A 115,343-nucleotide genomic window follows, 5' to 3' on the forward strand; every position below is an offset into this window, starting at 1 on the left:
GATAAGGCGTCAGCCGCCATCCGGCACAAACGCGGCACTCGGCGTGATTGCCCGGCGGCGCTGCGCTTGCCGGGCCTGCGAAGGAGGCGAACCCGGCGCCAAATAATGTAGGCCGGATAAGGCGTCAGCCGCCATCCGGCACAAACGCGGCACTCGGCGTGATTGCCCGGCGGCGCTGCGCTTGCCGGGCCTACTAAGGGGCGGAACCCGGCGCCAAATAACGTAGGCCGATAAGGCGTCAGCCGCCATCCGGCACAACGCGACACTCGGCGTGATAGCCCTGCGGCGCTGCGCTTGCCGGGCCTGCGAAAGAGGCGAACCCGGCGCCAAATAATGTAGGCCGGATAAGGCGTTAGCCGCCATCCGGCACAACGTGGCACGGTGCCGGGTATATTGCCCGGCGGCGCTGCGCTTGCCGGGCCTGCGAAGGAGGAGAACCCGGCGCCAAATAACGTAGGCCGGATAAGGCGTTAGTCGCCATCCGGCACAACGCGACACTCGGCGTGATTGCCCGGCGGCGCTGCGCTTGCCGGGCCTACAAGACCTGATAACCCTTTGATATAAATTCATCTTTATCCCGGATAAGGCGCAATGCGCCGTCATCCGGGGTATATGCAGATTAATCGTTCTGCGCGGTCTGGGCGCCGCCTTTCAGCATCGCCTCCGCCATCTGCGCTTCGCGCTGCTTTTTATAGCTCAGCGCCGAAGCCGGGACCGGCATCACCTTCCCGGTCTCGATCCACGTCCGCAAACGGCTGGCGTCGGCGAAGTGGGTATATTTGCCGAAGGCATCCATCACCACCAGCGCCACCGGACGTTGGTTAATCACCGTGCGCATAATCAGGCAGTGGCCGGCAGCGTTGGTGAAGCCGGTTTTGGTCAGCTGGATGTTCCAGTTGTCGCGATACACCAGATGGTTAGTGTTGCGGAACGGCAGGCTGTAGGCCGGATGGGCAAAGGTGGCGGTCTCTTCTTTGGTGGTGCTCAGCTGGCCAATCAGCGGGTACTGCTCGCTGGCGATCAGCAGTTTGGTCAGATCGCGGGCGGTGGAGACGTTATGCACCGACAGACCGGTGGGCTCCACATAGCGGGTATGGGTCATACCCAGCGCCTGCGCTTTGGCGTTCATCGCGCGAATAAAGGCGTCGTAGCCGCCCGGATAGTGATGCGCCAGGCTGGCGGCCGCGCGGTTCTCGGAAGACATCAGCGCCAGCAGCAGCATATCGCGGCGGCTGATCTGGCTGTTGAGACGCACGCGGGAGTGAATCCCCTTCATTTCCGGAGTATGGCTGATATCCACCGTCAGCATTTCGTCCAGCGGCAGATGGGCATCGAGAACCACCATGGCGGTCATCACCTTGGTGATCGACGCCATCGGGCGCACCAGATCCGGCTGGCTGGCGTAGATGATTTTTTTGGTGGCCAGATCGACGATCATGGCGCTGCCGGAAGCGATGTCCGGCTGCAAGGCGGTTACCGCCGTCGGGGTTTTTGCTAACGCCTGGGGCGCAAAAGGCACAGCCAGCAGCAAGGTCAGGCTGAGCAAAGAGACTCGGAATTTCGGCATCATGGGCATTCTGAAAAGTATTTTTGCACGTTATGGAACGTACGCCGCGAGGTTGAGTGGGCAACTTCGCTGGCAAACGCCATCATACCGCGCCGTAAGGCCCTGTGCCTAATAAGAATCGTGAAGAAATGCTGCATTGCCGACATAAAATACATATTTGCCGGCAATGCATATTGACCCGTTTCGTCCGATCAGAACAGTCGGTAGCCATACCCCCATAGCACCACGGTGATCGCCAGCAGTACTTCCAGCACCAGCACCCCGATGGCCAGGGTCGAGCTGGCGAAACTGAGCCCCTCTTCCCGGTTAATGCTCAGGAAGGTCGGGATCCCGAGATAGAGCAGATAACCGGTATAGAACAGGGCAACGGTACCGATCAGCGCGCACAGCCAGACCAGCGGATAGAGCGCCACAATCCCGCTCAGGAACAGCGGCGTGGCCACATAGCCGGCAAAGACCATGCAGCGTTTCAGGGAAGGCTGCTGCGGATATTGCCTGGCCATCCACCAGATAACCCGCCCCATGATCGCCACCCCGGCCAGCATCACGGCATAAAACAGGACAGCCAGCGCCAGCCCGGTCCACATCGACAGTTTAATAATGGTGCCGTCACCGAAGTTCCAGCCCAGCTGCGTGGTGCCGATAAAGGCGCAAACCACCGGAACCGCCGCCATCAGCAGCACATGGTGCGTATAGTGATGAGAAATGGTTTCATTCTCGCTCTTTATCACGCTCATCTCCCGATTGGGATGAGCGAAGAGCCCCCAGACATGGTTCATAGCGTCCCCCTTGTCACGGCTTCGTACTGCACTGATCCAAGTATAATTCACCCTGTAGATTATTTTGTGTACAGCACAAAAAATCTGCGTTCGACGCGTTTTGGTCTGCAGGGTGTATGATTAACAGGTGATGAGGTAAGGAGATAAGCTGTTTATGGATATCAATCACCTGATTTCCCAGTATGGCTACGCGGCGCTGATCGTCGGCAGCATGGCGGAAGGTGAGACCATTACCCTGCTGGGCGGCGTCGCGGCGCATCAGGGACTACTGAAGTTTCCCCTGGTGGTGATCGCTGTCGCCCTCGGCGGGATGATTGGCGATCAGTTGCTCTATCTGCTTGGTCGCCGCTTCGGCGGGCGCATTCTGCGCCGTTTCGCCAGCCAGAAGGCGCGGATCAGGAAAGCCCAGCGCATGATCCAGCACCGGCCGTGGCTGTTTGTCATCGGTACCCGCTTTATGTACGGCTTCCGGGTGATCGGCCCTCTGCTGATCGGCGCCAGCCGCCTGCCGCCGCGCATTTTCCTGCCGCTGAATATTGCCGGGGCGCTGGTGTGGGCTCTGCTGTTTACCACCATAGGCTATCTTGGCGGCGAGGTGGTTGGCCCGTGGCTGCACCACCTCGACGCCCATCTGAAGCACTGGATCTGGCTGATCCTCGCGGTGGTGGTGGTCGTGGCCGCCCACTGGTGGTTCAGGCGGCGCGAAGGGAAGAAGAAAGACTGAGCGGCGCGCCCGCTGACGCGCCGGGGGGCCGGTTACTTCACGCTCTGGTGGTAGCCGCCGCCGAGGGCCGAGGTCAGCTGAATGCTGGCGTCAATCCACTGGCCGTGCAGGCGCAAGGCGGTGATACGCTCCTGCAGCGCAGGGAGCTTCGCCATACTGACCCGGGAGCCGGGCAAGATCCCCGCCGCCATCCGGGCCTGCGCCAGGTCCACCACCCGCTGGGCGTCTTTTTCAACCTGCTGCTGCTGTTGGCTCTTGGCCATCAGCGTCTCGACCTGGCTGGCGGTTTTCGCCACCTGGTTGACGGCGTCCACCACCGCTTTGTTGTACTGGGCGATGGACAGGCTGTTCTGCGCGCTGGCGATATCCAGATTGGCATTGAGGCGACCGCTGTCGAAGATCGGCAGCGTCAGTCCGGCGGTGACGCCCATCTGCTGCGCCGAATGGCGGAAAAGATCGCTTAAGTGCAGGGCATCCTGCTGCAGGAACGCCATCAGATTGATGTCCGGGTAAAACGCCGCCTTCGCCGCGTCCACCTCGCTCAGCGACGCCTCAATATACCAGTGAGCGACCTGCAGATCCGGGCGACGCGCCAGCAGCTCATAGCCAAGGGTGTCCGGCAGCTGCGCGCTGACCGTCGGCAGGCTGGCGGGTTTGAGGTTTAGCGACTGGCTCTGGCTGTTGGTCAGGGCCATCAGCCGCGCTTCAATCTCTTTCATCGTGCCCGCCACGTCCGCTAGCTGCTGGTCGGTTTTGCTGACGTTAATATCGTTTTCCGCCCCTTCGGCGGAGTTGGTGATCCCGCGCTGATACAGGGCCTTGTCGACCGTCACGATATTATTTTGCTCGTTTTTCACCTGCTGCAGCACCGCTTTGATCGCCGCTTCCGTCTGCCACTGCCAGTACAGGCGCGCCACGCTGCCGGAGAGCAGCTCGCGGGTCTGAGCCTGCTCGGCCACCTGGGCTTTCAGCTCGCCGATGCGGGCTTTCACCAGCGCACGGTTTTTGCCCCACAGATCGAGATCCCAGCCGGCGGTCAGGCCGAAGGTACCGTTGGTGTACCACGGGCCGGTATTGCCGTCGGTGTCGGTGGCGAACGGCCCCATCAGACCTTCGGCCGACATGCGTTGACGTTCGATGTCAGCGGAGAAATCCATCTCCGGGCCAAGATTCGCCTGCGACATTCTGGCCTGCGCTTCGGCAAGCCTGATGCGCTGTTCGGCAATCTGCATATCCGGTGCGTTGGCGAGCGCGCGCTGAATCAAATTATCCAGTTGGGCATCGTGGTAGTCTTTCCACCAGTCGGTCTGCGGCCAGCCGTTTTTGACGGCGGCGGGAAGATCCATGGCAACGTGGGAAGCCGGAATTTGCTGCTGCGGCGGACGAGCAACCTCATGGGAAGGCGCGCAGCCTACCAGCGCGATGGCCAGGGGCAAGGCCGCCAGCGCGCTATTATTTAATCTCAATTTCATTAGACAGGTCAGATAATATAATCAGGTGAGTGATCATAAGTTAATTGAATTAAACGCGTTTAGTAAAGCGTGTGACTAAATTATTAGTTTGCTAAAAATAAACAAACTTATCAATTCAAGGGATGAATATGAGCCAGAATATTTATGACGATCCGCACTTCTTCGCCGGCTATGCAACCCTCGATCGTTCGGTGAAAGGGCTGGATGGCGCACCGGAGTGGCCATCGCTACAGGCAATGCTGCCGCCGCTGGCCGGTTTGCGGGTGGTGGATCTCGGCTGCGGCTACGGCTGGTTTTGCCGCTGGGCGCAGCAGCAGGGAGCCAGCCAGATAATGGGTTTTGATATCTCCCGGCGTATGCTGGCGCAGGCACGGGAAATGACCCGCGGGGATGAGATTGACTACCGCTGCGCCGATCTGCAAACCCTGACGCTGCCCGCCAACAGCTGCGATCTGATCTACAGCTCGCTGGCCCTGCATTATTTACCCGACATCGCCCCGCTCTTCTCCACCCTGCAGCAGGCGCTGGTCCCTGGCGGTATCCTGGTCTTTTCTGCCGAACATCCCATCTATACCGCGCCGCTGCAGCAGGGATGGCAGGTGAATGAACAGGGGCAAAAGAGCTGGCCGGTCAGCCACTATCAGCAGGAGGGGGAGCGCGTCAGCAACTGGTTTGCCGAGGGCGTCATTAAACAGCACCGCAAACTCTCGAGCTGGATAAACGCGCTTATCGCCGCCGGTTTTGTGCTGGAGCAGCTGGATGAGTGGGGGCCAGGCGCCGAACAGATTGCTCAACAGCCCGCCCTGGAGGAAGAGAAAGAGCGGCCGATGATCTTTTTACTGCGCGCGCGTAAACCGGCTTAATACCCCGCCCGACGATGGCCGGGCGGAGAAGCATTACGCTTTCAGGCTGGCGCCGCGGCTGGCAATCACCTCTTTATACCAGTCAAAGCTCTTCTTCTTACTGCGCGCCAGGGTGCCGGTGCCGTCATCATGGCGGTCGACATAGATAAAGCCGTAGCGCTTCGACAGCTCCGCCTTCGAGGCGCTCACCAGGTCAATCGGTCCCCAGCTGGTAAAGCCCATCAGCTCAACGCCATCGTCAATGGCCTCCCGCGCCTGCACCAGATGGTCGTTCAGGTAGCTGATGCGGTAGTCATCGTTAATGCTGCCGTCGGCTTCCACCTTATCTTTGGCGCCCAGACCGTTTTCCACGATAAACAGCGGCTTCTGATAGCGATCCCACAGCACGTTCAGCAGCGTACGCAGGCCCAGGGGGTCTATCTGCCAGCCCCACTCCGAGCTCGCCAGGTGCGGGTTCGGCACCATGCTGAGAATATTGCCGCGCGCCTGCTGGTTCAGCGCCTCATCGGCGGTGACGCACCCGGTCATGTAGTAGCTGAAGGAGATAAAATCGACGGTGGTTTTCAGCGTGTCGCGATCGGCCTCAGTGATGTCGAGCGTGATGCCGTTGTCGCGGAAAAAGCGCTGCATATAGCCCGGGTACGCCCCGCGCGCCTGCACGTCGCCGAAGAACTGCCAGCTGCGGTTCTCCTGCAGCGTCTCGAACACATCTTCCGGTTTGCAGCTCAGGGGATACATCAGCCCGCCGAGCAGCATATTGCCGATTTTGCCCTCGGGCACCAGCTCGTGACAGGCTTTGACCGCCAGGGCGCTGGCCACCAGCTGGTGGTGAATGGCCTGATACACCTCGCCTTTGCTGCTGCCGGCCGGCAGGCCGACGCCGGTCATCGGGGCATGCAGCGACATATTGATTTCGTTAAAGGTCAGCCACAGTTTGACCCTGTTTTTATAACGGCTGAACACCGTCCGGGCGTAGCGCTCAAAGAAGCCAATCACCTCCCGGCTACCCCAACCGCCGTAGTTTTTCACCAGCGCCCACGGCATTTCATAATGCGACAGCGTCACCAGCGGGGTGATGTTGTGCTTCGCCATCTCGTCGAACAACTTGTCGTAGAAGGCAAGGCCGGCTTCGTTCGGCTCGGCGTCATCGCCGTTGGGGTAGATACGGGTCCAGGCGATGGACACCCGCAGGCAGTTAAAGCCCATCTCGGCAAACAGGGCAATATCTTCCGGGTAACGATGGTAAAAATCGATCGCCACATCCTTAATCCCGCTGTCGCCGGGTACGCGCTCGACCACTTCGCCGAAGACGCCGTGCGGCTGCACATCAGAGGTGGATAACCCTTTGCCATCTTCCAGGTAAGCCCCTTCCACCTGATTCGCCGCGGTCGCGCCGCCCCATAAAAAATCTGCCGGGAATGTTTTCATCTCTCTCTCCTGTGATTAATGGCTGACTGACAACAGCGGCTGACCGGCTTCGACGGCGCTGGGCGCCACCGTGTCGATCTCACGATAGTCTTCGCTGTTGCTGATAATAATCGGGGTCGCCAGGTCGTAACCGGCGTCCAGAATCGCCTGACGATCGAACTCAATCAGCAGATCGCCGGCCTGTACTCTGTCGCCCTCTTTCACATGCGCGGTAAACGGCACGCCGTCGAGTTTGACCGTGTCGATGCCGACGTGGATCAGCAGCTCAATACCGCTGTCGCTCTGCAGGCCGATGGCGTGTTTGGTCTGAAACAGAGAGGCCACTTCGCCCGTGAACGGGGCGATGACTTTGCCCACCGCCGGGATAATGGCGACCCCATTCCCCAGCAGGCCGCTGGCGAAGGTGCTGTCCGGCACCTGATCGAGGGCGATGACGCTGCCGCTCATCGGCGCCAGAATGTCGTTTGCCGAGACCGGCGCTACCGCCACGGCGCCCGGCGCGGCGCTGGCGCGCGGCAGGCCGGCGAAGAAAGTTAAACCACAGGAGATAATCAACGCCGCGAAGATGCCCACTACGCCGCCCCAAACGGTGCTATCAAGCCCTTGGGGCGGGATCATTTGCGCCACGGTAAAAATGTTCCCGAAGCCGAATGAATAGACGTTAGCGTTACTGAAACCCACAATAGCGCCGCCGATGGCGCCCGCCACGCAGCCGAAGATAAACGGCCGACGCAGCGGCAATGTTAAGCCATAGATAGCGGGCTCGGTAATGCCGAAGATGCCCGCTGAAAACGCCGAACCGGCCAGCACTTTCTGACGGGCATCGCGGGTTTTCAGCAAAATACCCAGCACCGCGCCGACCTGCCCCATAACGGCCGGCAGCAGCATGGGCAGCATGGAATCATGGCCAAGCACCGTCAGATTGTTAATCATCAGCGGAATCAGTCCCCAATGCAGGCCGAAGATCACACAAACCTGCCACAGCGCGCCCATCGCAGCTCCCGCCAGCCACGGCGCCACCGCGTAGATAATCTGATACCCCTGGGCCAACAGATGACTGAGCCAGGTCGCCAGAGGGCCAATCAGCAGAAACGTCAGCGGAACCACAACGGCGAGACAAATCGCCGGCGTAAAAAAGTTTTTCATCGATGACGGCAGCAGCGCGTTGCTCTTGCGCTCCAGCCAGCAGCAGACCCATGAGGCGAGAATAATCGGGATCACCGATGAGCTGTAATTAATAAAGGTCACCGGGATGCCGAGAAAATGCTCCACCGCCGCGCCCGGCGCCTGGCTGGCCTCAAAGGCCTGAATCATCAGCGGGTGGGTTAACGCCCCGCCGATCACCATTGAGACAAACGGGTTACCGCCAAATTTTTTACCGGCGGTGTAGCCGAGAAACAGCGGGAAGAAAAAGAACAGCGCGTCGCTGGCGGCAAACCAGATTTTATAGGTTCCCTGTAGCGGGGTCAGCCAACCGCAGACGACCGCCAGCGCCAGCATCCCTTTCAGGATACCAGAGGCCGCCAGCACGCCGATAAATGGCGTGAAAATTCCCGACACGACATCGATGATCTGCCCCAGCAGCGACCCTTTTTCAACGCTTTCCGCCACCGGTTCGCTGTCGTCGCTTAACCCTGCCTCCTGACGCACCGCCAGCCAGACGTCGTGAACGTGGTTGCCAATGACCACCTGAAACTGGCCGCCGCTCTCCACCACCATAATAACGCCCGGGTTGGCCTTCAGCCCTTCGGCATCGGCTTTGCCGTTATCTTTCAGCTTAAAACGCAGACGTGTCGCACAGTGAACCAGACTCACAATGTTCTCTTTGCCGCCGACGCGGCGGAGAATATCCTGCGCGAGTGCTTTATATTCCATGCTCTTTTCCTTACTGCCGCTGCCCGCAGACAACCGGCGACTGAGTAGTAAAAATAAAAAAAACCCGAGAACCACGCCGGTAGGCGTCGCGCTCAGGTTTTGCCTGCATCATGCAGTAACAATCCAGTTTTGTCGGGAGACTTAGCGTCCCTCTTTTCTTACCCGTTCAATATGAATGGCAAGAAACATAATTTCTTCGGTGGTCAGCGCCCGCTGATACTGCTTTTGCAGATGCGTCGCCACCGTTTCCGCGCACTTCCACGCTTTGGCGTAGTTGTCTTTCACCGCGCTGTGCAGCGAGACGTCGTCATCTTCCACCACCGTGCGGGTCAGCATCCGCTGGGCGAAAAACTTCAGGTGGGTGACGAAACGCTGATAGCTCAGCGACTCCTCGTCGTAGTTCAGCTGCAGCTGATACTTCACCAGCTGCAGGATCTCCTGCATCACCCGGGTCACGTGCATGACCTCCGGCATTTCGCTGTTGAGCTGCGCCGTCACCAGATGGAGGGCGATAGATCCGGCTTCATCCTCCGCCAGTGCCACGCCGAGCCGTTTGCCAATAATGGCCCTTGCCTCCTGGCCCAGCGCGAACTCCTTCGGATAGAGCCGCTTGATCTCCCACAGCAGCACGTTACGCAGTGCGATACCCTTTTTCTGCCGCTCGATAGCAAAGTGACAGTGATCCGTTAACGTGATGTACAAACTTTCCTGTAACTTGCCCAACCGCCCGCGCGCCAGGTCGATAATGCGATCGCAGGTGGTCATCACTTCTAACGGAATCTGACTGAGCAGTTCACCTAAGCGGCCGACCAGTTCATCGCTTTGTAAGGCGAAGACTTTTTCAATTTTGCTGTCGTCCAGCGCGTCGCCCGGGCGTTTCTGAAAGGCCAGCCCTCGCCCCATCACCACCTGTTCGCGCTGGTGTTCGTCAAGAACCACCACCACATTGTTATTGAGTACTTTGGCGATTTGCATATTGACCCCAGAAACAAAAAAACCTGACCCCCGACGAAACGCCAGGTAATCAGGTTTTGCCTGCCGCAGCAGTTGCAATCCAACGCCAGCACTGTAACAACTTCTGCTAGGCGCTCAACCTGACAAGTGAAAAAACGTGATTAAGATCGCGACTATCAGAAGGTCACGACGGTTTTCCACTCCACCACCCACGCGTCCTGGGTCTGCGCAACGCCGCCCGGACGGTGCCAGTACTGCAGGCCCGGCTGCAGCTCCAGCCAGGAGACCGGACGGAAGCGATAATAGAGTTCGCCGTTCAGCGAGTGGCCGGCCACCGGCTGCCAGGCCGGATCGTTATAGTCGGCGGCGCCGCTGAGCTGGTTCATATAGCGCTGATTGCGCGCGTAGTGGCTGCTCATGTCGATCCACGTCAGGCCGAAGCCGATCCAGTCCTCCGGACGGGCGTCAAACAGCCCGCGGTAGCGCATCGAGGCGGCGACGGCGGAGTGGATATAGTTGCTGCGCTGGTCGCTGAGGCTGCCGCTCAGCGAGACGCTCATTCCCCGCAGCGGATCGTCGGCGTGGCGGGTAATCTGCTGGTTCAGGCCGGCGTACATAAACCAGGTGCTGTCGTGCTCGGCGTAGCCCTGCGGGTCCGTCGCCCCGGCGCCGCCGGATTTGCCGCTGTAAAGGTCGCTTTGCGGCGCGTTAGTCCAGACCACGCCGAGGTTATAGGCTCCCGGCAGGCCATTCATCAGCGGACGGGTTTCGATCTCCATCGGCAGTAAAATGCCTTTGCTGCCCTTCGTCGACCAGCTCCAGGCATGGCTGCGCGCGGTAGCCTGCGGGTTTTGCTCCATCACCCCGCCTTTGAGGGTCACCGCCGGCGTCAGCTTGTACTCCAGGGTGGTGCCCCAGGTGTGGATGTTCCAGTTATTCCAGGTCAGCGAGTTGGCCGATTTGCCGCCGCACTGGGTCAGCAACTGGAAATCGCAGGGAATGATCTGGTCGAAGGTTTGCACCTTGTTCATCATGCCGATGCGCCAGGTCAGGCGACGGTCGTCAAAGCTGCGGGCGAAGGTCAGCCAGCCGAGGCGGGTGATCGACCCGCCGCCCCAGCTCTCCTGCGACAGATCGTTGAAGCTGACCCGCGGATCCTGCAGCCGTTTCGTGGTGAGGTTATCATCGTGGTTGCGGTTGACGATGTTGCCCTCGAGACGGGCGTCCGGTATGCCGGTCCAGCGCTCCAGATCCTGGGTAAAGGTCAACGACACCTGGTAAATATAGGCCAGATGTTTATCGTGGTTATAACCGCCGCCGGCGTTGTAGGCCATCTCGTTAAGATAGCCGAGATTATAATGAAAGCCGTTCTCTTCAAGGATTGGACGAATGCCCAGCATATCGCCCAGTAGCCCTGGCTGTCCGGCTTCAAACCCCAGCACGCTGCCGTTCCACGCCGGGGTTTGCGCCGCGTACACGACGGGCGCCATCGCCGCCAGCGCCGCGCCGATAAAAAGCTGATTTATTTTTTTGTTATACATTGTGATCTCCACCGTGACTGAATAAAAACAAAGGGGATCCCCAGGCTATTTATTTACCTGTTTTCTTTTTTAAAAAATGAATGGCAAGGGGCCTCCTCCGGTAATAAAACCGCGACCGTGCCAGAGAAAAGATGAATGACAATCTCTTGTTTTACGTCATCATTTACCCACCGTTAAATTTTGGCCAAAAAAAAACCTAAGCACTTGCCGCCACGAATGACGGAAGTGCTTAGGTTTTGCCTGCGTTCAGTAGCAATCCTGAATTGATTGACCGCACAGTATCACTTTATTTCACTCATGCCTATCATCAATAGGCAGGCAAGTAATAATATGTGAAGCGAATAACAATATGGCGCTTAATAGCGGGCGATCGCCGCCGCTATTTCAGCAGAGGTTTGCAGGGCGCGAATTTCATTAAACAGCGTCAGCGCCTCGGTATATTCCTTGCGTAAATAGCCCAGCCACTGCTTAATTCTCGCCACATGATACAGGCCGGTATCGCCCTGCTTTTCCAGACGGGTATATTTTTGCAACAGCTGAACCACCTGCGGCCACGGCATGCGCGGTTCGTTGTATTTGATCACCCGGCTGAGGTTCGGTACGTTGAGCGCCCCGCGGCCAATCATCACCGAATCGCAGCCGGTGACGGCCATACAGTCCTGAGCGCTTTGCCAGTCCCAGATTTCGCCGTTGGCGACTACCGGAATGGTCAGGCGCCGGCGGATCTCGCCGATGGCATGCCAGTTGATGCGCTCCGCTTTGTAGCCATCTTCTTTGGTGCGGCCGTGGACCACCAGCTCGCTGGCCCCCGCCTGCTGCACCGCGTCGGCGATTTCAAAGCGCCGTTCGCCGCTGTCCCAGCCGAGACGAACTTTCACCGTCACCGGCAGATGACCGGGAACCGCCTCGCGCATCGCCTTCGCGCCGCGATAGATAAGCTCCGGATCTTTCAGCAGCGTCGCCCCGCCGCCGCTGCCGTTCACCAGCTTCGACGGACAGCCGCAGTTTAAATCGACGCCCCACGAGCCAAGCGCCACCGCGCGGGCGGCGTTTTCCGCCAGCCACTCGGGATATTGCCCCAGCAGCTGGACGCGCACGCGGGTACCGGACGGGGTGCGGCTTTGATGATGCAGTTCCGGGCACAGCCTGTAGAACGATTTAACCGGCAGCAGTTGATCCACCACCCGCAGAAACTCGGTGATGCACAGATCGTAATCGTTCACTTCGGTCAGCAGCTCGCGCACCAGCGAATCGAGCACGCCTTCCATCGGCGCCAGTAGTACACGCATATCGTTACCCGGAAAAAAAAGAGGCGCTATGGTAGCGCCTCCGGGCGTTGGTTGAAAGTGCTCAATGCGTCCCGCCTGCCGTACGCCATTCCCCATTCGGCGAATGCGGCAAAGCGAGGAGATAATCTCTATGCTTTACAGGAGTCTGCGGCGTCTCATACCGCCTTCATTTGCCGCTTCTCTTCCAAAAAGGTAGCGTGGGACCCGATATACCCAAAGCTGCGAGCTGTCAGGTCCTGCCGGGAGAGGCTATTGTTCCCGTACGCTATCAGCGCTATGCATAGAATTCATGATGTGATCGGTAGCACATTTTAGGGATTAATTGTATGATGAATGTACTTCATCAAGGGTTATTACCATGAGTAAATCGCTGACTATTATCTGGCACTACCTGCGGGCTTTCGTCCTGATTTACGCCTGCTTATACGCCGGAATATTTATCGCCGGGCTGCTGCCCATCACCATCCCCGGCAGCATCATCGGCATGCTGATCCTCTTCGTGCTGCTGGCGCTGCAAATTATGCCGCCGCAGTGGGTCAACCCCGGCTGCAATATCCTGATCCGCTATATGGCGCTGCTGTTCGTGCCGATCGGCGTCGGCGTGATGCAGTACTGGGATCTGCTGCGCGCCCAGCTGGGGCCGGTCGTCATCTCCTGCGCCATCAGCACGCTGGTGGTGTTTGTGGTGGTGAGCTGGAGCTCTCACCTGGTGCATGGCGAACGCAAAGTGATTGGGCAAAAGGAAAAGAAAAATGATGCATGAAATCTGGTGGTCGCTGCCGCTAACCCTGATCGTCTTTTTCCTCGCCCGCAAACTGGCGGCCCGCTTTAAGTTCCCGCTACTCAACCCGCTGCTGGTGGCGATGGTAGTGATAATCCCGTTTCTGCTGCTGACCGGGATCTCCTATGAGCGTTACTTTGCCGGCAGCAAGATCCTGAACGATCTGCTGCAGCCGGCGGTGGTCGCGCTGGCTTTCCCGCTGTATGAACAGCTGCACCAGATCCGCGCGCGCTGGAAATCGATTATCACCATCTGCTTTATCGGCAGCTGCGTGGCGATGATCACCGGCACCACCGTGGCCCTACTGATGGGCGCCACACCGCAGATCGCCGCCTCTGTTCTGCCCAAATCGGTGACCACGCCGATTGCCATGGCGGTGAGCGGCAGTATCGGCGGCATCCCGGCCATCAGCGCCGTGTGCGTGATTTTTGTCGGCATCCTTGGCGCGGTATTCGGCCATACCCTGCTCAACCTGATGCGTATTCGCACCAAAGCGTCGCGCGGCCTGTCGATGGGCACCGCCTCGCACGCCCTCGGTACCGCCCGCTGTGCGGAACTGGACTATCAGGAAGGGGCGTTCAGCTCGCTGGCGCTGGTGCTGTGCGGGATCATCACTTCGTTGATGGCGCCGTTTTTATTCCCGCTGATCCTTGCGGTGGCGGGATAAAATGTGACTCACATCACATTTATCAATGCAACGATGAAAAGTTGCATTAGCAATGAGATGCAAATCACATTTGAAACCCCTTGACGCCCGTACACTGGTTTCCCATTACACTGTTATGAGGCAACGCTATGCACTCACGTTTTCAAGCTGCTTTGACGACTCTGGCAGCAGACCTGCAGGCGGCCATCGCCCCGATGCTCGCCGACCCGCACTTCCCGGCGCTGCTCGAAGCCGATCAGGTGGCGATGCTGCAACAGGCGACAGGTCTGGACGAAGACGCGCTGGCCTTTGCGCTACTGCCGCTGGCCGCCGCCTGCGCGCGCGCCGACCTTTCCCACTTTAACGTCGGGGCTATCGCCCGCGGCGTCAGCGGCCGCTGGTACTTTGGCGGCAACATGGAGTTTCTCGGCGCCACCATGCAGCAGACCGTCCATGCGGAGCAGAGCGCCATCAGCCACGCCTGGCTGCGCGGTGAAACCTCCCTGCGCGCCATCACGGTGAACTACACGCCGTGCGGCCATTGCCGTCAGTTTATGAACGAACTGAACAGCGGACTGACGCTGCGCATTCATCTGCCCGGTCGCGAAGCCCATGCGCTGCAGCACTATCTGCCGGATGCCTTCGGCCCGAAAGACCTGGAGATCAAAACCCTGCTGATGGACCACCAGAACCACGGCTTCCCGGTCAGCGGCGATGCCCTGTCCCAGGCGGCGATTGAGGCCGCTAACCGCTGCCACGCGCCGTACAGCCACTCGCCTTCCGGCGTAGCGCTGGAGCTGAAAGATGGCACCCTTTTCAGCGGCAGCTATGCGGAAAACGCGGCGTTCAACCCGACGCTGCCGCCGCTGCAGGGGGCGCTGAATCTCCTCAGCCTCAACGGCTATGATTATCCGGACATCCAGCGGGCGATCCTGGCGGAGAAAGCCGATGCGGCGCTGATTCAGTGGGACGCCACCGTCGCCACCCTGAAGGCGCTGGGCTGCCACAATATCGAGCGCGTGCTGTTAGGTTAATCAGCCTGCGCGCCTGAGCAGATGGCCGGATGACGGTTTCGTCTAATCCGGCCGACCTTTTATGCCGTTATGTTGTCGGGAGGCGCTCCGCTAACCCGACCTACCGTTCGCGCCATTGCGAGCTGAAGATCGCTATGGCTGCTGAAACTGCCGACCTGACGGCCTCAAAGTCGCTGAGACGTTCCCGGAGGACCGGAGAACAGGTTGCGGCTACGCCTTGCCCGGTCTGGGATCGGCGATCGGTCCATATTGCTGAAAATCCCCGCAATTAAACGCGGGTTTCTTGCGCTTACCCGGCGGGTAAAGTAGCCTGAAGACTCCGTTGTCTATTATTGAGCCAAGTTCATGTTAAAGCGTGTGTTCTACAGCCTGTTAGTCCTGCTCGGCCTGCTGCTGTTGACCGTGCTGGGTCTTGACCGCTGGATGAGCTGGAAAACCGCGCCCTATATCTATGACGAGCTGCAGGACCTCCCCTACCGCCAGGTCGGCGTGGTGCTGGGCACCGCTAAATACTACCGCACCGGGGTGATCAATCAGTATTACCGCTACCGCATCCAGGGCGCGCTCAACGCCTACAACAGCGGCAAGGTCAACTATCTGCTGCTGAGCGGGGATAACGCCCTGCAAAGCTACAATGAACCGATGACTATGCGCCGGGACCTGATTAAAGGCGGCGTCGATCCGGCGGATATCGTGCTGGACTATGCCGGTTTCCGCACGCTCGACTCGATCGTCCGCACCCGCAAAGTGTTCGACACCAACGACTTCATTATCATCACCCAACGCTTCCACTGCGAACGGGCGCTGTTTATCGCCCTGCATATGGGGATCCAGGCTCAGTGCTACGCGGTGCCGTCGCCGAAGGATATGTGGAGCGTGCGGCTGCGCGAATTCGGCGCCCGCTTCGGCGCGCTGGCGGACCTCTACATCTTCAAACGGGAACCGCGCTTCCTCGGTCCTTTAATCCCGATTCCGGCGCAGCAGCACGACGTGCCGGATGACGCCCAGTCCTACCCGGCGGTCACCCCGGAGCAGCTACTGGAGCTGCAGAAAGAAAAGTAGCCTCCATCAACGCATCCGTTTCAGGTATAAAAAAACCCGCGCCAGGCGCGGGTTTTTACTCAGGCAAAAATTACTTCTTACGGGCGTATTTCAGGGAATCCAGCGCCACGGCGAAAATAATGATCGCCCCCTTAATGATGTACTGCCAGTAAGGGTTAACGCCGATATAGGTCAGGCCGTAGTTGATCACGGTGAAGATAATCACCCCGGTAACCACGCCGAATACGGTCCCTACCCCGCCGCTGAACGATACGCCGCCCACCACGCAGGCGGCGATGGCGTCCAGTTCGTACATAAAGCCGAGGTTATTGGTCGCCGAGCCGATACGACCAGCTTCCAGCAGGCCGCCGAAGGCGTAGAACACGCCGGAGAGGGCGTAGATCATCAGCAGGTTCAACGCTACGTTGACCCCGGAGACCTTCGCCGCTTCCGGGTTACCGCCGATAGCGAAGATGTTTTTGCCAAAGCGCGTCTTGTTCCACAGGATCCAGACAAAGAAGACGGCAATCAGCGCGTAGAAGGTGATGTAGGACAGGCGGAACGAGCCCAGCGCCACAAAACCCTGCGCGAAATGGGAGAAATGGCTGTCGAAGCCGGAGATCGGCGACGCGCCCACGAAGTCGTAGTACAGCGAGTTAATGCCGTAGACGATGATCATGGTCCCAAGGGTGGTAATAAACGGCGTCACGTTCAGATAGGCAATGACGATCCCGTTAATCAGGCCGATGACCGCCCCGATGGCGCATACCAGCAGGATGACCAGCGGGATCGGCATGGTCGCCATATCCGGGAACACCTTGTTGGCATTATCCACCGCCTGCAGCATGGTCGCGGCAATCACCGCCGCCAGTCCCACCTGACGGCCGGCGGAGAGGTCGGTGCCCTGCGTGACAATCAGTCCGGCCACCCCGAGGGCAATAATAATACGCACCGAGGACTGGGTCAGAATATTACTCAGGTTGAGCAGACTTAAAAATGTCGGATCCTGGAAGATAATAATGGCCAACAGGACCAGAAGGACGACATATATCCCACCCTCTTTCAGGTAAGTGAGAAAACTCTTTTTATTTAACGCACTCATGTGAAGCCCCTGATCTTAAAGGTGCAATGACGCAAGACGCAGTATTTCGTTTTGCGTGGTGGTTTTAGTCTCAACAATGCCCGCGACCAGGCCGTTGCTCATCACCAGAATGCGGTCGGTAATCCCCAGCAGTTCCGGCATTTCGGAGGAAATAATAATGATCCCTTTATCTTTTTTAGCCAGCTCGGCAATCAGCTGATAGATCTCGAATTTGGCGCCGACGTCGATACCGCGCGTCGGCTCGTCCAGCATCAGGATCTCCGGCTGGGTCAGCAGCCAGCGGCCAATAATGACCTTTTGCTGGTTACCACCGGAAAGCGAACCAATCTGCGTATGCTGGCCGGGGGTTTTAACGCGCATAGAGTCAATGACCCATTGGGTATCGCTCTTCATCCGCGAGTTATCCAGCAAGCCGACGCTGTTTTTATATTTCTTAATATTGGAGATCAGCGAGTTAAAACCGATATCCAGATAGGCGTAAATCCCGGTGGAGCGCCGCTCCTCGGTCACCAGCGCAAAACCGTGGTTAATCGCCTCATTGGCGCTGTGGTTGTTGATCTTCTTCCCGTGCAGGGTGATGGTGCCGCTGGCCTTCTCACGGATCCCGAACAGGGTCTCCACGATGTCGGTACGCTTCGCGCCCACCAGACCGGCGATACCGAGAATTTCGCCCTTATGCAGATCGAAGGAGACATCGCGAATGGACGGCTGGCGCAGGGAGGTGAGATTGCGCACCTGGAGGATCACTTCTCCCGGGGTGTTTTCTCGATCCGGAAAGCGCTGGTTGAGCGAACGCCCGACCATCATGGCGATGATCTTGTCCATATCCAGCCCTTCCAGCGGCTGGGTGGCGATCCACTGGCCGTCGCGAAGGATGGTAATTTCATCGCACAGCTGGAAAATCTCTTCCATTTTGTGCGAGATATAGACGATACCGCAGCCGCGATCTTTCAGCTTGCGGATAATCTTAAACAGATGGTTGACCTCTTTTTCCGTCAGCGACGACGTCGGCTCGTCCATGATGACGATTTTGGCGTCATAGGAAAACGCCTTGGCGATCTCAATCATCTGCATCTGGGATACCGATAAGGTACCGACGCGGGCGCGCGGGTCGATATCAATATCCAGCTCATCAAATATGGCCTTGGTGTCCCGGTACATTTTGTCCTGATCGACAAACATACCTTTAGTGGGATAACGCCCGAGCCACATGTTGTCCATGACCGAACGCTGTAAGACCAGGTTTAATTCCTGATGTACCATCGAAATACCGTTTTCCAGGGCTTCTTTCGCCGAATGGAAATCGATCTCTTTTCCCTGAAAAAGAATGCTGCCGGAATCTTTTTGATAGATCCCAAAAAGGCATTTTAATAATGTCGATTTACCGGCGCCGTTCTCACCCATTAACGCATGAATGGAGTGCGGACGAACCTTCAGGTTGACATTATCAAGAGCCTTGACGCCAGGAAACGATTTGTTGATGTTGGTCATTTCCAACAAATATTCGCCTGACCGTTCGCTATTATTGCTGACCATAGTTATACCTGGCTGCGTTCATGCACGCCCCGTCCGGCGCAATAACGCCAGCAGGAGTCTGGTTCTGTATCAGGAATAATCGGGCGTGGATAACCCACGCCCGCAACTCACATCACGATTATTTGCCGGTAAACTGGCTCAGGTTGTCTTTATCGACGCCCACATAGGGGACGCGAACAATCTTGTTGTCAATTTTCCAGTTGGTGCCTGCCGCAGCGTCTTTCCCGTCGGCCAGGTTTTTCGCCAGATCGAAGGTCGCTTTCGCCTGGTTGTTAGCATCGTTCAGCACGGTACCGGCCATCGCGCCGGATTTCACCAGCGCCAGGGCTTCCGGCAGCGCATCCACGCCGAACACCGGAATGCTGCTCTTGTTGTGCGCTTTCAGCGCTTCAACCGCGCCCATCGCCATGGCGTCGTTGTTAGCGATCACCACTTCAATCTTGTTCGCATTCGGGCCGGAGAGCCAGGCGTCCATTTTGTCTTTCGCCTGGGCGGTATCCCACATGGCGGTGTCCATCTGCAGCTGCTGGGTCTTCAGGCCTTTATCATTCAGCTCTTTGATAACGTAGGTGGTACGCGCTTCCGCATCCGGATGGCCCGGCTCGCCTTTCAGCAGGACGTACTGGATCTGGCCGTCTTTATTCAGATCCCAGTTCGGGTTGGCTTTCCAGTGCTTGGCGATCAGATCGCCCTGAATAATCCCGGACTCTTTCGAGTCGGTACCGACGTAATAAGCTTTGTCATAGCTATCCAGCGCTTTACGGGAAGGCTCTTTGTTGAAGAACACCACCGGAATGTTCTGCCCGCGCGCTTTTTCGATGACCGTTCCCGCCGCAGCCGGGTCAACCAGGTTGATCGCCAGGGCTTTCACGCCTTTCGCCAGCAGCACGTCAATCTGATCGTTTTGTTTCGACTGGTCGTTCTGCGAGTCATTCATCAGCAGCTGGACGTCAGGCGCGGATTTGCCATCTTTTTCAATCGCCTTACGCACCACCGACATAAAGTTGTCGTCATATTTATAAATCGTCACGCCGATACGGGTATCTGCTGCGTGTGCTGCGGCGCCAAATAACAGACCAGCCATTACAGCAGAGAGGGTAAACACCTTCTTATTCATGGAATCTCCGGTTTTATTATGCAGGGTCATTTTTGTGAAAAAGTGCGGGCGGGATTTGTTGCATTAGTGTTACCGCACAACGCATTTCACGACGAAAATTCGGTCTTCCGTGTTGGGTAACGCTCCAGAAAAATACGACTCTAATACTCGTTTAACGCCTTGTTCCTACTGAAGAAAGTGAGGATTCCCCATCACCTCGCGGTTCAGACTGGTAAACGCTGCCATCATAATCAGGTGAATGTTAATATACTGTGAATTTACTCACAAATTGAAAGCGGTTACATCCCGCCGCCGCTTCAGTTAGTGATCGGCCCCACAGTTTGCCGCTGGGCAACGGAGTGACGGCGCACCAGGGTGGGCATAAAGCAGTGCGTCGCCTCGCGATCCAGCTTGCCGGCCGCCCCCAGCAGCGCCAGCTCAGTGGCCAGCTTCGCCATCGACATTACCGGATAGCGCACGGTGGTCAGCTGAGGATCGGTGTAACGGGAAATAGGAATATCATCAAAGCCAATCAGCGACAGATGCTGCGGCACGACAATGCCGTTGTCCTTCAGCGTGGTCAGCGCGCCGGCCGCCATGCTGTCGTTATAGGCGAACACCGCAGTGAGGCCGAGATTCCGCCCCAGCAGTTCGACCATCGCCGCTTCGCCGCCCTGCATGTCCGGGGAGCCGGACCCGACCCAGCTGTCCGGGGCGATGATGCCCTGCTCCTGCAGCGCTTTGCTCCACCCTTCCCGGCGCATATCGTCGTCTTCAATGCCGTGATTAGAGGAGAGATAACCGATGCGCTGGTGGCCGTGATTGAGCAGCATGCGGGTAGCCATCAGCGCGCCGCTAACGTTGTCGAGGCCGACGCAGCGATGGGCAAAGCCCGGCACGATGCGGTTGATCAGCACCATCCCCGGGATATGTTGCATAAAGTCGCTCAGTTCAGCATCGCTGAGCGCTTTAGAATGGACGATCAGCGCCGAGCAGCGCTGGCGGATCAGCACCTCGATGGCATGGCGCTCTTTTTCCGCTTCGTGATAGCTGTTGCCGATCAGCACATACTTATGATGCTGCTGGGCGACGGTATCCACCGCTTTCACCAGCGCGCCGAAGAAGGCATCGGAGACGTCCATCACCACCACGCCGATGGTATCGCTGACCTGGGTGGCCAGCGCCTGGGCGTTGGCGTTGGGCCGGTAGCCCAGCTGGGTCACCGCTTTCATCACCACGTCGCGCGTATCCGGACTCACCAGCGCGCTATTGTTCAGCACCCGCGACACGGTGGCCACGGATACACCCGCCTGGCGGGCGACATCACGAATGGTGATCATACTCAGCGACCTTAAGAGAATTACAGCACGTCACATTCACCTCCTGTGCTCAGCAAGGAGGCTATTCTGGCAGCGACCCGCGGTCCGCTACGTGAGTGAGGTCACACGGCTGGAAACGTTTACATCCGTTTTGTTAATGATTGTGATCGAGATCGTTATCTGGATGTGTCTTTCAATGATGTCCCTGACGCACGCAGGGTTAACTGACGCCACAGCCATTCCACCGGCCCCTGGCGGAAGCGGCGCAGCCAGAGTGATGATACGAGGAGGTTGACGGCCCAGATGGGGGGAACAAAGGCCAGCAGCTGCAGACGATCGAAGCGCATAAACAGCCCGAGATGATAAAACAGGGTGGTGCAGATCAGGGTCTGCAGCAGGTAGTTGCTCAGCGCCATGCGTCCGACGCAGGCGATAGCCCCCACCAGGCGGAAACGGCAGAGCTGCGGCCAGTAGCCCCAGGCCAGCGAGGCATAGCCGATAGCCTGCAGCGGGGCGCTCAGTTCACGCGGCGCCTGCAGTAAGAACGCGCACCAGCGATAGTCCCATGCCAGATACCACTGGGCGACAATAGCCGCCACATTCACCGCCATCCCGGCTAGCACCAGCAGCGCGCCGGTGCGCCGATAGTGACGCTGGCTGAACTGCCCTTTCAGCCAGCCGCTGCGCATCAGCGCCGCGCCTATCAGCATCATCCCCGCCAGCTGCCAGCCATACTGCGCGCCGAGCGCCAACAGATTGTCTGACAGCATATCCGCCCGGTTGCTGACCGCCTCCATGCCGCCGTGCAGCTTCCAGTACTGCTCATACTGCAGATTGGCCGCGTCCGGTACCCAGGAGCGATTCGCGGCCGTCCCCGAGATGATCCCCAGCAGGACCAGCACCGCAATACCGGTGAGGTAGAGCACCACCCCGGTGTTAAACAGCGATTTAACATGCTGCGCCTCGCGCACCATGCGCCAGCTCACCAGCCCCACCAGGGCGTAGGCCAGCAGAATATCGCCATCCCAGAAGAAGAGACCGTGAATGAAACCAAGCAGCGCCAGCAGGGTCAGCCGCGACTGGATCCAGCGTTTGCCGCGGGGGAGCAGGAGCTGCAGACCGGCGCCAAACAGCAGCGCGAACAGGGTAAGAAACTTCACCTGCGCCAGCAGGTCAAGGATCGCCCAGGTCCAGGCGTCGCTGAGGGTCGCGCTTCCTGACCAGGCCGGATTGAGGTAAGCGGCCTTCGGCAAGCCGAAGGCGCTGATATTGAGAAGCAGGATACCGAGGATGGCGACGCCGCGGACAAAGTCCAGCGTGACATTTCTCTCCATGTACCCTGCTCCGTTTTAGTTGTGGTGACGTACTGCGCGCAGGAATTCCTGGCGGGTATTCTGGCTGGATTTGAACAGGCCACCGAGGGAGGTGGTGGTAGTGGCGCTGGTCGCGTCACGGATGCCGCGCGCTTTCACGCAGTAATGCACCGCGTCAATGGATACCGCCACGTTGCTGGTGCCGAGCAGCGTCTGCAGCGCGATCAGGATCTGCTGCGTGAGACGCTCCTGGACCTGCGGGCGCTGGGCGAAGAACTGCACGATGCGGTTGATTTTCGACAGGCCGATCACCGAATCTTTCGGGATGTAGGCTACCGTCGCTTTACCATCGATGGTGACAAAGTGGTGTTCGCAGGTGCTGGTCAGGGTGATATCGCGCACGGTGACCATTTCATCGACCTTCATTTTGTTTTCAATGACGGTGATTTTCGGGAAACGGGAGTAATCCAGTCCGGAGAAGATCTCATCGACATACATTTTGGCGATGCGATGCGGGGTCTCCATCAGACTGTCATCACTCAGATCCAGATTCAGCAGTTGCATAATCTCGGTCATATGACCGGTAATCAAACGCTTGCGTGTTTCGTTATCAATTTCTTGTACTGGCGCACGCATCGGCGTCTCCAGCCCACGAGCGACCAGCGCTTCATGAACGAGGACGGCTTCTTTACTCAGTGATGACATTTGGGTTTCTCCTGCAGGTGTGGCGCTCTTTGCTTTTTCTGGGGGCAAAGTTTGTATTCATTGTGCGTGAGGTGGCGCACAGAATCCAGTAGCCGTAACGATAATTATTGAAATTGGCGCTGCCTTTTATTAAGGCGCGAAGCCACGCCTCAGGCGCGACGCCAAATCCCTATCGCCGAATCCGGAATGATCCAACCGCTGTACGCATCCATAAGCGCCATCGCTACACCGGCATGTTGGCTATAAGTTGCATTAATGATGCAGTAAGTTCTCAAAAGGAGAAAGTGAAAGTTGCTCACCGGCTAATGAAATATCTGTATTATGAACGTTTACGCGCACATCCCTTCCGAGGAGCCTTGCATGGAACTGCTTGAAGAGCATCGCTGTTTTGACGGCCGGCAACAACGCTGGCGTCATCACTCCCCTGTCCTGAACTGCGCCATGACGTTCAGCATTTTTTTACCGCCTGAGCGCGAAGCGCCGCCGCCGGTGCTGTACTGGCTGTCCGGGCTGACCTGTAACGATGAAAACTTTACCACCAAGGCGGGCGCTCAGCGCATTGCCGCCGCGCTGGGCATCGCGCTGGTGATGCCGGATACCAGCCCGCGCGGTGACGAGGTGGCCAACGATGACGGTTACGATCTGGGGCAAGGCGCTGGCTTCTACCTGAACGCCACCGAGGCGCCGTGGTCGGCGCACTACCGGATGTACGATTACCTGCGCGACGAACTGCCCGCGCTTATCCGCAGCGAGTTTACCGTCGGCGAACGCTGCGCCATCAGCGGCCACTCGATGGGCGGTCACGGCGCGCTTATCATGGCGCTCACCAATCCCGGCCGCTACGCCAGCGTCTCCGCCTTCGCGCCAATCGTCAATCCCTCCCAGGTGCCGTGGGGCAAGAAAGCGTTTACCGCCTATCTCGGCGCCGATGAATCGACATGGCGAGCCTGGGACAGCTGCGCCCTGATGCAGGCCAGCCAGCCGGCGGACGCGGTGCCGACGCTTATCGATCAGGGCGATAACGATCCGTTCCTCGCCGGACAGCTGCAGCCCGCGGTGCTGGCGGAGGTCGCGCGGCAGAAGGCCTGGCCGTTAACGCTGCGCATCCAGCCCGGTTACGATCATAGCTACTACTTCATTGCCTCGTTTATCGAAGACCATCTGCGTTTCCACGCGCAGCATCTCTTTAACTAAACGCAACCTGCGCCGCGAATCCACGTCGCGGCGCAGGCCATCGTTAAGCGCCAACGATCAGAAGCGATAATCCACGGCCATAAAGTAGCGACGGCCCTCTTCGGTATAGCTGTAGTCGTCCCGGTTGAGATCTTTATCGCCCACGTTCTGCACCCCGGAGCGCAGTTTCACATTTTTGGTGACCTGCCACGCCGCGCCGACGTCAAACAGGGTATAGCCGCCCGGGGTTTTGCCGGTGGCGCTCACCGCGCGCTGCTGGCCGGTATAGTTGGCCGTCACGTAGAAGGACCAGTCGTCCAGCGGTTTCCAGTCAAGCGTGCCGTTGGCGGTATGGAACGGCAGCGTCTGCAGCGGTTTGTCGCCGCCGTTGCTCAGATCGCGACCATCGTTGTAGGTGTAGTTCACCGTCAGCTTCCACTCATCGCCGAACGGGATCTTCACCTCGGTCTCCACCCCTTTGATGCGCGCTTTGTTGACGTTGAAATAGCGGAAGATCGGCACGCGCTTACCGTTGACGGTTTTCCAGCCGACAAAGTTCGGGTAGCCCGGCGCTTCGCTGGCGCTGGAGGTGCGCAGAACATCAATCATATCGTCGACATTGTTCTGGAAGGTGGTGATGCTGCCTTCAACATCCTGCAGCCAGCCCTCTTCCCCACGATAGTAGAGACCAAGCTCGAAGCTTTCGCTGGTTTCCGGCTTCAGATCCGGGTTACCGATGATGCTGCACGAGCCGCGGCAGGAGTTGGTGGTCCAGTCGGGGTTAAGCTGCAGCAGCGACGGGGCTTTAAACGCCGTCGCCCAGCCGCCTTTGACGGTGACGGTATCGGTGGCGTTATACACCAGATAGGCGCGCGGGCTCCAGTGATCGCCATAGGTCTGATGGTCGTCCATACGAATGCCGGTGGTCAGCGCCAGCGGCTCGATGATGCGCCATTCGTCTTCAATAAACAGGGCGTACTGGCTGGCTGAGGTCGACTGGCCGCCGCTGCTCAGGTTGACCGGATCTTTCAGCTTGTCGTGGCGCCATTCGCCGCCGAAGGTCACCAGCTGGTTAATCATGTCCAGCGGCAGGACATACTTGCCGTCGATGGCATTGCTTTCGGAGGTGATGGTGCCGTTCTGCCCTGGATTTTTATTATCCACCTTTTCGCCGTAGAACTTGAGCTCGCTGTTGCCCATCTCCCAACGGCCGTTATGGCTCAGGGAGTAGTTCTCACGCTCAAGGCGGTTGCGGTCAAGGGAATCGGAGTCGCGATCCTGGCGGTCAAAGCCATAGCCCGCGGTGAAATCGTGGTTGTCGCTCGGCGTCCAGGCGAATTCAACATTGCCATCGCGGCTGGTGAAGCCCTCTATGCGCGGCGTTTCGCCGGTGGCATTGCTGGAAGACTGGGGATCGTCCTTGGCGCGCTTCGCCAGGCTGCCGTAGGCCTTCATCCCGAGCACGCCGTCGATCAGCGGGCCGCTGGTGAAGAACTGGCCGTTCCAGGTATCGCCGCGGTCGCGGTGTTCCTGAATGGTGGTATCGGCGCTCAGCGTCCCGGTCCATTTCTGGCCGATTTTTTTGGTAATAATGTTGACCACGCCGCCGAGCGCATCGGAGCCGTACAGGGAGGACATCGGGCCGCGCACCACCTCGATACGTTCGATGGCATCCACCGGGATCCAGTTCAGGTCGAAGTCATTGTGGCGGAAGACGGCGTTCCGGGAGTTGACGCGTTTCCCGTCGACAAGGATCAGGGTATAGCTGCTGCTCAGACCGCGAATGCTGACGCCCTTGCGGTTATCCCCTTCGTTGGTGAGCTGGACCCCGGGCACATCGCGCAGTACGTCTTTCAGGTTCTGCACCGGCTTGCGCTGCAAATCCTGCTGGGTGATGACGCTGATGCTCGCCGGTGCGTCTTTGACGCTCTGTTCAGTGGCCGAGGCGGTCACCACCAGCGTTTCTTCATTCACATCGGCCAGGGCCGGAAACGCCAACGATACGACGGACGCAGACAATCCCGCCCGGATAAAAGGGTTTAACCTGAACATTCCAAATCTCCATGAGGTGTACAACCAAACAAACAAAAAGGTGCTGCTCACACGCGCTGGCGGCCTGCCGCTCTGTCGGCGGTAGACTCGCGCTGTTTTCTCGTCGATGTGGCTGGTCGCCCGATGTCAGTCTGTACACATGGCAGATACGGGGGGAGTGGCTTCATCCGTAATGGTCGGAAATGATAAAGATAATGATTTCTATTATCAATATAATTATGAAGAATTGTGTCAGGCTGTAACCGTGTGGACATAAAAAAAGCCCTCTTTTCAGAGGGTTTCCGGGTGATGCAAACCTGTTTTCGTTATCGTACTCATATGTCTGCCGGGTGGCGGCTTTCGCCTTACCCGGCCTACGAAAAATTGCAATATCAAACAGTTACGCAGATATCTGTAGGCCCGCGCAAGCGCAGCGCCGCCGGGCAATTCCTGAAGATTGCGCCTGGCCAGCAAGATGAAGCCCTCTTTTCAGAGGGCTTCTGGGTGATACAAACCTGTTTTCGTTATCGTACTCATCTGTCTGCCGGGTGGCGGCTTTCGCCTTTCCCGGCCTACGAAAAGTTGAAATATCAAAAAGTTACGCAAATATCTGTAGGCCCGCGCAAGCGCAGCGCCGCCGGGCAATTCCTGAAGATTGCACTTTGCCAGCAAGATGAAGCCCTCTTTTCAGAGGGCTTCCGGGTGATGCAAACCTGTTTTCGTTATCGTACTCATCTGTCTGCCGGGTGGCGGCTTTCGCCTTACCCGGCCTACGAAAAATTGCAATATCAAACAGTTACGCAGATATATGTAGGCCCGCGCAAGCGCAGCGCCGCCGGGCAATTCCTGAAGATTGCACTTTGCCAGCACGATGAAGCCCTCTTTTCAGAGGGCTTCCGGGCGATGACAAACCTGTTTTCGTTATCGTACTCATCTGTCTGCCGGGTGGCGGCTTTCGCCTTACCCGGCCTACGAAAAGTTGAAATATCAAACAGTTACGCAAATATCTGTACGCCCGCGCAAGCGCAGCGCCGCCGGGCAATTCCTGAAGATTGCACCTGGCCAGCACGATGAAGCCCTCTTTACAGAGGGCTTTTATCGCACAATAGCGAAGATTAACGCTTAAAGCGGTCCGGGAAGGTCATTTCGCTGTAGCGAACGAAGCGGGTGCCTTTCGCCAGTTTGTACCCAAACCAGATGACGAGGAACAGCGGAATACCGATGTAGGTCGCCGCCACGCCGCCCCAGTCAATGGTGTCCTTGAGGAACGCTTCGTAGTTCTGTCCGAGGGTGATGATCAGGCACAGCACGAAGGCGAAGATCGGCCCCAGCGGGAAGAACCCGGAACGATACGGCAGATTATTAATATCGTTACCCTGCAGGACGAAGCCACGACGGAAACGATAGTGGCTGATGGCAATCCCCAGCCAGGCGATAAAGCCCGTCATCCCCGAGGTGTTCAGCAGCCACAGGTACACCGTCTGGTTACCGAACATCGAAGTCAGGAAGCACAGCGCCGCGATAACGGTGGTCGCATACAGGGCGTTGCGCGGTACGCCGCCACGCGACAGCTTCGAGAAAATGCGCGGCGCTTTGCCGTCGCAGGCCAGGGTATACAGCATACGCGTAGAAGCGTACATCCCCGAGTTACCCGCCGACAGAACGGCCGTCAGGATAACGGCGTTCATGATCGCCGCCGCCGACAGCAGACCGGCGTGCTGGAAGACCAGCGTGAACGGGCTGACGGAGATATCTTTAACGTCGTTGCGCAGCAGGCTCGGATCGGTATACGGAATGATCAGGCTGATAATCAGGATCGCGAAGACGTAGAACAGCAGGATACGCCAGAAGACCTGGCGCACCGCGCGCGGAATGTTCTTTTCCGGGTTCTCAGACTCACCGGCGGCAATACCGATAAGCTCGGTGCCCTGGAAGGAGAAGCCGACAATCATCGCCACGCCGATCATCGCCGAGAAGCCGCCGGCAAACGGCGCATCCGCGATCCCCCAGTTGCTCCAGCCGGCAGGCTGCGCCCCTTTGAAGATACCGACAATCATCATCACGCCGACGATGATAAAGATAATGACGGTGGCCACTTTGATCAGCGAGAACCAGTATTCCGCCTCGCCAAAGCCGCGCACCGAGATCCAGTTTAGCAGGAACATAATGCCGAGGAACAAGGCGCTCCAGATCCAGCCTGGGGTGTCAGGGAACCAGTAGCTCATCACCAGCTGCGAGGCCACGAGGTCAACGGCGATCGTTACCGCCCAGTTGTACCAGTAGTTCCAGCCCAGCGCGAAGCCGAAGCCCTCTTCAACATAATTCTGCCCGTAGGTGGCGAAGGAACCGGACACCGGCATAAACGCCGCCAGTTCGCCCAGGCTGGTCATCAGGAAATAGACCATCAGACCGATCAGAATATAAGAAAGCAGCGCCCCGCCGGGACCTGCTTGCGAAATCGTTGCGCCAGAGGCAACAAAAAGACCCGTACCGATGGAACCGCCGATGGCGATCATGGTCAAGTGGCGCGCCTTTAGTTCACGACGTAGCGTGGGCGCTTCTGTGGTTTTAGTTTCCGAAACCATGTGATAATGCTATCCATCCAAAAAATGAGGCGCGATTGTAGCAGACGATCGGGGTTTCATCCGGTACAAATGCAAAGTTATAAGAGAGCTTCATGATCGACCGCAAATTATTAGTAAAGCACTAACCTGCGGAATTGCCAGCAAATTTCCCCCCCCTTTATCAGGCGATAACGCCGGATCGCTACACCTGGCAATACTGTAGAAAACGTTGTAATGCTTTGGAAATATGCTTCTGCCGGTGGTGGATCCGCCACAGCGTGCGCGTCAGCCGGGGCAGCGGCACTTTCAGCTCCGCCAGCGTGCCGGAGGACAGCTGTTCGGCAATCACCCGCCGCGATAAGCAGCTGATCCCCAGCCCATGGCGCACCGCGTGTTTGATCGCCTCCGAGTTGCCCAGCTCCATCCCCAGATGAAACGCCGGCAGATGCGACAGCAGAACGTAATCGACAATCTCCCGGGTGCCAGACCCATGCTCGCGCAGGATCCACGGCGCCTCGGCCAGCTGCTGCAGGGTCACCTCCCCCGCCAGCAGCGGCGAGTCAGGCGCGGCAAACACCACCAGCTCATCTTCCAGCCACGGCTCGGCGATAATATCGGCGGCATGGCACGGCCCCTCGATCAGACCGAAATCCACCCGCAGGTCGGCAACGGCGTTGATTACGTCCAGGCTGTTGCCAACGCTCAGCTCAACCGGCAGATCCGGGAAGTCATGGCGATAGCGGGCAATGATCTCCGGCATAATATAGTTGCCGATGGTGCTGCTGGCGTAGACCCGAATCGCCCCGTTGTCGCCGCGAAACAGCTGCTCGATCTCCAGGGCCCGCTCCAGCAACGCCAGGGCGCGCGGATAGAGCAGCCGTCCATGCTCATTGACCACCAGCCGCTTGCCGACGCGGTCGAACAGCTGTACGCCAAGCTGCCCTTCCAGATCGGTCAGCGCGGCGCTGACCGCCGATTGCGAAAGCGCCAGCATCTGTGACGCCTGAGTGGTCGACCCACTCTTATGGACTTCGGCGAACACTTCCAGCTGCCGCAGCGTAATATGCATAACCCACCCGTTTAGTAATCCAGTCTGAATAACCTTCCTTACTATGGTGACACAAATCGAGGCGGCTGACGGAATGAAAATCCCCTTACGTCACAAAATCATCGTCTTGCTGACAAGAGAAGCTCGCTTGCGCGCCTCACTCCCCTGCCCCGTTGTCTCCGGCGAAGCGGCCATTAACCACTTATTACGATTGATTATAAACATATAATCAATTTTATATTTAATCCCGCGCGGCGTAACCTTTAGGCAGACAAAGGAGAAGGTTATGACAGCACTCACTTTACCCACCAAACATCGTTCCCTGTGGCATTTTGTCCCAGGCCTGGCGCTGACCGCCGCCCTGACCGGCGCCGCCCTGTGGGCCGGTAGCTTCCCGGCCATCGCCGGGGCGGGCTTCAGCGCCCTGACCCTCGCTATCCTGTTCGGGATGGTCGTCGGTAACACGGTCTATCCGAAAATCTGGCAGCCCTGCGACGGCGGGGTGATCTTCGCCAAACAGTATCTGCTGCGCCTGGGGATCATCCTCTACGGCTTCCGCCTGACGTTCGCCCAGATTGCCGACGTCGGCGTGAGCGGTATTTTGATTGACGTTCTGACGCTCTCCAGCACCTTTTTCATCGCCTGCTTCCTGGGCCAGAAAGTGTTTGGGCTCGATAAGCACACCAGCTGGCTGATCGGCGCCGGCAGCAGCATCTGCGGCGCGGCGGCAGTGCTCGCCAGCGAGCCGGTGGTCAAAGCCGAAGCCAGTAAAGTGACCGTCGCCGTCGCCACGGTGGTGATCTTCGGTACCATCGCTATCTTCCTCTACCCGGCGATGTATCCGCTGCTGGCGCACTGGTTTACCCCGGAGACCTACGGGATCTATATGGGTTCCACCATGCATGAAGTGGCGCAGGTCGTCGCTGCCGGCCATGCGGTCAGCCCGGATGCGGAGAACGCCGCGGTTATCGCTAAAATGCTGCGCGTGATGATGCTGGCCCCGTTCCTGCTGTTCCTGGCGGCGCGTGTTAAACAGCTGACCCCGGCGGGTAACGGCGAGAAAAGCAAAATCACCATTCCGTGGTTTGCCATTATGTTCATCCTGGTGGCGGTGTTTAACTCCTTCCATCTGCTGCCGAAAGCGGTCGTGGAGATGCTGGTGACGCTGGATACCGTCCTGCTGGCGATGGCGATGGCCGCTCTTGGGGTGACCACTCACGTCAGCGCCCTGAAAAAAGCCGGGGCGAAACCGCTGCTGATGGCGCTGATGCTGTTCGTCTGGTTGATTGTCGGCGGCGGGGCCATTAACGTCGCCATCCACAGCCTGATGGCATAAAGCACTACATCTTTCTCCAGTTAAGCCGCTATCATTACCCACCCCCCAGCGGCTTTAACTGGAGTTTTTTTATGAAATACGTAGGAGCGCACGTGAGCGCCTCAGGTGGACTGGCCAATGCCGCCATTCGCGCCGCCGAAATCGAAGCAACCGCCTTCGCCCTCTTCACCAAAAATCAGCGCCAGTGGCGCGCCGCGCCGCTCAGCGACCAGACCATCGCCGAATTCAAAGCCGCCTGTGAAAAGTATCACTTTGGCCCCGGACAGATCCTGCCGCACGACAGCTACCTGATTAACCTCGGCCACCCGGTGGAAGAGGCGCTGGAAAAATCCCGTGACGCCTTCATCGATGAGATGACCCGCTGTCAGCAGCTGGGGCTGACGCTGCTCAACTTCCACCCCGGCAGCCATCTGCAGCAGATCCCGGAGGAAGAGTGTCTGGCACGCATCGCCGAATCGATCAATATCGCGCTGGCGAAGACCGAAGGCGTCACCGCGGTTATCGAAAATACCGCCGGCCAGGGCAGCAACCTGGGCTTTAAGTTCGAGCACCTCGCGGCCATCATCGACGGCGTGGAAGATAAAACCCGCGTCGGCGTCTGCATCGATACCTGCCACGCCTTCGCCGCCGGCTATAACCTGCGCAGCGCCGAAGCCTGCGAGAAGACCTTTGCCGACTTCGACCGTATCGTCGGCTTTCAGTATCTGCGCGGCATGCATCTCAACGATGCCAAGAGCGCCTTCGGCAGCCGGGTCGACCGTCACCATAGTCTGGGGGAAGGCAACATCGGCCACGATTGCTTCAGCTGGATCATGCAGGACAACCGCTTCGACGGCATTCCGCTGATTCTGGAAACCATCAACCCGGATATCTGGGCGGAAGAGATAACCTGGCTGCGGGCGCAGCAGATCGCCGAAGTGGCGTAAATAGAGACATAAAAAAAGGGCCGAACAGTCGGCCCTTTTTTATTGCGGAGAAATTATGCCGCTTTTTCGACTTCCGCTACCTGCGCTTCCGGGCGTTTCAGCACCGCGTAGGAGAGGCCCGCGACCAGCGTCCCGGCAACAATCGCCAGCAGGTAGCCCAGCACTGGCGTAATCGCCCCCGGGATCAGCAGAACAAACAGCCCGCCGTGCGGCGCCATCAGTTTCGCGCCAATCGCCATCGAGATAGCGCCGGTTACCGCGCCGCCGACGATACAGCAAGGCAGCACGCGCATCGGGTCACGGGCGGCAAAAGGAATCGCCCCTTCAGAGATAAAGCACAGGCCGAGAACCAGCGCGGCTTTACCCCCTTCCCGCTGCCCTTTGTCGAACTTATTGCGGGCAACCAGCGTTGCGATACCCATCGCCAGCGGAGGCACCATACCGGCCGCCATGATCGCCGCCATCGGCGCGTAGGTCTGGGTACTCAGCAGGCCAACGCCGAAGGCATAGGCCGCTTTGTTCACCGGGCCGCCCATGTCGGTACACATCATCGCGCCGAGGATCGCGCCCAGCAGAACCGCGTTGGCGGTGCCCATGGTTTGCAGCCAGTGGGTCAGCCAGGCGAGGATACCGGCGACCGGTTTACCAATCAGGTAGATCATCGCCAGGCCCACGATCAGGCTGGAGACCAGCGGAATGATCAGGATCGGCTTCAGCGCTTCCATACTCTGCGGCAGTTTCAGCTTAGTGCTGATGGCTTTCGCCACGTAACCGGCAAGGAAACCGGCAATGATCCCGCCGATAAAGCCGGAGCCGCCGCTGACCGCCAGCATACCGCCGATAAGACCCGGGGTCAGACCCGGACGGTCGGCAATGGAGAAGGCGATAAAGCCCGCCAGCACCGGCACCATCAGCGCGAAGGCCGAGCCGCCGCCGATTTGCATCAGCGCCGCCGCGAGGGTGTCTTTCACTTCAAACGCTTTGATCCCGAAGGCAAAGGAGAGCGCGATACACAGGCCGCCCGCCACCACCATCGGCAGCATGTAGGAGACGCCGGTCAGCAGGTGGCGGTAGGCGCCCGCCGACTCTTTTTTACCTTCGCCAGCAGCCTGAGGTTTACCGGAAGGCTGGTACGGTTTGGCTTCAGCCACCGCTTTGTCCAGCTCCTGGGCGGTTTTCTTCAGCGCCAGACCGGTGGTGGTGCGATACATCGGCTTGCCGGCGAATTTCGCCAGGTCGACTTCGATATCGGCGGCGACGATCACCAGATCCGCCTCGGCCACCTCTTCCGGGGTGATAGCATTGCCCGCGCCGACGGAGCCGCGGGTTTCCACTTTCACCCACCAGCCGCGTTTTTTCGCTTCGGTTTCAATGGCTTCAGCCGCCATAAAGGTATGGGCAACGCCGGTCGGACAGGCGGTGACCGCGACAATACGTTTCGGTCCGCCGGTGGCCGCCGGGACTGCCGCAGCGGCAGGCGCCGCGTACGGCATCGCGTGGCCTTTGGCTTCGCTGAGGAACAGCTCCGGGTGCGCCACGGCGCGATTAATATCGCCGAGGTAGACTTGTTTGCCGTTCAGCGCGCTGTCAGTGGGCAGCGCCGACCCGAGAACAATCACCAGTTCGGCGTCGTTCGGATTATCAATCAGTTCAAGGTGCGCTTTTGGCGCTGCGGCACCCAGCAGGGTTTTCGCCATATAGGCGCGCGCCTGTCCGAGTCCGGCATCAATAATCAGCAGCGTTTTCATTATGCCTCTCCTGCTGTCAATTAAAGGGTTGTAAGTCGACACGCGCCATCATCGCGGCCAACTGGGTACGGTCGGTGATCCCGACGTTGCTCTGGCTGACGGCCAGGGCAGCGACGGCGGTCGCCAGGCGCAAGGTATGCTCGCTGGATTCACGCATCAGCAGGCCGTAAATCAGGCCGCCGACCATCGAATCGCCGGCGCCAACGGTGCTGACCACTTCGACTGAAGGCGGTTTGGCAATCCACTCGCCGGAGGCGTTCACCCACAGCGCGCCCTCTTCGCCCAGGGAAATCACCACGTGGGCGATCCCCTGCTCGCGCAGCGCATGGGCGGCGTCGATAACGTCTTTCATCTCCGGCAGCTTACGGCCAGCCCAGATCTCCAGCTCGCGACGGTTCGGTTTCACCAGCCACGGCGCCGCTTTCAGTCCGGCAACCAGCGCTTCGCGGCTGCTGTCGAAAATGATGCACGGGCACTGGCTGCGCAGACGGGTCATCCAGTCGGTAAAGGCTTCCGGGCTGACGCCGGACGGCAGGCTGCCGCTGACGCAGACCATATCGAACTGCCCCAGCCAGCTCAGGGAGTCGTTGACGAAGCGTTCCCAGTCGCCTGGGGTCACTTCAAAGCCGGAGAAGTTGAAATCGGTCACTTCGCCATCTTTTTCCGTCAGCTTAACGTTGATGCGGGTCCGGCCCTGCACCACCTGGAAACGGTTGGCGATCCCCAGCTCGCTGAACAGCTGCTGAAAGCCATCCTGGTTGTCTTTCCCCAGGAAGCCGCCGACGGTGACGTCAATGCCAAGATCTTTCAGCACTTTCGCCACGTTGATGCCTTTCCCGGCGGCGTGCAGGCCGGTGGTACGCACCAGGTTCACTTCACCGCGCTCGATCTCCGGGGTGAAGCCCACCAGATCGTACGCCGGGTTTAAAGTAATGGTTGCTACACGTCTGCTCATTTATGCGCCCTCCCCAAGGCCTGCGGCGATCGCTTCGCCAATCGCATCCAGCGCTTGTTGCGCATCCTCACCCTGCGCGGTAAAGCGCAGACGGTGACCTTTTTTCACACCCAGCGCCACGACCTTCATCAGGCTGCGGCCGTTGGCCGGCTTGCCGGAACCGTCGAGGTTAGTGACGGTGACGTCGCTGGAAAATTGTTTAATGGTGTTGACCAGCATGGTGCCCGGACGGGCGTGCAGGCCGTGCTCATTGCGCACCACGAATTCGGCGCTCAGCACATCTTCGGCAATCGCGTCGTCGCTGGTCAGCAGCGCCAGCACGGTGGCGGCGTCGGCTTTCAGCAGATGGTCAGCTTTCTTGTCCAGCAGCAGCTTGCTCAGGCGGTTCAGCACCGCGGTTGGCTGATCGTCGGTCATCGCCACCGTGACCAGCAGGGAAACTGGCTGGTCGTCGCGGGTGAAGGCGGTGGCGGCGCGGCTGACCGCCACGGCGCTGCGCAGATTGCCTTCGGCGCTGTCGTTCAGCCAGATACCCTGACCGAGGTTCAGCGGCGTATCGTTAATGACGTGGCTAACGAAGGCGGAATCCACAGCACCTGCTTCTTTCAGACGCGCGGCGTTCAGCGCCTGCAGGGTCAGCAGATCGCTGGCCGCGACGTCGAGACTCAGGGTCTCGTTGTCCAGCTTCAGCGCTTCGCTCTGTTTCTCCCCCATCAGCAGCGCACGCAGCTCTTCCGCGGTGGTGGCGGACTGCAGCTGGGCGGCGACCGCGTCATCGCTCAGCACATGGGTCAGCTGACGCAGCAGGCCGAGGTGTTCATCTGAGCTGGCGGCAATCCCGATCGCCACATAGGCGGTCTGCCCTTCGCCCCAGGTGACGCCCTGCGGGAACTGAAACACCTGAACGCCGGTCTTCAGCACCTGGTCACGCGTATCCGTCGTGCCGTGCGGGATCGCGATCCCGTTGCCGAGGAAGGTGGAGGTCTGCTGCTCGCGCGCCAGCATGCCGTTCACGTAGCCATCGGCCACGTTGCCGGCGCTGACCAGCGCGGCGGCGACCTGCCGGATGGCCTCTTCTTTATTACCGGCCTGCTGGCCGGGATGAATATCCTGCACAGATAACTGGAACATGGTTCTCCTCTCCTGCTGAATTGAATCGTTTCAGCTAACTTGAGAAAAAAAGCGCCATCTGACGGTGAACGATATGCCGAATGACGCTGAAACGTTTCAAGAATTCTGTACCTTTCTTGCTCAACGCGCAAGGTACGTCAGCGACTTGATTGCAGAACTTAGAGGTACTGCACACTTTTGCTGAAGCCCTGGCGCCTGGCCGCGGTAAACGTCAGCTTTTTGCTGAACTCTCTATTTTGAAACGCCTTTTTAATTATTCGTGCCATACTACTGTTTATTTTCAGCCAGCAGGCGTAAACTCCGCGCCGTCTCCTGAAACTACAGAAAACCAAACACATGGAAAACCGAAGCGCCGCCCTCCCCCGACGCGGGTTCGATGTCACCTCTTCCGCCTTCCTGATCGTCGCCTTTCTGACGGGCATTGCCGGGGCGTTGCAGACGCCGACCCTGAGCCTGTTTCTAACCAATGAAGTGCATGTCCGCCCGGCGATGGTGGGTTTCTTTTTTACCGGCAGCGCCGTCATCGGCATTCTGGTCAGCCAGTTCCTCGCCGGACGTTCTGACCGTCAGGGCGATCGCAAGCAGCTGATTGTCGTCTGCTGCCTGCTGGGGGTGCTGGCTTGCGTGCTGTTTGCCTGGAACCGGAACTATTTCATTTTGCTGTTCATCGGCGTATTCCTTAGCAGCTTTGGTTCGACCGCCAACCCGCAGATGTTCGCCCTCGCGCGCGAGCATGCCGACAAAACCGGCCGCGAAGCGGTGATGTTCAGCTCCATTTTGCGCGCCCAGGTCTCGCTGGCATGGGTGATTGGTCCCCCGCTGGCCTATGCGCTGGCGATGGGGTTTGGCTTTACCGCGATGTACCTCAGCGCCGCGGCGGCGTTTATCGTCTGCGGGATCATGGTCTGGCTGTTCTTGCCCAGCATGCGCAAAGCCAAGGCGGTGGCGACTGGCCGGCTGGAAGCCCCGCACACGCACCGCCGCGATGCGCTGCTGCTGTTCAGCATCTGCACGCTGATGTGGGGCACCAACAGCCTGTACATCATTAATATGCCGCTGTTTATCATTAACGAGCTGCATCTGCCGGAGAAGCTGGCCGGCCTGATGATGGGGACCGCCGCCGGGCTGGAAATTCCCACCATGCTGATTGCCGGTTACTACGCCCGGCGCTTCGGTAAACGCTTTCTGATGCGCCTTTCCGCGGTGGCTGGGGTGCTGTTTTATGTGGGTATGCTGACGGTGCACACGCCGGCGCTGCTGCTGGCGATGCAGGTGCTGAACGCCATCTATATCGGGATCCTCGCCGGGATTGGCATGCTTTATTTCCAGGATTTGATGCCCGGGCAGGCGGGCGCGGCCACCACCCTCTACACCAATACCACCCGCGTCGGCTGGATCATCGCCGGCTCACTGGCGGGCGTGGTGGCAGAGATCTGGAGCTATCATGCGGTGTTCTGGATAGCGCTGGTTATGGGGATCGCCACCCAGGCCTGCCTGTGGCGGATCAGAGACGTATAGATAAGGTTGCCCGGCCGGAGCCGGGCAGTGCGGATTAGTGATCCAGATAGAGATAATGCAGCCAGCTGGTCATGCGCAGCAGCACCTTGCGCATAATCGACACATGGGCAAAATAATCGGTATACACATATCAAAAACCTGTCTCATTTGCTGCTTTAAGCTCAGGGCGCGGTGGCCAGCTCAAGCTCCAGCAGCCAGGTGATGGCGTCATCACGATGAGTGAAGCACATCTCCGGCGAGGGCTGCAGGCTGGCGCATACCTTCGGACGCAGTGGGGAGCCGAAAATCAGACACAGATTGTGCTCGGAGAGCTGAATACAGCGGGTATTGGCCGGCTTGCCCTGCGGCATGCCGGGGATCGGCGAGGATATAGAGGGGGCGATGCAACATGCGCCACAATCAGTACGACATTCCACAACCCAGCTCCCAAACGCTCATTTTGCGCCACAGCCTAAACGTTTTGCCAGAAGATAGCAAAACTCGCGAATTCCACTTGCCTGAACGCCCGGGCGCGAGTAGTTTTACGCGATATTTTTGACTCGTTAAGTGACAGGATTACTGCAATGCCAAGAGCGAATGAAATTAAAAAAGGTATGGTGCTGAATTACAACGGCAAGCTGCTGATTGTAAAAAATATCGATATTCAGTCACCCAGCGCCCGCGGTGCTGCGACACTGTATAAAATGCGCTTCTCCGATGTGCGTACCGGCCTGAAAGTAGAAGAGCGCTTCAAAGGCGACGATATCGTCGATACCGTGACCCTGACCCGCCGTTTCGTTGACTTCTCCTATGTCGATGGCAACGAATACGTGTTCATGGATAAAGAAGACTACACCCCTTACACCTTCACGAAAGAGCAGATCGAAGAAGAGCTGCAGTTTATTCCGGAAGGCGGCATGCCGGATATGCAGGTGTTGACCTGGGACGGCCAGCTGCTGGCGCTTGAGCTGCCGCAGACCGTGGACCTGGAAATTATCGAAACCGCGCCGGGTATTAAAGGGGCATCCGCCAGCTCCCGCACCAAGCCCGCCACCATGAGCACCGGCCTGGTGATTCAGGTGCCGGAATACCTGACCACCGGTGAGAAAATCCGCATTCATATCGAAGAGTGCCGCTATATGGGCCGCGCGGATTAATTTTCCGTGACGAGTTGACCAGAAAAAAGGACAGCCGCTGGCTGTCCTTTTTGTTATCCCCGTTGCCGCGATTACAGCAGTTCAGGGTATTTGGTCATCTTCAGCGCCAGCTCCACGCCGCGCACTTCCGCCATCCCCTTGAGACGGCCAATCGCCGAATAGCCTGGGTTGGTTTTCTTGCGCAGATCGTCCAGCATCTGATGACCATGATCCGGACGGAACGGGATCGGGCGCAGATCGCCGGCCTGTTTACGCCGCTGCTCTTCACGCAGAATCGCATCCACCACAGCCACCATATTGACGTCGCCGCTAAGGTGCGCCGCCTCGTGGAAGGTTTTCGGGTTCGCCTCGCGGCAGGTGGAGCGCAGATGGGTAAAGTGGATGCGATCGCCAAAGGTTTCCACCATCTTCACCAGATCGTTATCGGCGCGGACGCCATAGGATCCGGTGCACATGGTAAAGCCGTTATTGATGCTGTCCACTGTCTCTTTCAGCCACTGCATATCTTCGATGGTCGACACGATACGCGGCAGGCCCAGGATCGGCCGCGGCGGATCGTCCGGATGCACTGCCAGTCGGATCCCCACCTCTTCGCACACCGGTACGATGGCCCGCAGGAAATAGGCCATATTTTCGCGCAGCTGCGCTTTATCGATGTGGTCATATTCCGCCAGGCGCGCGCGGAACTGGTCGAGGGTGTAGCCCTCTTCCGCCCCCGGCAGGCCGGCGATGATATTGCGGGTCAGTTTCTCAATGTCCGCTTCGCTCATCGCCTTGTAATACGCCTCGGCCTGGCGCTGCTCTTCTTCGCTGTAATCCGCTTCCGCCCCCGGGCGTTTGAGGATATGCAGTTCAAAGGCCGCGAAGGCGATCTGATCGAAACGCAGCGCCCGGGAGCCGTCCGGCAGCTCATATTCCAGATCGGTGCGCGTCCAGTCGAGGATCGGCATAAAGTTGTAGCATACGGTATCGATGCCGCAGGCCGCGAGGTTGCGGATGCTCTGCTGATAGTTGGCAATCCAGGTCGTATACTGCCCGCTGTGGGTTTTAATATCCTCGTGCACCGGAATGCTTTCGACCACCGACCAGGTCAGCCCTTTCGCCGCTAACAGCGCCTGACGTTCTTTAATCTCGTCGACCGGCCAGACCTGACCGTTTGCAATATGGTGCAGCGCAGTGACGACCCCGGTCGCCCCCGCCTGTCGTACATCATCAAGCGATACCGGATCGTTCGGCCCATACCACCGCCAGGTTTGCTCCATCGCTATGCCCTCACAAAAGTTGTTATACCAATAATGGCGACAATCATGACGACTACCATACATGTTTCTCGTCAGGCTGCAAACAGAGCCGGTGCATTGATTGATCCAGCTCACAGTCAGCGGATAATTTCGGCTTACCAATTTAATTTCCTGTCATATAACTTTAGACTGGCAATGTTAATAAGCAGTTAAACAGGTGTGTAAAGAATGACAACAATTGCAACCGCTACGCTACCGGAAAACGTGCAACGTCCTCAGTACGATCGCAGCCAGCTCCGCTCGCGTATTGTCCATTTCGGCTTTGGCGCGTTTCATCGCGCGCACCAGGTGCTGCTGACCGATCGCGTGCTGAATAACATCGGCGGCGACTGGGGGATCTGCGAAATCAGTCTGTTCAGCGGCGATACGCTGATGAGCCAGCTTCGCGAACAGGACCACCTGTTTACCGTACTGGAAAAAGGCGCCGACGGTAATCAGCCCATTGTTATCGGCGCGGTGCACGAATGCCTGAACGCCAGGCTCGATTCGCTGGTGGCGATTATCGAGAAATTTTGCGAGCCGCAGGTAGCGATTGTCTCGCTGACCATCACTGAAAAAGGTTATTGCATCGATCCGGCGACCGGCAAGCTGGATCCGACGCATCCGCGTATCGTTCACGATCTGGAAAATCCGACGCTGCCGCAGTCGGCTCCCGGTATTTTAGTTGAAGCGCTGGCCCGCCGCCGGGAACGGGGCCTGCCGCCCTTTACCGTGCTCTCCTGCGATAACATTCCCGACAACGGCCACGTGGTGAAAAATGCCGTCCTCGGCATGGCGGAAAAACGCAGTCCGGCGCTGGCGAGCTGGATCGGCGACAACGTCAGCTTCCCGGGCACCATGGTGGATCGCATTGTTCCCGCCGCCACCGCGGAGTCGCTGGCGGAAATCGCCGCCGTGCTGGGGGTGGAAGATCCCTGCGCCATCAGTTGCGAACCCTTCATTCAGTGGGTGGTCGAAGACCACTTTGTCGCCGGGCGCCCCGCCTGGGAGACGGCGGGCGTGCAGATGACCGACGACGTGCTGCCCTGGGAGCAGATGAAGCTGCGGATGCTCAATGGCAGCCACTCTTTCCTCGCCTGGCTTGGCTATCTGGCAGGTCATGCGCACGTCAGCGACTGCATGCAGGATGAGGTCTTCCGCCGCGCCGCCCGCCAGCTGATGCTTGACGAACAGGCCCCGACGCTGACCATTACCGGCGTCGATCTGGCGGCCTATGCCGACAGCCTGATCGCGCGCTTCAGCAACCCGGCGCTCAAACACCGTACCTGGCAAATCGCCATGGACGGCAGCCAGAAGCTGCCCCAGCGTATGCTCGACGGTATTCGCGTGCATCTTGAGCGCGGCAGCCGCTGGCCGCTGCTGGCCCTCGGCGTAGCCGGCTGGATGCGCTACGTCAGCGGTACGGACGATGCCGGTCAGGCCATCGACGTCCGCGATCCGCTGGTGGACAAGATCCAGCAGCGGGTGGCGCAGAGCGATGAGCAGCAGCGCGTTGACGCCCTGCTGGGTCTGGAGGAAATATTTGGCCGCGACCTGCCGCGCAACGCGCAGTTTGTCGCCGGGATCCGCGCCGCCTGGCAGCAGCTGGCGATGCACGGCGCCCGCGAGGCGGTTGCCCGCGCGCTCAATTCTTAACAATATTTGCGCTTATGCGGACAGAATTTCCTTCTGTCCGCCTCAGGACTTCTCTTTTCCCTCTTTTTTCGTCAGGATAGGCGTAACTGTTACAACATTACATTTATCCTGGAGAAAAGAGTGACCAGAACCAATTTGATCACCGGCTTTCTCGGCAGCGGTAAGACGACCTCGATTCTTCATCTGCTGGCGCAGAAGCCTGCGGATGAAAAATGGGCCGTACTGGTTAACGAGTTTGGCGAAGTCGGGATAGACGGCGCCCTGCTGGCCGACAGCGGCGCCCTGCTCAAGGAGATCCCCGGCGGCTGCATGTGCTGTGTCAATGGCCTGCCGATGCAGGTCGGGCTGAATACCCTGCTGCGCCAGGGGAAACCCGATCGTCTGTTGATTGAGCCCACCGGACTTGGCCATCCAAAGCAGATCCTCGATATCCTCACCGCGGCGGTGTATGAACCCTGGATCGATCTGCGCGCGACCCTGTGCATTCTCGATCCGCGTCAGCTACTGGACGAGAAAGCGGTCAACAACGACAACTTTCGCGACCAGCTGGCAGCGGCGGATATCATCGTGGCCAATAAAAGCGATCGGGAAACGCCCGAAAGCGCTCAGGCGTTTGTCGACTGGTGGCAACGCTGGGGCGGCGATCGCCGCCAGGTGTCGGCGACCCAGGGTAATATCGACCTGGCCCTGCTTGATGAACCGCGGTGCAATACCGCCCCGCTGCCGGCGAGCGCGGAGCACGCCCACCGCCATCCCCCCACAGCCGGTCTCGCCGCCCTTAGTCTGGCGGAACACCAGCGTTGGCGCCGCCACCTTAACAGCGGCCAGGGCTATCAGGCCTGCGGCTGGATCTTCGACGCGGAAACGGTCTTTGACACCATCGCCCTGCTGGAGTGGGCCCGACTGGCGCCGGTGGCGCGCGTCAAAGGTGTGCTGCGCATTGCCGAAGGGGCGGTGCGGATCAACCGCCAGGGCGAGGATCTGCATATCGAGACCCTTAGCGTCGCCCCGCCCGATAGCCGCATCGAGCTTATCTCCGCCCATGAAGCCGACTGGAACGCGCTCCAGACCTCATTGTTGAGGCTTCGTTTAAGTTAAGGCGGCTAAGGTTGCCGCCGACTGTCACAAAATCGCAATGGCTATGATGAAAAACCGAATTCCTTTAATCCTGCTGCTTAACATCGCGGGTGTGGCGCTATTTTGCTCCTGGTATCTGCCAGCCAACCACGGCGCGTGGGCGCCGGTAGACGCCGCGATCTTCCATTTCTTTAACCATGGCGTCAGCGTCAGCCGCGCTTACGCCTGGCTGCTGGCGATCATCAACAATCGCGCCTTCGACGCCTGCTCGCTGCTGGCGATGGGTTGCCTGATGCTCAGCTACTGGCTCAAGGCGCCGGCGGCAGGCCGTCGTCAGATCGCCATTATGGGCGTGGTGATGCTGCTGGCGGCGGTGATCATCAACCAGCTGGCGCAGCACCTGATGCCGGTTCAGCGCGCCAGTCCGTCGCTGTTTTTTAACGGTGTCACCCGCGTCAGCGACGTCGTTAACTTCCCCACTAAGGATGCTTCCAAGGACAGCTTCCCCGGCGATCATGGGATGATGCTGCTGATCTTCGCGAGCTTTATGTGGCGCTATTTTGGCCGCCGCGCGCTGGCCGTGGCGCTGGTGATATTTGTGGTCTTTGCTTTCCCGCGGGTGATGATTGGCGCCCACTGGTTCAGCGATATTGCCGTCGGCTCTCTGACCGCCGTGCTGATTGGCGCGCCCTGGGTATTGATGACGCCGCTGAGCGATAAACTGATCGCCTTTTTCGATCGCTACTTACCCGGCGGAATATCGGCCAAATAAAGCCGCGGGCAGCCGCCAGGGGCATTATCTATAAGGGGACCTTTTGGGTCCCTTTTTTCAATTTTCCTTTTTTTCAACATCGCGTTCATCTTCTTGTCACATTAATCCCGTGACAAATGAAGGAATTGTCTGTTTTTTGCCCGTAATTGCCGCAATTTTGGCCTTTCCCGATGATTCACTTTTTGTCACCAAAATACTTATAAGAAATCGCGCAAAACCGCTCGCCATGCGGCGTTTGATAGGGTAATCTCGTTCTCGTTTTGCCTTTTCCGCAACATTAATTCAGGCCCTGAATAAAATTGTGCGTGACTGCACAAATTTAAGCTTAAGGAATTGTCTCATTGCGGATGGGTATTTAGGCTCTAACACGTTTGGCATTTTTTATAACGACATTGTCGTTAAGGACAACAAGGGAAAATAAACAGCATGGTCAAATCTCAGCCGATTTTGAGATACATCTTGCGGGTAGCCCCCGCGATTGCAGTAGCGGTTCTGCTTTCCGCGTGTAGTTCAACAAGTACCGCCAGGAATATGCATTCTGAGACGCATGCTGTGGGTAGTGGCGATTTATCATCACTGCAAGCCTCTCAGGATGAATTTGAAACGATGGTCCGTAACCTGGACGTGAAGTCCCGTTTAATGGATCAGTATGCCAGCTGGAAAGGCGTGCGTTACCGCCTCGGCGGCAGCACTCGCAAAGGTATCGACTGCTCGGCGTTCGTGCAGCGCACCTTCCGCGAACAATTTGGTCTGGAACTGCCGCGTTCAACTTCTGAACAGCAGGAAACCGGAAAATCGATTTCCCGTACCCAGCTGCGTACTGGCGATCTGGTTCTGTTCCGCGCCGGCTCTACCGGCCGCCATGTCGGGATCTATCTCGGCAACAACCAGTTTGTTCACGCCTCTACCAGTAGCGGAGTGACCATCTCCAGCATGGATGAGCCATACTGGAAAAAGCGCTACAACGAAGCGCGTCGAGTCCTGAGCCGCTCGTAAACTGTCCTCTACCGCCGCCGGTTATCCCTTGGCTGGAAGCGGGATAAAAAACACTGCCCCGGCAGTGTTTTTTTTTGCCACCTGATTCTGAACGACGCAAAATAAGCTATGTCTTTTAAGTGGGAATGAGAAAAACGACGACTGACAACCCGTTGCTGCGCATCAATAACACGGAAAGACTATAGCTATGCTGACTCGCTACTTTTCGCCCCAGCGTAAAACCTGGCTAACCAGCCTGTGCGTGGGCATTATCGTCGCGCTACTGGCTGGCAGCATTCAGTTTATGGTGATTTACCATAACCGGGCCGAGCGTTTCGACGCCATTATCAACAATGTTAATACCTATCTGAAAAGCTATTTTCACGACCTGCGCCAGACCATTGACGGCCTGCACCCGCTGGTGGACCAGCCCTGCGAGAATATTGACTCCGGGCTCACCTCCCACGCCGCGTTCAGCCCTAACGTCCGCGCTTTTCTGCTGGTCAAAAACGGCGTGGCCTTTTGCTCCTCGGCAACCGGCGCCATGAATACCCCCCTCACCCAGCTGATCCCGGCCATTGATATCCGCAAACCCCTTGATATGGCGATTTTGCCAGGCACGCCGATGATGCCGAAGAGCGCGGCGCTGGCACTATGGGTAGGCAAACCCGGTGATGAAAACAGCGGCATTTTCGTGTCGATTAATGCCAATCTCACGCCGTATATCCTCTATTCCGCACGGCAGAATGATTTCAGCGGTATTGCGCTGGTCATCGGCCACACCGCTATCTCCACCTTCAGTAACCGGCTGGTGGATCCGCAAACGCTGCATAATGTGCCGATCCGCGAAGTACAGATCGACGGTTTCCCCCTCAAGGTCTACCTGTATGCCAACAGCTGGCTGGCGGAAAATACACAGTTTGCTCTGCTGCTCGGGGTGGTGTGCGGCCTGCTGGCGGGGCTGCTCTGCTATTACGTGCTGACGATCAAATCCGATCCGCGAAAATCCATTCTGCTGGGGATCAAAAACAACCAGTTCTACGTCGTCTATCAGCCGGTGGTGAATGCCCAGACTCTGCGTATCAGCGGCGTGGAGGTCCTGATGCGCTGGCGCCATCCGGTGGTGGGCGAAATCCCGCCTGACGTCTTTATTAACCTGGCCGAAACCCAGCAGATGATCGTGCCGCTAACCCATCACCTGCTGGCGCTGATCGCCAGCGACGCTGCGGTGTTGAAGCGTATTCTGCCGCGCGGCGTCAAGCTGGGGCTGAATATTTCCCCTGCCCATCTGCAGGCCGACAGCTTCCGCGACGATATGCTGCGCTTCGCCGCCGCACTGCCAGCCGACCATTTTCACGTGGTGCTGGAGGTGACCGAGCGGGCAATGATTGATAAAGAAAAATCGATGGCTAACTTCGCCTGGCTCCACCGCCAGGGATTCGAAATCGCGATTGATGATTTCGGCACCGGGCATAGCGCGCTGATCTATCTCGAACGCTATAACTTCGATTATCTGAAGATCGATCGCGGTTTTGTGCAGGCGATCGGCACCGAAACCGTCACCTCGCCAGTGCTGGATGCGGTGCTGACCCTCAGCCGTCGGCTGAAATTGATGACCGTTGCCGAAGGGGTGGAGACCCAGGAGCAGGCGGAGTGGCTTCGCGCTCAGGGAGTGCATTTCCTGCAGGGGTACTGGATCAGCCGGCCGCTGTCGCTGGCGGCGCTGGTGGCCGCGCACGATGAACCCGCGAATTATTTCACAACGCGTTAAGTCTCACTTATGATGCGGGAACAGAAGTCGGCCACGGGGGCCGGCTATGACAGGGTATTTTGCCGCCTATGTATGCGCGACTTTTTCTGCTTCTGCTTGCTCTGTTTAGCCTGAGCGCTAAAGCGCAATCCATTCAGGAAAGCGTCGCCTTCGCGATTATCGGCGAACCCAAATACGCCGCCGGTTTCAGCCATTTTGATTATGTTAATCCACAGGCGCCGAAAGGCGGCACCCTCACCCTGGCGGCAATCGGCACCTTTGACAACTTCAACCGCTACGCGCTGCGCGGCAATCCCGCGGTACGCACTGAGTCGCTCTACGATACCCTGTTCACCACCTCGGATGATGAGCCCGGCAGCTACTATCCGCTGATTGCCGAGCGGGCGCGCTACGCCGGGGACTATTCATGGATGGAGATCGCCCTCAACCCGCGCGCCCGTTTTCACGACGGCACGCCAATCACCGCCCGCGATGTCGCTTTTACCTTCAATAAGTTTATGACCGAAGGGGTGCCGCAGTTCCGCCTCTTTTATAAAGGCACCACCGTGAAGGCCATCGCGCCGTTGACCGTGCGTATCGACCTCGGCCAGCCCGGTAAAGAGAACATGCTGAGCCTGCTGAGCCTGCCGGTGATGCCCGAGGCGTTCTGGCGTCATCACAAACTCAGCGACCCGCTGTCAAAGCCGCCGCTGGCCAGCGGGCCCTACCGCATCAGCGCCTGGCGGATGGGACAGTATATTACCTATTCCCGGGTCGCCGACTACTGGGCGGCCGACCTGCCGGTCAACCGCGGTCGCTGGAACTTCGATACGCTGCGCTATGACTATTATCTTGACGACAACGTCGCTTTCGAAGCCTTTAAAGCCGGGGCCGTCGACCGCCGGGAAGAGACGGTCGCCAAAAACTGGGCCACCCGCTACGTCGGCCGCAACTTCAGCCGCGGCTACATCATTAAAGAGGAGTATGCCAACACCTCGGCGCAGGATACCCAGTGGCTGGCGTTCAATATTCAGCGCCCGGTATTCGCCGATCGCCGGGTGCGGGAGGCCATTACCCTGGCGTTTGATTTTGAATGGATGAACAAGGCGCTGTTTTACAGCGCGTATCAGCGCGCCAACAGCTATTTCCAGAACACCGAATATGCCGCCCGCAGCCTGCCCGACGCGGCCGAGCTGGCCCTGCTGACGCCGATGAAAAACGAACTGCCCCCCGAGCTCTTCAGCCAGGTTTACCAGCCGCCGGTCTCCCGCGGCGATGGCTTCGACCGCGCCAACTTACTCAAAGCCGACGCCCTGCTTAACGCGGCGGGCTGGACGGTGAAGAACCAGCGCCGGGTTAACGCCGCCACCGGCAAGCCGCTGCGTTTTGAACTGCTGATGCCGGCCGGAAGCAATGACCGCTGGGTGCTGCCGTTTCAGCACAACCTGCAGCGCCTGGGGATCGTCATGGATATTCGTCAGGTGGATAACTCGCAGTACAGCAACCGCCGCCGCAGCCGCGATTACGACATGATGCCGAGCCTGTGGCGCGCCATGCCCTGGCCGGGGACTGACCTGCAAATCTCCTGGGCGTCGGACTATATTCACTCCAGCTACAACGCGCCGGGGGTGCAAAGTCCGGTGGTGGATAAACTGATTGCGCAGATCCTGCAGTGGCAGGGTAATAAGCAGAAGCTGATCCCCCTTGGCCGGGCGCTGGACCGCGTCCTCACCTGGAACCACTACATGTTGCCGATGTGGTATATGGCGCAGGACCGCACCGCGTGGTGGAATAAATTCTCGTTCCCCCAAACCCGCCCCATTTATTCGTCCGGCCTTGATACCTGGTGGTATGACGCGAACAAAGCGGCCACCCTCCCCGCGGACAGACGCTAAGGACATACCATGGGCAGCTACCTGATCCGCCGTTTGCTGTTAGTGATCCCCACCCTGTGGGCCATCATTACCATTAACTTTTTTATTGTACAGATCGCTCCCGGCGGCCCGGTCGACCAGGCCATCGCCGCCATCGAATTTGGTCAGCACGGCGGAATGCCAGGCGCCGGCGACGGCGGGATGGGCGCCAGCCATGCCCGCACCGGCGCCGGCAATATCAGCGAGGGTCACTATCGCGGGGGGCGCGGCCTCGATCCGGAAGTCATCGCCGAGATAACCCACCGCTACGGCTTCGACAAACCGCTGCACGAACGCTACCTGAAGATGCTGGGCGATTATCTGCGCTTTGATTTTGGCGACAGCCTGTTTCGCAGCGCCTCCGTGCTGCAGCTGATTAAAGACAGCCTGCCGGTCTCGGTGAGCCTCGGACTGTGGAGCACGCTGATCATCTATCTGGTCTCCATTCCGCTGGGCATCCGCAAAGCCGTCAGCAACGGCAGCCGCTTTGACATCTGGAGCAGTACGCTGATTATCATTGGCTATGCGATCCCCGCCTTTCTGTTCGCCATCCTGCTGATCGTGATTTTCGCCGGCGGCAGCTATTTCGACCTCTTCCCGCTGCGCGGTCTGGTCTCGCCAAACTTCGACACCCTCCCGTGGTATGAAAAGATCCTCGACTATCTGTGGCACATCACCCTGCCGGTGCTGGCGACGGTGATCGGCGGCTTTGCCGCCCTGACCATGCTGACTAAAAACAGCTTCCTTGACGAGATCCGCAAACAGTATGTGGTCACCGCCCGCGCCAAAGGCGTCGGTGAGAAACAGATCCTCTGGGGCCACGTGTTCCGCAACGCCATGCTGCTGGTGATCGCCGGTTTCCCGGCCACCTTTATCAGTATGTTCTTTACCGGCTCGCTGCTGATCGAAGTGATGTTCTCCCTGAATGGTCTGGGGCTGCTGGGCTATGAAGCGACGGTCTCCCGCGACTATCCGGTGATGTTCGGCACGCTCTATATTTTCACCCTGATCGGCCTGCTGCTGAATATCGTCAGCGATATCAGCTATACGCTGGTCGACCCGCGTATTGATTTTGAGGGCCGCTAATGTCGTTCTTCAGTCCCGTTAATCAGGCCCGCTGGGCGCGCTTTCGCCACAACCGTCGCGGTTACTGGTCGCTGTGGCTGTTTTTAATCCTCTTCCTCTGCAGCCTGGGGGCTGAGCTGCTGGCCAACGATCGGCCACTGCTGGTGCAGTACCGGGGCCAGCTGTACGTCCCGGTGTTAAAAAACTATACCGAGCAGACCTTCGGCGGCGCATTCGCCACCGCCGCCGACTATCAGGATCCCTGGCTGCAGCAGCAGCTGGCCCGCCACGGCTGGGCGCTTTGGCCGCCGGTGCGCTTCGGCGCGACGACGATCAATTTTGCCAGCACGGTTCCTTTTCCATCGCCGCCCTCGGCCAGCAACTGGCTCGGCACCGACGCCAACGGCGGCGATGTGCTGGCGCGGATCCTTTATGGGACGCGCATCTCGGTACTGTTTGGTCTGCTGCTGACGCTGTTCTCCAGCGTGCTGGGGGTGCTGGCCGGTGCGATACAAGGATATTACGGCGGTAAAATCGACCTCTGGGGGCAGCGTTTTATCGAAGTCTGGTCCGGTATGCCGACGCTGTTTCTGATCATCCTGCTCTCCAGCGTCGTGCAGCCGGGCTTCTGGTGGCTGCTGGCGATCACTGTCCTGTTTGGCTGGATGACGCTGGTGGGCGTGGTGCGCGCTGAATTTCTCCGCACCCGCAACTACGACTACATCCGGGCGGCGCAGGCGTTAGGGGTCAGCGACCGGCAGATCATCCTGCGGCATATGCTGCCCAACGCGATGGTGGCGACCCTCACCTTCCTGCCGTTTATTCTCTGCAGCTCTATTACCACCCTGACGTCGCTGGATTTTCTCGGCTTCGGCCTGCCGCTCGGCTCGCCCTCCCTCGGCGAGCTGCTCCTGCAGGGCAAAAACAACCTGCAGGCACCCTGGCTGGGCATTGCCGCGTTTCTCTCTGTCGCCGTGCTGCTGACGCTGCTGATTTTCATCGGTGAAGCGGTGCGCGACGCCTTTGACCCCAGTAAGGCGGTGTAATATGACCCACCCGCTGTTAGCTATCGACAATCTCTCTATCGCCTTTCGCCAGCAGGGGGAGACGCAGACCGTCGTGCATAATCTGTCGCTCGAGGTGGCGGCCGGCGAAACGCTGGCCCTGGTGGGGGAATCCGGCTCCGGTAAGAGCATCTCCGCCCTGTCGGTGCTGCGGCTGCTCCCTACCCCGCCGGCCAGCTACCCCAGCGGCGATATCCGTTTTCATGGCCAGTCGCTGCTGCATGCGGATGAGGCGACCCTGCGCGGCGTGCGCGGCAACCGGATCGCGATGATCTTTCAGGAGCCGATGGTGTCGCTCAATCCCCTGCATACCCTGGAAAAACAGCTCTACGAGGTGCTATCGTTACACCGGGGAATGCGCAAAGAGGCGGCGCGCGGAGAGATCCTCGACTGCCTGGAGCGCGTCGGGATCCGTCAGGCGCCGCAGCAGCTGGCGGACTATCCGCACCAGCTCTCGGGCGGCGAGCGCCAGCGGGTGATGATCGCCATGGCGCTGCTGACGCGCCCGGAGCTGTTGATCGCCGACGAGCCGACCACCGCCCTCGATGTGTCAGTGCAGGCGCAAATTCTGCAGCTGCTGCGCGAGCTAAAGCGGGAGCTGAACATGGGGATGCTGTTTATCACCCATAACCTGAGCATCGTCCGCCAGCTGGCTGACCGGGTGGCGGTGATGCAGAACGGCCGCTGCGTGGAGCACAATCACTGTCGGGCGCTGTTTAGCGCGCCGGCCCATCCTTACACCCAACGCCTGCTGGATAGCGAACCGGACGGCGAGCCGGTGCCGCTGGCCGCCGATGCCCCGGTGCTGCTGCAGGCGGAGGAGTTACAGGTGGCGTTCCCCATTCGTCGGGGGATCCTGCGTCGGGTGGTCGATCACCATCGGGTGGTCAATGATCTCCATTTCCAGCTACGGGCCGGCGAGACGCTGGGTCTGGTGGGAGAATCGGGTTCCGGCAAAAGCACGACCGGTCTGGCGCTGCTGCGCCTGATCCCCTCCGAGGGCAAGATAACCTTTGCCGGCCAGCCGATTCAGGGACGCGGTCGCCGACAGCTGCTGCCGCTGCGCCGACAGATGCAGGTGGTTTTTCAGGATCCGAACTCGTCGCTCAATCCGCGCCTGACGGCGCAGCAGATCATTGAGGAGGGCCTGCGCGTCCACCAGCCGACGCTGACGGCGGCTGAACGCGAACAGGCGGTGATCCTTGCCATGCAGGAGGTCGGCCTCGACCCGACCAGCCGCCAGCGCTACCCGGCGGCGTTCTCCGGCGGCCAGCGCCAGCGTATCGCCATCGCCAGAGCGTTAATCGTCAAGCCGCAGCTGATCGTCCTCGACGAGCCGACTTCCTCGCTGGATAAAACCGTTCAGGCGCAGATCCTGAATCTGCTGAAAGCGTTACAGCTGAAGCATCAGCTGGCCTATATTTTTATCAGCCATGATTTAGGCGTGGTGCGCGCGCTGTGTCACCAGGTGATGGTGCTGCGGCAGGGAGTGGTGGTCGAGCAGGGCGAGTGCCAGTCCGTCTTCAGCGCGCCCCGGCATGAGTATACCCGCCAGCTGCTGGCGCTAAGCTGACGGTCAGAAAGGGTTATTGCCGGAGAAGGGCTCGGCGATCGCCACGCCAAAGTTTTTCAGACGACAGGTGGCGGCAAACTCATCCTGCAGATTAACGAACAGACAGGGCTCGCCTTCGCACTCAAGAACGGAACAGTCGACTTCGATGTCGCTTAACGCCTGGCTGAGCTTATGCATCACCGGCCAGGCTTTTTCACCGTCCGGACTCAGCAGCTTCAGGGCGACGAGACTGTTTTCGTTCTGCGCGCCGTTTTGCGGAATCGGTTCAACTCTGGAACCCGCAAAACCGGCCAGCCAGCGATAGCTCTGCGGCAGACGGTGTACGATAGAGAGTTGTTGTGTATTCACGTGGTTTCCCCGGAAGCAAAAGGCTTCACAATAAATTTACATCAATATTAACACACTGTTGACAAATAGTCCTGCTCAGACGCAGAAAACGTTTACAGCCGCGGCGGCCCAGGGTTAAGCGCTTATATTCCAGCGTGTTATTTTTTAACCCGGCAAGCCGATTGGCGCTATATGTACCCGTTTCTGTGATCCAAAACAACTTTTTTATCGCAACAATGCGACTTTTTACACTAATTGATTTTACATAAAGGAAACAAATCGCAGAACCCTGAAGCCCATTGCGGTTGACGTGCATCAAGAAAGGGGCGATTTCGCCCCTGAAAATGTGACCTAGCGTGCGATTTTTCGCCGGCGGGAAGCGTAAAGGGAGAAGAAAATAGAGCTGGTGGCGCAGAAGGCGATGGAGATCAGCATCGGCCAGGCGGTGGTAAAGGTGGCCATCGACAGCAGCGCGCCGATAATCGCCCCGATACCAAAGCGGAAAGTCCCCGCCAGCGACGAAGCGGTGCCCGCCATATGCGGAAACTCATCGAGGATCACCGCCATAGCGTTCGACGACACCATCGATACGCAGCCAACGAAGGCCGCCACGCCGATGACCAGCGACCAGAAGCCGACGTCGAGCAGCGCGCAAACCACCATCCACACCGCCATGGCAAACTGGATCCACAGCCCGGCGCGGAACATGCGCAACGCTCCTACCCGCCGCACAAACCGGCTGTTGAACATGGTCATCAGGAACAGAAAGACAATGTTCAGCGCAAAATAGTAGCCAAAGTGCTGAGGCGCGACGTGGTTAATATTGATATAGACGAAAGGCCCGGCGCTAAGAAAAGAGAACATGCCCGCGAAGCTGAAGCCGCTCGCCAGCATATAGCTCAGGACCCGCTTATGGCGGAACAGGGTGGCAAAGTTACCCATCGTGGTGCGCAGGTGGAACGGCTGACGCCTTTCAGCCGGCAGCGTTTCGCGGATAAACAGGCCGATCATCAGCGACGCCAGCAGGGCCGCCAGGGCGAGGATCCAGAAGATGGCATGCCAGCTGAACCAGACCAGCACCGCCCCGCCGACCATCGGCGCCACCAGCGGCGCAATGGTCGTCACCAGCATGACAAACGACATCATCCGCGAAAACTCATCTTTCGGATAGATATCGCGCATCAGGGCGTTGATCACCACGCTGGCCGCCGCGGCCGCCAGACCGTGGAAGAAGCGCATGGCGATCAGCATCTCGATGGTCTGCGACAGGGCGCAGGCCACCGCCGCCGCGGCGAAGACCAGCGTTCCGCCGAGGATCACCGGCTTGCGGCCGAGGCTGTCAGCCATCGGACCGTACAACAGCTGCCCCAGCGCAAAGCCGAGGATATAGGTGCTGAGGGTCATCTGCGCGCTGCCGTCCGGCACGTGGTACTGGGCAGCGATCACCGGCAGGGCCGGGAGATACATATCGATCGACAGCGGCATCAGCATGGCCAGCAGGCCAAGGATAAAGACAATCCCCAGAGACGAATTTTGCTTCAGCGTCACGTTTTGCTCCGTGGCTGCGGGGCGCCCACGCTGGCGATTTCCGCTTCCGTCAGCGGACGATATTCACCCGGCGCCAGAGATTCATCCAGCAGGATGTCGCCGATGCGTTCCCGATGCAGGCCAACCACGTGGTTGCCCACGGCGGCGAACATGCGTTTCACCTGATGGTAGCGGCCTTCGCTAATGGTGAGGCGCACTTCGGTCGGAGTGATAACTTCCAGCACCGCCGGTTTGGTGAGATCTTTTTCGTTATGCAGCTGGACGCCTTTGGCAAACAGCTCCGCGGTCCCTTCCGCCAGCGGGCTTTCCAGCGCCACCAGATAGGTTTTTTCACAGTGGTGTCGCGGCGAGGTAATGCGGTGCGACCATTGGCCGTCATCGGTCATCAGCACCAGTCCGGTGGTGTCGATATCCAGCCGACCGGCGGCATGCAGCTTATGCGCCACCGGCTCGTCGAGGAAATAGAGGATAGTCGGATGATCGGGATCGTCGGTGGAACAGACGTACCCCTGCGGCTTGTTGAGCATAAAATAGCGCGGGCCGTTCTGCTGGGTCAGCGTGTTCCCGTCATACTCCACCTCGTGCTCCGGCTGAAGCTTAAAGGAAGCATCTTTTACAATGTCGCCGTCCACGGTAACGCGGCTGCCGCGGATTTCACGCCCGGCAATAGCCCGGCTGACGCCAAGCTGCTGAGCGATAAACTTATCAAGTCGCATGAGATTTTTTTAGCCTGTCAAAGTGCTGGAGCGGGCAAATCGCCCGAAAAAGAAGAAATTCACTGGCTAGTATAACGGGCTCTTAACACCACTCAAGGGAAAAGATTCATGGCATACTATTCGCGAGTTAATTAGCCCCGTGAATTCATGACTTTTACATTACGTCCCTACCAACAAGAAGCCGTCGATGCCACCCTCGCCTGGTTTCGTCGCCATACCGAGCCGGCGGCGATTGTCCTGCCCACCGGCGCGGGCAAAAGCCTGGTGATCGCCGAGCTTGCCCGACTGGCCCGCGGCCGCGTGCTGGTGCTGGCCCACGTCAAAGAGTTGGTGGCGCAGAATCATGCTAAATACTGCGCCCTTGGCCTCGAGGCGGATATCTTTGCCGCCGGACTGCAGCGTAAAGAGAGCCACGGCAAAGTGGTGTTCGGCAGCGTGCAGTCGGTGGCGCGTAATCTGGCGCAATTTCGCAGCGAGTTTTCGCTGCTGATCGTCGATGAATGCCACCGCATCAGCGATGATGACGACAGCCAGTATCAGCAGATCATCAGTCACCTGCGGCAGGTCAACCCGCAGCTCCGGCTGCTCGGCCTGACGGCGACCCCGTTTCGCCTCGGCAAGGGGTGGATCTATCAGTTCCACTACCACGGGATGGTGCTCGGCGATGAAAAAGCGCTGTTCCGCGACTGCATCTATGAGCTGCCGCTGCGCTATATGATTAAGCACGGCTACCTGACGCCGCCGGAACGCCTCGATATGCCGGTGGTACAGTACGATTTCAGCCGCCTGCAGGCGCAAAGCAACGGCCTGTTCAGCGAAGCCGATCTCAACCATGAGCTGAAAAAACAGCAGCGTATCACCCCACATATCGTCAGCCAGATCGTGGAGTTCGCCGAAAGCCGCAAAGGGGTGATGATCTTCGCCGCCACCGTGGAGCACGCCCGGGAAGTGACAGGCCTGCTGCCGGCAGGCCAGGCGGCGCTGATCACCGGGGAAACCCCGGGTCCGGAGCGAGATCGCATCATCGAGGCGTTTAAAGCGCAGGCGTATCGCTATCTGGTGAACGTCGCGGTGCTGACCACCGGCTTCGACGCCCCGCACGTCGACCTGATCGCCATCCTCCGCCCCACCGAGTCGGTGAGTCTTTACCAACAGATCGTTGGCCGCGGCCTGCGCCTGGCGCCGGGAAAAACCGACTGCCTGATCCTCGACTACGCCGGCAACCCGCACGACCTGTACGCCCCGGAAGTGGGAACGCCGAAGGGTAAAAGCGACAACGTGCCGGTGCAGGTCTTCTGCCCGGCCTGCGGCTTCGCCAATACCTTCTGGGGCAAAACCACCGCCGACGGCACCTTGATTGAGCATTTTGGCCGCCGCTGCCAGGGGTGGTTCGAAGATGACGACGGCCACCGCGAACAGTGCGACTTCCGCTTTCGTTTCAAAAACTGCCCGCAGTGCAACGCGGAAAACGATATCGCCGCCCGCCGCTGCCGGGAGTGCGACACCATTCTGGTTGACCCGGACGACATGCTGAAGGCGGCGCTGAAGCTGAAGGACGCGCTGGTGCTGCGCTGCAGCGGCATGGCCCTGCAGCACGGTAGCGACGAGAAAGGCCCGTGGCTGAAAATCACCTACTACGATGAGGACGGCGCCGACGTCAGTGAGCGCTTCCGTCTGCAAACGCCCGCCCAGCGTACCGCCTTTGAGCAGTTGTTTATCCGCCCGCATACCCGCACGCCGGGCGTGCCGCTGCGCTGGATAACGCCGGCGGATATCGTGGCCCAGCAGACGCTGCTGCGCCATCCGGACTTTGTCGTCGCCCGCATGAAAGGCCAGTACTGGCAGGTGCGGGAAAAAGTGTTCGATTATCAGGGGCGTTTTCGCCGCGCCAACGAGCTGCGTTAATCACCCGAAAGCTGAGGTTTTGATTGCCCGGGTGTCGTTTGGCGGCTATAATGCCGCCCGCTTTTGCATTCGCAAAGCAGATAATCCGCCTGTTGCTGGGTCGCCTGTAGCAGGCTTTATATATAGAGAGACATCAATGTTTACTATCAACGCAGAAGTACGTAAAGAGCAGGGTAAGGGTGCGAGCCGCCGCCTGCGCGCAGCTAACAAGTTCCCGGCAATCATCTACGGTGGCGAAGCTGCTCCGGTTGCTATCGAACTGGACCACGACAAAGTATGGAACATGCAGGACAAAGCTGAGTTTTACGGCGAAGTTCTGACCGTCGTGGTTGATGGCAAAGAAGAAAAAGTCAAAGTTCAGGCTGTTCAGCGCCACGCGTTCAAGCCGAAACTGACTCACATCGACTTCGTTCGCGCATAATCGCCGATAGCAAGTTGTATGGCAAGCGCCCCGGGGTCTTCGGCTCCGGGGCGTTTTGTTATCCGCGCCGCCAAAGCGCCGGCGCCTCGTCCACGATGTCGCTCAGCATCCGATGCTTATTCATTCCGGGCAGCCAGAGCATCACCATGGTGACGTTCAGCCCCTGACTGCCGACCTCCGTCGCGATTTCACTGACTCCCCGCCACTCGCCTGGCCGCAAATGGTCCGGTAAAAACCCCCAGCCCCTCCCCTGCTCCATCGCATGGCGCAGCAGGGTAATTTCGTTCATATACAGCGTATGGCCGGAGATCTGCAGCCGGCGGGCAATCTGATCGTCGCTGCGCCGGTGCATCACCAGCTGCGGCGTCAACGAGAGATTCAGCAGCGTCAGCGGCCGCGCGGCATCCCGGAACAGGCGGTCCGCCGCGTAGAAACGCAGATCCACCGTGCCGAGCGCCCGCCACTCCATTTCGCTGCCCAGCGTGCGGTTGTTGGCCTGGCACATCGCCATATCCGCCACGCCATCGCTCAGCGCCTGCTCGGCTTCGCGCCGCGAGGCGCTCCAGCAGCTTAACCGGATCTGCCGCCGGGCCAGCGTATCGGCCAGCGCGCAGAGAAAATTACGTGGGATAAAGGGATCGTACACCAGACGCAGCGCCTGCCCGGCGGTTTGCGGCAGCGTTTGCGCAAAAGACTCGAAAGCCTGCGCCTGGCGCAACAGCAGATGCGCCTGACGAAAAAGCTGCTCCCCTTCGGCGGTTAAGGTCAGGGTACGCCCTTCCCGGCTGAACAGCCGATAGCCCAGCGCATCTTCCAGATAGTCCAGCAGATCGCGCAGCGTGGTTCGGTCTTTACCTAACCGAATGGCCGCCCGCGACAGGCTACCGGTCTCGGCGATGGTGGCGAATGCTTCAATCTGCGCGAAAGAATACTGCAGGGTTTTCATCCTTCTCTCCCTTGCGGGGGAAAATCCCCCCTTTACTGATTTTAGCCGCCGCGCACCGATTTATATACTGCGATGCGAATCTATGGCAAACGAGGAAAGGATGATGATAAGAAAACCACTGGCCCTGGCGTTAATCCTGGCGGCGCTGCCGGCCGCGGCAATGGCACAACGCTGCGGCGACCTGACGCTGGATGTCTGCCCAACGCCTTACGACCAAACGCTACCCGCCGCCAAAGATATGCTCAGCTGGGATCAGACTTCACGCGTGATTGGCTTTCGAAATGACTATCGCAACTATGCCGGCGATGTTTTCCGCCACGGCGCCTCGGCGCCGCTGGAACGCGCTGAAAAACAATTGACCGATGCCCGCTATACCCTCAACGGCCACACCTGGACCCTGCAGGATTACCTGAAGCGCGAGAACGTCAGCGGTATGCTGGTGCTGAAAGACGGCAAAGTCGCCTGGAAATATCTTGGCGACGGCAACACCGATACCACCCTGTGGACCTCACGCTCGGTGGGAAAATCGGTGGTCTCGACGATGGTGGGCATCGCCATTCAACAGGGTAAGATCCACTCCCTCGATGATCTGATTACCGTTTATGAACCCGAACTGAAAGGCACCGCCTGGGACGGCGTGACGCTGAAGCAGTTGATGCAGCACACCAGCGGTGTGGAATGGAATGAAGACTACACCGACCCGCAGTCGCACTTCGCCCGCCTGACCCAGTGCGAGGCGCAGCCCGGGGCCTATGCCTGCGTGCGCAAGATCGTCACCGGCCTGGCGCGCAAACATCCGGCGGGCGAGCAGTGGTCCTACTCTTCCGGCGGCGCCTGGCTGCTGGGCGATATCCTGGAGCGCGCCACCGGCATGTCGCTGGCCGCCTGGCTTGAGCAGTCGCTGTGGCGGCCCGCCGGGATGGCCCACGACGGCGTATGGCATGCTTATCAGCAAGGGAAGCACGATGTCGGCGCCCACGGCTTTAACGCCACCCTTGAAGACTGGGGCCGCTTCGGCGAATTCGTCGCCCGCGATGGTCGGTTAAGCAACGGCAAACAGCTGGTGCCGGCGGGCTGGTTCGATCAGGCCGCAAGCTGGACCACTGCGCTGAACTCGGTCTCGGCGGCGCATCCGCAAGGTATCTACGGCTATCAGTGGTGGAATAACGCCATTCCGGCGAATGCGCAAAACGTCCAGCCGACGCCGCAGGAAGGGCTGAAAGACTCGCTGTGGGCGCTGGGGATCTACGGCCAGGTGATCATGGTGAACCGTGCGGAACACCTGGTGATCGTCCAGTGGTCGACCTGGCCGCAGGCGGAACCTTCCTTTAACGCCCAGCCGCTGGAAGCGGCGCTGATGTACAGCGCCATTGCCCGCGAGCTGCGTTAACCCTCCCTGCTCCTTGCCGCTCAGCCGGCGAGGAGCGTGTCGGCATTCAGCGCCAGGTGCTGCAGCAGGATAATGGTTTTGGCATCCATGATCTCGCCATCGCGAATGGCCTGCAGCGCCCGCGCCAGGGGCCACTCCAGCACTTCAATGTCCTCACCTTCCGCCGCCAGCCCGCCGCCGTCTCCCTGCCGGTCATCGGCCTGATATTCGGCGATAAAAAAGTAGAGTTTTTCGGTGACAGAGCTGGGGCTCATAAAGACGGTGAAGAGGGGCTCGATGCGCGTCACCCGAAAGCCGGTCTCTTCTTCCGCTTCGGCAACGATCCGCGCCTCCGGCGAGGCGTTATCCAACAGCCCTGCCGCCGCTTCAATGAGATATCCGTCGTGACCGTGAGTAAACACCGGAAAACGGAACTGACGGGTCAGGACCACCGTCCGCTTTTCCCGGTTGTAGAGTAAAATGACCGCGCCGTTGCCGCGATCGTAGGCCTCGCGGCTCTGCTCCTGCCAGCGTCCGTCCCGGCGCTGCAGTTCAAAGGTATATTTTTTCAGCGTGTACCAGTTATCAGAGAGCAGCGTCTCGCGAACGTGTCGGACGTGCGGTGCGTGAGTTTGCATGTTATATCCCCTTTCAGATGACAGCAGGCACCATAACATGCATAATCGTGCATAAACAAGATCACTCGTGAAGGAAAAATCATGCTCGCCAGTCAACGAAAACAGCAAATCCTGCAGATCCTTGCGGAGGAAAAACAGGTGATGTCCGGGGAGCTGAGCCAACGGTTTAACGTCTCTGAGGACTCCATTCGCCGCGATCTGCGCGAGCTGGCGGCGGAAGGAAAACTGCAGCGAGTCCACGGCGGGGCGCTGCCGGTCTCTGCCGCCATCGCCCCTATTGAAACACGCAAAAGCGTGCAAATCGCCTCCAAACAGGCGGTGGCGCGCGCTGCCGCCGGCCTGATCCAGCCTGGACAGGTGGTGATTGTCGATGGCGGCACCACGACCGCGACGATGATCGGCTTATTACCCGCCGACCTCAGTTGCACGGTGGTCACTCACAGCCCCGGCATCGCCGTGGCGCTGGTCGATCACCCGCGAATCGAGGTGATCCTGCTCGGCGGCAAAGTGTTTAAGCATTCGGTTGTCGCCGTCGGCCCTGAAACGCTGGAAGCAATGGCGCGGATCAACGCCGATGTGTTCTTTATGGGGGTGACCGGCGTCCACCCGCGAGCGGGTTTTACCACCGGTGATTATGAAGAGGCAGGCATCAAGCGCGCGCTGGCGGCCAGGGCCGCGGAAACCGTGGTGATGGCCTCCCGGGAAAAGCTCAACGCCGCGTCGGCCTTTGCCATCGGCGAGCTGAACCTCGCCAGTACGCTTATCGTCGATGGGGAGCCCGACGCCGCGCTGCGCCAGCGGCTGGTGCAGAGCGGCGTGGAGATCGTCCCCGTTCAGCGGTCGCGCTGACGGGGCGTGGCGCTTAGTTGCCGCCGGACGTCCGGCGCTGCAGCTGGTCGCGCAGGTTCGGCGGGGTGCCCTTAATGGTCAGGGTATCGGTGGCGGGATCCCAGAATACGCGTTCGCCCAGCAGCATCGCGTCGAAGTTAATGGTCAAACCGCCGCCGCTGCCGGCAAACTTGGTCAGCTGACGTAAGGTGCTGCGATCCGCCGGGAAGCTCTCTTCCAGCTCGTAGCCCTGCTCGGCGGTGAATTCCTGGAAGCTCTTTTCGCTGACGCCGGCGAGCTCTTTGGACAGCGACTCCAGCTCAATCTCTTCCCCGGCCTGCAGCTGTTCATTGCAGTAAGCATAGACCTGCTGACGCACATTCTGTCGCTCGGATTTATCAAGCTGCGCGTCGGCGGCAAAGTCATCCACCGCCTGCAGCAGGCCGCGGTTCTGCGCTTTGGCGTTGAGACCTTCGCTGGCGCCGAGGAAATCCATGAAGAAATCGGCCACTTTGCGCCCCACCCGCCCTTTCAGGAAGGTCAGGTAGCGGGTCGACTCCGGGTTGGTTTCCCACTCGGTCAGATCGATGCGCGCGACGATATCGGCATGGTTAATATCCAGATAATGGGTCGAGCGGATATCCAGCTCTTCGTTGACGCGCATGCTGCTCAGGTTATTGAGCACCGCCACCAGCAGATACTCGACCGCCAGGTAACGATACTGACAGAAGAGGACAATGCCCCCTTCGGCGAACGGGTATTTCGCCAGCTCATCGCGCAGGCGGCCGGTCGCCGCACGGCTGAACGCCAGAAACTCCTCTTCCCCCTGACGCTGCAGGCGCAGCGCCTGCGCCAGTTCGCTCTCTTCATTGAACAAGCCATAGGCTTTGCTTTTGGCGCTATAAACCCGGTGCAGTTCAGCCATCATCTCGACGACCGTCGCATTCGGCTCCAGCAGTGACTCGCGCAGCACCAGCTCCAGATTTTGTTCATCACGTTTGATTAACTGATGCAGGGCAATCTGGTCGATATCCAGACTCATGTTAAACTCTCCTTTTAGACCGGGCGGTATTCAACCACCGCCGGGTTGCCGACGCAACTGGCGCCACACATTTCGACGTCATGACTGACGATTGGTGCGCTTTTGCGCCGCGGCGAAAAAATGCGGAAAAAAAGCTGCTGCTACGGTAATATGTTGCCCTTTCACGAACAAACAGATTTTGAGTTTATGCCGCAAATTTCCCGCTATAGCGATCAACAGGTCGAACAGTTGCTCAGCGAGCTGACGAACGTCCTGGAATCACACAAAGCCCCGGTTGACCTTTCACTGATGGTGTTAGGCAATATGGTGACCAACCTGATCAACAGTAGCGTCGCGCCGGCGCAGCGTCAGGCCATCGCCCGTTCTTTCGCGCAGGCTTTGCAATCTTCGATTAACGACGATCCAGCGCATTAAGGATAACAGCAACAGTATATGGTGACTCTACGTCAGCCCTACCGAGAAAAAGTCTCCCAGATGGTTAGCTGGGGGCACTGGTTCGCCCTGTTCAACATGTTGTTGGCCATGGTGCTCGGCAGCCGCTACCTTTTTGTCGCCGACTGGCCGACGACGCTTGCCGGACGACTCTTTTCGTACGTCAGTCTCGTCGGGCACTTCAGCTTCCTGGTGTTTACCAGCTATGTGCTGATCCTCTTTCCGTTGACCTTTATCGTGGTCTCGCAGCGCCTGATGCGCTTCCTGTCGGTGATCCTTGCCACCGCCGGGATGACGCTGCTGCTGATAGACAGCGAGGTCTTTACCCGCTTTCATCTTCATTTAAACCCGGTGGTCTGGGAGCTGGTCATCAACCCTGACCAGAATGAGATGGCGCGCGACTGGCAGCTGATGTTTATCAGCGTCCCGGTCATCTTTTTGATTGAAATGCTCTTCGCCACCTGGAGCTGGCAAAAGCTGCGCAGCCTGACGCGTCGCCGCCATTATGCCCGCCCGGTCGCCTGGTTCTTCTTTTTGTCGTTCATCAGCAGCCACCTGGTCTATATCTGGGCGGATGCCAATTTTTATCGCCCGATCACCATGCAGCGAGCGAATCTACCGCTTTCTTATCCGATGACCGCCCGACGTTTCCTTGAGAAACATGGCCTGCTCGACGCCCAGGATTATCAGCGTCGCCTGGTGGAGCAAGGGGCGCCGGAGGCGGTATCGGTCCAGTATCCGCTCAGTAACCTGCGCTACCGCGACCTCGGTGCGGGCTATAACGTGCTACTGATCACCGTCGACAACCTGAACTACTCGCGGTTTGAAAAAACGATGCCGGCGCTGGCGGCGTTTGCCAAAGAAAACGTGAACTTTACCCAGCATATGAGCTCGGGCAATACCGCCGACAGCGGCCTGTTTGGCCTGTTCTACGGCACTTCGCCAGGCTATATGGACGGTGTCCTCTCGGCGCGTATTCCCGCGGCGCTGATCACCGCTCTCAACCAGCAGGGCTACCAGCTGGGCCTGTTCTCTTCCGATGGGTTTAGCAGCCCGCTGTATCGCCAGGCGCTGCTCTCCGACTTCTCGCTGCCGAGCGCGAAGACCCAGAGCGACGAGCAGACCGCCAATCAGTGGATCGGCTGGCTGGACCGTTACGCGCAGGATGAGAATCGCTGGTTCTCGTGGGTCTCGCTCAATGGCACCACCCTCGACGATACGCAGCAGCAGGGCTTTGTCCGCCGTTATAGCAAGGCGGCAGGCGACGTTGATGCCCAGATCGATCGGGTGCTGACCGCGCTGCGCGAAGCCGGCAAGCTCGATAATACGGTGGTCATTATCACCGGCGGCCACGGCAAGCCGCTTAACGTCAAACACGACCCGTTCGACTGGTCGCGCGAGCAGCTGCAGGTGCCGCTGGTTATTCACTGGCCGGGCACGCCGGCCCAGGAAATTGCCACCCTGACCGATAACAAAGATGTGATGACCACGCTGATGCAGCGCCTGCTTCACGTGTCGACGCCGGCCAATGAGTATTCGCAGGGGGAAGATCTGTTCAGCGCCGCGCGGCGTCGGAACTGGGTCACCGCGGCCAACGGCGATACGCTGGCGATTACCACCCCGGCTATCACCGTGGTCCTCAACCATAACGGCACCTATACCACCTGGAGCCGCGACGGTGAGAAAATCAAAGATCAGAAACCGCAGCTCAGCCTGTTGCTGCAGGTCCTGACCGATGAAAAACGCTTTATCGCTAACTGATTGATTAATTATGAATCAATCGCGCGCGACCCGCTTGCATTCGCCTGGGGAACGGGTAATATTGTTCCCCACGCGTCGGCACGTAGCGCAGCCTGGTAGCGCACCGTCATGGGGTGTCGGGGGTCGGAGGTTCAAATCCTCTCGTGCCGACCAAAAATCCCTGAGAAACCAGCCTTTTAAGGCTGGTTTTTTTATGCCCCTCTTTTACGCCTGTTCCCCCCAGCTCGTTGAATTTGTGCCCTTTCCGCGCCACAGCGTATAGAGTACGACTATCCTGATGGTAAATTACGTCGTAGCATCTATTATTCGACCGTATGACTCATAAGCAGGAGCGGATGACATGAGAGTTAATGGACTTACCAAAGGATTTTTCATCCTTATCGTCTTCATTGTAACCCTGGCCTTTTTTGATGTTCTCTCACCCTATTATTCCGCCATCCTCTGGGCCGCCATCCTCGCGGTGATTTTCAATCCGGTCAAAAACAAGATGCGCCCCCGCCTCGGCGAACGTAACGGCCTTGCGGCGCTGATGACCATCGTCATTATCTGCCTTATCGTGTTCACGCCGCTGGCGATTATCCTGTCGTCACTGGCCTACGAGCTGAACGTGGTGTACAGCAAACTGCAGCATAACGATACCCAGTTCCCGACGGTGGTCGCCAGCCTGATCGCCCACCTCCCCGGCTGGGCCAGAAGCTTCCTCGCCGAACATAACCTGGATAGCGCGCAGCAGATCCAGCAGCAGCTCTCCGATGTCGCCCTGAAAGGCGGCCAGTATCTGGCCGGCAGCGCGTTTCTGATTGGTAAAGGCACCTTTGGCTTCACCGTCAGCTTCGGCATTATGCTCTACCTGCTGTTCTTCCTGCTGAAGGATGGCCCTCGCCTGGTGCTGTTGATCCTCGAATCTCTGCCGTTATCCAGCTACGTGAAGCAGCACCTGTTCGCTAAGTTCGCCGCGGTGGCCCGCGCCACGGTAAAAGGCACCGTCGCCGTGGCGCTGGCGCAGGGGGCGCTGGGCGGCTTTGCCTTCTGGATCGCCGGTCTGGACGGCAGCATTCTCTGGGGCGCGCTGATGGCGTTCCTGTCGCTTATCCCGGCGGTAGGCTCGGCCATTATCTGGGTGCCGGCGGCGATTTACCTTTTTGCCACCGGCCAGCTGTGGCAGGGCGCCTTTATTGTCGGCTTCTTTGTCATTGTGATTGGCCTGGTGGACAACATTCTGCGTCCGCTGCTGGTGGGCAAGGATACCAAAATGCCGGACTACCTGATCCTGATCGCCACGCTGGGCGGCATGGAGATCTACGGTATTAACGGCTTTGTTATCGGCCCGCTGATCGCCGCCTTGTTTATCGCCTGCTGGAATTTGCTGTCGGGGCGGGAACACGCTGGCAACACCGATGAAATCGATGAAGAATTTATTGAGGAAGCGAAAAATAGCCGTAATGAATAATTTCACCGGCAGGCCTCTGGCGGCCTGCCAGCGCCCCTGTTGCGCTCTGCGCGGCCGACGTCTTACCAGTAGATAACACTATTCATTTTGCAAAAATTGGTAAATAAATCTTAACATTTAGCAAAGTGATGATAGGCTATCTCTGTCAGGAACGAAAATAAAGGATGATCAACCGTGAAAAAAATCACTACGCTAGCCGTTTCTCTGCTGACCGCCGCCTGCATGTCTGCCGGCGCCCTGGCCGCAGACCAGCCGCTGGAAAAAGTCGCGCCGTTCCCGAAAGCGGAAAAAGGCATGAAGCGTCAGGTTATTCAGCTGCCGCAGCAGCAGGATGAATCGGCGCTGAAGGTTGAGCTGATGATCGGCCAGACGCTGGAAGTTGACTGCAACCACCATCGTCTTGGCGGGGAGCTGGAAAGCAAAACCCTGGAAGGCTGGGGTTATGACTACTATGTTTTTGATAAGCTGAGCGGCCCGGTATCCACCATGATGGCCTGCCCGGACGGCAAGAAAACGAAGAAATTTGTGACTGCCGGCCTCGGCGATGACGCCATGCTGCGCTACAACAGCAAGCTGCCGATCGTCGTCTATACGCCGACCAATGTCGATGTGAAATATCGCATCTGGCGCGCGGAGGAGACTATCGGTAACGCCGAGGTCCGCTAAGGCGCGCCATTAAAACGGCAATAAAAAAACGGCAGCCCGCAGGCTGCCGTTTTTGTCAGAGCGCAATATCCGCTATCGGCTTGCCGCCGCTCAGCGGCTTCAGCTCCGCCTGCGGGGCTTCATCCATCGCCGCGGCTGGCTCATATTTCAGCTCCAGCACTTCACTGGTCCACGCCAGCGCTTTCTCAATCTCCGCCGGGTTGCCATCAAGGCGAATACCGTAGGTCGGGATGATCGCCTTGAGCCTGGCCTGCCATTCCGGCGAATTAACTTTGTCCTTAAACACTTTTTCCATCAGCTGCAGCATGATAGGCGCCGCGGTGGAGGCGCCTGGCGATGCGCCGAGCAGCGCCGCGACGGTGCCTTCGTCATCGCTGACCACTTCGGTGCCCAGGCGGAGCACCCCGCCCTTCTTCGCATCGCGCTTGATGATCTGCACGCGCTGACCGGCCTGCCACAACCGCCAGTCCTCTTTCCGCGCTTCCGGATAGTATTCGCACAGCGCGGCCAGACGATCTTTGTCTTTCTGCATCACCTGGCTAATCAGATATTTCACCAGATCGAAGTTGTCCAGGCCGACGTTGAGCATCGGCAGGATATTCGAGGTATTGGTCGAGGCCAGCAGATCCCACAGCGAACCGTTCTTCAGGAAGCGGGTCGAGAAGGTCGCGAACGGCCCGAACAGCACCACGCGTTTACCGTCGATAATACGGGTATCGATATGCGGCACCGACATCGGCGGCGCGCCCACTTCGGCCTGGCCGTAAACCTTCGCCAGATGGTGGTTTACCACCTCCGGATTTTCGCAGACCAGGAACTGGCCGCCGACCGGGAAGCCCGCATACTCTTTGGCCTGCGGAATGCCGGTTTCCTGCAGCAGGGTCAGCGCCGCACCGCCAGCGCCGATAAAGATAAATTTGGCTTTAATAACCCGCTTCTGACGACGGTTGTCGGCATCCGCGAGGGTGACCGTCCAGCTCTTGTCGGCGTTGCGCTTGAAGCGACGCACCACGGTGCCCAACTGGAGGGAGAAATTATCATGCTTTTGCAGGCTGGCGATCAGCTGGCGGGTGATTTCGCCATAGTTGACGTCGGTTCCCACTTCCGTACGGGTGGCGGCCACTTTTTGCAGCGGGTCGCGACCTTCCATCACCAGCGGCGCCCAGGCTTTGATCTGCTGATGGTCTTCAGAGTAACGAATGCCGCGGAACAGTTCGCTCTGCTGCAGCGCCGCATAGCGCGCGCGCAGGAAGTTGACGTTATCTTCGCCCCACACAAAGCTCATGTGCGGCACGCTGTTAATGAATGATTTTGGTTTGTTCAGGACGCCGCGCGTCACCTGATGCGCCCAGAACTGACGCGAGATGTGGAAGGCTTCGTTGATGTCGACCGCTTTGTCGATATTGATGCCGTTGGCGGTCTGCGGCGTGTAGTTCAGCTCCATCAGCGCCGCGTGGCCGGTCCCCGCATTGTTCCACCCGTTTGAGCTCTCTTCCGCCACGCTGGACATCTGCTCAACCATGGTAATAGACCAGTCTGGCTCAAGCTCCTGCAGCCAGGTTCCCAGTGTGGCGCTCATAATGCCGCCGCCAATCAACAATACATCCGTCTCTTGCTCATGGCGGGTGTTGGTCCGAGTGCTGTTGGGACCAACCGCCTGTGAGCGTGGTACGGCCATCTTTTTATTCATCGGATTTGAGCCTTACTTTACTCGCTGTTTTTATTTAGCGCAGGTGATACGATTCTCACCCCTCACGTTACCACCGAAGCTCAAAAATTTAAATATTGTTTAAATTTTAAGTTCTGTTTTGAGATCCGTTATAAAAATGTTTAATAAATGTATATAGCAAATCACTTTTTGTACTGGTGCGCTGGTAGATTCCGCGCTATCATCCCTGGTTTTGTGACAGACCGCACGGAAGCTGGGTCTGACGCCGCTCCTCCTTTTTTTATAAGCTGCGAACTTTTTTTATGCCTCCAGTTTCTGACTCCGCCGCTTCCGGCAACCTGCGCACCATCCTCCGTTCTCCGTCGCTGCTGACGCGCGAAGCCCTGGCCGGCGTGCTCACCGCCCTGGCGTTAATCCCGGAAGTGATTTCGTTTTCTGTCATCGCCGGCGTTGACCCGCAGGTGAGCCTGATTGCTTCCGTGGTGCTCTGTCTGGCGATGTCGCTACTCGGCGGACGTCCGGCGATGGTCACCGCCGCCGCGGGCTCAGTGGCGCTGGTCATTGGCCCGATGGTGCATCAGCACGGCGTGGGTTACATTCTGCCAGCCGTCATTCTGGCGGGTATTATTCAAATTTTGTTTGGTCTGTGCGGCATGGCGCGCCTGATGCGCTTTATCCCCCCGGCGGTGATGACCGGGTTCGTCAACGCCCTCGGGATCCTGATTTTCTTTGCCCAGGTGCCGCACTTCTGGAGCCGCCAGCCGCTCATCGTCGGCCTGTTTGTCCTGACGCTGCTTATCGTCCTGTGGGCGCCGCGCTTTATTAAGGCTATCCCGGCGCCGCTGATCGCCATCGTCGCGCTCACTCTCTATACCGTCACCACCGGCCAGCTGCTGCCGACCGTCGGCGATGAAGGCTCGATGAGCGGTGGCCTGCCGGGATTCACCGCCCTGACCGTTCCCCTCAATCTTGCCACGCTGCAGATTATCTGGCCGTGCGCCCTCAGCATCGCCTTTGTCGGCCTGATGGAGTCTTTGCTGACGGCTAAGCTGGTGGATGACCTGACCCATACGCCGTCAAATAAATCGCGGGAGAGCGCCGGGCTGGGTATCGCCAACATCCTCGCCGGCTGTTATGGCGGTATCGCGGGCTGCGCGATGATCGGCCAGACCATCGTTAACGTGGAAATGGGCAAAGCCCGCAGCCGTCTCTCTACGGCGATCGCCGGCCTGGTGCTGCTCCTGCTGGTGACAGCGCTCAGCCAGGTGATGGCGAAGATCCCGATGGCGGTCCTGGCCGGGGTGATGGTGATCGTGGCGGTGAAGACCTTTAGCTGGCACAGCATTCGCCCGGGCGAGCTGGCTCGCAATCCGTGGCCGGAAACGCTGGTGATGCTGGTGACCGTCGCCGCGACGGTAGGAACCAGCAATCTGGCGATTGGCGTGCTGGCGGGGATCGTCGCGATGGCGATCATCCCCCGCCGCCTGCGGGCAAAAGCGCAGGCTACATCAGAAACAGCGTCGCCAGCCCCAGAAAAATAAAGAAGCCGCCGGTGTCGGTGATAGCGGTGATCATCACGCTGGAGCCGACCGCCGGGTCGCGCCCCAGCTTCACCATGACCATCGGGATTATGACGCCCATCATCGCCGCCATCAGCAGGTTGAGCATCATGGCCAGCGTCATCACTCCGCCAAGCTGCGGATCGTCATACAGCCACCAGGTGATGCCCCCCATGATCCCGCCCCACACCAGGCCATTAATCAGCGCAACGCCCATTTCACGCAGGATCAGGAAGGTAAAGCTGCCGGGCTGGATCTGCTGCAGCGCCATCGCCCGGACGATCATGGTGATCGTCTGGTTGCCGGTATTGCCGCCGATCCCGGCGACGATCGGCATCAGCGAGGCCAGCGCCACCAGCTGAGAAATGGTGTGTTCGAAGCCGTCGATGACCCTGGATGCGATAAACGCCGTACACAGGTTGACCGCCAGCCACGCCCAGCGCGTTTTTACCGCCTTGCTGACCGGGGCGAAGACATCTTCTTCATCGCTCAGACCGCCCATCCGCCGCAGATCGTTGTCGGTCTCTTCATAGACCACATCGACGATCTCATCGATAGTCAGACGGCCGATCAGCTTACCATCGGCATCGATAACGGCGGCGCTGAGCAAGTCATCACGTTCGAAGGTGCGCGCCACCTTCTCCGCCTCTTCGTGCGGCTGAAAGGTGACCGGATCGCCCTCCATCACCTCCCCCACCCGCTTCTGCGCATCGTTGAGCAGAATGGTCTGCAGCTCCAGCTCGCCGAGCAGCAGCTTATTGCGGGTGGTGACAAACAGTTTGTCGGTGTTCTCCGGCATTTTACCGAGACGCCGCAAATAGCGCTGGACCGCCGCCAGGGTGGCCTCCGGCCGCACCGTAATGACCTCAAACTCCATGATCGACCCGACGCTGTTGTCGGCGTAGCGCATGATCTGGCGAATACGGGCGCGCTTCTCGGCCGGCAGGGTCGCCAGCAACCGTCCGGTCAGGTTGCGCGGCAGATGCTGCAGCAGGTAAACCTGTTCATCGATATCCAGCGGCTGCATCGCCTGCAGCAGCTCGTGGTCGCTCATCTTATCGATGAGGTCGCCCCAGACGTTTTCTGAGGCTTCCAGCAGCACTTCGCCGCGTTTATCGTCGGGCACCTGGCACCACAGCGCGGTGCGGGCGTCATAGGGAAGCGCTTCCAGCGCATCGGCGAGATCCGGCGGCGGCAGATGCGAGACCAGGATTTCCACTTCGGCCAGGTCATCGGCGAGCGTACCTTCATCGTAACGTTCTGCCAGCGTCAGTTTGCCCAGCAGCGCAGAGGTCACCGCTTTATCGGTGCTCAACAGCCAAATCAGACGGGCGCGCTCTTCGTCACGCAAGCGGGCGCTTTTTTTATGCAAAACGGACATCGGTCGGGCAATCCTTTTGAGAATAGTGAGCCGGCCTGCGGGCCGGAAGCCTTAAGCATAGCGCGAGGAGGGGGAAATAATAACCGTCAGCAATGTAGACGCTGAAAATTTCAGCGGCGCCCGGGCTTTCCCCGGGCGCGCAGCGTGAATCAGGCCGTGCGGGCCACCGCATCGCGGGAGGCCTGCGCCCGCTCTTCGCCGGTGAGCTCTGACAGCTGCCCGGCACGCATCTCCAGCAGGCGATCGGCGTGCTGGAAGTAGTGATCGTCATGGCTGATGGCGAACACGGTTTTCCCCATCTGCTTCATCAACGGCAGCAGGACCTGATAGAACTCGCGGCGGAAATGCGGATCCTGATCCGCCGCCCATTCATCCAGCAGAATGATATCCCGGGACTCGGCCAGCGCCAGCAGGAGCGCCACACGCTTCTTCTGCCCTTTCGACAGCCGCAGGTCGCCGATCTTACCGTTTTCCAGCTGCAGCTTGTGGGCCATTTGCAGACGCTCCAGCCACGTTGCCACCAGCGCCGGATCGGCCTCCTCGCCCTGCGGCCCGAGCAGACGGTCGAACAGCCAGACGTCGGTAAACACGGCGGAGAACAGTTTGCGGTACGCCTCCGGTTTATCCGCCGCCAGCGGCTGGCCGTCCACCAGAATCTGACCGGAAACCGGCTGATACAGGCCGGTCAGGAGCATCGCCAGGGTTGACTTGCCGCTGCCGTTGCCGCCGATCAGAAACACCAGTTCGCCGCGTTTTAGCGTCAGATTAAGCGGCCCTACCGCAAAGCGATGGTCCGGATAATGGAAAGTGACATCGCGCAGCTCCAGCGTCTGCCAGTCAGCCTGCGGCTGCGGCCGGGGGAAATCGGCCCGGTAAGGGGCGAGGGAGAACTGGCGCAGCTTGTTGAACGCCACCTGGGCGCTCAGCAGCGTGGGCAGCGCGCCGACGGCGGAGAGCAGCGGCGTGCGCAAAAACAGCAGCGTCAGGGAGTAGGTCGCCGCCACGGCGGTATCGGCCCAGCCGAGGCTGTTGGCCATCCAGAACACCAGCCCGATGGCGCCAAGCATCATAATATTCGACCAGTTGACCGCGCTGAGATGGAAGGTATCGGCGCGAACGATGTGGTGCCGGTACTCACGGGCGTCCGGGAGGTAGAGCTGATTAAACACATACTCCGCGCGCTCGCGGTTGAGGGTTAGCTCTTTGCGCCCTTCCAGCACCGTCTGGTAGTCGTGATAGAGCTTATCTTCCGTTTCGCGCAGGCTGGCCATATGTCTGTAGACCCGCGACACCAGCACAAAACCGCCCCAAATGGTGAGCGCCATCCACAGGGCCGTCACCAGCATCATTTTTCCTGACAGCCAGGCCAGATAAGCGGCGGAGCCGAAGGTGAGAATGATCCCCTGCACCAGCTCAGGGAGGCGTACAAAGGCGATGGTAATATTGCGGATATCGCTGGTCAGCCCGGCAAGCAGCGACGCGCTGCCGATCTTCTCCACCTGTTCAATCTGGGTATCGAGGATGCGTTTCACAAACTCGCCGCGCAGGCGATAAACAAAATGGTGGCCGAGGGTGGTCAACGCCAGCTGCGAGCCCAGGGTCACCGCCATCAACAGCCCCAGCAGGCCAAGAAATTCCGGCAGCACCCGCAGCGAGGTATCGACAGTGGCGATCAGGCGCAGGTTAATAAAGGCGATTAAGCCGATACCCAGCGCGGCGCTGAGCAGGCTGAGGGCAATAACGCCCAGAAACGGCCAGCGATACTGGCGCCAGACGAGAGAAAGAAGTTCCATAACAGGCTATCCGGAAAAGCAAAACAGCCAGCAGTTTAAACGGCTCGCCGGTGACATCAAGAATAATTCTTATTTTAATCGCCGGGGCGGCCCGCCTGCCGAAAGGTGAGGTTATATCGACAGTCTCCGGTCTCGGGATGATGGCCCGCTTTCAGCGGCTGAACGCCATGATAAAACAGGCGCGACTCCCCGCCCCAGACCACCACATCGCCATGCTCCAGCAGCAGCCGCTGCAGCGGGTCGCTGCGCTGCATCCCGCCAAACTGAAAGATGGCCGGCACGCCCAACGAGACCGAGACGATCGGCGCCCGCAGATCCTGTTCATCTTTATCCTGATGCAACGACAGCTTTGCGCCGGGCTGGTAGCGGTTAATCAGACAGGCGTCGGGGGAAAAGCCCGGATAGCCGCCGGCCGCGGCTGCCGCCAGCGCCAGTTCACGGAATACGGCCGGCATCGGCGGCCAGGTGTGATGAGTTACCGGGTCGACCGGGGCGTAGAGGTAGCCGTGGCGATCGGTGGTCCAGCCCAGCCGGCCGCAGTTGGTCATCGCCACCGACATGGTGTACCCGCCCGGCGTGACCATCTGACGAAACGGCGACTGACGGGCGACGTCGGCAATCGCCTGCAGCAGCCCCGGAGCGCGCTCGCGGGCAAAGCGCCGAAGGACCACCGCGCCGGGGGCCAGCGGCTCCTGCCACGGTGGGGTATAGCTAAACAGATCGAGCATTACTCCTCCTCTCGTTGCGCCTCGCGCGCCAGCAGCTGCGCTTTTCGCGCGGTTCCCCAACGATAACCGGACAGCGCGCCATTCTCACGCACCACCCGGTGGCAGGGAACGATCACCGCCAGCGAATTCGCCGCGCAGGCGCCGGCCACGGCTCTTACCGCCCGCGGCTGGCCAATATGCTCCGCCACCTGGCGGTAGCTGCGGGTCTCGCCCGCAGGGATCTGCCGCAGCGCCTGCCAGACCTGCAGCTGGAACGCGGTGCCCTGCAGATCCAGCGGCAGCGACACCGGCCGCCGGCTGTCGTCGAGGTGGGCGAAAATCTCCGCCATCTGACGACGAAACTCAGGGTCGCCCTGGCGCAGCTCGGCGCGGGGAAAGCGCTGGCGCAGATCGTCGAGCAATGCAGCATCGTTATCACCCGGCAGCACGGCGCAGACGCCGCGTTCGCTTTGCGCCACCAGGCAGCGGCCCAGCGCGCAGTCGCCCGTCGTCCAGGTCACCACGGCGGCGGCGCCGCCGCGGCGAAACTGGCTGGCGGTCATCCCTAAGGCGGCATCGGCCTGGCGATAATAGCTGCTGCTGTCGGGGAAGCCGGCCGCCAGCGCGGCGCGGGTCACCGGTTTCCCCTGCTCCAGCGCCTCGCGCAGGCGTCGCGCGCGCCACGCCTGCTGCCAGGCTTTGGGGGTCATACCGGTCACGGATTTGAATAAACGGTGGAAATGAAACGGGCTAACCGCCAGCTCGCGCGCCAGCGCCTCGAGGGTCAGGGGCGCCTCCTGCTCCAGCAAGCGACAGGCCTGCGCCACTTTATCGATCCTTTGCTGCTGCGGGCAGGCTTTATCCGGCTGGCAGCGTTTGCAGGGGCGGAATCCCGCCGCCACGGCAGCAGCGACGTCAGCAAAAAAGCGCACGTTTTCCCGCCGCGCGCACCGCGAGCGGCAGGAGGGACGGCAGCAGATGCCGGTGGTCAGTACCGCAAAGACGAACTGACCATCGGCCCGGGTATCACGCTCACAGACCGCCTGCCAGCGGCGGTCATCGGTATCGGCAACTATCGGTTTCATCACGGGTCTCCTGCTGTAAGTGTATCCTCAGTCTGCGGTAAAGCCCGCCGCAAAAAACCCGCAATCTTGCTTTTTAATTTTTTTCGCCGACGAGGAAGGTACGGAACTGCGGCGACATCCAGGTTTTAAAGCCCTCTCCCTCTTTGACGATCATGTAGACCGCCAGCCCCTGCTCGCGCACCACCTGCTGCGCTTTTTCCGGCCCCAGCACCATCAGCCCGGTATCCCAGCCGTCCGCCTCCAGCGCCGTTGGCGCAATAACGGTCACCGAGACCAGCTTATGGGTTATCGGCTGCCCGGTCTGCGGGTCGATGACGTGAGAGATACGTTTCCCGTCGAGTTCATAGTAGTTGCGATAGCTGCCGGAGGTGCTGATGCCGTGGCCATTGATGTCGACAATCGCCTGAACGGCGTTTTCCCGGTCGGTCGGTTTCTGGATCGCCACCCGCCAGGGCTTGCCTTCGCCATTCATCCCGCGGCTGACCAGCGCCCCGCCCACCGACACCAGATAGCGGGAGATCCCCTCCTGCTCCATCAAGCGCGCAAGGTGGTCGGCGGCATAGCCTTCCCCCACGGTGGAGAGGTCGACAAACAGATCGGGAATATCTTTTTGCAGGAACTGCCTGCCGCTCTGATTGATAACCTGCAGATGCTGCAGGCCGGTGCGCGCTTTCGCAGCGGCGATCGCCTGCGCATCCGGGGTGGCGACCGGCTGTTTATCCGGGCCAAAGCCCCACAGATTGACCAGCGGCCCCACGGTGATGTCCATCGCGCCGTCCGTTTTGGCGCCAATCCGCAGCGACAGGGTCACGATGTCCGCCATCGCTTCGCTCACCGGCCAGGGCCGGGTATCCGCCGCGTGGTTGAAACGCATCAGCGCCGAGTCGTTTTTCCAGGTCGACAGCAGGCGATCGTCGGCGTCCAGCTGGGCCTGAACCTTGGCGCGCAGCGCCTGGGCCTTTGCCTCATCCACGCCGATAACGCTGACCCGCCAGAAGGTGCCCATCGTTTTACCATCCAGTACGGTGGCCGTTGAAGCGGGTGTCGCGGGAGTGGTGGCTGAATCGCAGCCAGAGAACAGTACGCAGGCGCCCAACAGCGCGGCGCGAAAGAAAGTCATATCCATTAATCGAGGCTCCTCTTACCAGGGCGACAAGAGTATACCAGCGAGGTTAAACCAGACATAAAAAAAGGCGCCAGAGGCGCCTTTTTGTTATGCAGCTTGCAACTTAGAACTGGTAAACCAGGCCCAGGGCAACCACGTCGTCGGTAGAGATACCGGCTTTACGAGTGAAGTCGTTTTCATCCAGCAGGTTGATTTTGTAGTCAACATAGGTGGACATGTTTTTGTTGAAGTAGTAGGTCGCGCCCACGTCAACATATTTCAGGATGTCCTGGTCGCCGTAGTTTACACCTGTGAAGTTATTCTGCAGGTTTTTACCTTTAGACTGCAGGTAAGCGACGGACGGACGCAGACCGAAGTCGAACTGGTACTGAGCAACCACTTCGAAGTTCTGCGCTTTGTCAGCAAAGCCCAGGGAACCAGCGCGAGTTGCGTTGTAGGTCTGGGTGTACTGAGTGGCCAGGTAGATGTTGTTCGCGTCGTATTTCAGGCCGCCGGTGTAGGTTTCAGCGTTGTCGCCACGACCCAGTGCCGGAACACTATTCTGCTCGTCGGTACGTTTGGAGTGAGAGTACGCGAAACCAGCGCTGATGCCATCAAAGATGTCATAGGTCAGAGAGGTGCCGAAGCCGTCGCCGTTCTGTTTGCTCCAACCACGACCGTTGTTGGTCGCGCCTTCGCCGCTGACGCTGCCGTTTTTACCCTGGTACTGCAGAGCAAAGTTCAGGCCGTCAACCAGACCGAAGAAGTCAGAGTTACGGTAGGTTGCAACGCCGTTAGCACGGGACTGCAGGAAGTTGTCAGAACCGTAGGTGTCGCCGCCGAATTCCGGCAGAACGTCAGTCCAGGACGTTACGTCGTATACTACGCCGTAGTTACGACCGTAGTCGAAAGAGCCCGCGTCGCCAAATTTCAGACCGGCGAATGCCAGACGAGTCCAGGCCTGATCGCTGGAGCTTTCAGTGTTGTTCGCCTGAACGTTGTATTCCCACTGGCCGTAACCGGTCAGCTGGTCGTTGATCTGAGTTTCGCCTTTCACGCCTACACGCATGTAGGTCTGGTCGCCATCGACGCTCTTGTCGTCAGAGAAGTAGTGCAGACCGTCAATTTTACCGTACAGGTCTAATTTGTTGCCGTCTTTGTTATAAATTTCAGCCGCATTTGCTGCGCCTGCTACCAGCAGAGCCGGTACCAGGAGGGACAGTACTTTAACTTTCATGTTATTAACCCTCTGTTTGTTATATGCCTTTTATTATGCCACTGCTTACTGATTACCCTTCTAATCAGTCGGCTATTTCATTGTGCTGCAAAATGCAGAATAATCCAACAAGAATATGATACTAAAACTTCTAAGATGTTTCAAAGTCCCCACAAGATGTTTCAATTTGTAAATGCAGCGGAACTTTTTTTCACCCCAAAATGGCCAGGGAAATACGCACTAATAATCAAAAAAATTATTTAGCCATTCAAAATCAATATGATATACAAAACCAAGCCTATAGCACTGAATGGTAAAACAAAATGATCATTGGTGACTAAAATAAGAGTCGCTATCATCATTAACTTTATTTATTACCGTCATTCAGTTCTGAATGTCTGTTTACCCCTATTTCAACCGGATGCCTCGCATCCGGTTTTTTTTACCCTTCTTTACACAACTTTAATTTATCTGTGCTACAGCCAATGATTCCCTAACGACTATTAATCAATCAATTAAGCCGCTTTTCGTGCTTATTCTGCCAATGTCTTGTTATTTCGTGCGATTCTTCGCTTTTGTTTCTGTCAATATCGTCAGCTGTCAGCCGTGCGGACGCGGTTTCATTTACGCTTCGTTTCTAAGATAATTCCTGGGCGGTATCGCGCCGCTGGCGCCAATCTGTAGTATGGATTTACGCCATTAGCCTTTATACTGCCTGCAGCATCTGCTTTGTTGCCAGTTACTCTGGCGCTACATCCTGTTTACAAACAATGATGAGTCGTTCAGCCACAAGATGACCCCGAAAAAATTCTCTCTGATCCCCGGCAACATCAGCCGCTTCTTCATTTTGATGGTTATTGTCCTGCTGGCGACGATGGGGGTGATGATTCAAAGCGCCGTCAATGCCTGGCTGAAAGAGAAGAGCTATCAGGTGGTTGATGTCTCCCATGCTCTGCACCAGCGTATTGATACCTGGCGCTATGCCACCTGGCAAATCTACGACAATATCGCCGCCACCTCTTCCAACACCGCCAGCGGCGGCCTGCAGGAGACGCGTTTAAAGCAGGACGTGTACTATCTGGAGAAGCCCCGACGTAAAACCGAAGCCCTGATCTTTGGCTCCCACGACAGCTCGACCCTCGAGATGACGCAGAAAATGTCCGATTATCTGGATATTTTGTGGGGCGCGGAGACCATTCCGTGGTCGATGTACTATCTCAATGGTCTGGATAATAGCCTGATTCTCATCTCCACCCTACCGTTGAAGGACCTCTCCTCAAGCTTTAAAGAGTCAACCATCAGCAGCGTGGTGGAATCCCGGCGCGCGGAAATGCTGCTGCAGGCCAATACCCTTGATGAGCGCGAGACCTTCTCGCCGCTGCGCCATCTTGCCTGGCAGAACGCGCACTACTTTACGTTACGTACTACCTTCAATCAGCCAGGACACCTGGCGACCGTGGTCGCCTTCGACCTGCCGATTAACGATCTGATCCCGCCGGGCATGGCGCTGGACAGCTTCCGTATCGAGCCTGATCCCTCGCAAAATGTTGCCGCCAGCCCCGAGAAAGAGGCTAGCGATCATATCGGGATCACCTTCAACGGCATGCAGATTGACATCGCCACCGACATCAGCACCACCGGTATGCAGGTGCTGTGGACGGTCCCGATGAGCACCATGCTGCTGGAGTCCCTGCAGAACATTCTTCTGCCGCTGCTGCTTAACATTGGCCTGCTGGCGCTGGCCTTGTTCGGTTTCACCACCTTTCGGCATTATAAAGGACGCAGCAGCGCCTCGGGCGCCGGGCTCCCCTCCGCCGCCAATAGCGAACTGCGTTTACTGCGCGCCATTAATGAAGAAATTGTGTCTTTGCTGCCGCTGGGGCTGCTCGTCCACGATCAGGAAGCCAACCGAACGGTGATCAGCAACCCGATTGCCGACCATCTGCTTCCGCACCTGAACCTGCAGAACATCACCAACATGGCGGACCAGCATCAGGGGGTGATCCAGGCCACCGTCAACAACGAACAGTATGAGATCCGCCAGTATCGCAGCCAGGTAGCGCCGCGCACGCAGATCCTGATTATCCGAGACCAGGACCGCGAAGTGCTGGTCAATAAAAAGCTCAAACAGGCCCAGCGCTTGTATGAGAAAAACCAGCAGGGCCGGGCGGCCTTTATGCAGCATATCGGCAGCGCCCTGAAGCAGCCCGCCCTGAACCTGGCGGCCGAGGCAGCGGCGCTCGACGGCGCGGAGAACCGGACGCTGGCGCAGCATGCCGATGAGCTGGTCACACTGATCGATGACATTCAGCTGGCTAACCTGCTGGAAAGCGATGCCTGGAAAACCAGCCAGTCGCTGTTCTCGGTGCAGGAGCTGATCGACGACGTCGTACCGGAGGTGCTGCCGGCGATGAAGCGCAAGGGGCTGCAGTTGCTTATCAATAACGCGCTGCCTGCCGGCGAGCAACGCTATGGCGACCGTGAAGCGCTGCGGCGCACGCTGGTGCTGCTGATCCAGTATTCCGTCACCACCACGCCGATCGGCAAGATCACCCTCGACGTCTGCCAGGAAGAGTCGGCCAGCGATCGCCTGACCTTCCGCATTCTCGATACCGGCAACGGGGTCTCGGCTAACGAGATCGACAATATGCACTTCCCGTATCTCAATGAGACCCAGAGCGATCTGTACGGCAAAGCGAACGCCCTCACCTTCTGGTTATGTGACCGCATGACGCGCAAGCTGGGCGGGCAGTTGACCATCAAAGCGCGGGAGTCGCTGGGGACTCGCTATAGCCTGCATCTGAAAATGCCGGCCAGCGAAGAGGCGCCAGAAGCGGGAGAACATCTGCTGGATGACGTTATCGTCCTGCTGGATGTGACCTCCAGCGAAGTGCGGCGGATTGTCACCCGCCAGCTGGAGAGCTGGGGGGCGTCCTGCATCACGCCGGACGATCGGGCGACAAGTCAAGCGTTCGATCTGTATTTAACGGATAATCCGTCTAATCTTACTGCTTCGGGCTTGCTTTTAAGCGATGATGAGGTTGGGATACGCAAAATCGGCCCGGGCCAACTGCGGGTCAACTTTAATATTAGCACGGCGATGCAGGAGGCTATCCTGCAGCTTATTGAGCAGCAGCTGGCGGAGGAGGCGGTTCAGCCCGCCATCTCAGGAAACGAGAGTAACGCCGAACTCCATGCCAGCGGCTATTACGCACTGTTTGCCGATACGGTACCGGATGATGTTCAGAGATTGTATACTGAAATCGAAGCGGGCGATTTTGCTGCTCTGGCACAAACCGCCCACCGCCTCAAAGGGGCATTTGCTATGCTTAATCTGATACCCGGCAAGCAGTTATGTGAAACGCTTGAGCATCTGATTCGCGAAAAGGATGCGCAAGGCATAGAAAAATATATCAGCGACATTGACGCTTACGTCAAGAGCTTGCTGTAGAAGGTAGCCTTATACATGAACACTATGAACGTAATTATTGCCGATGACCATCCGATCGTACTGTTCGGTATTCGTAAGTCACTTGAGCAAATTGAGTGGGTGAACGTCGTTGGCGAGTTTGAAGACTCCACGGCCCTTATTAACAATCTTCCGAAGCTGGACGCCCATGTGCTGATCACCGATCTGTCCATGCCCGGTGATAAATACGGCGACGGGATCACGCTGATTAAATACATCAAGCGCCACTTCCCGGATCTGTCGATCATTGTTCTGACCATGAACAACAACCCGGCGATCCTCAGCGCGGTGCTGGATCTGGATATCGAAGGGATCGTCCTTAAGCAGGGGGCGCCGACCGATCTGCCAAAAGCGCTGGCCGCGCTGCAGAAAGGGAAGAAATTCACCCCGGAAAGCGTCTCTCGTCTGCTGGAAAAAATCAGCGCCAGCGGCTATGGCGATAAACGCCTGTCGCCGAAGGAGAGCGAAGTGCTGCGTCTCTTCGCCGAAGGCTTCCTGGTGACCGAGATCGCCAAAAAGCTTAACCGCAGCATCAAAACCATCAGTAGCCAGAAAAAGTCGGCGATGATGAAGCTGGGCGTCGAAAACGACATCGCCCTGCTGAACTACCTCTCCTCCGTCTCGCTGAGCGCGACGGACAAAGAGTAATATTATGCTCTCTCCGTCTCGCCCCGGCGAGACGGAGTTCCCCGTTATTCCCGCCCTTTACGTACCCGCGCCGCATATACCGTCAGCGTTTGCTTCAGCACGTCAAGCGTCACCGGCTTGGACAGACAGCTGTCCATCCCCGATTCCAGACAGCGCTGCTTCTCTTCCGCCAGGGCATTGGCCGTGACGCCAATCACCGGCAGCGTCAGGCCAAGCTGACGAATGCGCTGCGTCAGGCGATAACCATCCATATTAGGCATGTTGACGTCGCTGAGCACGATATCGATGTGCTGCTTGCTGAGGACGTTGAGCGCGTCGACCCCGTCGTTCGCAGTCACGCACTGGTAGCCGAGCGATCCCAGCTGATCCGCCAGCAGGCGCCGGTTGATCGGATGATCGTCGACCACGAGGATCATCATGTCGTCGTTATTGCCGGCCTGCGCCTCCGGCGCCATCAGCGCCCGGCTATTGTCCGCACTGGCCAGCGCGATGTGGAAAATACGCCCCAACAGCGGCAGCAGTTCATGCGGCGTCGTCACGCTATGCAGCCACTCGCCGGCGGCCCGTTCCTGCGGAATACCGATATGACGACGGCAGAAGATGACCATCGCCCTTCCCTGCCAGCCGCTCAGCGCTTCATCGTCAGTGAGTAAGACATCCTCGGCGTCCGGGGTTTCTCCGGCATGACGACGTACCGTAAGGCCGTGATAGCTGAGCAGCGAGGTGACGAACATCGCCAGCGAGGTGTTGTGGATGGCCAGCCAGCAGGTCTTGCCAGCGAAACCGTTCGCCGTCATCTGCGGCGTGTTCTGCACGCCATACAGCGGGATGCGGATGGTAAAGCGGCTGCCCATTCCCGGCTCCGTTTCCACGGCGATATCGCCATCCATCATGCTGATCAGTTTTTCACAGATCGCCAGGCCAAGGCCGGTGCCCTGGAAGTTGCGCTGCACGCCGGTCCCCACCTGGAAGAAGGGGTCGAAGAGGCGCAATACCTCTTTCGCCGGGATCCCCTCCCCGGTGTCGCGGACGCTAATCTGCAGATAATCCCCCGCGCACTGGACGTGCAGGATAATGCAGCCGGTGTCGGTGAACTTGATCGCATTGCTCAGCAGGTTGGAGATCACCTGCTGCAGGCGCATCGGGTCGCCGGACATCTGTTCCGGAACGTCCGGTTCGATAAAGCAGTACAGACCCAGCTGCTTGCGCACCACCAGCGGCAGATAGTTGGCGGAGATATGGTTCATGACCTCGCGCGGGGAAAATTCCCGCGGCTCGATCTTCAACTGCTCGGACTCGATTTTGGAGAAATCGAGAATATCGCTGATGATTTTCAACAGCAGGCTTGAGGAGTTGTTCATCGCCGTCACCAGGCGATCGACGCCCTTCGGCAACGCTTTGGTCTGCAGCAGATCGAGGTTGCCGATGATGCCATACAACGGAGTACGCAGCTCATGGCTGACGGTGGCAAGGAACATCGATTTCGACTGGCTGGCCTGCTCCGCCGCCTGGGCCATCTCCTGCAGCGACTCTTCCATCTTCACGCGGGCGGAAACGTCCACCAGCACGCAAATCGCCACGTTTTCGTTGCGATAGCGCGAGTGGACAAAGCTAATCTGCAGATTGGTATGGTTGCTGGTCAGCACATCGACAAAGTTGACCTGCTGGCCGCAGATGATCTGCGTCAGCCGCTGGCGGTCCTCATGGGTCAGCATGTTCAGATAGTTGTGCGCCAGCTCGTTACTGAGAATGTTGGTCCCGTCGAGGGTGCGCAGAATACAGATCCCCACCGGGGCGGAGGCCACGATTTTGCGGTTGAACTGCTCATGCTCTTCCAGCCGCTGAGCGTCATTTTCCGCAGGGATAAAAATGCGCCGCTCATACATCCGCGCCAGCGCAAACAGCATCGCGCCGCTGAGGATATTGAGAACGATGGCGTTGATGATCAGCATACGGATCCGCTCCAGCACCTGGTCTACCGAGACGGAATAGACGATGCTCAGGGAGGACGGCGCAAGGCTTTTCTTCAGCACCAGCTCGCGGAAACCCGCGCTGTAGCCAAACCACATCCGCTCCTGCATCCATTTCGCTTCGCTCTGGATTTTGCTTTCCGCGCCGGCCAGGGAGATCAGCGGCTGGCCGTTATCGTCGAAGATAGTCACGCTCATCGGCAGGCTGCCCGGCGTAAAGAAGCTTTCCATGCGGATGGTCTGCTCAACGCCGAGCATCGCCTGCAGGCGATTGGCCATATAGATCGGCGTCAGGGCGTAAAAATAGCCCACCCCGGGGCGCATGCCCTGGCTTATCCAGAACAGGTTGTTGCCGCGCTCGTTTTGCGGCGCATTGCGGTATTGCTCAATGCGTTGATGCAGGACTTTCAGCGCCTGATCGCGCTCAATCGGCACGTCACGCAGGCCAAAGTTGGCCATACAGAGGTTATCGCTGCCGATGAGAAAGATGCGGTTAAGGTCGTAGGCGGCGGTGAAATTATCCCGCCAGTAGCGCATAAACCACGCCAGCGATTGGAGCGAATTACGCCAGGCGCTACTCATCGCGCTGCAGTCGGAGTCAGGATACAGGGGTTCAAAGCTGGGGATCGCAATATCGCCGCTTTGCCCTTGCGCTACCGCATCCCCTGCCGACAGCCGGTTACCGGCGACGTACTTCAGCTCTTTAATCACATCCGCCGTACGCTGAATGTAGCGCTGGGCCTGATCGGCGTTGAGATTGAGCTCCTGATGGATCTCGGCTTCCCGCTCGTGCAGCGCGTTGACGATATAAAACACAGAGACAAACGCAATCAGCAGCCACAGCAATACCGCCAGCGCTCTGAACAGATAACGTGAAACCTTCAGGGTTGTGTGAAAAGAGGCAAGATATTTCAATGTGGCGATGCTCGGCCGTCAGGGACTCAACAGAATGGGGTTAAAGTAGCGGTAAACCGGCTTTGCCGCAATGTTAATGCAAAAAGGGCCGGGAGAATACCCGGCCCTTTCAGAACATTTACCTGGGACGATTACTCTTCGTCTTCGGCGATGTCGTCATCGGTATCCGCTTCCGGGGCGATATCGTCATCGCCTTCCGCCGCGCTACCGTCGATGGCGTCCAGTTCTTCGTCGTCTACCGGCTCAGCGACGCGCTGCAGCCCCACCACGTTTTCATCTTCCGCGGTGCGGATGAGGATCACGCCCTGGGTGTTACGGCCCACGATGCTCACTTCGGAAACGCGGGTACGCACCAGCGTCCCGGCGTCGGTGATCATCATGATCTGATCGCAATCATCCACCTGTACGGCGCCGACCACGGAACCGTTACGCTCGGTGACTTTGATCGAGATAACGCCCTGGGTGGCACGCGACTTGGTCGGATACTCAGCCACGGCGGTACGTTTACCGTAACCGTTTTGCGTCACCGTCAGGATCGCGCCTTCACCGCGCGGAATAATCAGCGAGACGACGCTGTCGTTTTCCGCCAGCTTAATGCCGCGTACGCCGGTGGCGGTACGGCCCATGGCGCGAACGGCATCTTCTTTGAAGCGCACGACCTTGCCGGCCGCGGAGAACAGCATCACTTCGTCCTGACCAGAGGTCAGATCGACGCCGATCAGCTCATCGCCTTCGTTCAGGTTCACCGCGATAATGCCGGCGGAACGCGGACGACTGAACTCGGTCAGCGCGGTTTTCTTCACGGTACCGCTGGCGGTGGCCATAAAGACGTTGACGCCCTCTTCATACTCGCGGACCGGCAGGATAGCGGTGATACGCTCATCGGCTTCCAGCGGCAGCAGGTTAACGATCGGACGACCGCGCGCGCCGCGGCTGGCCTCCGGCAATTGATAGACCTTCATCCAGTACAGACGACCGCGGCTTGAGAAGCAGAGGATGGTGTCATGGGTGTTGGCCACCAGCAGGCGGTCAATAAAGTCTTCTTCTTTAATGCGCGCTGCCGATTTGCCTTTACCGCCACGACGCTGTGCTTCGTAGTCGGTCAGCGGCTGATACTTCACATAGCCCTGATGCGACAGGGTGACCACCACGTCTTCCTGGTTGATCAGATCTTCGATGTTGATATCAGCGCTGTTGGCGGTGATTTCGGTACGACGTTCGTCGCCGAACTGGTCGCGGATCAGCTCCAGCTCTTCGCGAATCACTTCCATCAGACGGTCGGCGCTGCCGAGGATGTGCAGCAGTTCCGCGATCTGTTCCAGCAGCTCTTTATACTCGTCGAGCAGTTTTTCATGCTCAAGGCCGGTCAGTTTCTGCAGACGCAGATCCAGAATCGCCTGGGCCTGCTGCTCGGTCAGGTAGTATTTACCCTCGCGCACGCCGAACTCGGGCTCCAGCCATTCCGGACGCGCGGCGTCATCACCGGCACGCTCCAGCATCGCCGCGACGTTACCGAGATCCCACGCCTGGGCAACCAGCGCTGCTTTCGCTTCAGCCGGGGTCGGCGCGCGACGGATCAGTTCGATAATCGGGTCGATATTGGCCAGCGCCACGGCCAGCGCTTCGAGGATATGCGCGCGGTCACGGGCTTTACGCAGCTCGAAAATGGTGCGACGGGTCACCACTTCGCGGCGGTGGCGCACGAAGGCGGCGATGATGTCTTTCAGGTTCATGATCTTCGGCTGGCCATGGTGCAGCGCAACCATGTTGATGCCGAAGGAGACCTGCAGCTGGGTCTGGGAATAGAGGTTGTTGAGCACCACTTCCCCTACCGCGTCGCGCTTCACTTCAATCACGATGCGCATCCCGTCTTTATCAGACTCGTCACGCAGCGCGCTGATGCCTTCCACGCGTTTTTCTTTTACCAGCTCGGCGATTTTCTCAATCAGGCGCGCTTTGTTCACCTGATAGGGAATTTCATGCACGATGATGGTTTCGCGGCCGGATTTCGCGTCCACTTCCACTTCCGCGCGCGCGCGGATGTAGACTTTACCGCGACCGGTGCGGTAGGCCTCTTCAATGCCGCGACGGCCGTTGATAATGGCGGCGGTCGGGAAATCAGGGCCAGGAATATGCGCCATCAGCCCTTCAATGCTGATGTCTTCATCGTCGACATAGGCCAGACAGCCGTTGATCACTTCCGTCAGGTTATGCGGCGGTATGTTGGTAGCCATCCCGACGGCGATCCCGGAGGCGCCGTTTACCAGCAGGTTAGGAATTTTGGTCGGCATGACGTCCGGAATACGCTCCGTGCCGTCATAGTTGTCAACGAAATCGACCGTCTCTTTTTCAAGATCGGCCATCAGCTCATGAGCGATTTTCGCCAGACGAATTTCGGTATAACGCATCGCCGCGGCGGAGTCGCCGTCGATGGAACCAAAGTTACCCTGGCCGTCCACCAGCATGTAACGCAGCGAGAACGGCTGCGCCATACGCACGATGGTGTCGTATACCGCGGAGTCGCCGTGCGGGTGGTATTTACCGATTACGTCACCAACGACACGGGCTGATTTTTTATAGGCTTTGTTCCAGTCATTGCCCAATACGTTCATGGCGTAAAGTACGCGACGGTGTACCGGCTTCAGGCCATCTCGGACATCCGGCAGCGCACGGCCAACAATGACCGACATCGCATAATCCAGATAAGAGTTCTTAAGCTCTTCCTCAATGTTGACCGGTGTAATTTCTCTCGCAAGGTCGCTCATCTAACCGCTATCCCTCTACTGTATCCCGGATTCAAAGGTCGCAAATTATAACACAGCCGCGCTAAGAGAGGTAAAGCAATACGGTTTATTCATGGCGCGCTGCTGATATACTCGCAGGTCTGAACAGAAAAGGAGTAAAAGCGCCCATGAATGCCGAAAAAACGTCGGTAGCCCCTAACGTCGATCATGCTGAAATCGCCAAATTCGAAGCCGTCGCCTCGCGCTGGTGGGATCTGGAGGGCGAGTTCAAACCGCTCCACCGCATTAACCCCCTGCGGCTGGGCTATATCGCCGAACGCTCTGGCGGCCTGTTCGGTAAAAAAGTCCTCGATGTCGGCTGCGGCGGCGGCATCCTCGCCGAGAGCATGGCGCGCGAAGGCGCGACGGTCACCGGGCTGGACATGGGCGCCGAGCCGCTGCAGGTGGCGAAACTGCACGCCCTGGAGAGCGGAATTCAGGTGGAGTATGTTCAGGAAACGGTTGAAGAACATGCCGCGAAGCATCCGCAGCAATATGACGTCGTCACCTGCATGGAGATGCTGGAGCACGTCCCTGACCCACAGTCGGTCGTCCACGCCTGCGCGCGGCTGGTGAAGCCTGGCGGCCAGGTCTTCTTCTCCACCATCAACCGTAACGGTAAAGCGTGGCTGATGGCAGTGGTCGGCGCGGAATATGTCATGAAGATGGTGCCCAAAGGCACTCATGATGTGAAAAAGTTTATCAAGCCGGCCGAACTGCTGGGCTGGGTAGATCAGACTTCTCTGAAAGAGCAGCATATCATCGGCCTGCATTACAATCCGTTGACCAACACCTTCAAGTTGGCGCCGGGGGTTGATGTTAACTATATGTTGCATACCAGCGCCAAAAAAGCGTGACGTCAGCACCTGCGCTTATGATGATTGCGCGGCATCAAGCCGCGTGATTATTTCTTCCGATGAAGAAATCAGCACTCGATCAAATTTTCATTTTTTTTTCTGTTTTATTGACTTCTTCTCCAGGCCTTATGCGACGTGGACTTGCGGATTATTACCCTTCCGCAACCTCAATTTAACGTCAAAATCAACCCTTGTACTCAAAAGATTCCTTACTAAAATACTCACCATATAGCGTTCCTTTTATCGACAACCCCCTACATATAGTATTTATCCACAGAGTTAGTCACAATGGCCTTCTGTGGATAAACGGGGGATATTTTCTTTCACGGACAGGTAAAATCCACATGAATCAGAGTCTGCTGGTGACAAAGCGCGACGGAACCACCGAGCGCATCAATCTCGACAAAATCCATCGCGTACTGGATTGGGCGGCAGAAGGACTGAATAACGTTTCGATTTCCCAGGTAGAGTTGCGCTCGCATATCCAGTTCTATGACGGCATTAAAACCGCGGACATCCACGAAACCATTATCAAAGCCGCTGCGGATCTGATCTCCCGCGAGGCGCCGGATTACCAGTACCTCGCCGCGCGTCTGGCGATTTTCCATTTGCGTAAAAAAGCCTTCGGCCAGTTTGAGCCGCCGGCGCTTTACGATCACGTGGTGAAGATGGTCGAGAAGGGTAAATACGATCATCATCTGCTGGAAGACTACACGGAAGAAGAGTTCCAGCAGATGGACGGTTTCCTCGACCACTGGCGCGACATGAACTTCTCCTACGCTGCCGTTAAGCAGCTGGAAGGCAAGTATCTGGTACAAAACCGCGTCACCGGCGAAATTTATGAGAGCGCGCAGTTCCTCTATATTCTGGTGGCTGCCTGCCTGTTCTCTAACTACCCGCGCGAAACGCGTCTGGACTACATCAAGCGTTTCTACGACGCGGTGTCGACCTTTAAAATCTCGCTGCCGACGCCGATCATGTCCGGCGTGCGTACCCCAACCCGTCAGTTCAGCTCCTGCGTGCTGATCGAGTGCGGCGACAGCCTGGACTCCATCAACGCCACCTCCAGCGCGATTGTGAAATACGTTTCCCAGCGCGCCGGCATCGGCATCAACGCCGGCCGCATTCGCGCGCTGGGCAGCCCGATCCGCGGCGGCGAAGCCTTCCACACCGGCTGCATTCCGTTCTACAAACATTTCCAGACCGCGGTGAAGTCCTGCTCGCAGGGCGGCGTACGCGGCGGCGCGGCGACCCTCTTCTACCCAATGTGGCATCTGGAAGTGGAAAGCCTGCTGGTGCTGAAAAACAACCGCGGGACCGACGCCAACCGCGTTCGTCACATGGACTACGGGGTGCAGATCAACAAGCTGATGTACACCCGTCTGCTGAAGGGCGGCGACATTACCCTGTTCAGCCCTTCCGACGTCCCGGGCCTGTATGACGCTTTCTTCGCCGATCAGGACGAATTTGAGCGCCTGTACACCCAGTACGAGCAGGACGACAGCATTCGCAAGCAGCGCATTAAAGCGGTTGAGCTGTTCTCGCTGATGATGCAGGAGCGCGCCTCCACCGGCCGCATCTACATCCAGAACGTCGACCACTGCAACACCCACAGCCCGTTCGATCCGGTGGTCGCCCCGGTGCGCCAGTCTAACCTGTGCCTGGAGATCGCCCTGCCGACTAAACCGCTGGAAGACGTCAACGACGAAAACGGCGAAATCGCGCTGTGCACCCTGTCGGCCTTCAACCTCGGGGCTATCGACAGTCTCGACGATCTGGAAGAGCTGGCGGTGCTGGCGGTGCGTGCCCTGGACGCGCTGCTCGACTATCAGGATTACCCCATCCCGGCCGCCAAACGCGGCGCGATGGGCCGCCGTACGCTGGGCATCGGCGTGATCAACTTCGCTTACTATCTGGCGAAGCATGGCAAACGCTACTCCGACGGCAGCGCCAACAACCTGACCCACAAAACGTTCGAAGCGATTCAGTACTACCTGCTGAAGGCCTCCAACGAACTGGCTATCGAACAGGGCGCTTGCCCGTGGTTCAACGAAACCACCTATGCGCAGGGTATCCTGCCGATCGATACCTATAAAAAAGACCTGGACGGCATCGTCAGCGAAGCCCTGCACTACGACTGGGAAGCGCTTCGCGCGTCCATCAAAACCCACGGCCTGCGTAACTCCACGCTCTCCGCGCTGATGCCGTCCGAGACCTCGTCGCAGATCTCCAACGCCACCAACGGCATCGAGCCGCCGCGCGGCCACGTGAGTATCAAAGCGTCGAAGGATGGGATCCTGCGCCAGGTGGTGCCGGACTACGAAAACCTGCAGAACGCCTACGAACTGCTGTGGGAAATGCCGAACAACGACGGCTACCTGCAGCTGGTGGGTATCATGCAGAAGTTTATCGACCAGTCGATCTCTGCGAATACCAACTACGATCCGACGCGCTTCCCTTCCGGAAAAGTGCCGATGCAGCAGTTGCTGAAAGACCTGCTCAACGCCTATAAATTCGGCGTCAAAACGCTGTACTATCACAACACCCGTGATGGCGCTGAAGACGCTCAGGATGACCTGGCCCCGTCCATCCAGGACGACGGCTGCGAAAGCGGCGCTTGTAAGATCTAAGGTATTTTTGCCGGGTGGCGCTACGCTTACCCGGCCTACGATTTTGTAGGCCCGGCCAACGCATCGCCGCCGGGCAATACAGTTCAACAGGACTCACTTCAATGGCATACACCACTTTTTCACAGACGAAAAACGATCAGCTGCTTGAGCCAATGTTTTTTGGCCAGCCGGTTAACGTGGCCCGCTACGACCAGCAAAAATACGATATCTTTGAAAAGCTGATTGAAAAACAGCTCTCCTTCTTCTGGCGCCCGGAAGAGGTTGACGTCTCCCGCGATCGCATTGACTACCAGGCGCTGCCGGAACATGAAAAACACATTTTCATCAGCAACCTGAAGTACCAGACGCTGCTCGACTCCATCCAGGGCCGTAGCCCGAACGTGGCACTGCTGCCGCTGATCTCCATCCCGGAGCTGGAGACCTGGGTGGAAACCTGGGCCTTCTCCGAGACCATTCATTCGCGCTCGTACACCCATATCATCCGCAACATCGTCAACGACCCGGCTACCGTGTTCGACGATATCGTCACCAACGAGCAGATCCAGAAGCGTGCCGAGGGGATCTCCCACTATTACGATTCGCTGATCGAGATGACCAGCTACTGGCACCTGCTGGGCGAAGGCACCCACACCGTCAACGGCAAGACCGTGACCGTCAATCTGCGCGAGCTGAAAAAGAAACTCTATCTGTGCCTGATGAGCGTCAATGCCCTGGAAGCGATCCGCTTCTACGTCAGCTTCGCCTGCTCCTTCGCCTTTGCCGAGCGCAAACTGATGGAAGGCAACGCCAAAATTATCCGCCTGATCGCCCGCGATGAAGCGCTGCACCTGACCGGCACTCAGCATATGCTGAACCTGCTGCGCTCCGGCAGCGACGATCCGGAAATGGCGGAAATCGCCGAAGAGTGCAAGCAGGAGTGCTATGACCTGTTCGTGCTGGCGGCGCAGCAGGAGAAAGAGTGGGCGGACTACCTGTTCCGCGACGGCTCGATGATTGGCCTGAACAAAGATATTCTCTGCCAGTACGTCGAGTACATCACCAATATCCGCATGCAGGCGGTAGGCCTCGATCTGCCGTTCCAGACCCGCTCCAACCCGATCCCGTGGATCAACACCTGGCTGGTCTCCGACAACGTCCAGGTGGCGCCGCAGGAAGTAGAGGTCAGCTCTTACCTGGTCGGCCAGATCGACTCTGAAGTCGATGCCGACGACCTGAGCAATTTCCAGCTGTAATGAAGCGGATCTTCTTGAAAATCTCTGACACTCGCCTTGAGTGTCAGGATGAACACCCTTCCCTGTTGGCTGCTCTTGAATCGCATAATATCGACGTCGAGTATCAGTGCCGCGCAGGCTATTGCGGCTCCTGCCGCACTCGTCTGGTCTCCGGCCAGGTTGACTGGCTGACCGAGCCGCTGGCCTTTATCCAGCCGGGAGAAATTTTGCCCTGCTGCTGCCGGGCGAAAGGCGATATTGAGATCGAGATGTAGTCTTGTCAGGTGGCGCTACGCTTACCTGACCTACTGTTCCAGGACCGGCCGTTTACGCACTGCCGCCCTGGGCTGCTGAAACTGCCGGTGTTGCGGCCTCAAAATCGCTGAGACGTTCCCGGAAGGCCAGGGCAGCCCGCATGGATGCGGGCTGAGGGCCGTGTTTTGCACGGACGCTGCCTCGGCCCGACCCGAAGCCTGCAGGGATATTTAGCGTTTAGCGTCCAGGAATTGCACCGCTTTATCCGGGAAATCGGTAAACAAGCCATCGACGTCCGCCTGGCGATACAGCAGGTCAAAGAGCTGATTGACGTTGCTGGCGTACTCCGGCAGCTGATCCGCGCGCACGGTATACGGATGCACCTGGAGATGGCTGGCGTGCGCCTCCTTCACCATCGCCGTCAGCTTCACCGCCCCCGGCTTTGAGCCTTCCGCCACCAGCATATGATAATCCGGACCAATGCCGTCGGCGTACTGCGCAATCTGCGCCATTGCCCCCGGCTTGAACATCCAGTCATAGCTGTAGTTCACCCACTTGCCGTCAGCCTGCCGCTGCTGGGTTTCATTCCAGTCGGTATAGGCGATAAGCTGCACCAGCTTGAGATCCATGCCCATCTTCGGCTCCAGCTCATGCTTAATACGCTTGAGCTCGCTGGCGTCAAAGCACTGCAGATACACCTTATCCTGCTTGCTGGTGTAGCCATATTCTTTCAGCACTTTCAGCGTGCTGGCGGCAATATCTTTGCCTTCCTGATGGTGGAACCACGGCGCTTTGATTTCCGGGTAAATACCGATGTTTTTGCCGGTGGAATGATTCAGCCCCTGGACAAACTCAATCTCTTCTTCAAAGGTATGAATGCGGAAATCGGATTTGCCCATCGGGAAACGCCCGGGATAGGTTTGCACATTCTTGCCATCTTTCGGCTCAAAGCCTTCGGTAAACGTCAGCGACTTGATCTCGGCCAGGGTAAAGTCGATGGCGTAAAAACGGCCATCTTGACGCGCCCGCTGCGGGAAGCGCTGAGCGACGTCGGTCACCCGATCCAGATAGTGGTCGTGCAACACCACCAGTCGGTCGTCTTTGGTCATCACCAGGTCTTGCTCAAGGTAATCCGCCCCCTGCGCGTAGGCCATCGCTTTCGCCGGCAGGGTATGTTCAGGCAGATAACCGCTGGCGCCCCGGTGGGCGATAACCATTTTATCCGCCGCTGTCGCGCTGAAGCAAAGCGCCGAACTGGCCAACATCATGCCGCTCATTAGCGCGGTGAGTTTCATGTTCATCGCCGCTCCTTAGGCTTGCTTCAGCTGTTGATGATGGCGGCGTTCACCGAGCATCACGATAACCAGCAGGACAACCGCCAGCACGCTGCCGCCGATCATCACCATAAAGCCGCCGTCCCAGCCGAAGAAATCGACGGTGTAGCCGACGATGGCGCTCGCGGCCACGGAACCGCCGAGGTAACCGAACAGGCCGGTGAAGCCTGCGGCGGTGCCGGCGGCTTTCTTCGGCGCCAGCTCCAGCGCATGCAGACCAATCAGCATCACCGGGCCGTAGATCAGGAAGCCGATAATAATCATACAGGCCATATCGACGCCCGGGTTACCCGGCGGGTTCAGCCAGTACACGACGGTCGCGATGGTCACCAGGGTCATAAAGAACACGCCGGTGGCGCCGCGGTTGCCTTTAAACACTTTATCCGACATCCAGCCGCACAGCAGGGTGCCCGGGATCCCCGCGTACTCGTACAGGAAGTAGGCCCAGGAGGATTTATCCAGCGCGAAGTGCTTCACCTCTTTCAGGTAGGTCGGCGACCAGTCGAGAATGCCGTAGCGCAGCAGATAAACGAAGACGTTGGCGACCGCGATGTACCACAGCAGCTTGTTCGGCAGAATGTACTGCATAAAGATCTGCTTCGCCGTCAGCTCTTGTTCATGCTCTTCGCTGTAATCGTCCGGGTAGTCGTTTTTATACTCTTCGATCGGCGGCAGGCCGCAGGACTGCGGCGTATCGCGCATCATCGCGAAGGCGAAAATCGCTAGCAGAATAGCGCCGAAAGCCGGCATATAGAGCGCCGCATGCCAGTCGTTAAACCAGGCCATACCCAACAGGAACAGCAGCGGCGGAATCCCCCCGCCGACGTTATGCGCGCAGTTCCACACTGAAACAATTCCGCCGCGCTCTTTCTGCGACCACCAGTGGACCATGGTACGGCCGCACGGCGGCCAGCCCATCCCCTGGAACCAGCCGCAGAGGAACAGCAGCACGAACATGATCATGATGCTCGAGGTGGCCCACGGTACGAAGCCCATCACCAGCATCACCAGCGCGGCGAGGATCAGCCCCGCCGGCAGGAAAATGCGCGGATTCGAACGGTCAGAGACCGATCCCATGATGAATTTCGAAAATCCGTAGGCAATGGAGATGCCGGAAAGGGCGAAACCGAGATCGCCGCGAGAGAAACCTTGCTCGATAAGATAGGGCATTGCCAGTGCAAAGTTCTTACGAACCAGATAGTAAGCGGCATAACCAAAGAAGATGCCGATAAAAATCTGCCAGCGTAACCGACGATAGAGCGGGTCGATCTCCGCGGCTGGCAAACGCGCTTTATGCGCGGCGGGTTTAAAAATACTTAACATATCAGCCTCCGTGGCCCTTGCTGTTTTTTACTGACGTCACGACAACAATCCCAGATTAATCACCAACTTCGAATCTGGCCGCGATGGTAGGCAATACGTAGAGCTGATACTGTGAAACATCGCACAATTTGTTACAGAAATATGACAAAAGGTTCCAATGTGAGCACAAAATCACATAATGCGCTCAAATAACGCGCGAATATGCTCGAAATCAAACAATAACCTTATTGATTGTGGCTAAATGGCGGTAAACGAAAGCAGAGGAGCTGAAGATGACGGGACGTCTTGATAGCGAGGTCATCATCATCGGCGGCGGAGCAACCGGCGCTGGCATCGCCCGCGACTGCGCCCGACGCGGATTACGCACAGTGCTCATTGAGCGCCATGATATCGCCACCGGGGCCACCGGCCGTAATCATGGGCTGTTGCACAGCGGCGCCCGCTATGCGGTGACCGACAACGAATCCGCCCGCGAATGCATCAGTGAGAACCGCATCCTGCGCCGCATCGCCCGTCACTGTATCGAACCGGCCGGCGGTCTGTTCATTACCCTGCCTGAAGACGATCTGGCCTGGCAGCAGACCTTTATCGCCGCCTGCCAGCAGGCTGGCATAGAGGCCACGCCGCTTTCTGCGCAGGAGGCGCTGCGCCGCGAGCCCGCCGTCAACCCGACGCTGCTGGGGGCGGTGCAGGTCCCGGATGGCACCATTGACCCGTTTCGCCTCACCGCGGCCAATATGCTCGACGCCCGCGAACACGGCGTGCAGATCCTCACCGGCTGCGAAGTGACAGGCCTGCTGCGCCAGGGCGACCGCGTCTGTGGCGTCCAGGTATACGATCGTCAGCTTCACCAGACCCGCGCTCTGTACGCCGGGGTAGTGGTCAATGCCGCCGGTATCTGGGGGCAGCGCATTGCGGAATATGCCGACCTGCGCATCACCATGTTCCCGGCGAAGGGATCGCTGTTGATCCTTGACCACCGGATTAACAACCTGGTGATCAACCGCTGCCGTAAGCCAGCCGATGCCGATATTCTGGTGCCCGGGGATACCATCTCGCTGATCGGCACCACCTCGATGCATATTCCTTATGACGAAATTGACGACAACCGGGTAACGACCACGGAAGTCGAAACCCTGCTGCGCGAAGGTGAAAAGCTGGCGCCGGTCATGGGCCGCACCCGGATCCTCCGCGCCTACTCCGGCGTGCGCCCGCTGGTGGCCAGCGACAACGATCCCAGCGGACGCAGCGTCAGCCGCGGCATCGTCCTGCTCGACCATGCTCAGCGCGACGGCATGGAAGGCTTCATTACCATCACCGGCGGCAAGCTGATGACCTATCGCCTGATGGCCGAGTGGGCCACCGACGCCGTCTGTCGTAAGCTGGGCAACACCACCCCCTGTTCCACGGCCGAGAGCCCGCTCCCCGGGTCGCAGGAGCCGACGGAAAGCACCCTGCGAAAAATTATCTCCCTGCCGGGCCCGCTGCGCGGCTCTGCTGTCTACCGCCATGGCGATCGCACGCCGGCCTGGCTTGGCGACAGCCGCCAGCACCGTAGTCTGGTCTGCGAATGCGAAGCCGTCACCGCTGGTGAAGTGAAATACGCGGTGGAAAATCTGGCGGTCCACACCCTGCTCGACCTGCGCCGCCGTACCCGGATTGGCATGGGGACCTGCCAGGGGGAACTCTGCGCCTGCCGCGCCGCCGGTCTGCTGCAGCGCTTTAACGTCACCACCCCCGCGCAGTCGTTGACCCAGCTGTCGGCGTTTCTCAATGAGCGCTGGAAGGGCGTGCAGCCCATCGCCTGGGGCGACGCGCTGCGCGAAAGCGAATTCACCCGCTGGGTCTACCTCGGCCTGTGCGGACTACCACAGGAGCATCAGGATGAAATTTGACTGCGCGATTATCGGCGGCGGACTGGCCGGCCTGCTGTGCGGCCTGACGCTGAATCAGTCCGGCCTGCGCAGCGTTATCATCAGCCGCGGGCAAAGCGCGTTGCATTTTTCCTCCGCGTCGTTAGATCTGCTCTCGGCGCTGCCGAACGGCGATAACGTCACTGACCTCGCGCAAGGTCTGCAGCAGCTCGCTGAACTGCTTCCTGAGCACCCTTATTCCCGGCTCGGCGCCGGGGCGGTGCTCGAATACGCAAAACAAACTGAAGCCCTGCTGGCCGCCTGCGGCGCGGTGATGCAGGGCGACGCGCACCGCCCGCACCGGCGGGTAACGCCGCTGGGGACGCTGCGCGCGGCGTGGCTATCGCCGCAGGAGGTTCCTGTCGCGCCACTCCCCCGACAGGGGGTCTGTCTGGTGGGGATCAGCGGCTTTGCCGATTTTCAGCCGCATCTCGCCGCCGCCGCGCTCGGGCAAACCGGCGTCACCGCCGTAGCGGCGGAAATCGAGTTACCGCTGCTGGATGTTTTACGTGACAACCCCACCGAGTTTCGCGCCGCCAATATCGCCCGCCTCCTCGACGATGAAAACCACTGGCCTGCCCTGCATGCGGCGCTGCTGCCGCTGGCGCAGCAGCATGAGCTGCTAATCATGCCCGCCTGCTTTGGCCTCGCCGACGATCGCCTGTACCACTGGCTGCAGGCGCGCCTGCCCTGCCCGCTGCGTCTGCTGCCGACGCTGCCGCCTTCGGTTCCCGGGATGCGCCTGCACAGTTTGCTGCAGCGGCAGTTTATTCGCGGCGGCGGCACCTGGCTTGCCGGCGATGAAGTGGTGAACATCAGCCATCGACAGGGCGCCGTCGAGGCCGTCTGGACGCGAAATCACGGCGATATTGCGCTGCGTCCGCGTTTTACCGTGCTGGCCAGCGGCAGCTTTTTCAGTAACGGTCTTGTCGCCACGCGGGATAGCGTGCGCGAACCCATTCTCGGTCTCGATCTACAGCAGACCCTGCCGCGCGACGACTGGTACCAGCGCGACTTCTTTGCCTCCCAGCCGTGGCAGCGCTTCGGGGTGAAAACCGATGCCCTGCTGCGCCCCATGCTGGGCGGGCAGCCGTTCAGCAATCTTTTCGCCATCGGTTCGCTGCTCGGCGGGTTCGATGCCATTCAGCTCGGCTGCGGCGGCGGGGGCTGCGCCGTCACCGCACTGCACGCCGCCAGACAGATCCACGCCCTCGCCGGAGGCCGACCATGAACGATACCCGTTTTGAAAGCTGCATTAAGTGCACGGTCTGTACCACTACCTGTCCGGTAAGCCGGGTCAATCCGCGCTATCCCGGGCCGAAACAGGCGGGGCCGGACGGCGAACGCCTGCGCCTGAAGGATGGCGCGCTGTACGATGAGGCGCTCAAGTACTGCATTAACTGCAAGCGCTGTGAGGTCGCCTGCCCGTCGGATGTGAAAATTGGCGATATCATTCAACGCGCCCGGGCACAGTATGGCCAGCAAAAACCGACCCTGCGCGACGCCATTCTCAGCCATACCGACCTGATGGGCACCCTTTCCACCCCCTTTGCCCCACTGGTAAACGCCACCACCGGCTTAAAACCGGTACGCCGCCTGCTCGACGCGGCGCTCAATATCGATCATCGCCGCACGCTGCCAAAATATGGCTTCGGCACCTTCCGCCGCGCTTTCCGCCAGCTCGCGGCCAGACAGGCGCAGTACCCTGAGCAGGTGGCCTTCTTTCATGGTTGCTACGTCAACTATAACCACCCGCAGTTGGGCAAGGATCTGATTCGCGTCGTCAATGCGCTGGGCACCGGCGTGCAGTTGTTATCACGGGAAAAATGCTGCGGCGTGCCGCTGATCGCCAACGGCTTTTTTGACAAAGCGCGTAAGCAGGCGCAGAGCAACGTCGCCGCGATGCGGGAAAACGCGCTGCCGATCATCGCCACCTCCTCGACCTGCACCTTTACGCTGCGCGATGAATACCCGCACCTCCTTGATGTCGACAACAGCGATCTCCGCGACCGGGTGGAGCTGGCCACTCGCTGGATCTGGAAACAACTGGATAGTGGCAAAACGCTGCCGCTGCGCCCGCTGCCGCTGAAGGTGGTCTATCACACGCCGTGCCATATGGAGAAAATGGGCTGGTCGCTGTATACCCTCGAACTGCTGCGGCTGATCCCCGGCCTGCAGCTGGAAGTGCTGGATTCGCAGTGCTGCGGCATCGCCGGCACCTACGGGTTTAAGACTGAGAATTACGCGGTATCCCAGGCTATCGGCGCCCCGCTGTTCCGTCAGATTGAGGAGAGCGGGGCCGACATCGTCGTCACCGACTGCGAGACCTGTAAATGGCAGATAGAAATGTCCACCAGCAAAGGCTGCGAACATCCGCTGACGGTGCTGGCGCAGGCGCTCGCCTGAGTCCGGCGCCAGCCTGTGCCGTCAATAGCTCGCTTTCTCCTGCGGCTGAGCGCTGGCGGATTTAAACATTGCCAGCCGGCGGTCCAGCGCCTGGGTGTACAGCATGGTATCGACCCCGACGGCGACGAAATTGGCCCCCCAGGCGAGACATTTTTCCGCCATCGCCGGGTCGACCGCCAGAAATCCGGCCGCTTTTCCCGCCGCGCGAATGCGCCGGATGCTCTGCTCAATCACCCGCTGCACGTCAGGATGGCCTGCATCGTCCGGGTGTCCCAGCGAAGCGGAGAGATCCGCCGGCCCGATAAACACCCCGTCAATGCCCTCCACCTCGAGGATAGCGTCCAGATTTTCCAGCGCGGTTCGGCTCTCCACCTGAATCAGCAGACAGAGTTCGTCATTCGCCTCCGCCATATAATTCTCCACTCTGCCCCAGCGCGCCGCCCGGGCCACGCCGGCGCCAACGCCGCGGCTACCGACGGGAGGATAACGGGTTGCCGAGACGACTTCCCGCGCCTGCTCGGCGGTATCGACCATCGGCACCAGCAACGTTCTGGCACCAATATCCAGCACCTGTTTTATCAGGCTGCGGCTGCCCTCCACCGGACGGATCACCGGCTGACTGGCATAAGGGGCGATGGCCTGGAGCTGATGATAAAGGTCCTGAATAGTGTTCGGGGCATGCTCGCCGTCGATCAGCAGCCAGTCATATCCTGAAGTGGCGGCAATCTCCGCCAGATAGGAGGAGGTCGAGCTCAGCCACAGGCCTATTTGCGTCTCACCGCGTAATAATCCACGTTTGAAGGGGTTTGATAACAGTGCGTTCATAGCGATTCCTTTAATCAATGCTGTACGCCGCCGCGCTGAGGAACCGCGCGGGTGAGGCTTAATGAGAAGATGGTGATCACCCCGATGATGGCCACGCCGGCCAGGGTTAACAGTCCAGCGGCGCTGCTGGCGAACAGCGTTTCGGCCTGCACGCGAACGATCGGCGCCAGAAAGCCGCCGATGGCGCCAAACAGGTTAACGAAGCCAATCCCGGCGGCCAGCGCCGTGCCGGAGAGCAGCTGCGTCGGCATCGTCCAGAAGACCGGCTGCACGGCAATCACCCCAACCGCCGCCACGCACAGCGCGATGATGGCCAGCACCGGCGCCACCAGCCCGGAAACCGCAATCCCGACCGCTGCCGCCAGCAGCGTCAGCGCGGCAATATTGCGCCGCTCGCCGGTACGATCGGAGTAGCGAGGGATAAGCCAGGTACCGAACAGCGCCGCCACCCATGGAATAGCCGTCACCATCGAGGCAATGAAGCCGACTTTGGTGCCCAACAGCGCGGCGACCTGAGTGGGCAGGAAGAAAATCAGGCCATAGACCGCCACCTGAATGGTCATGTAGGTCAGCGCCAGCTGCCAGACCCGCCCGTTACGCAGCGCATCGGACAGACGCGAGGTGACCTTTTTCTCCTCCTCTCGCGCCAGCTCGCCTATCAGGGCCTGTTTCTCCGCCGCGCTCAGGAAGCGGGCATGCTGCGGCGAATCGTCCAGCCAGAAGAAGGTGAACGCTCCTGCGGCGACGGCGAGCAGGCCTTCAATCACAAACATCCAGAACCAGCCGGGATGGCCCATAAACCCATGCATCTCCAGCAGCGCGCCGGATAAAGGCGAACCGAGGGTCAGCGCCAGCGGCGCCCCCATATAAAAAAGCCCCATAATGCTGGCGCGGTTTTGCTGGGGAAACCACTGAGACGTGAGGTAGATCATTCCGGGGAAGAAGCCCGCCTCCGCCGCGCCCAGCAGGGTACGTACCAGCAGGAATTTCGCTTCCGTATCCGCCCACGCCATCGCCGCCGACAGCACGCCCCACAGCAGCGTGGTGCAGCCGATCCATTTTCTGGCGCCAAATTTGCGCATCAGCAGGTTGGCCGGCACCCCAAGAAAGGCATAGACCACAAAGAAAATCCCCGCCCCCAGCGCATAGGCTTCGTTGCTGAGGCCAGTGTCCAGCTGGTAGGTCTCTTTGGCGAAACCGATATTCGAACGGTCAAGAAACGCCAGCACGTACAGCGCCAGCATAAAGGGGATTAAGCGGGCGCGGTTTTTCTTCACCACGCTCTCCAGCAGAGTGTTGCTCATCATAATATCCTCAGGCGTGGGCCGCCGGGCGGCCCGGGGGATCAGTGTTGATAAGGACGTTTCAGGTTGCAGTCGCGATTGAGCTCGACGCCAAAGCCGGGTTTATCCAGTACCGATTTATGAATGCGCCCCCTCTCCGGCACCGGCTCGCCGAGCAGGATCGGGTCGAACTGCGGACGCAGCGTGGCGCAGTCAGGACTGGTCATCAGAAACTCGCTGAACGGCGTGTTGGTGAAAGTGATCACCGCATGATGTGAGTAAACCGACGAGCCGTGCGGCACCACCAGCTGCCCGCGCGCTTTAGCAATAGCCGCTATCTCCACCAGCGTGGTTAAGCCGCCGCACCAGCCGACGTCGGGCTGCATAATATCGATTCCGGTCTCCGACAGGGTGCGGAAGGACTGCAGGGTGCCGTGGTGCTCGCCGCTGGTCACCATCATCCCGGCCGGCGCCTGGCGCTTCAGCTCGCGATAACCTTCATACTGCTGCGGCGGCAGGCACTCCTCGATCCACTTGAGGTTGTAAGGGGCGCAGGCATGGGCAAGTTTGGTGGCATAGTTAACGTCCTGGCTCATCCAGCAGTCCAGCATTAACCAGAAATCCGGGCCGCATTTTTCGCGCATGTCCGCCACCATGGCGACGTCTTTGCGGATCCCGGCGTCGCCATCGTGCGGCCCCCAGTGGGTGGGCATTTTGCCACCGATAAAGCCCATCTCCTGCGCCAGATCCGGACGGGCGCCGGTGGCATAGAACTGGATTTCGTCACGCACCGCTCCGCCCAGCAGTTTGTAGACCGGCAGGCCAACCACTTTCCCGAACAGATCCCACAGCGCAAGGTCGACACAGGAGATGGTGTTCATCACCAGACCGCCGGATCCTGCGTAGTAAAGGGTGGCGTTGAGCATCTGGTCGTGGATCAGTTTGATATCGCTGACGCATTTGCCTTCGATAAAGCGGTTGAGATGTTTTTCCACGATAAAGCAGCCCATCTCTCCGGCCGTCGACACGGCAAAGCCGGTCTGCCCGTTGTCGGCTTCCACTTCCACAATCAGCGTGCCCAGCACGTTGATGCCAAACGACTGGCGGGACTGCTCATACTGTTTGTATTTGCTCATCGGGGTGGCGATATGATCGTCAATCCAGTGGTTAGCCCCCTGATCGTGGTAATCGCCGCCGCCGGCGCCCTGCTCTGCGGTGGCGCCGCCGGTAAACCAGGCGCGGACGTGTTTAATTTTCGGTAGGGTCATGGTGTTCTCCTTATGATGAGGCGAGTTGTTCAAAGGGGCTTTTCCACCCCAGCAGTCGTGAAATATCTTTCGCGCAGGCAATCGCCTTACCGGCAAGGTAATCGCGATTGTCTTCATTGATTTGCAGACGGGTACCCACCACCGAGATGGCGGCGGTCAGGTCGTTATTGGCGTTAAAAACCGGGGCGGCCACGCAGCGCACGTCCGGATAGTCCTCGCCATTATCAAAGCTCCAGCCCCGGGCGCGGATCCGCCCCAGCTCCTCCCGCAGCTGTTGAGCATTGCTGATGGTCGTTGGCGTAGCCCGCTCCCACTGCAGTTCTTCGATAATCGATGCCTGAACCCCGGCGGGCTGCCAGGCCAGCAGACATTTGCCGATCCCGGAGCGGTAAAGCGACAGGCTCTTTCCTTCGTGCGAACGCACGCTAATGGTGGCGGGTGATTCAATTTTCAGAATGTAGTAGGCGTTACCGTGATCGATAATGCCCAGATGGCAGAGCAGGCCGCACTCATCCATCAGGCGGGTCAGGCGCGGCCGCGCCAGCTCGCGCAGGTCCATTTTGCTTAGCGCCTGCCCGGCCAGCTCCACCAGTTTGGTCCACAGGCAGTAGTTATCCTGATTATCCATACTGATGAAGCGCTGCTTTTTCAGCTCGCCCAGCAGCAGATAAACCGTGCTTTTCGGGATCCCCAGCTCCGCTATTATCGTCGCCGCGCTGCAGGGTCCGATGCGGCCAATTAAATTGAGGATCTCAATCGCGCGGGTCAGCGCCGGGACTTTCGTTGATTCCAACATACTGGACTCCAATCCTGAATACTGGAATCAGTGTTGCGGTTGTCCGGGCGGTAAAGTGTGAGCGACATCGCGGGGCAATCGCTTTCCCGTATGCTGGACCGTTCGCAGCGGAAAATTGCGACTTAACGCACAGAATTTTTTCAGGAGAGTACAACAGGCTGGACAACCGGCGCCCGGGAGAAGCCCGCGCGCCGGGAAACGACTTACATTGAGAGGGAATCCACCACGTTAATCCAGCCATGTTCACTGGCCAGCGGTTGGCCATTCAGCCAGCGACGCAGCAGGTTTAATGCCATCATGGCGCAGACTTCCTGGCGTACCGCCAGGCTGTGGCGAGTGACGCTAAACTTCACCCGCAGCGCGAAGGTGCCGTCGGGGGTGGCCAGGGCCACGTTAAGATGATCGTTTTCCTGGCCGCTCACCGCCAGGGCCAGGCCGGCAAAATGGTTAATGCGCCGCTCGGCCGCCCAGCGGGCCGCCTGCGCCAGCGTCTCCTCCTGCGCCGGGACCACTTCGCTGGCCAGCAGCGGCGCGCCGGCGCGGGACAGCTGGAGCGCCAGCAGACCGCCGGTAAACTGCTCGCTGAGCGTCAGGCTCAGCTGCCGCTCCTGCAGACAGCGTGCAATCTGCGCCGGTAACCCTTCAGTGCCTTCGAAAATCAGGCTGTCGCCAGCCACTTTACGCACTTCCGGCCACAGGGCCAGCATGGCGTCACGCTGCTCAGCCGGTCCGGTCAGCTTCAGCTCAATGATCGGCATCGACGAGCGGTAGCCCATCACCACGCCAGGCGGTAACGTCAGCGGATTGAGGTTTTGCGCCAGCTCGCTTTCCGAGCGGCCAAAAGTGGTCAGCCGCAGGCATACCGGCGGTTCCGGCAGCGTAAAGCGCTGGCGCAGGCGCGGTAAAATCTCCTGCTCGACCATCACTTTGAATTCAGAGGGAACGCCGGGGGTGAAAAACATCAGGCAGCGATTGAGCTGGATGGCAAAGCCGCAGGCCGTGCCCACCGGGTTATTGATCATCTCGGCGCTGGCGGGGATTTCCGCCTGCTTACGGTTGCTTTCCGCCATCGGCCGCCCGCGTTCAGCAAAGAAGCGGGTCATGGTTTCCAGCCACTCCGGATGCAAAATAAGTCCTTCGCCTTTCGCGGTGGCCGCGGCCAGCGCGCTCAGGTCGTCGCTGGTTGGGCCGAGGCCGCCATTGACGATCAGCACATCCGCCTGTTCGCTGCGTTCGCGCAGCATCGCCACCAGCGCATCGAGATCGTCGCCGACGGTATTACGGCGCGTTAATGGTAAACCCTGATTAAAAAAGAAATCCGCCAGCCATGCTGCATTGGTGTCAACGATTTGACCATGCAACACTTCATCGCCAGTGGACAGCATTTCCACATTCAACATTGCTCACTCCTTGCCTGCCAGGTGGCAAATACTATAACGCAAAGCGGGAGGCTGACGAGGAGGAAAATCTGGCGCGGCAAGAGAAGACCGCGCCGGAGGAGATTAGAAGCTGGCGCTGGCGCCGATGTACGGGCCGTCGGCGATGGTGTTATCGCGGTTGCCATCTTTGCCCGCCAGGTTCAGATAGCGATAGCCTGCCTGGATGCTGAGCGGACGCATAATGGTCCAGCTGGCGCCGACGTTGGCTTCCTGATAGCTGTCAATGCCGCTGGAGAGGGAATCTGGAGAGTAGTAGTAGTCGCCATACAGACGGAAGCTGTCGCCGATTTTCCACTGCAGGCCGCCGCCGACCGCGGCCGCATAACCTTCATCACCCTGTTTCGGGTTGGTGTATACCCCTTTACCGCCCACGGTCGCCAGGAACGGCCCCAGCGGAATATTCAGGCCCAGGCCTAAACCCGCGGCGTCGCCGTCGTTATCGCTGTGCAGCCAGTTACCCGAAACAGCCAGACCGGTGGACTCGGTGCCGAAGCCGACCCCAAGGTTGGTGTAATGCTCGCCTGCTTCGCCGGTAACGCTGATCGCATGGGCCGCCGAAGAGACCAGCATGACGCCAGCCAGCGCCATAAAAATGCTTTTTTTCATTATTTACTCTATCCAGAAAATTAAAATCAAAGAAGTCCCGAAAAAACCTGAAAATTCTACTGCGCACTCGTCAGGAATCAATGACCTGGCGAAATGATTTTTCACAAGAGTGTAACCAGTTGCGTCTTTTTACAGCAATACCACCGCGCATTTGCGAAAGAATGTAAATTTCACCGCATTCATATTCAGTAGAATTATATTTAATTAGGTTGTATTGATTGAATAAATCTATATTTATCTGCGCAATCGCCATTGCGCAGGCTGTTTGAAGGAAGCAGAAAAATTAATGGGCGAGCAGGGCCAGGCGCTCCGGCGCAAGCCCCGTCAGCTTCGCCACCAGCGCCAGATCAAGCCCGTTTTCCAGCATCGCCTTGGCAATACGTTGCGCAGCCAATTGTTCTCCCTGTTCAAGACCTTGCTGCAGGCCCTGCTGATGGCCACGTTGTTCCAGAAACTGGGCAATGTTCATTAGCGTCTCCTTATGCAGCCGTCTGGGGACATTTTGCGCAAGATTACGTAAAAAGGCGACCGGATCGGCGGCATTTCCTGCCTGTAATAAATAGTGAAGCAGCGTCCTGAGCTGTCTGCGGCTAGTGTATCCCAGCGCCAACAGGCTGGCTAGTTGCTCCTGCAGTTCCATCATATCGCGTTGCCGGATATGCTTTTGCAGCAACTCAAGCATCGCGACCCGTCGGTGCTGCATTATTGTATCGTCAGGAAGCACCGTGATATCGATTAAGTGAAAATCCTGATTGTATACTTGCCGCGCGGTTTGCGGATGAGCAAATCCTTCCAGCCAGCACATGGGATACGGCCAGGGCGAGACTTGCCCATGATAAAAAAGCAGCGGGATCACCAATGGCAGTTGCGTATGTCCTTTATCCAGATGGCGCTGCATCGCTGCTATCGCATAACGCATCAGGCGAAATGCCATATGACGGTCCGCAGAGCTTTGATGTTCGATAAGCAGATAGATATATCCGTCCCCCGCCTGGGTTTGCAGCGAGTAAAGAATATCGGAATGGCTGGCGCGCAGGTCTTCATCGATAAAACTTCCGGACTCCAACTGCAGCGTTTGCAGATTGCATAATTCTCGCAAATGTTCAGGAAGGTGAATGTCCAGAAAATCCCGCGCCGTCGCCCGATGCGACAGTAGGTGTTTAAACACGGCGTCATGTGGGGAATGGGTGGTCCTTTCCATGGTGGCTCTCCATACGATAATTTTCGCTTAACTTATCACTCTGTAAAGCCAGCGCCGTATTTCCCTTGCGGTTTGCCGAGGCGCCTCGCAAACTGTTTCCTCGATACCCGGCCCGACTTACTGCGAAGGAGAAAAATCATGCGTCAAAGGACGATTGTTTGCCCGCTAATCCAAAATGATGGCCATTACCTGTTGTGCAAGATGGCTGCCGACCGCGGGGTTTTTCCAGGACAATGGGCCTTGTCCGGCGGCGGCGTGGAGCCAGGGGAACGTATCGAAGAGGCGCTGCGACGTGAAGTCCGCGAGGAGCTTGGCGAAAAACTGCAGTTGACCCGTATCACGCCATGGAGCTTCCGCGACGATACCCGCGTGAAAACCTATCCCGACGGGCGCCAGGAAACGATCTATATGATCTATCTGATCTTCGACTGCGTTAGCGCCAATCGCGACGTAACGATCAACGAGGAGTTTGACGATTACGCCTGGGTGAAAGCGGATGAGCTTAAAAACTACGATCTCAATGCCGCCACCCGCCTCACCCTGAGCATGAAGGGGCTACTCTGACGCCACGGTCAGCAGGCGCAGCGTCGCCTTCAGTCCGCCCAGGCTTTCGCTGCGCGAAAGCTGCAGGTGGCTACGATGCAAACGTGCAATATCGTTAACCAGCGCCAGGCCCAGCCCGGCGCCGGGAATCGCGCCCGCGTTATCGAGGCGGCGAAACGGCATCAGCGCCTGGTGTACCTGGTGGTCGTCAATTCCCGGACCGCTGTCTTCCACGCTGAGCAACACGGCGTCGCCGTCGCGATGCAGGCTAAGCGTGACCGTTCCATATTCCGGGGTATAGCGAATGGCATTGTCGAGCAGGTTAGCGCACAGCTCCCCCAGCAGAACGCTATCGCCTGCCACATGTACCGCCGACTGCTCGCCCTCGTAGCCAAGATCGATATGTTTGCTCCGCGCTTGCGCGATACGTGAAAAGCAGCTGTTGCGCACAATCTCCGGCAAGTTAATCACCGCAAACGCCTGCTCCCGCTGTTTTACCGTCGCCAGCTGCAGCAACCGCTCCGTTAACAAGACCGTATCGTCCAGCGTGGCGCGCATCGCCTGCAGACTTTCGCGCCACAGTTGCGGATCGTCGCTGGCCAGGGCTACCGAAGCCTGCGTTTTCAGCACCGCAAGCGGTGTTTTCAGCTGATGGGACGCATCGGCGCTAAAGCGCTCCTGGCGGGAGATCATCACCCGCAGGCGGTCGATGTAGCGGTTGAACGCGACAATCAGCAGCCGCGTTTCCGACCAGGGCAGCAGCTCCGGCAGCGGCGTCAGCAGACCGGGTTCACGGCGCACCATCAGCGCGGAGAGCTGACGCATGGGCCGCAGCACGCGGCGCAGCAGCCAGGCTGCCAGCACCAGCGTCAACAGGACCAGTAACCCTTGCGACACCCAGGATGAGAAGAGTAATTGTCCGGCCAGCCAGCGGCGGGACTGCAGCGTTTCGGCAATATATATCTCCGCCATGCCAACGATGCCGCCTTCGTTGATGGGCTGCAGCAGGCGCGCCACGCGGATTGCCTGACCGCGATATTCGGTATGATAAAACCACGCCAGCGCCGGATAGAGCTGAGTTCGCGAGGTGGAGGGCGGCATCGCGGGCAGATCGTCATAGCCGGAAATGACCTTCCCCTGCGGGTCGAGCACCTTGTAATAGAGACGATCGTTCATATTGAGCTCGAAGCTGTCCAGCACCACCCAGGGCACATTCACCTCCAGTTGCCCTCCGCGAACCACCAGCTGCTCGGCCACCGTCCGCGCCGACGACAGCAGGGTACGATCGTAGGCTTGCGTCGCCGCCTGCAGCGCGCTGACGTAGCTGTTAAACGCGGAGAGTCCCCACAGCAGGACCAGCGGCAGGCCGAGAAACAGCAACAGTTGGGCATAGAGCGATTGCGGCTTACTCCATCTCATGGCGCTCGCACTCAAGCAGATAGCCTAAACCGCGCAGGGTGGTTATACGCACATTGCTCGCCTGAAGTTTCTTGCGCAGACGGTGAATGTAGAGTTCGATGCTTTCCGGACTGACGTCATCGCTGAGGCTGAACACCTGTTCGAACAGCTGCTGACGGGAAACCGGGCGAGTGCGGCGAAACATCAGCACCTTCAATAGCGCCAGCTCGCGCGGCGTCAGAGACAACATCTGGCCACGGAGTAAAAAATAGCCTTCGTCACAATACGCCAGCTCGCCAAGCTGCTGCACCTCATGCACCTGCCCTTCGCTGCGCCGGAGCAGCGCCCGCAGGCGGGCGTCGAGCTCTTCCAGCTCAAAGGGCTTGGGTAAATAGTCATCCGCGCCGGCATTTAAGCCCTTCACCCGGTCCGCTACCGCGCTGCGGGCGGTCAGCAACAGCACCGGCAGGGTCTGCCCGCGCTTGCGCAGCCGCTGCACCACTTCAAGGCCATCGAACCCCGGCATACCGATATCCAGCACCGCCAGCGCATATTGCTCGCTTTGCAGCAGATGGTCGGCCGCACGCCCGTCAGCGACGCAATCCACGGCAAAACCGCTCTGCACCAGCGCTTTTTCCAGCCAGTGAGCCAGCTCACGATTATCCTCGGCTAATAAGAGACGCATATCACATCCTGTAACGTTGCTGCTGCATTGAAAGGGAAATGAAAGGTAACTGTTTTAACAATCATGCAACCGAATCGCCATATGTCGGTTCACATAATCAAAAAAACCTGCCCTGTACCTGCTGAGGAAGCCTATGAAAACGCCATTTTTCCGCCATCTGAGCGCCATCGCGCTGTGCCTTTGCACCACATCCGCCTTCGCCGCAGAGGCCCCGTCCCGCACCGAATGTATCGCGCCCGCTAAACCCGGCGGCGGCTTTGACCTGACCTGTAAGCTGATTCAGGTGAGCCTGATGGAAACCGGCGCTATCGAGAAACCGATGCGCGTCACCTATATGCCCGGCGGCGTGGGCGCGGTAGCCTACAACGCCATTGTCGCCCAGCGCCCGGCAGAGCCGGGGACCGTCGTCGCCTTCTCCGGCGGCTCGCTGCTGAACCTGTCGCAGGGTAAATTCGGCCGTTACAGCGTCGATGACGTGCGCTGGCTGGCGAGCGTCGGCACCGACTACGGCATGATCGCCGTGCGCGCCGATTCGCCATGGAAAGATCTGAAGTCGTTTATGACCGCGATGGAGAAAAATCCCTCCAGCATCGTGATTGGCGCCGGGGCCTCCATCGGCAGCCAGGACTGGATGAAAGCGGCGCTGCTGGCGCAAAAAGCCAACGTCGACCCGCATAAAATGCGCTATGTCGCCTTTGAAGGCGGCGGCGAGCCGGTGACCGCGCTGCTCGGCAACCATGTGCAAGCGGTCTCCGGCGATCTCAGCGAGATGGTGCCCTATCTGCAGGGCAATAAAATCCGCGTGCTGGCGGTCTTCTCCAGTGAACGATTGCCGGGCGCGCTCGCCGATGTCCCTACCGCTAAAGAGCAGGGCTACGACCTGGTCTGGCCGATTATTCGCGGCTTCTTTATGGGCCCAAAAGTCAGCGACGCCGAGTACCAGTGGTGGGTCGATGAATTCACTAAACTGCAGCAAACCGAAGCGTTCAAAAAGCAACGTGAACTGCGCGGCCTGTTTGAATTCAACATGAACGGCAAGGAGCTCGATACCTACGTTAAGCAGCAGGTCAACGACTATCGCGAACAGGCGAAAGCCTTTGGCCTGGCAAAATAATCCGCGGAGGCGCTAATGAGCGATCGTATTTTTGCCGGAGTGTGGCTGTTGTTATGTATTGGCGGTCTGTTTATCGCCTGGCAGATCCACAGCGAATACGCCTATGAACCCGTCGGCCCGCGTCCCTTCCCGCTCGGGATCATCGGCCTGATGCTGCTGTGCTCGGCGTTAATGTTGCTACGTCGCCCGGACGCCGTCGAGTGGCCGGGACGGCATGTGCTGCAGCGTCTGCTGACCATGGTCGTGGTGCTGGTGGTCTACGCCTGGGGGTTTGAATGGCTCGGTTTTCCGCTGGCCACCGCGCTGCTGACGGCGATCATTGGTCTGCTGTTCGGCGCGACGCTGCCGGCGGCGGGCATTGCCGGCGTCGCGATGGGCGTGTCGTTATGGTACGCCTTCGACACCCTGCTCGATGTCACCCTGCCCCTTGGCATCTGGTTTAATTAACGGAGGCGTTTATGGATACCTGGATCTATCTCTCGCAGGGCTTCGCCGTCGCCATGACGCCGGAGAACCTGCTGATCGCCCTGATCGGCTGCTTTGTCGGGACTATCGTCGGCCTCCTGCCGGGGCTGGGGCCTATCAACGGCGTGGCGATTCTGCTGCCGCTGGCTTTCGCCCTGCATTTACCCGCGGAGTCGGCGCTGATCCTGCTGGCGACGGTTTATATCGGTTGCGAATACGGCGGGCGTATTTCATCAATTCTGTTGAACGTGCCCGGCGATGCCGCCGCCATTATGACCGCCCTCGACGGCTATCCGATGGCCCAGCAGGGTCGCGGCGGCGTTGCGTTGTCGATTTCCGCCGTCAGTTCCTTCTTTGGCTCAATGATCGCCATCGGCGGTATTATTTTGTTCGCGCCGCTGCTCGCCCAGTGGTCGCTGGCGTTCGGTCCGGCGGAGTACTTCGCGCTGATGGTCTTCGCCATCGCCTGTCTTGGCAGCATGATGGCGCAGAACCCGCTGAAGTCGTTCCTCGCGGCGTTAATCGGCCTGGGTCTGGCGACGGTAGGGGTGGACGCCAATACCGGGGTTTACCGCTTCACCTTCGACAGCGTCCATCTCTCGGACGGCGTACAGTTTATTGTGGTGGTGATCGGCCTGTTCTCGGTTTCAGAGATCCTGTTGATGCTGGAGAGCACCAGCGGCGGACAAACGCTGGTGCGGAAAACCGGACGGATGCTGTTTAACACCAAAGAGGCCGCGCAGTGCGTCGGCGCGACCCTGCGCTCTTCGGTGGTGGGTTTCTTCGTCGGCATTCTGCCCGGCGCCGGGGCGACCATCGCCAGCGCCATTACCTACATGACGGAGAAAAAACTCAGCGGTAACAGCGATAACTTCGGCAAGGGCGATATTCGCGGCGTGGCGGCGCCGGAAGCGGCCAATAACGCCTCCGCCTGCGGTTCCTTTATTCCCATGCTGACGCTCGGCGTGCCGGGGTCCGGCACCACCGCGGTGATGATGGGCGCGCTGACGCTGTATAACATCACCCCCGGCCCGGCAATGTTCACCGAGCAGCCGGATATCGTCTGGGGGCTGATTGCCGCCCTGCTGATCGCCAACGTGATGCTGCTTATTATGAACATTCCGCTGATCGGCCTGTTCACCCGTATGCTGACCATTCCGCTGTGGTTTCTGGTCCCGGCCATCGCCGCGGTCTCCGCCGTCGGCGTCTACGCGGTACACAGCACCACTTTTGACCTGCTGCTGATGGTGGGGCTTGGGGTGCTCGGCTACATCATGCGCAAAATGCACTTCCCGATGTCGCCGCTGATCCTTGGCTTCGTGCTGGGGGAGATGCTGGAGCAGAACCTGCGTCGCGCGCTGTCGATCAGCAACGGCAATCTGGCGATCCTGTGGCAAAGCGGGGTGACCAAAACGCTGCTGGTGCTGGCTATCGCCGTGCTGGTGGTGCCGCCGCTGCTGCGTCTGCGGCGTAAACAGCGCCAGCGTCGCGCCGAAGCCAATATCGGCTAAGCCGGCGAATTGACCCATTCGCGCAGCGCCCGGCGCGAGATCTTAATCCCACCGTTCTTTAACGTTTCCGGCAGCCGCAGCCAACGCACCGGCTGCTGGAAACGCGCCAGCCGTTCCGCGCTCCATGCCGCCAGCACGCTCATTTCGCAGCCGTCATCGCATTCCACCACCGCTACCGGACGCTGGCCATATTCCGCATCGTCCAGCGGCACGACAAACGCCTGCTGTATCTGCGGATGCGCCCCGATGATCCGTTCCACCTCCTCCGGCTGGATCCCTTCTCCACCGCTGAAAAAGAGATTATCCAGGCGCCCGAGGAGAGTAAGCCGTCCATCGATGATCTCGCCGCGATCGCGGGTGGCAAACCACCCTTCGTCGTTGGTCAATGGCAACAATTGACCGTCGCGCCAGTAGCCCGCGGCCATGCTCGCCGCCCGCAGCCAGACCTCGCCGGCAACGATTTTCATCTCCCGCCCCGGCAACGCCGCGCCCACATCCGCCGCGCCGTCGGCCTCTTTAGCGCAGACGGTGGAAGCGAATTCGGTCAGGCCGTAACCGCAGTAGGTGCGTACCTCCTGCCCCCGCGCCCGCTCGGTCAATTCGACCGGGATCGCCGCGCCGCCGAGCAGCACCGCCTTGAGGGTAAGCGCAGCATCGTCATTCAGCAGGCGCCACAGCTGAGTCGGCACCAGCGAAGCATGGGTACAGCCCTGCAGCATCTGCGCCAGCGGCTGTTTATCGCGCACCGTCAGCCGCGCGCCGGCCAGCAGCCAGCGCCACATAATCCCCTGGCCGGAGACATGAAACAGCGGCAGCGACAGCAGCCAGTCATCTTCTGCGGCAAACGGCATCAGCGCCAGCACGCCGGCGGCGCTGGCCAGATGGGCGCTGGCATGATGCACCGCCGCCTTCGGCAAACCGGTCGACCCCGAGGTCAGCGTCATTGAGGCGAAACGATCCTCACGCCACGGCACAGCATGGGTTCCCGCTGTCGCCTGCAGGGTTAACGCCGGTAAATCCCCCGGCAGCGCATCGCCGTTAAGCACCAGCTGATGCTGGACGGTCAACGCTGGCAGCAGTTCCTGCAGCAACGCCGTCGGCAGCTGCGGATTGAGCGGCAGCACCCGCGCGCCGCACTGCAGCAGCGCCAGCCAGGCCAGCAGCGTCGACGGCTGGTTAAAAGCCTGCAGCGCCACCCCGTGACCTTCTGTTACGCCCTGCGCGGCAAACCCGGCCGCCAGCGCGTCAACGCGGGCGCACAGGTCGCGCCAGGTCAGCGGCTGGTCATTCAGGCGCAGCGCCTGCGCCTCTCCGCGCCGCTGGCGCCAGTGCCGCCAGGGCCAGTCGCGAAAGGTCACAGCAGCGGCTCCAGCGTATCGATGCTGAGCATCGGCAGGGTGCTTTCCGGCCACGCCCGCACCAGCTGGGCGCCCATCAGCGACAGGGTGTCCAGTCCGGGGATGGTCTGCGGCGTCAGCCAGGCGGCAACCCGCGCCAGCTGGGTTAACCCGAGGCTGGACTCGATCGACGAGCTGATCACCGCGCTCAGCCCCAGCGCATGGGCCGCGGCGACCTGCTGCTGAACCCGGTGTAAACTGCCGGTTAGCGTCGGCTTGATCACCACCGCGCGCACGCCCGGCTCGGCGACGAAGCGAAAATCCGCCTCGCGCAGGCTTTCATCCCAGGCGATAGCGATCCCGGTTTCGCGACTAAAGGCCCGCGAGTCCTCCCGCGTTTTACAAGGTTCCTCAAGAAAGGCAATGCGCTGGCGATACGCCGGATCGACATATTTCGCAAACTGCTGCGCTTTCAGCGGCGTCCAGGCCCGGTTGGCATCCAGACGCAGCTGCAGGTCGGGGATGGCTTCCAGCAGCAGATTAACCACCATGCCATCGCGGACCGCCTCCCAGAGCCCCACTTTCACCTTAGCGACTTTCTCGCCGGGCATCGCCGCCAGTCTGGCGAACAGCTCATCCGGATCGCCGGAGCAGAGCGGCGCCGCGCGATAATCCGCGGCCTGCGGCAGCTCGCCGCTGAGCTCCGCCTGCGCGCAGCTGATGCCAAACGCGACAGAGGGCAGCGCAGGAAGCGCCGGCTCCGCGCCGTCGCGCCAGGCCTGAGCCCAGGGCAGTAGCGCCGCCTGCGCCTCCGCCAGAGTCTCTGCGCTGAATCCCGGCAGGGGAGAAATTTCCCCCCAGCCCTCCCGCTCACCCTCCCGCAGGTGGATGAACAGCCCGTCGCGGGTTTTTAACCGCCGTTCTCGCAGCACCACGCCCGCGTCCATCGGTATCTGCCAGCGGTAAACCTGCGAAACGCGCATTAGGGATTCCGTTTAAATTTGCTGAAGTCCGGCTGACGTTTCTGGTTGAAGGCATTGCGGCCTTCCTGTCCCTCTTCCGTCATGTAGAACAGCATAGTTGCGTTGCCCGCCAGCTCCTGCAGACCGGCCTGGCCGTCGCAGTCGGCGTTCAGCGCCGCTTTCAGGCAGCGCAGCGCCATTGGGCTGTTCTGCAGCATTTCACGACACCAGCGCACCGTCTCTTTTTCCAGATCCGCCAGCGGCACCACGGTGTTCACCAGCCCCATGTCCAGCGCCTGCTGCGCGTCATACTGACGGCAGAGGAACCAGATTTCGCGCGCTTTTTTCTGCCCGACGATGCGCGCCATATAGGAGGCGCCCCAGCCGCCGTCGAAGGAGCCGACTTTCGGCCCGGTCTGACCGAAGATGGCGTTTTCCGCCGCGATGGTCAGATCGCACATCATGTGCAGCACGTGGCCGCCGCCGATAGAGTAGCCGGCCACCATCGCTACCACCGGCTTCGGGCAGGTGCGGATCTGGCGCTGAAAGTCGAGTACGTTGAGATGATGCACGCCGGAGTCGTCCTGATAGCCGCCGTAATCGCCGCGGACTTTCTGATCGCCGCCGGCGCAAAAGGCTTTCTCACCTTCGCCGGTCAGGACAATCACCCCGATATTGTCGTCATAACGGGCATCCGCCAGCGCCTGGATCATCTCTTTGACGGTCAGCGGGCGGAAGGCGTTGCGCACCTGCGGGCGATTGATTGTGATTTTGGCAATGCCGTCGGCCGATTTGTGATAGCGAATATCGGTATAGCCTTCGGAACAATCGTGCCATTCAACAGGGGCATAGAGCATTGCTTCATCAAGAGAGATCATAGAATGTCCTTCAGTTAACTTGCCAGAATCTGCGCCAGACAGGCAATCACCGCCGCCGGGTTGTCCCGGTGCGCGTTGTGTCCGGCATGGTGAATAAGATGGAGATCCGCCGCGAGCGCCTGCGCGATGGCGCGAAATTTCGCATCGCGCTCGCCGCACAGGTAGTGAAAGGGGAAATCGCGCGCCTGCAGGGACGCGCGCAGATCGGCCTGCCCGGCAAGGGAGGTCGCCTGCAGCATCTCGGCCAGCGTCGCGCCGTTGTTCCGGCTGCGTAAGGCGACCAGCGCCGCGCGCTGCCCGGCATCCAGTGAAGCGAAGACCGGCTGCTGATACCAGTCGGCAAAGACCTGCGCCAACGGCTCATGGCGAAAACGTTCCGCCCAGGCGCTGTCGTTGCTGTGCCGCGCCTGCCGCGCTTCGGCATCCTGCAGGCCCGGATGGCCACCCTCAACGATCAGGCCGCGCAGGCCCGCGCGCGGCTGGCAGGCGAAGTTCATCGCCACCCGGCCCCCCAGCGAGTAACCGATCAGCCAGTAGTTAAGTATGTTGTAACTATTAAGCGTAGCCTGCAGCAGAATATTGACCCCGGCAAAGTCCTGCACCGCGATATCCGCCGAGCCGCCGTGGCCCGGCAGATCGAGATACAGCCGCGGCCAGGCGCGAAACGCGTCGCCTACTTCCCGCCACTCATGGCGGTCGCCGGAAAAACCGTGCAGAAAGACCAGCCAGGGATAACCCGGCTGGCCATGTTCGACAGCAGCGCTGAGGGTCACAGGCGACTTACCTGCGCCAGCAGCTGCTGGAGGGTCTGCGTGCCGTCGGTCTCATTGACCGCCAGCTCAATCACCGTCGCCCCTGCCCTGCGCCAGGCGCCGGCCAGCGCCTCATCCAGCGCCTGCCAGTCAGCCGGGCGATGATAGACCAGGCCGAACATCGCCGCCGCGTGGCTGAAATCAACGTCCTGCGGCATTAAGTAGAACTGGCGCCGCTCGTCCTGC

Annotated in this window: 95 protein-coding genes, 1 tRNA gene and 2 pseudogenes (1 of these 98 running past the window's edge); 44 read left to right on the top strand and 54 right to left on the bottom strand. The window is 59.1% G+C overall.

Annotated elements, in window-relative coordinates; genetic code table 11:
- Window positions 1–619: 619 nt before the first annotated feature.
- Both pbpG and L2I46_RS10270 read right to left on the bottom strand, forming a co-directional pair.
- Window positions 620–1,570, bottom strand: a complete 951-nt coding sequence (pbpG, locus tag L2I46_RS10265) for a D-alanyl-D-alanine endopeptidase (protein ID WP_236947825.1) — start codon at window positions 1,568–1,570, stop codon at window positions 620–622.
- A gap of 188 nt (window positions 1,571–1,758) precedes the next feature.
- Window positions 1,759–2,346: a Yip1 family protein gene (locus tag L2I46_RS10270; protein ID WP_032453512.1), complete on the bottom strand. Its 588-nt coding sequence runs from the start codon at window positions 2,344–2,346 to the stop codon at window positions 1,759–1,761.
- A 154-nt stretch (window positions 2,347–2,500) separates the two neighbouring features.
- Between L2I46_RS10270 and L2I46_RS10275 the strand changes: the two genes are divergently transcribed.
- Window positions 2,501–3,070: a DedA family protein gene (locus tag L2I46_RS10275; protein WP_023290430.1), complete on the top strand. Its 570-nt coding sequence runs from the start codon at window positions 2,501–2,503 to the stop codon at window positions 3,068–3,070.
- A gap of 32 nt (window positions 3,071–3,102) precedes the next feature.
- On the opposite strand, the gene mdtQ is transcribed toward L2I46_RS10275, so the two are convergent.
- On the bottom strand, window positions 3,103–4,542 hold the full coding sequence (mdtQ, locus tag L2I46_RS10280) for a multidrug resistance outer membrane protein MdtQ (protein ID WP_048297899.1): 1,440 nt from the start codon (window positions 4,540–4,542) through the stop codon (window positions 3,103–3,105).
- 128 nt (window positions 4,543–4,670) lie between these two features.
- Between mdtQ and L2I46_RS10285 the strand changes: the two genes are divergently transcribed.
- Window positions 4,671–5,405, top strand: coding sequence for a class I SAM-dependent methyltransferase (locus tag L2I46_RS10285; protein WP_023290432.1), 735 nt, complete (start codon window positions 4,671–4,673; stop codon window positions 5,403–5,405).
- A 33-nt stretch (window positions 5,406–5,438) separates the two neighbouring features.
- Here the strand turns inward: L2I46_RS10285 and L2I46_RS10290 are convergent, their stop codons facing one another.
- From L2I46_RS10290 to dusC, 5 genes and pseudogenes are all read right to left on the bottom strand, one after another.
- Window positions 5,439–6,833 (bottom strand): glycoside hydrolase family 1 protein, encoded by a 1,395-nt coding sequence (locus L2I46_RS10290; protein WP_080901711.1) that lies wholly within the window; start codon window positions 6,831–6,833, stop codon window positions 5,439–5,441.
- 15 nt (window positions 6,834–6,848) lie between these two features.
- Window positions 6,849–8,820: pseudogene (gene bglF, locus L2I46_RS10295) on the bottom strand (PTS beta-glucoside transporter subunit IIABC).
- Between the two features lie 29 nt (window positions 8,821–8,849).
- On the bottom strand, window positions 8,850–9,683 hold the full coding sequence (gene bglG / locus L2I46_RS10300; protein ID WP_236947826.1) for a transcriptional antiterminator BglG: 834 nt from the start codon (window positions 9,681–9,683) through the stop codon (window positions 8,850–8,852).
- A 155-nt stretch (window positions 9,684–9,838) separates the two neighbouring features.
- Entirely contained in the window at window positions 9,839–11,203 is a 1,365-nt protein-coding gene (locus L2I46_RS10305) for a carbohydrate porin (RefSeq protein ID WP_236947827.1), read from the bottom strand.
- Between the two features lie 356 nt (window positions 11,204–11,559).
- On the bottom strand, window positions 11,560–12,492 hold the full coding sequence (gene dusC / locus L2I46_RS10310) for a tRNA dihydrouridine(16) synthase DusC (RefSeq protein ID WP_086075544.1): 933 nt from the start codon (window positions 12,490–12,492) through the stop codon (window positions 11,560–11,562).
- Window positions 12,493–12,850: 358 nt separating this feature from the next.
- On the opposite strand from dusC, the gene L2I46_RS10315 reads away from it, so the two are divergent.
- From L2I46_RS10315 to sanA, 4 genes are all read left to right on the top strand, one after another.
- Window positions 12,851–13,255: a CidA/LrgA family protein gene (locus tag L2I46_RS10315; protein ID WP_023290438.1), complete on the top strand. Its 405-nt coding sequence runs from the start codon at window positions 12,851–12,853 to the stop codon at window positions 13,253–13,255.
- Window positions 13,245–13,940, top strand: coding sequence for a CidB/LrgB family autolysis modulator (locus tag L2I46_RS10320; RefSeq protein WP_086075545.1), 696 nt, complete (start codon window positions 13,245–13,247; stop codon window positions 13,938–13,940). The genes L2I46_RS10315 and L2I46_RS10320 overlap by 11 nt, the downstream gene beginning before the upstream one ends.
- Window positions 13,941–14,068: 128 nt before the next feature.
- Window positions 14,069–14,953 carry a cytidine deaminase gene (cdd, locus tag L2I46_RS10325; RefSeq protein ID WP_236947828.1) on the top strand — a complete coding sequence of 295 codons (885 nt, stop codon included), beginning with the start codon at window positions 14,069–14,071 and terminating at the stop codon, window positions 14,951–14,953.
- Window positions 14,954–15,298: 345 nt separating this feature from the next.
- Window positions 15,299–16,015, top strand: a complete 717-nt coding sequence (gene sanA / locus L2I46_RS10330) for an outer membrane permeability protein SanA (RefSeq protein ID WP_004201624.1) — start codon at window positions 15,299–15,301, stop codon at window positions 16,013–16,015.
- A 70-nt stretch (window positions 16,016–16,085) separates the two neighbouring features.
- Here the strand turns inward: sanA and mglC are convergent, their stop codons facing one another.
- From mglC to folE, 6 genes are all read right to left on the bottom strand, one after another.
- Window positions 16,086–17,096: a galactose/methyl galactoside ABC transporter permease MglC gene (gene mglC, locus L2I46_RS10335; protein WP_002912871.1), complete on the bottom strand. Its 1,011-nt coding sequence runs from the start codon at window positions 17,094–17,096 to the stop codon at window positions 16,086–16,088.
- A gap of 15 nt (window positions 17,097–17,111) precedes the next feature.
- On the bottom strand, window positions 17,112–18,632 hold the full coding sequence (gene mglA / locus L2I46_RS10340) for a galactose/methyl galactoside ABC transporter ATP-binding protein MglA (protein ID WP_004201625.1): 1,521 nt from the start codon (window positions 18,630–18,632) through the stop codon (window positions 17,112–17,114).
- 118 nt (window positions 18,633–18,750) lie between these two features.
- Window positions 18,751–19,749, bottom strand: a complete 999-nt coding sequence (gene mglB, locus L2I46_RS10345; protein ID WP_023290441.1) for a galactose/glucose ABC transporter substrate-binding protein MglB — start codon at window positions 19,747–19,749, stop codon at window positions 18,751–18,753.
- A gap of 296 nt (window positions 19,750–20,045) precedes the next feature.
- Window positions 20,046–21,068: an HTH-type transcriptional regulator GalS gene (gene galS / locus L2I46_RS10350; RefSeq protein ID WP_023290442.1), complete on the bottom strand. Its 1,023-nt coding sequence runs from the start codon at window positions 21,066–21,068 to the stop codon at window positions 20,046–20,048.
- 155 nt (window positions 21,069–21,223) lie between these two features.
- Complete coding sequence (yeiB, locus tag L2I46_RS10355; protein WP_101977613.1) at window positions 21,224–22,381, bottom strand: DUF418 domain-containing protein YeiB; 1,158 nt, start codon at window positions 22,379–22,381, stop codon at window positions 21,224–21,226.
- A 15-nt stretch (window positions 22,382–22,396) separates the two neighbouring features.
- The gene (gene folE, locus L2I46_RS10360) at window positions 22,397–23,065 is read right to left on the bottom strand and encodes a GTP cyclohydrolase I FolE (RefSeq protein ID WP_023290444.1); all 669 of its coding nucleotides are present in this window, start codon (window positions 23,063–23,065) and stop codon (window positions 22,397–22,399) included.
- Window positions 23,066–23,425: 360 nt separating this feature from the next.
- On the opposite strand from folE, the gene fghA reads away from it, so the two are divergent.
- A complete protein-coding gene (gene fghA / locus L2I46_RS10365; RefSeq protein ID WP_087849512.1) occupies window positions 23,426–24,259 on the top strand; it encodes an S-formylglutathione hydrolase in 834 nt (277 codons plus the stop codon).
- 57 nt (window positions 24,260–24,316) lie between these two features.
- Here the strand turns inward: fghA and cirA are convergent, their stop codons facing one another.
- Entirely contained in the window at window positions 24,317–26,290 is a 1,974-nt protein-coding gene (gene cirA / locus L2I46_RS10370; RefSeq protein WP_064157251.1) for a catecholate siderophore receptor CirA, read from the bottom strand.
- A gap of 246 nt (window positions 26,291–26,536) precedes the next feature.
- On the opposite strand from cirA, the gene L2I46_RS10375 reads away from it, so the two are divergent.
- Window positions 26,537–27,343, top strand: a complete 807-nt coding sequence (locus tag L2I46_RS10375) for a hypothetical protein (protein ID WP_236947829.1) — start codon at window positions 26,537–26,539, stop codon at window positions 27,341–27,343.
- A gap of 41 nt (window positions 27,344–27,384) precedes the next feature.
- On the opposite strand, the gene L2I46_RS10380 is transcribed toward L2I46_RS10375, so the two are convergent.
- Both L2I46_RS10380 and yieE read right to left on the bottom strand, forming a co-directional pair.
- On the bottom strand, window positions 27,385–28,854 hold the full coding sequence (locus tag L2I46_RS10380) for an amino acid permease (protein WP_023290447.1): 1,470 nt from the start codon (window positions 28,852–28,854) through the stop codon (window positions 27,385–27,387).
- A gap of 181 nt (window positions 28,855–29,035) precedes the next feature.
- Window positions 29,036–29,902, bottom strand: a complete 867-nt coding sequence (gene yieE, locus L2I46_RS10385; protein WP_086075549.1) for a DNA-binding transcriptional regulator YeiE — start codon at window positions 29,900–29,902, stop codon at window positions 29,036–29,038.
- Between the two features lie 265 nt (window positions 29,903–30,167).
- On the opposite strand from yieE, the gene L2I46_RS10390 reads away from it, so the two are divergent.
- Both L2I46_RS10390 and nfo read left to right on the top strand, forming a co-directional pair.
- Window positions 30,168–31,217, top strand: a complete 1,050-nt coding sequence (locus L2I46_RS10390) for a YeiH family protein (protein WP_044524219.1) — start codon at window positions 30,168–30,170, stop codon at window positions 31,215–31,217.
- 71 nt (window positions 31,218–31,288) lie between these two features.
- Window positions 31,289–32,143 carry a deoxyribonuclease IV gene (gene nfo / locus L2I46_RS10395; RefSeq protein WP_236947830.1) on the top strand — a complete coding sequence of 285 codons (855 nt, stop codon included), beginning with the start codon at window positions 31,289–31,291 and terminating at the stop codon, window positions 32,141–32,143.
- Between the two features lie 53 nt (window positions 32,144–32,196).
- On the opposite strand, the gene fruA is transcribed toward nfo, so the two are convergent.
- From fruA to fruB, 3 genes are read right to left on the bottom strand one after another with little or no spacing between them, the layout of a single operon-like run.
- Window positions 32,197–33,891: a PTS fructose transporter subunit IIBC gene (fruA, locus tag L2I46_RS10400; RefSeq protein ID WP_236947831.1), complete on the bottom strand. Its 1,695-nt coding sequence runs from the start codon at window positions 33,889–33,891 to the stop codon at window positions 32,197–32,199.
- Window positions 33,892–33,907: 16 nt separating this feature from the next.
- Complete coding sequence (gene fruK / locus L2I46_RS10405; RefSeq protein ID WP_002912941.1) at window positions 33,908–34,846, bottom strand: 1-phosphofructokinase; 939 nt, start codon at window positions 34,844–34,846, stop codon at window positions 33,908–33,910.
- Entirely contained in the window at window positions 34,847–35,977 is a 1,131-nt protein-coding gene (gene fruB, locus L2I46_RS10410; protein WP_023290452.1) for a fused PTS fructose transporter subunit IIA/HPr protein, read from the bottom strand.
- Window positions 35,978–36,313: 336 nt separating this feature from the next.
- Between fruB and setB the strand changes: the two genes are divergently transcribed.
- A complete protein-coding gene (gene setB / locus L2I46_RS10415) occupies window positions 36,314–37,495 on the top strand; it encodes a sugar efflux transporter SetB (protein WP_236947832.1) in 1,182 nt (393 codons plus the stop codon).
- 34 nt (window positions 37,496–37,529) lie between these two features.
- Here setB and L2I46_RS10420 read toward each other — a convergent pair.
- Together L2I46_RS10420 and L2I46_RS10425 are read right to left on the bottom strand one after the other, a co-directional pair.
- A pseudogene (locus L2I46_RS10420) lies at window positions 37,530–37,622 on the bottom strand (hypothetical protein); the annotation flags it as partial.
- Between the two features lie 34 nt (window positions 37,623–37,656).
- Complete coding sequence (locus tag L2I46_RS10425; protein WP_023290454.1) at window positions 37,657–37,911, bottom strand: YkgJ family cysteine cluster protein; 255 nt, start codon at window positions 37,909–37,911, stop codon at window positions 37,657–37,659.
- A 147-nt stretch (window positions 37,912–38,058) separates the two neighbouring features.
- On the opposite strand from L2I46_RS10425, the gene yeiP reads away from it, so the two are divergent.
- Window positions 38,059–38,631 carry an elongation factor P-like protein YeiP gene (yeiP, locus tag L2I46_RS10430; protein ID WP_002912951.1) on the top strand — a complete coding sequence of 191 codons (573 nt, stop codon included), beginning with the start codon at window positions 38,059–38,061 and terminating at the stop codon, window positions 38,629–38,631.
- A 71-nt stretch (window positions 38,632–38,702) separates the two neighbouring features.
- On the opposite strand, the gene uxuA is transcribed toward yeiP, so the two are convergent.
- On the bottom strand, window positions 38,703–39,893 hold the full coding sequence (gene uxuA / locus L2I46_RS10435) for a mannonate dehydratase (protein WP_004201648.1): 1,191 nt from the start codon (window positions 39,891–39,893) through the stop codon (window positions 38,703–38,705).
- Window positions 39,894–40,100: 207 nt separating this feature from the next.
- Between uxuA and L2I46_RS10440 the strand changes: the two genes are divergently transcribed.
- The 9 genes from L2I46_RS10440 (at window position 40,101) to yejF (ending at window position 51,756) form a co-directional block, all read left to right on the top strand.
- Window positions 40,101–41,567 (top strand): mannitol dehydrogenase family protein, encoded by a 1,467-nt coding sequence (locus L2I46_RS10440; protein WP_236947833.1) that lies wholly within the window; start codon window positions 40,101–40,103, stop codon window positions 41,565–41,567.
- 120 nt (window positions 41,568–41,687) lie between these two features.
- On the top strand, window positions 41,688–42,665 hold the full coding sequence (locus L2I46_RS10445) for a CobW family GTP-binding protein (RefSeq protein WP_101992856.1): 978 nt from the start codon (window positions 41,688–41,690) through the stop codon (window positions 42,663–42,665).
- Window positions 42,666–42,702: 37 nt separating this feature from the next.
- Window positions 42,703–43,416 carry a phosphatase PAP2 family protein gene (locus tag L2I46_RS10450; RefSeq protein ID WP_072413743.1) on the top strand — a complete coding sequence of 238 codons (714 nt, stop codon included), beginning with the start codon at window positions 42,703–42,705 and terminating at the stop codon, window positions 43,414–43,416.
- Between the two features lie 426 nt (window positions 43,417–43,842).
- Window positions 43,843–44,412 carry a bifunctional murein DD-endopeptidase/murein LD-carboxypeptidase gene (gene mepS / locus L2I46_RS10455; protein WP_004201653.1) on the top strand — a complete coding sequence of 190 codons (570 nt, stop codon included), beginning with the start codon at window positions 43,843–43,845 and terminating at the stop codon, window positions 44,410–44,412.
- 187 nt (window positions 44,413–44,599) lie between these two features.
- A complete protein-coding gene (locus L2I46_RS10460; protein ID WP_236947834.1) occupies window positions 44,600–46,162 on the top strand; it encodes a cyclic di-GMP phosphodiesterase in 1,563 nt (520 codons plus the stop codon).
- A 68-nt stretch (window positions 46,163–46,230) separates the two neighbouring features.
- A complete protein-coding gene (locus L2I46_RS10465) occupies window positions 46,231–48,036 on the top strand; it encodes an extracellular solute-binding protein (RefSeq protein ID WP_236947835.1) in 1,806 nt (601 codons plus the stop codon).
- Window positions 48,037–48,045: 9 nt separating this feature from the next.
- Window positions 48,046–49,140: a microcin C ABC transporter permease YejB gene (locus L2I46_RS10470; RefSeq protein ID WP_004201658.1), complete on the top strand. Its 1,095-nt coding sequence runs from the start codon at window positions 48,046–48,048 to the stop codon at window positions 49,138–49,140.
- Window positions 49,140–50,165, top strand: coding sequence for a microcin C ABC transporter permease (locus tag L2I46_RS10475; protein ID WP_236947836.1), 1,026 nt, complete (start codon window positions 49,140–49,142; stop codon window positions 50,163–50,165). Before L2I46_RS10470 ends, L2I46_RS10475 begins: the two co-directional genes overlap by 1 nt.
- A gap of 1 nt (window position 50,166) precedes the next feature.
- Entirely contained in the window at window positions 50,167–51,756 is a 1,590-nt protein-coding gene (gene yejF / locus L2I46_RS10480; RefSeq protein ID WP_236947837.1) for a microcin C ABC transporter ATP-binding protein YejF, read from the top strand.
- Window positions 51,757–51,759: 3 nt separating this feature from the next.
- On the opposite strand, the gene L2I46_RS10485 is transcribed toward yejF, so the two are convergent.
- The 3 genes from L2I46_RS10485 to rsuA form a co-directional block, all read right to left on the bottom strand.
- On the bottom strand, window positions 51,760–52,104 hold the full coding sequence (locus tag L2I46_RS10485) for a YejG family protein (RefSeq protein WP_002912974.1): 345 nt from the start codon (window positions 52,102–52,104) through the stop codon (window positions 51,760–51,762).
- A gap of 330 nt (window positions 52,105–52,434) precedes the next feature.
- The gene (locus L2I46_RS10490; protein ID WP_023290465.1) at window positions 52,435–53,631 is read right to left on the bottom strand and encodes a Bcr/CflA family multidrug efflux MFS transporter; all 1,197 of its coding nucleotides are present in this window, start codon (window positions 53,629–53,631) and stop codon (window positions 52,435–52,437) included.
- On the bottom strand, window positions 53,628–54,347 hold the full coding sequence (gene rsuA / locus L2I46_RS10495) for a 16S rRNA pseudouridine(516) synthase RsuA (protein WP_023290466.1): 720 nt from the start codon (window positions 54,345–54,347) through the stop codon (window positions 53,628–53,630). The genes L2I46_RS10490 and rsuA overlap by 4 nt, the downstream gene beginning before the upstream one ends.
- A 147-nt stretch (window positions 54,348–54,494) precedes the next feature.
- Here rsuA and L2I46_RS10500 point away from each other — a divergent pair, with 147 nt between their 5' ends.
- Entirely contained in the window at window positions 54,495–56,252 is a 1,758-nt protein-coding gene (locus tag L2I46_RS10500; protein ID WP_236947838.1) for a DEAD/DEAH box helicase, read from the top strand.
- A 136-nt stretch (window positions 56,253–56,388) separates the two neighbouring features.
- Window positions 56,389–56,673, top strand: a complete 285-nt coding sequence (rplY, locus tag L2I46_RS10505; protein ID WP_004201664.1) for a 50S ribosomal protein L25 — start codon at window positions 56,389–56,391, stop codon at window positions 56,671–56,673.
- 58 nt (window positions 56,674–56,731) lie between these two features.
- On the opposite strand, the gene L2I46_RS10510 is transcribed toward rplY, so the two are convergent.
- Window positions 56,732–57,619, bottom strand: coding sequence for a LysR family transcriptional regulator (locus L2I46_RS10510; RefSeq protein ID WP_236947839.1), 888 nt, complete (start codon window positions 57,617–57,619; stop codon window positions 56,732–56,734).
- A 103-nt stretch (window positions 57,620–57,722) separates the two neighbouring features.
- Here L2I46_RS10510 and L2I46_RS10515 point away from each other — a divergent pair, with 103 nt between their 5' ends.
- Complete coding sequence (locus tag L2I46_RS10515; protein WP_236947840.1) at window positions 57,723–59,009, top strand: serine hydrolase domain-containing protein; 1,287 nt, start codon at window positions 57,723–57,725, stop codon at window positions 59,007–59,009.
- 20 nt (window positions 59,010–59,029) lie between these two features.
- On the opposite strand, the gene L2I46_RS10520 is transcribed toward L2I46_RS10515, so the two are convergent.
- The gene (locus tag L2I46_RS10520) at window positions 59,030–59,626 is read right to left on the bottom strand and encodes an NUDIX domain-containing protein (protein WP_236947841.1); all 597 of its coding nucleotides are present in this window, start codon (window positions 59,624–59,626) and stop codon (window positions 59,030–59,032) included.
- A gap of 81 nt (window positions 59,627–59,707) precedes the next feature.
- On the opposite strand from L2I46_RS10520, the gene L2I46_RS10525 reads away from it, so the two are divergent.
- A complete protein-coding gene (locus L2I46_RS10525; protein ID WP_080901693.1) occupies window positions 59,708–60,475 on the top strand; it encodes a DeoR/GlpR family DNA-binding transcription regulator in 768 nt (255 codons plus the stop codon).
- Window positions 60,476–60,488: 13 nt separating this feature from the next.
- Here L2I46_RS10525 and yejK read toward each other — a convergent pair whose 3' ends face one another.
- Window positions 60,489–61,496 (bottom strand): nucleoid-associated protein YejK, encoded by a 1,008-nt coding sequence (yejK, locus tag L2I46_RS10530; RefSeq protein ID WP_004144267.1) that lies wholly within the window; start codon window positions 61,494–61,496, stop codon window positions 60,489–60,491.
- A gap of 186 nt (window positions 61,497–61,682) precedes the next feature.
- Here yejK and L2I46_RS10535 point away from each other — a divergent pair, with 186 nt between their 5' ends.
- From L2I46_RS10535 to eco, 5 genes are all read left to right on the top strand, one after another.
- Entirely contained in the window at window positions 61,683–61,910 is a 228-nt protein-coding gene (locus tag L2I46_RS10535; RefSeq protein ID WP_004195346.1) for a YejL family protein, read from the top strand.
- A gap of 18 nt (window positions 61,911–61,928) precedes the next feature.
- Window positions 61,929–63,689 carry an LPS biosynthesis-modulating metalloenzyme YejM gene (gene yejM / locus L2I46_RS10540; RefSeq protein WP_236947842.1) on the top strand — a complete coding sequence of 587 codons (1,761 nt, stop codon included), beginning with the start codon at window positions 61,929–61,931 and terminating at the stop codon, window positions 63,687–63,689.
- Window positions 63,690–63,765: 76 nt separating this feature from the next.
- Window positions 63,766–63,842: transfer RNA gene (locus tag L2I46_RS10545), tRNA-Pro, on the top strand.
- 187 nt (window positions 63,843–64,029) lie between these two features.
- A complete protein-coding gene (locus L2I46_RS10550) occupies window positions 64,030–65,139 on the top strand; it encodes an AI-2E family transporter (RefSeq protein WP_236947843.1) in 1,110 nt (369 codons plus the stop codon).
- 174 nt (window positions 65,140–65,313) lie between these two features.
- Window positions 65,314–65,805 (top strand): serine protease inhibitor ecotin, encoded by a 492-nt coding sequence (gene eco, locus L2I46_RS10555; RefSeq protein WP_023290474.1) that lies wholly within the window; start codon window positions 65,314–65,316, stop codon window positions 65,803–65,805.
- Window positions 65,806–65,860: 55 nt separating this feature from the next.
- Here the strand turns inward: eco and mqo are convergent, their stop codons facing one another.
- The gene (gene mqo / locus L2I46_RS10560; protein WP_032453547.1) at window positions 65,861–67,495 is read right to left on the bottom strand and encodes a malate dehydrogenase (quinone); all 1,635 of its coding nucleotides are present in this window, start codon (window positions 67,493–67,495) and stop codon (window positions 65,861–65,863) included.
- Between the two features lie 281 nt (window positions 67,496–67,776).
- Between mqo and L2I46_RS10565 the strand changes: the two genes are divergently transcribed.
- Window positions 67,777–69,015 carry a SulP family inorganic anion transporter gene (locus L2I46_RS10565; RefSeq protein ID WP_023290476.1) on the top strand — a complete coding sequence of 413 codons (1,239 nt, stop codon included), beginning with the start codon at window positions 67,777–67,779 and terminating at the stop codon, window positions 69,013–69,015.
- Here the strand turns inward: L2I46_RS10565 and mgtE are convergent.
- The 6 genes from mgtE to L2I46_RS10595 all read right to left on the bottom strand — a co-directional run bounded on the left by mgtE (window position 68,978) and on the right by L2I46_RS10595 (window position 76,341).
- Window positions 68,978–70,414, bottom strand: a complete 1,437-nt coding sequence (gene mgtE / locus L2I46_RS10570; RefSeq protein WP_023290477.1) for a magnesium transporter — start codon at window positions 70,412–70,414, stop codon at window positions 68,978–68,980. The genes L2I46_RS10565 and mgtE overlap by 38 nt on opposite strands.
- A gap of 149 nt (window positions 70,415–70,563) precedes the next feature.
- The gene (locus L2I46_RS10575; protein ID WP_072420976.1) at window positions 70,564–72,207 is read right to left on the bottom strand and encodes a multidrug ABC transporter permease/ATP-binding protein; all 1,644 of its coding nucleotides are present in this window, start codon (window positions 72,205–72,207) and stop codon (window positions 70,564–70,566) included.
- Window positions 72,208–72,281: 74 nt separating this feature from the next.
- Complete coding sequence (gene alkB, locus L2I46_RS10580; RefSeq protein WP_236947844.1) at window positions 72,282–72,935, bottom strand: DNA oxidative demethylase AlkB; 654 nt, start codon at window positions 72,933–72,935, stop codon at window positions 72,282–72,284.
- The gene (gene ada, locus L2I46_RS10585) at window positions 72,935–73,999 is read right to left on the bottom strand and encodes a bifunctional DNA-binding transcriptional regulator/O6-methylguanine-DNA methyltransferase Ada (protein ID WP_236947845.1); all 1,065 of its coding nucleotides are present in this window, start codon (window positions 73,997–73,999) and stop codon (window positions 72,935–72,937) included. Before ada ends, alkB begins: the two co-directional genes overlap by 1 nt.
- 73 nt (window positions 74,000–74,072) lie before the next feature.
- On the bottom strand, window positions 74,073–75,125 hold the full coding sequence (apbE, locus tag L2I46_RS10590; protein WP_023290481.1) for an FAD:protein FMN transferase ApbE: 1,053 nt from the start codon (window positions 75,123–75,125) through the stop codon (window positions 74,073–74,075).
- 103 nt (window positions 75,126–75,228) lie between these two features.
- Complete coding sequence (locus L2I46_RS10595) at window positions 75,229–76,341, bottom strand: porin OmpC (RefSeq protein ID WP_065812277.1); 1,113 nt, start codon at window positions 76,339–76,341, stop codon at window positions 75,229–75,231.
- A gap of 772 nt (window positions 76,342–77,113) precedes the next feature.
- Between L2I46_RS10595 and rcsD the strand changes: the two genes are divergently transcribed.
- Together rcsD and rcsB are read left to right on the top strand one after the other, a co-directional pair.
- Window positions 77,114–79,771 carry a phosphotransferase RcsD gene (gene rcsD / locus L2I46_RS10600; RefSeq protein ID WP_236947846.1) on the top strand — a complete coding sequence of 886 codons (2,658 nt, stop codon included), beginning with the start codon at window positions 77,114–77,116 and terminating at the stop codon, window positions 79,769–79,771.
- 15 nt (window positions 79,772–79,786) lie between these two features.
- Window positions 79,787–80,437 (top strand): response regulator transcription factor RcsB, encoded by a 651-nt coding sequence (rcsB, locus tag L2I46_RS10605; protein ID WP_002913007.1) that lies wholly within the window; start codon window positions 79,787–79,789, stop codon window positions 80,435–80,437.
- A 44-nt stretch (window positions 80,438–80,481) separates the two neighbouring features.
- Here the strand turns inward: rcsB and rcsC are convergent, their stop codons facing one another.
- Together rcsC and gyrA are read right to left on the bottom strand one after the other, a co-directional pair.
- Window positions 80,482–83,322, bottom strand: coding sequence for a two-component system sensor histidine kinase RcsC (gene rcsC / locus L2I46_RS10610; RefSeq protein WP_086075459.1), 2,841 nt, complete (start codon window positions 83,320–83,322; stop codon window positions 80,482–80,484).
- 131 nt (window positions 83,323–83,453) lie between these two features.
- Window positions 83,454–86,087 (bottom strand): DNA topoisomerase (ATP-hydrolyzing) subunit A, encoded by a 2,634-nt coding sequence (gene gyrA, locus L2I46_RS10615; RefSeq protein ID WP_236947847.1) that lies wholly within the window; start codon window positions 86,085–86,087, stop codon window positions 83,454–83,456.
- 146 nt (window positions 86,088–86,233) lie between these two features.
- Between gyrA and ubiG the strand changes: the two genes are divergently transcribed.
- The 4 genes from ubiG (at window position 86,234) to yfaE (ending at window position 91,078) form a co-directional block, all read left to right on the top strand.
- Window positions 86,234–86,962, top strand: coding sequence for a bifunctional 2-polyprenyl-6-hydroxyphenol methylase/3-demethylubiquinol 3-O-methyltransferase UbiG (gene ubiG / locus L2I46_RS10620; RefSeq protein ID WP_023290485.1), 729 nt, complete (start codon window positions 86,234–86,236; stop codon window positions 86,960–86,962).
- Window positions 86,963–87,306: 344 nt separating this feature from the next.
- On the top strand, window positions 87,307–89,592 hold the full coding sequence (gene nrdA, locus L2I46_RS10625; protein WP_236947848.1) for a class 1a ribonucleoside-diphosphate reductase subunit alpha: 2,286 nt from the start codon (window positions 87,307–87,309) through the stop codon (window positions 89,590–89,592).
- Between the two features lie 101 nt (window positions 89,593–89,693).
- Window positions 89,694–90,824, top strand: coding sequence for a class Ia ribonucleoside-diphosphate reductase subunit beta (gene nrdB / locus L2I46_RS10630; RefSeq protein WP_004140835.1), 1,131 nt, complete (start codon window positions 89,694–89,696; stop codon window positions 90,822–90,824).
- The gene (gene yfaE / locus L2I46_RS10635; protein ID WP_004201692.1) at window positions 90,824–91,078 is read left to right on the top strand and encodes a class I ribonucleotide reductase maintenance protein YfaE; all 255 of its coding nucleotides are present in this window, start codon (window positions 90,824–90,826) and stop codon (window positions 91,076–91,078) included. Before nrdB ends, yfaE begins: the two co-directional genes overlap by 1 nt.
- Window positions 91,079–91,288: 210 nt before the next feature.
- Here the strand turns inward: yfaE and glpQ are convergent, their stop codons facing one another.
- Both glpQ and glpT read right to left on the bottom strand, forming a co-directional pair.
- Entirely contained in the window at window positions 91,289–92,359 is a 1,071-nt protein-coding gene (glpQ, locus tag L2I46_RS10640; RefSeq protein WP_236947849.1) for a glycerophosphodiester phosphodiesterase, read from the bottom strand.
- Between the two features lie 9 nt (window positions 92,360–92,368).
- Entirely contained in the window at window positions 92,369–93,715 is a 1,347-nt protein-coding gene (glpT, locus tag L2I46_RS10645) for a glycerol-3-phosphate transporter (RefSeq protein ID WP_023290488.1), read from the bottom strand.
- 272 nt (window positions 93,716–93,987) lie between these two features.
- On the opposite strand from glpT, the gene glpA reads away from it, so the two are divergent.
- Genes glpA through glpC form a run of 3 tightly spaced genes read left to right on the top strand, consistent with a single transcriptional unit; the run spans window position 93,988 to window position 98,034 of the window.
- Entirely contained in the window at window positions 93,988–95,610 is a 1,623-nt protein-coding gene (gene glpA / locus L2I46_RS10650) for an anaerobic glycerol-3-phosphate dehydrogenase subunit A (RefSeq protein WP_236947850.1), read from the top strand.
- On the top strand, window positions 95,600–96,859 hold the full coding sequence (gene glpB / locus L2I46_RS10655) for a glycerol-3-phosphate dehydrogenase subunit GlpB (protein ID WP_236947851.1): 1,260 nt from the start codon (window positions 95,600–95,602) through the stop codon (window positions 96,857–96,859). The genes glpA and glpB overlap by 11 nt, the downstream gene beginning before the upstream one ends.
- Window positions 96,856–98,034, top strand: a complete 1,179-nt coding sequence (gene glpC, locus L2I46_RS10660) for an anaerobic glycerol-3-phosphate dehydrogenase subunit GlpC (RefSeq protein WP_087849530.1) — start codon at window positions 96,856–96,858, stop codon at window positions 98,032–98,034. The genes glpB and glpC overlap by 4 nt, the downstream gene beginning before the upstream one ends.
- A gap of 21 nt (window positions 98,035–98,055) precedes the next feature.
- On the opposite strand, the gene yfaU is transcribed toward glpC, so the two are convergent.
- From yfaU to L2I46_RS10695, 7 genes are all read right to left on the bottom strand, one after another.
- Window positions 98,056–98,859, bottom strand: a complete 804-nt coding sequence (gene yfaU / locus L2I46_RS10665) for a 2-keto-3-deoxy-L-rhamnonate aldolase (RefSeq protein WP_023290492.1) — start codon at window positions 98,857–98,859, stop codon at window positions 98,056–98,058.
- Window positions 98,860–98,873: 14 nt separating this feature from the next.
- Window positions 98,874–100,163, bottom strand: a complete 1,290-nt coding sequence (locus L2I46_RS10670) for an MFS transporter (RefSeq protein ID WP_236947866.1) — start codon at window positions 100,161–100,163, stop codon at window positions 98,874–98,876.
- A 41-nt stretch (window positions 100,164–100,204) separates the two neighbouring features.
- Entirely contained in the window at window positions 100,205–101,410 is a 1,206-nt protein-coding gene (rhmD, locus tag L2I46_RS10675) for an L-rhamnonate dehydratase (protein WP_017899291.1), read from the bottom strand.
- Between the two features lie 10 nt (window positions 101,411–101,420).
- On the bottom strand, window positions 101,421–102,206 hold the full coding sequence (locus tag L2I46_RS10680) for an IclR family transcriptional regulator (RefSeq protein WP_236947852.1): 786 nt from the start codon (window positions 102,204–102,206) through the stop codon (window positions 101,421–101,423).
- A 203-nt stretch (window positions 102,207–102,409) separates the two neighbouring features.
- Window positions 102,410–103,606: a nicotinamide mononucleotide deamidase-related protein YfaY gene (locus L2I46_RS10685; RefSeq protein ID WP_032453562.1), complete on the bottom strand. Its 1,197-nt coding sequence runs from the start codon at window positions 103,604–103,606 to the stop codon at window positions 102,410–102,412.
- A 102-nt stretch (window positions 103,607–103,708) separates the two neighbouring features.
- On the bottom strand, window positions 103,709–104,251 hold the full coding sequence (locus L2I46_RS10690; protein WP_004201712.1) for a YfaZ family outer membrane protein: 543 nt from the start codon (window positions 104,249–104,251) through the stop codon (window positions 103,709–103,711).
- A gap of 283 nt (window positions 104,252–104,534) precedes the next feature.
- Entirely contained in the window at window positions 104,535–105,452 is a 918-nt protein-coding gene (locus L2I46_RS10695) for an Rpn family recombination-promoting nuclease/putative transposase (RefSeq protein ID WP_023290496.1), read from the bottom strand.
- A 138-nt stretch (window positions 105,453–105,590) separates the two neighbouring features.
- Between L2I46_RS10695 and nudI the strand changes: the two genes are divergently transcribed.
- On the top strand, window positions 105,591–106,016 hold the full coding sequence (gene nudI, locus L2I46_RS10700; protein WP_050533212.1) for a nucleoside triphosphatase NudI: 426 nt from the start codon (window positions 105,591–105,593) through the stop codon (window positions 106,014–106,016).
- Here nudI and L2I46_RS10705 read toward each other — a convergent pair.
- Both L2I46_RS10705 and tctD read right to left on the bottom strand, forming a co-directional pair.
- Window positions 106,008–107,414, bottom strand: coding sequence for a sensor histidine kinase (locus tag L2I46_RS10705; protein ID WP_032453565.1), 1,407 nt, complete (start codon window positions 107,412–107,414; stop codon window positions 106,008–106,010). The two genes, nudI and L2I46_RS10705, sit on opposite strands and share 9 nt — an antisense overlap.
- Window positions 107,401–108,078 (bottom strand): transcriptional regulator TctD, encoded by a 678-nt coding sequence (gene tctD / locus L2I46_RS10710; protein ID WP_236947853.1) that lies wholly within the window; start codon window positions 108,076–108,078, stop codon window positions 107,401–107,403. Before tctD ends, L2I46_RS10705 begins: the two co-directional genes overlap by 14 nt.
- A gap of 133 nt (window positions 108,079–108,211) precedes the next feature.
- On the opposite strand from tctD, the gene L2I46_RS10715 reads away from it, so the two are divergent.
- Genes L2I46_RS10715 through L2I46_RS10725 form a run of 3 tightly spaced genes read left to right on the top strand, consistent with a single transcriptional unit; the run spans window position 108,212 to window position 111,168 of the window.
- Window positions 108,212–109,192 (top strand): Bug family tripartite tricarboxylate transporter substrate binding protein, encoded by a 981-nt coding sequence (locus tag L2I46_RS10715; RefSeq protein WP_023290500.1) that lies wholly within the window; start codon window positions 108,212–108,214, stop codon window positions 109,190–109,192.
- 15 nt (window positions 109,193–109,207) lie between these two features.
- Window positions 109,208–109,639: a tripartite tricarboxylate transporter TctB family protein gene (locus L2I46_RS10720; RefSeq protein WP_023290501.1), complete on the top strand. Its 432-nt coding sequence runs from the start codon at window positions 109,208–109,210 to the stop codon at window positions 109,637–109,639.
- 11 nt (window positions 109,640–109,650) lie between these two features.
- Window positions 109,651–111,168, top strand: a complete 1,518-nt coding sequence (locus tag L2I46_RS10725) for a tripartite tricarboxylate transporter permease (protein WP_023290502.1) — start codon at window positions 109,651–109,653, stop codon at window positions 111,166–111,168.
- On the opposite strand, the gene menE is transcribed toward L2I46_RS10725, so the two are convergent.
- The 5 genes in view from menE to menD are tightly spaced (at most 14 nt apart) and all read right to left on the bottom strand, a layout consistent with a single transcriptional unit that may run on beyond the window.
- Window positions 111,165–112,526: an o-succinylbenzoate--CoA ligase gene (gene menE / locus L2I46_RS10730; RefSeq protein WP_236947854.1), complete on the bottom strand. Its 1,362-nt coding sequence runs from the start codon at window positions 112,524–112,526 to the stop codon at window positions 111,165–111,167. The two genes, L2I46_RS10725 and menE, sit on opposite strands and share 4 nt — an antisense overlap.
- Complete coding sequence (menC, locus tag L2I46_RS10735) at window positions 112,523–113,488, bottom strand: o-succinylbenzoate synthase (RefSeq protein ID WP_044524259.1); 966 nt, start codon at window positions 113,486–113,488, stop codon at window positions 112,523–112,525. Before menC ends, menE begins: the two co-directional genes overlap by 4 nt.
- The gene (gene menB / locus L2I46_RS10740; RefSeq protein WP_004201730.1) at window positions 113,488–114,345 is read right to left on the bottom strand and encodes a 1,4-dihydroxy-2-naphthoyl-CoA synthase; all 858 of its coding nucleotides are present in this window, start codon (window positions 114,343–114,345) and stop codon (window positions 113,488–113,490) included. The genes menC and menB overlap by 1 nt, the downstream gene beginning before the upstream one ends.
- Window positions 114,346–114,359: 14 nt before the next feature.
- Window positions 114,360–115,118, bottom strand: a complete 759-nt coding sequence (menH, locus tag L2I46_RS10745; protein ID WP_236947855.1) for a 2-succinyl-6-hydroxy-2,4-cyclohexadiene-1-carboxylate synthase — start codon at window positions 115,116–115,118, stop codon at window positions 114,360–114,362.
- A protein-coding gene (menD, locus tag L2I46_RS10750) for a 2-succinyl-5-enolpyruvyl-6-hydroxy-3-cyclohexene-1-carboxylic-acid synthase (protein ID WP_048297927.1) crosses the window boundary here: on the bottom strand, window positions 115,115–115,343 show its final stretch. It continues 1,442 nt past the right edge of the window; only the last 229 of its 1,671 coding nucleotides appear in the window; its start codon lies beyond the right edge, outside the window — the gene reads right to left on this strand; the stop codon is at window positions 115,115–115,117. Before menD ends, menH begins: the two co-directional genes overlap by 4 nt.

The sequence above is a fragment of the Klebsiella sp. 2019SCSN059 genome (assembly GCF_021739525.1).
Classification (GTDB): domain Bacteria; phylum Pseudomonadota; class Gammaproteobacteria; order Enterobacterales; family Enterobacteriaceae; genus Klebsiella; species Klebsiella quasipneumoniae.

Bases quoted from the DNA above. Each gene is read 5' to 3' on its own strand.
- bglG (WP_236947826.1), bottom strand. From the start codon at position 9,683: ATGCAAATCGCCAAAGTACTCAATAACAATGTGGTGGTGGTTCTTGAC.
- L2I46_RS10470 (WP_004201658.1), top strand. From the start codon at position 48,046: ATGGGCAGCTACCTGATCCGCCGTTTGCTGTTAGTGATCCCCACCCTG.
- pbpG (WP_236947825.1), bottom strand. From the start codon at position 1,570: ATGATGCCGAAATTCCGAGTCTCTTTGCTCAGCCTGACCTTGCTGCTG.
- L2I46_RS10575 (WP_072420976.1), bottom strand. From the start codon at position 72,207: ATGGAACTTCTTTCTCTCGTCTGGCGCCAGTATCGCTGGCCGTTTCTG.
- L2I46_RS10695 (WP_023290496.1), bottom strand. From the start codon at position 105,452: ATGGAAAGGACCACCCATTCCCCACATGACGCCGTGTTTAAACACCTA.
- setB (WP_236947832.1), top strand. From the start codon at position 36,314: ATGGAAAACCGAAGCGCCGCCCTCCCCCGACGCGGGTTCGATGTCACC.
- glpA (WP_236947850.1), top strand. From the start codon at position 93,988: ATGACGGGACGTCTTGATAGCGAGGTCATCATCATCGGCGGCGGAGCA.
- nrdB (WP_004140835.1), top strand. From the start codon at position 89,694: ATGGCATACACCACTTTTTCACAGACGAAAAACGATCAGCTGCTTGAG.
- L2I46_RS10305 (WP_236947827.1), bottom strand. From the start codon at position 11,203: ATGTATAACAAAAAAATAAATCAGCTTTTTATCGGCGCGGCGCTGGCG.
- menC (WP_044524259.1), bottom strand. From the start codon at position 113,488: ATGCGCGTTTCGCAGGTTTACCGCTGGCAGATACCGATGGACGCGGGC.
- rsuA (WP_023290466.1), bottom strand. From the start codon at position 54,347: ATGCGACTTGATAAGTTTATCGCTCAGCAGCTTGGCGTCAGCCGGGCT.
- mepS (WP_004201653.1), top strand. From the start codon at position 43,843: ATGGTCAAATCTCAGCCGATTTTGAGATACATCTTGCGGGTAGCCCCC.
- L2I46_RS10670 (WP_236947866.1), bottom strand. From the start codon at position 100,163: ATGAGCAACACTCTGCTGGAGAGCGTGGTGAAGAAAAACCGCGCCCGC.
- mglB (WP_023290441.1), bottom strand. From the start codon at position 19,749: ATGAATAAGAAGGTGTTTACCCTCTCTGCTGTAATGGCTGGTCTGTTA.
- yejM (WP_236947842.1), top strand. From the start codon at position 61,929: ATGGTGACTCTACGTCAGCCCTACCGAGAAAAAGTCTCCCAGATGGTT.
- L2I46_RS10565 (WP_023290476.1), top strand. From the start codon at position 67,777: ATGCCTCCAGTTTCTGACTCCGCCGCTTCCGGCAACCTGCGCACCATC.
- L2I46_RS10685 (WP_032453562.1), bottom strand. From the start codon at position 103,606: ATGTTGAATGTGGAAATGCTGTCCACTGGCGATGAAGTGTTGCATGGT.
- L2I46_RS10380 (WP_023290447.1), bottom strand. From the start codon at position 28,854: ATGGTTTCGGAAACTAAAACCACAGAAGCGCCCACGCTACGTCGTGAA.
- yieE (WP_086075549.1), bottom strand. From the start codon at position 29,902: ATGCATATTACGCTGCGGCAGCTGGAAGTGTTCGCCGAAGTCCATAAG.
- L2I46_RS10535 (WP_004195346.1), top strand. From the start codon at position 61,683: ATGCCGCAAATTTCCCGCTATAGCGATCAACAGGTCGAACAGTTGCTC.
- L2I46_RS10460 (WP_236947834.1), top strand. From the start codon at position 44,600: ATGCTGACTCGCTACTTTTCGCCCCAGCGTAAAACCTGGCTAACCAGC.
- L2I46_RS10465 (WP_236947835.1), top strand. From the start codon at position 46,231: ATGTATGCGCGACTTTTTCTGCTTCTGCTTGCTCTGTTTAGCCTGAGC.
- yeiB (WP_101977613.1), bottom strand. From the start codon at position 22,381: ATGGAGAGAAATGTCACGCTGGACTTTGTCCGCGGCGTCGCCATCCTC.
- L2I46_RS10450 (WP_072413743.1), top strand. From the start codon at position 42,703: ATGGCTATGATGAAAAACCGAATTCCTTTAATCCTGCTGCTTAACATC.
- rcsD (WP_236947846.1), top strand. From the start codon at position 77,114: ATGACCCCGAAAAAATTCTCTCTGATCCCCGGCAACATCAGCCGCTTC.
- L2I46_RS10715 (WP_023290500.1), top strand. From the start codon at position 108,212: ATGAAAACGCCATTTTTCCGCCATCTGAGCGCCATCGCGCTGTGCCTT.
- sanA (WP_004201624.1), top strand. From the start codon at position 15,299: ATGTTAAAGCGTGTGTTCTACAGCCTGTTAGTCCTGCTCGGCCTGCTG.
- L2I46_RS10595 (WP_065812277.1), bottom strand. From the start codon at position 76,341: ATGAAAGTTAAAGTACTGTCCCTCCTGGTACCGGCTCTGCTGGTAGCA.
- nudI (WP_050533212.1), top strand. From the start codon at position 105,591: ATGCGTCAAAGGACGATTGTTTGCCCGCTAATCCAAAATGATGGCCAT.
- fghA (WP_087849512.1), top strand. From the start codon at position 23,426: ATGGAACTGCTTGAAGAGCATCGCTGTTTTGACGGCCGGCAACAACGC.
- rhmD (WP_017899291.1), bottom strand. From the start codon at position 101,410: ATGACCCTACCGAAAATTAAACACGTCCGCGCCTGGTTTACCGGCGGC.
- mdtQ (WP_048297899.1), bottom strand. From the start codon at position 4,542: ATGAAATTGAGATTAAATAATAGCGCGCTGGCGGCCTTGCCCCTGGCC.
- fruK (WP_002912941.1), bottom strand. From the start codon at position 34,846: ATGAGCAGACGTGTAGCAACCATTACTTTAAACCCGGCGTACGATCTG.
- mglC (WP_002912871.1), bottom strand. From the start codon at position 17,096: ATGAGTGCGTTAAATAAAAAGAGTTTTCTCACTTACCTGAAAGAGGGT.
- L2I46_RS10270 (WP_032453512.1), bottom strand. From the start codon at position 2,346: ATGAACCATGTCTGGGGGCTCTTCGCTCATCCCAATCGGGAGATGAGC.
- fruB (WP_023290452.1), bottom strand. From the start codon at position 35,977: ATGTTCCAGTTATCTGTGCAGGATATTCATCCCGGCCAGCAGGCCGGT.
- L2I46_RS10550 (WP_236947843.1), top strand. From the start codon at position 64,030: ATGAGAGTTAATGGACTTACCAAAGGATTTTTCATCCTTATCGTCTTC.
- L2I46_RS10440 (WP_236947833.1), top strand. From the start codon at position 40,101: ATGACAACAATTGCAACCGCTACGCTACCGGAAAACGTGCAACGTCCT.
- gyrA (WP_236947847.1), bottom strand. From the start codon at position 86,087: ATGAGCGACCTTGCGAGAGAAATTACACCGGTCAACATTGAGGAAGAG.
- mqo (WP_032453547.1), bottom strand. From the start codon at position 67,495: ATGAATAAAAAGATGGCCGTACCACGCTCACAGGCGGTTGGTCCCAAC.
- yfaE (WP_004201692.1), top strand. From the start codon at position 90,824: ATGAAGCGGATCTTCTTGAAAATCTCTGACACTCGCCTTGAGTGTCAG.
- L2I46_RS10315 (WP_023290438.1), top strand. From the start codon at position 12,851: ATGAGTAAATCGCTGACTATTATCTGGCACTACCTGCGGGCTTTCGTC.
- L2I46_RS10500 (WP_236947838.1), top strand. From the start codon at position 54,495: ATGACTTTTACATTACGTCCCTACCAACAAGAAGCCGTCGATGCCACC.
- fruA (WP_236947831.1), bottom strand. From the start codon at position 33,891: ATGAAAACGCTGCTGATTATTGATGCCGGACTCGGACAGGCGCGCGCC.
- glpT (WP_023290488.1), bottom strand. From the start codon at position 93,715: ATGTTAAGTATTTTTAAACCCGCCGCGCATAAAGCGCGTTTGCCAGCC.
- folE (WP_023290444.1), bottom strand. From the start codon at position 23,065: ATGTCATCACTGAGTAAAGAAGCCGTCCTCGTTCATGAAGCGCTGGTC.
- menB (WP_004201730.1), bottom strand. From the start codon at position 114,345: ATGATCTCTCTTGATGAAGCAATGCTCTATGCCCCTGTTGAATGGCAC.
- L2I46_RS10320 (WP_086075545.1), top strand. From the start codon at position 13,245: ATGATGCATGAAATCTGGTGGTCGCTGCCGCTAACCCTGATCGTCTTT.
- cirA (WP_064157251.1), bottom strand. From the start codon at position 26,290: ATGTTCAGGTTAAACCCTTTTATCCGGGCGGGATTGTCTGCGTCCGTC.
- nfo (WP_236947830.1), top strand. From the start codon at position 31,289: ATGAAATACGTAGGAGCGCACGTGAGCGCCTCAGGTGGACTGGCCAAT.
- ada (WP_236947845.1), bottom strand. From the start codon at position 73,999: ATGAAACCGATAGTTGCCGATACCGATGACCGCCGCTGGCAGGCGGTC.
- glpC (WP_087849530.1), top strand. From the start codon at position 96,856: ATGAACGATACCCGTTTTGAAAGCTGCATTAAGTGCACGGTCTGTACC.
- mglA (WP_004201625.1), bottom strand. From the start codon at position 18,632: ATGGTCAGCAATAATAGCGAACGGTCAGGCGAATATTTGTTGGAAATG.
- nrdA (WP_236947848.1), top strand. From the start codon at position 87,307: ATGAATCAGAGTCTGCTGGTGACAAAGCGCGACGGAACCACCGAGCGC.
- glpQ (WP_236947849.1), bottom strand. From the start codon at position 92,359: ATGAACATGAAACTCACCGCGCTAATGAGCGGCATGATGTTGGCCAGT.
- L2I46_RS10475 (WP_236947836.1), top strand. From the start codon at position 49,140: ATGTCGTTCTTCAGTCCCGTTAATCAGGCCCGCTGGGCGCGCTTTCGC.
- L2I46_RS10285 (WP_023290432.1), top strand. From the start codon at position 4,671: ATGAGCCAGAATATTTATGACGATCCGCACTTCTTCGCCGGCTATGCA.
- L2I46_RS10290 (WP_080901711.1), bottom strand. From the start codon at position 6,833: ATGAAAACATTCCCGGCAGATTTTTTATGGGGCGGCGCGACCGCGGCG.
- L2I46_RS10680 (WP_236947852.1), bottom strand. From the start codon at position 102,206: ATGTTGGAATCAACGAAAGTCCCGGCGCTGACCCGCGCGATTGAGATC.
- tctD (WP_236947853.1), bottom strand. From the start codon at position 108,078: ATGCGTCTCTTATTAGCCGAGGATAATCGTGAGCTGGCTCACTGGCTG.
- ubiG (WP_023290485.1), top strand. From the start codon at position 86,234: ATGAATGCCGAAAAAACGTCGGTAGCCCCTAACGTCGATCATGCTGAA.
- mgtE (WP_023290477.1), bottom strand. From the start codon at position 70,414: ATGTCCGTTTTGCATAAAAAAAGCGCCCGCTTGCGTGACGAAGAGCGC.
- rcsB (WP_002913007.1), top strand. From the start codon at position 79,787: ATGAACACTATGAACGTAATTATTGCCGATGACCATCCGATCGTACTG.
- yejK (WP_004144267.1), bottom strand. From the start codon at position 61,496: ATGAGTCTGGATATCGACCAGATTGCCCTGCATCAGTTAATCAAACGT.
- L2I46_RS10725 (WP_023290502.1), top strand. From the start codon at position 109,651: ATGGATACCTGGATCTATCTCTCGCAGGGCTTCGCCGTCGCCATGACG.
- yeiP (WP_002912951.1), top strand. From the start codon at position 38,059: ATGCCAAGAGCGAATGAAATTAAAAAAGGTATGGTGCTGAATTACAAC.
- L2I46_RS10720 (WP_023290501.1), top strand. From the start codon at position 109,208: ATGAGCGATCGTATTTTTGCCGGAGTGTGGCTGTTGTTATGTATTGGC.
- L2I46_RS10390 (WP_044524219.1), top strand. From the start codon at position 30,168: ATGACAGCACTCACTTTACCCACCAAACATCGTTCCCTGTGGCATTTT.
- yfaU (WP_023290492.1), bottom strand. From the start codon at position 98,859: ATGAACGCACTGTTATCAAACCCCTTCAAACGTGGATTATTACGCGGT.
- dusC (WP_086075544.1), bottom strand. From the start codon at position 12,492: ATGCGTGTACTACTGGCGCCGATGGAAGGCGTGCTCGATTCGCTGGTG.
- rplY (WP_004201664.1), top strand. From the start codon at position 56,389: ATGTTTACTATCAACGCAGAAGTACGTAAAGAGCAGGGTAAGGGTGCG.
- yejF (WP_236947837.1), top strand. From the start codon at position 50,167: ATGACCCACCCGCTGTTAGCTATCGACAATCTCTCTATCGCCTTTCGC.
- L2I46_RS10690 (WP_004201712.1), bottom strand. From the start codon at position 104,251: ATGAAAAAAAGCATTTTTATGGCGCTGGCTGGCGTCATGCTGGTCTCT.
- L2I46_RS10525 (WP_080901693.1), top strand. From the start codon at position 59,708: ATGCTCGCCAGTCAACGAAAACAGCAAATCCTGCAGATCCTTGCGGAG.
- galS (WP_023290442.1), bottom strand. From the start codon at position 21,068: ATGATCACCATTCGTGATGTCGCCCGCCAGGCGGGTGTATCCGTGGCC.
- L2I46_RS10705 (WP_032453565.1), bottom strand. From the start codon at position 107,414: ATGAGATGGAGTAAGCCGCAATCGCTCTATGCCCAACTGTTGCTGTTT.
- L2I46_RS10520 (WP_236947841.1), bottom strand. From the start codon at position 59,626: ATGCAAACTCACGCACCGCACGTCCGACACGTTCGCGAGACGCTGCTC.
- glpB (WP_236947851.1), top strand. From the start codon at position 95,600: ATGAAATTTGACTGCGCGATTATCGGCGGCGGACTGGCCGGCCTGCTG.
- uxuA (WP_004201648.1), bottom strand. From the start codon at position 39,893: ATGGAGCAAACCTGGCGGTGGTATGGGCCGAACGATCCGGTATCGCTT.
- L2I46_RS10510 (WP_236947839.1), bottom strand. From the start codon at position 57,619: ATGAAAACCCTGCAGTATTCTTTCGCGCAGATTGAAGCATTCGCCACC.
- apbE (WP_023290481.1), bottom strand. From the start codon at position 75,125: ATGGATATGACTTTCTTTCGCGCCGCGCTGTTGGGCGCCTGCGTACTG.
- L2I46_RS10275 (WP_023290430.1), top strand. From the start codon at position 2,501: ATGGATATCAATCACCTGATTTCCCAGTATGGCTACGCGGCGCTGATC.
- alkB (WP_236947844.1), bottom strand. From the start codon at position 72,935: ATGCTCGATCTGTTTAGCTATACCCCACCGTGGCAGGAGCCGCTGGCC.
- L2I46_RS10515 (WP_236947840.1), top strand. From the start codon at position 57,723: ATGATAAGAAAACCACTGGCCCTGGCGTTAATCCTGGCGGCGCTGCCG.
- cdd (WP_236947828.1), top strand. From the start codon at position 14,069: ATGCACTCACGTTTTCAAGCTGCTTTGACGACTCTGGCAGCAGACCTG.